112 protein-coding genes (2 of these 112 only partly in view) are annotated in these 114763 nt (G+C 67.7%); 65 read left to right on the top strand and 47 right to left on the bottom strand.

Annotation, left to right across the window (positions count from 1 at the left end):
- Window positions 1–377: the start of a prolyl oligopeptidase family protein gene (locus tag OG921_RS01600; protein ID WP_266110583.1), read on the bottom strand. The gene continues 1648 nt to the left of window position 1, outside the view; only the first 377 of its 2025 coding nucleotides appear in the window; the start codon lies at window positions 375–377; its stop codon lies off the left edge, out of view.
- A gap of 62 nt (window positions 378–439) precedes the next feature.
- On the opposite strand from OG921_RS01600, the gene OG921_RS01595 reads away from it, so the two are divergent.
- The 4 genes from OG921_RS01595 to OG921_RS01580 all read left to right on the top strand — a co-directional run bounded on the left by OG921_RS01595 (window position 440) and on the right by OG921_RS01580 (window position 3844).
- The gene (locus OG921_RS01595) at window positions 440–1426 is read left to right on the top strand and encodes a dipeptidase (protein ID WP_266110582.1); all 987 of its coding nucleotides are present in this window, start codon (window positions 440–442) and stop codon (window positions 1424–1426) included.
- Between the two features lie 190 nt (window positions 1427–1616).
- Window positions 1617–1838 carry a hypothetical protein gene (locus tag OG921_RS01590; protein ID WP_266110581.1) on the top strand — a complete coding sequence of 74 codons (222 nt, stop codon included), beginning with the start codon at window positions 1617–1619 and terminating at the stop codon, window positions 1836–1838.
- 74 nt (window positions 1839–1912) lie between these two features.
- Entirely contained in the window at window positions 1913–3313 is a 1401-nt protein-coding gene (gene lpdA / locus OG921_RS01585; protein WP_266110580.1) for a dihydrolipoyl dehydrogenase, read from the top strand.
- 231 nt (window positions 3314–3544) lie between these two features.
- On the top strand, window positions 3545–3844 hold the full coding sequence (locus tag OG921_RS01580; protein ID WP_266110579.1) for a putative quinol monooxygenase: 300 nt from the start codon (window positions 3545–3547) through the stop codon (window positions 3842–3844).
- 933 nt (window positions 3845–4777) lie between these two features.
- On the opposite strand, the gene OG921_RS01570 is transcribed toward OG921_RS01580, so the two are convergent.
- Together OG921_RS01570 and OG921_RS01565 are read right to left on the bottom strand one after the other, a co-directional pair.
- Complete coding sequence (locus OG921_RS01570) at window positions 4778–5548, bottom strand: SDR family NAD(P)-dependent oxidoreductase (protein ID WP_266110578.1); 771 nt, start codon at window positions 5546–5548, stop codon at window positions 4778–4780.
- A 32-nt stretch (window positions 5549–5580) separates the two neighbouring features.
- Window positions 5581–6411 (bottom strand): enoyl-CoA hydratase/isomerase family protein, encoded by an 831-nt coding sequence (locus OG921_RS01565; protein ID WP_266110577.1) that lies wholly within the window; start codon window positions 6409–6411, stop codon window positions 5581–5583.
- Window positions 6412–6506: 95 nt separating this feature from the next.
- On the opposite strand from OG921_RS01565, the gene OG921_RS01560 reads away from it, so the two are divergent.
- Window positions 6507–7313 (top strand): enoyl-CoA hydratase, encoded by an 807-nt coding sequence (locus OG921_RS01560; protein WP_266110576.1) that lies wholly within the window; start codon window positions 6507–6509, stop codon window positions 7311–7313.
- A 15-nt stretch (window positions 7314–7328) separates the two neighbouring features.
- Here the strand turns inward: OG921_RS01560 and OG921_RS01555 are convergent, their stop codons facing one another.
- From OG921_RS01555 to OG921_RS01540, 4 genes are all read right to left on the bottom strand, one after another.
- On the bottom strand, window positions 7329–8225 hold the full coding sequence (locus tag OG921_RS01555) for an acyl-CoA thioesterase II (RefSeq protein ID WP_266110575.1): 897 nt from the start codon (window positions 8223–8225) through the stop codon (window positions 7329–7331).
- Between the two features lie 16 nt (window positions 8226–8241).
- A complete protein-coding gene (locus tag OG921_RS01550) occupies window positions 8242–10386 on the bottom strand; it encodes an acyl-CoA dehydrogenase (RefSeq protein WP_266110574.1) in 2145 nt (714 codons plus the stop codon).
- Between the two features lie 123 nt (window positions 10387–10509).
- On the bottom strand, window positions 10510–11370 hold the full coding sequence (locus tag OG921_RS01545; RefSeq protein WP_266110573.1) for an alpha/beta fold hydrolase: 861 nt from the start codon (window positions 11368–11370) through the stop codon (window positions 10510–10512).
- Window positions 11370–12401, bottom strand: a complete 1032-nt coding sequence (locus OG921_RS01540) for a TIGR03617 family F420-dependent LLM class oxidoreductase (RefSeq protein ID WP_266110572.1) — start codon at window positions 12399–12401, stop codon at window positions 11370–11372. Before OG921_RS01540 ends, OG921_RS01545 begins: the two co-directional genes overlap by 1 nt.
- A 154-nt stretch (window positions 12402–12555) precedes the next feature.
- Here OG921_RS01540 and OG921_RS01535 point away from each other — a divergent pair, with 154 nt between their 5' ends.
- On the top strand, window positions 12556–13701 hold the full coding sequence (locus OG921_RS01535; protein WP_266110571.1) for a thiolase family protein: 1146 nt from the start codon (window positions 12556–12558) through the stop codon (window positions 13699–13701).
- Between the two features lie 42 nt (window positions 13702–13743).
- On the opposite strand, the gene OG921_RS01530 is transcribed toward OG921_RS01535, so the two are convergent.
- From OG921_RS01530 to crcB (OG921_RS01520), 3 genes are read right to left on the bottom strand one after another with little or no spacing between them, the layout of a single operon-like run.
- Entirely contained in the window at window positions 13744–14838 is a 1095-nt protein-coding gene (locus OG921_RS01530) for a DUF190 domain-containing protein (RefSeq protein WP_266110570.1), read from the bottom strand.
- Entirely contained in the window at window positions 14835–15203 is a 369-nt protein-coding gene (gene crcB, locus OG921_RS01525) for a fluoride efflux transporter CrcB (RefSeq protein ID WP_266110569.1), read from the bottom strand. Before crcB (OG921_RS01525) ends, OG921_RS01530 begins: the two co-directional genes overlap by 4 nt.
- Window positions 15200–15598 (bottom strand): fluoride efflux transporter CrcB, encoded by a 399-nt coding sequence (gene crcB, locus OG921_RS01520; protein WP_266110568.1) that lies wholly within the window; start codon window positions 15596–15598, stop codon window positions 15200–15202. Before crcB (OG921_RS01520) ends, crcB (OG921_RS01525) begins: the two co-directional genes overlap by 4 nt.
- A 191-nt stretch (window positions 15599–15789) precedes the next feature.
- Here crcB (OG921_RS01520) and OG921_RS01515 point away from each other — a divergent pair, with 191 nt between their 5' ends.
- The 3 genes from OG921_RS01515 to OG921_RS01505 are packed head-to-tail and all read left to right on the top strand — an operon-like array spanning window position 15790 to window position 18780.
- Window positions 15790–16593 (top strand): crotonase/enoyl-CoA hydratase family protein, encoded by an 804-nt coding sequence (locus OG921_RS01515; protein WP_266110567.1) that lies wholly within the window; start codon window positions 15790–15792, stop codon window positions 16591–16593.
- A gap of 1 nt (window position 16594) precedes the next feature.
- Complete coding sequence (locus tag OG921_RS01510; RefSeq protein WP_266110566.1) at window positions 16595–17743, top strand: acyl-CoA dehydrogenase family protein; 1149 nt, start codon at window positions 16595–16597, stop codon at window positions 17741–17743.
- Window positions 17743–18780 carry an acyl-CoA dehydrogenase family protein gene (locus OG921_RS01505; RefSeq protein ID WP_266110565.1) on the top strand — a complete coding sequence of 346 codons (1038 nt, stop codon included), beginning with the start codon at window positions 17743–17745 and terminating at the stop codon, window positions 18778–18780. Before OG921_RS01510 ends, OG921_RS01505 begins: the two co-directional genes overlap by 1 nt.
- A gap of 151 nt (window positions 18781–18931) precedes the next feature.
- On the opposite strand, the gene OG921_RS01500 is transcribed toward OG921_RS01505, so the two are convergent.
- The 6 genes from OG921_RS01500 to urtA all read right to left on the bottom strand — a co-directional run bounded on the left by OG921_RS01500 (window position 18932) and on the right by urtA (window position 24384).
- On the bottom strand, window positions 18932–19468 hold the full coding sequence (locus tag OG921_RS01500) for a carboxymuconolactone decarboxylase family protein (RefSeq protein WP_266110564.1): 537 nt from the start codon (window positions 19466–19468) through the stop codon (window positions 18932–18934).
- Window positions 19469–19484: 16 nt separating this feature from the next.
- Window positions 19485–20177, bottom strand: coding sequence for an urea ABC transporter ATP-binding subunit UrtE (urtE, locus tag OG921_RS01495; RefSeq protein WP_266110563.1), 693 nt, complete (start codon window positions 20175–20177; stop codon window positions 19485–19487).
- Window positions 20170–21039: an urea ABC transporter ATP-binding protein UrtD gene (gene urtD, locus OG921_RS01490; protein WP_266110562.1), complete on the bottom strand. Its 870-nt coding sequence runs from the start codon at window positions 21037–21039 to the stop codon at window positions 20170–20172. The genes urtE and urtD overlap by 8 nt, the downstream gene beginning before the upstream one ends.
- Window positions 21036–22178 carry an urea ABC transporter permease subunit UrtC gene (urtC, locus tag OG921_RS01485; protein ID WP_266110561.1) on the bottom strand — a complete coding sequence of 381 codons (1143 nt, stop codon included), beginning with the start codon at window positions 22176–22178 and terminating at the stop codon, window positions 21036–21038. Before urtC ends, urtD begins: the two co-directional genes overlap by 4 nt.
- Window positions 22175–23059, bottom strand: a complete 885-nt coding sequence (gene urtB, locus OG921_RS01480) for an urea ABC transporter permease subunit UrtB (RefSeq protein WP_266110560.1) — start codon at window positions 23057–23059, stop codon at window positions 22175–22177. Before urtB ends, urtC begins: the two co-directional genes overlap by 4 nt.
- Window positions 23060–23127: 68 nt before the next feature.
- Complete coding sequence (gene urtA, locus OG921_RS01475) at window positions 23128–24384, bottom strand: urea ABC transporter substrate-binding protein (RefSeq protein WP_266110559.1); 1257 nt, start codon at window positions 24382–24384, stop codon at window positions 23128–23130.
- A 274-nt stretch (window positions 24385–24658) separates the two neighbouring features.
- Between urtA and OG921_RS01470 the strand changes: the two genes are divergently transcribed.
- The gene (locus OG921_RS01470) at window positions 24659–26527 is read left to right on the top strand and encodes an acyl-CoA dehydrogenase (RefSeq protein WP_266110558.1); all 1869 of its coding nucleotides are present in this window, start codon (window positions 24659–24661) and stop codon (window positions 26525–26527) included.
- Window positions 26528–26531: 4 nt separating this feature from the next.
- Here the strand turns inward: OG921_RS01470 and OG921_RS01465 are convergent, their stop codons facing one another.
- The 4 genes from OG921_RS01465 to ramB all read right to left on the bottom strand — a co-directional run bounded on the left by OG921_RS01465 (window position 26532) and on the right by ramB (window position 31389).
- Window positions 26532–27887 carry a SidA/IucD/PvdA family monooxygenase gene (locus tag OG921_RS01465; protein WP_266110557.1) on the bottom strand — a complete coding sequence of 452 codons (1356 nt, stop codon included), beginning with the start codon at window positions 27885–27887 and terminating at the stop codon, window positions 26532–26534.
- A gap of 162 nt (window positions 27888–28049) precedes the next feature.
- Entirely contained in the window at window positions 28050–28874 is an 825-nt protein-coding gene (locus OG921_RS01460; RefSeq protein ID WP_266110556.1) for a hypothetical protein, read from the bottom strand.
- Window positions 28875–29052: 178 nt separating this feature from the next.
- Window positions 29053–29967, bottom strand: coding sequence for an MBL fold metallo-hydrolase (locus OG921_RS01455; protein WP_266110555.1), 915 nt, complete (start codon window positions 29965–29967; stop codon window positions 29053–29055).
- Between the two features lie 12 nt (window positions 29968–29979).
- Window positions 29980–31389 (bottom strand): acetate metabolism transcriptional regulator RamB, encoded by a 1410-nt coding sequence (ramB, locus tag OG921_RS01450; RefSeq protein ID WP_266110554.1) that lies wholly within the window; start codon window positions 31387–31389, stop codon window positions 29980–29982.
- A 138-nt stretch (window positions 31390–31527) separates the two neighbouring features.
- Between ramB and OG921_RS01445 the strand changes: the two genes are divergently transcribed.
- Window positions 31528–32787, top strand: a complete 1260-nt coding sequence (locus OG921_RS01445) for a lipase family protein (RefSeq protein WP_266110553.1) — start codon at window positions 31528–31530, stop codon at window positions 32785–32787.
- A 151-nt stretch (window positions 32788–32938) separates the two neighbouring features.
- Window positions 32939–34507, top strand: a complete 1569-nt coding sequence (locus OG921_RS01440) for an ATP-dependent DNA ligase (protein WP_266110552.1) — start codon at window positions 32939–32941, stop codon at window positions 34505–34507.
- On the opposite strand, the gene OG921_RS01435 is transcribed toward OG921_RS01440, so the two are convergent.
- The 3 genes from OG921_RS01435 to OG921_RS01425 all read right to left on the bottom strand — a co-directional run bounded on the left by OG921_RS01435 (window position 34488) and on the right by OG921_RS01425 (window position 36284).
- Window positions 34488–34994: a MarR family winged helix-turn-helix transcriptional regulator gene (locus OG921_RS01435; RefSeq protein WP_266110551.1), complete on the bottom strand. Its 507-nt coding sequence runs from the start codon at window positions 34992–34994 to the stop codon at window positions 34488–34490. The two genes, OG921_RS01440 and OG921_RS01435, sit on opposite strands and share 20 nt — an antisense overlap.
- A 166-nt stretch (window positions 34995–35160) precedes the next feature.
- Window positions 35161–35928, bottom strand: coding sequence for a class I SAM-dependent methyltransferase (locus OG921_RS01430; protein WP_266110550.1), 768 nt, complete (start codon window positions 35926–35928; stop codon window positions 35161–35163).
- The gene (locus tag OG921_RS01425) at window positions 35925–36284 is read right to left on the bottom strand and encodes a DUF4873 domain-containing protein (protein ID WP_266110549.1); all 360 of its coding nucleotides are present in this window, start codon (window positions 36282–36284) and stop codon (window positions 35925–35927) included. Before OG921_RS01425 ends, OG921_RS01430 begins: the two co-directional genes overlap by 4 nt.
- Window positions 36285–36696: 412 nt before the next feature.
- Here OG921_RS01425 and aceA point away from each other — a divergent pair, with 412 nt between their 5' ends.
- The 4 genes from aceA to OG921_RS01405 all read left to right on the top strand — a co-directional run bounded on the left by aceA (window position 36697) and on the right by OG921_RS01405 (window position 42491).
- Window positions 36697–37986, top strand: coding sequence for an isocitrate lyase (aceA, locus tag OG921_RS01420; RefSeq protein ID WP_266110548.1), 1290 nt, complete (start codon window positions 36697–36699; stop codon window positions 37984–37986).
- 80 nt (window positions 37987–38066) lie between these two features.
- Window positions 38067–38951, top strand: a complete 885-nt coding sequence (locus OG921_RS01415; protein ID WP_266110547.1) for a 3-hydroxybutyryl-CoA dehydrogenase — start codon at window positions 38067–38069, stop codon at window positions 38949–38951.
- Between the two features lie 91 nt (window positions 38952–39042).
- Window positions 39043–41391 carry a 5-methyltetrahydropteroyltriglutamate--homocysteine S-methyltransferase gene (gene metE, locus OG921_RS01410; RefSeq protein ID WP_266110546.1) on the top strand — a complete coding sequence of 783 codons (2349 nt, stop codon included), beginning with the start codon at window positions 39043–39045 and terminating at the stop codon, window positions 41389–41391.
- 62 nt (window positions 41392–41453) lie between these two features.
- Window positions 41454–42491: an NAD(P)-dependent alcohol dehydrogenase gene (locus OG921_RS01405; protein ID WP_266110545.1), complete on the top strand. Its 1038-nt coding sequence runs from the start codon at window positions 41454–41456 to the stop codon at window positions 42489–42491.
- A gap of 33 nt (window positions 42492–42524) precedes the next feature.
- Here OG921_RS01405 and OG921_RS01400 read toward each other — a convergent pair whose 3' ends face one another.
- The 4 genes from OG921_RS01400 to OG921_RS01385 form a co-directional block, all read right to left on the bottom strand.
- Window positions 42525–43301, bottom strand: a complete 777-nt coding sequence (locus OG921_RS01400; protein WP_266110544.1) for a SigB/SigF/SigG family RNA polymerase sigma factor — start codon at window positions 43299–43301, stop codon at window positions 42525–42527.
- Entirely contained in the window at window positions 43298–43756 is a 459-nt protein-coding gene (locus OG921_RS01395; protein WP_266110543.1) for an ATP-binding protein, read from the bottom strand. Before OG921_RS01395 ends, OG921_RS01400 begins: the two co-directional genes overlap by 4 nt.
- Before the next feature lie 194 nt (window positions 43757–43950).
- A complete protein-coding gene (locus OG921_RS01390; RefSeq protein WP_266110542.1) occupies window positions 43951–44748 on the bottom strand; it encodes a Fic family protein in 798 nt (265 codons plus the stop codon).
- Window positions 44745–45800 carry a putative nucleotidyltransferase substrate binding domain-containing protein gene (locus OG921_RS01385; protein WP_266110541.1) on the bottom strand — a complete coding sequence of 352 codons (1056 nt, stop codon included), beginning with the start codon at window positions 45798–45800 and terminating at the stop codon, window positions 44745–44747. Before OG921_RS01385 ends, OG921_RS01390 begins: the two co-directional genes overlap by 4 nt.
- A 198-nt stretch (window positions 45801–45998) precedes the next feature.
- On the opposite strand from OG921_RS01385, the gene OG921_RS01380 reads away from it, so the two are divergent.
- The 5 genes from OG921_RS01380 to atzF are packed head-to-tail and all read left to right on the top strand — an operon-like array spanning window position 45999 to window position 52792.
- Window positions 45999–47525: an amino acid permease gene (locus OG921_RS01380; RefSeq protein ID WP_266111023.1), complete on the top strand. Its 1527-nt coding sequence runs from the start codon at window positions 45999–46001 to the stop codon at window positions 47523–47525.
- Complete coding sequence (locus OG921_RS01375; protein ID WP_266111022.1) at window positions 47522–48412, top strand: urea amidolyase associated protein UAAP1; 891 nt, start codon at window positions 47522–47524, stop codon at window positions 48410–48412. The genes OG921_RS01380 and OG921_RS01375 overlap by 4 nt, the downstream gene beginning before the upstream one ends.
- Window positions 48409–49095 carry an urea amidolyase associated protein UAAP2 gene (locus OG921_RS01370; RefSeq protein WP_266110540.1) on the top strand — a complete coding sequence of 229 codons (687 nt, stop codon included), beginning with the start codon at window positions 48409–48411 and terminating at the stop codon, window positions 49093–49095. The genes OG921_RS01375 and OG921_RS01370 overlap by 4 nt, the downstream gene beginning before the upstream one ends.
- Complete coding sequence (locus OG921_RS01365) at window positions 49092–51092, top strand: 5-oxoprolinase/urea amidolyase family protein (RefSeq protein ID WP_266110539.1); 2001 nt, start codon at window positions 49092–49094, stop codon at window positions 51090–51092. The genes OG921_RS01370 and OG921_RS01365 overlap by 4 nt, the downstream gene beginning before the upstream one ends.
- Complete coding sequence (gene atzF / locus OG921_RS01360) at window positions 51089–52792, top strand: allophanate hydrolase (protein ID WP_266110538.1); 1704 nt, start codon at window positions 51089–51091, stop codon at window positions 52790–52792. The genes OG921_RS01365 and atzF overlap by 4 nt, the downstream gene beginning before the upstream one ends.
- A 5-nt stretch (window positions 52793–52797) precedes the next feature.
- Here atzF and OG921_RS01355 read toward each other — a convergent pair whose 3' ends face one another.
- Window positions 52798–53979: an MFS transporter gene (locus OG921_RS01355; protein WP_266110537.1), complete on the bottom strand. Its 1182-nt coding sequence runs from the start codon at window positions 53977–53979 to the stop codon at window positions 52798–52800.
- 129 nt (window positions 53980–54108) lie between these two features.
- On the opposite strand from OG921_RS01355, the gene OG921_RS01350 reads away from it, so the two are divergent.
- On the top strand, window positions 54109–55236 hold the full coding sequence (locus tag OG921_RS01350; RefSeq protein ID WP_266110536.1) for a S1C family serine protease: 1128 nt from the start codon (window positions 54109–54111) through the stop codon (window positions 55234–55236).
- A 73-nt stretch (window positions 55237–55309) separates the two neighbouring features.
- Entirely contained in the window at window positions 55310–55492 is a 183-nt protein-coding gene (locus tag OG921_RS01345; RefSeq protein WP_266110535.1) for a hypothetical protein, read from the top strand.
- Here OG921_RS01345 and OG921_RS01340 read toward each other — a convergent pair whose 3' ends face one another.
- A complete protein-coding gene (locus tag OG921_RS01340) occupies window positions 55493–56035 on the bottom strand; it encodes a DUF6328 family protein (RefSeq protein ID WP_266110534.1) in 543 nt (180 codons plus the stop codon). It lies immediately after the preceding gene.
- 154 nt (window positions 56036–56189) lie between these two features.
- Between OG921_RS01340 and OG921_RS01335 the strand changes: the two genes are divergently transcribed.
- Both OG921_RS01335 and OG921_RS01330 read left to right on the top strand, forming a co-directional pair.
- Window positions 56190–56411, top strand: a complete 222-nt coding sequence (locus OG921_RS01335) for a hypothetical protein (RefSeq protein WP_266110533.1) — start codon at window positions 56190–56192, stop codon at window positions 56409–56411.
- 193 nt (window positions 56412–56604) lie between these two features.
- Window positions 56605–57621, top strand: coding sequence for a diiron oxygenase (locus OG921_RS01330; RefSeq protein WP_266110532.1), 1017 nt, complete (start codon window positions 56605–56607; stop codon window positions 57619–57621).
- Window positions 57622–57660: 39 nt separating this feature from the next.
- On the opposite strand, the gene OG921_RS01325 is transcribed toward OG921_RS01330, so the two are convergent.
- Window positions 57661–58938: a trans-acting enoyl reductase family protein gene (locus tag OG921_RS01325; protein ID WP_266111021.1), complete on the bottom strand. Its 1278-nt coding sequence runs from the start codon at window positions 58936–58938 to the stop codon at window positions 57661–57663.
- A complete protein-coding gene (locus OG921_RS01320) occupies window positions 58938–60380 on the bottom strand; it encodes an AarF/ABC1/UbiB kinase family protein (protein ID WP_266110531.1) in 1443 nt (480 codons plus the stop codon). Before OG921_RS01320 ends, OG921_RS01325 begins: the two co-directional genes overlap by 1 nt.
- Before the next feature lie 242 nt (window positions 60381–60622).
- Between OG921_RS01320 and OG921_RS01315 the strand changes: the two genes are divergently transcribed.
- Window positions 60623–61630, top strand: a complete 1008-nt coding sequence (locus OG921_RS01315) for an alpha/beta hydrolase (RefSeq protein ID WP_266110530.1) — start codon at window positions 60623–60625, stop codon at window positions 61628–61630.
- Between the two features lie 55 nt (window positions 61631–61685).
- Here the strand turns inward: OG921_RS01315 and OG921_RS01310 are convergent, their stop codons facing one another.
- Complete coding sequence (locus OG921_RS01310) at window positions 61686–63080, bottom strand: DUF2252 domain-containing protein (protein ID WP_266110529.1); 1395 nt, start codon at window positions 63078–63080, stop codon at window positions 61686–61688.
- A 218-nt stretch (window positions 63081–63298) separates the two neighbouring features.
- Here OG921_RS01310 and OG921_RS01305 point away from each other — a divergent pair, with 218 nt between their 5' ends.
- The 5 genes from OG921_RS01305 (at window position 63299) to OG921_RS01285 (ending at window position 69600) form a co-directional block, all read left to right on the top strand.
- Entirely contained in the window at window positions 63299–65926 is a 2628-nt protein-coding gene (locus OG921_RS01305; protein WP_266110528.1) for a LuxR C-terminal-related transcriptional regulator, read from the top strand.
- Between the two features lie 67 nt (window positions 65927–65993).
- Window positions 65994–66464: a DUF6325 family protein gene (locus tag OG921_RS01300; protein ID WP_266110527.1), complete on the top strand. Its 471-nt coding sequence runs from the start codon at window positions 65994–65996 to the stop codon at window positions 66462–66464.
- Window positions 66465–66482: 18 nt separating this feature from the next.
- On the top strand, window positions 66483–66773 hold the full coding sequence (locus OG921_RS01295; RefSeq protein ID WP_266110526.1) for an SHOCT domain-containing protein: 291 nt from the start codon (window positions 66483–66485) through the stop codon (window positions 66771–66773).
- 41 nt (window positions 66774–66814) lie between these two features.
- Entirely contained in the window at window positions 66815–68161 is a 1347-nt protein-coding gene (locus tag OG921_RS01290) for a DUF2252 domain-containing protein (protein WP_266110525.1), read from the top strand.
- Window positions 68162–68205: 44 nt separating this feature from the next.
- The gene (locus tag OG921_RS01285; protein ID WP_266111020.1) at window positions 68206–69600 is read left to right on the top strand and encodes a hypothetical protein; all 1395 of its coding nucleotides are present in this window, start codon (window positions 68206–68208) and stop codon (window positions 69598–69600) included.
- Here OG921_RS01285 and OG921_RS01280 read toward each other — a convergent pair.
- The gene (locus OG921_RS01280) at window positions 69597–70319 is read right to left on the bottom strand and encodes a TetR/AcrR family transcriptional regulator (protein ID WP_266111019.1); all 723 of its coding nucleotides are present in this window, start codon (window positions 70317–70319) and stop codon (window positions 69597–69599) included. The two genes, OG921_RS01285 and OG921_RS01280, sit on opposite strands and share 4 nt — an antisense overlap.
- 279 nt (window positions 70320–70598) lie before the next feature.
- Here OG921_RS01280 and OG921_RS01275 point away from each other — a divergent pair, with 279 nt between their 5' ends.
- The 6 genes from OG921_RS01275 (at window position 70599) to OG921_RS01250 (ending at window position 75474) form a co-directional block, all read left to right on the top strand.
- The gene (locus OG921_RS01275; protein ID WP_266111018.1) at window positions 70599–71813 is read left to right on the top strand and encodes a DUF445 domain-containing protein; all 1215 of its coding nucleotides are present in this window, start codon (window positions 70599–70601) and stop codon (window positions 71811–71813) included.
- Between the two features lie 93 nt (window positions 71814–71906).
- A complete protein-coding gene (locus OG921_RS01270; RefSeq protein WP_266110524.1) occupies window positions 71907–72434 on the top strand; it encodes a helix-turn-helix domain-containing protein in 528 nt (175 codons plus the stop codon).
- On the top strand, window positions 72427–73131 hold the full coding sequence (locus OG921_RS01265; RefSeq protein WP_266110523.1) for a heparin-binding hemagglutinin: 705 nt from the start codon (window positions 72427–72429) through the stop codon (window positions 73129–73131). Before OG921_RS01270 ends, OG921_RS01265 begins: the two co-directional genes overlap by 8 nt.
- Before the next feature lie 110 nt (window positions 73132–73241).
- Complete coding sequence (locus tag OG921_RS01260; protein WP_266110522.1) at window positions 73242–73535, top strand: DUF2516 family protein; 294 nt, start codon at window positions 73242–73244, stop codon at window positions 73533–73535.
- Between the two features lie 86 nt (window positions 73536–73621).
- Window positions 73622–74443 (top strand): MerR family transcriptional regulator, encoded by an 822-nt coding sequence (locus OG921_RS01255; protein WP_266110521.1) that lies wholly within the window; start codon window positions 73622–73624, stop codon window positions 74441–74443.
- On the top strand, window positions 74440–75474 hold the full coding sequence (locus OG921_RS01250) for an alpha/beta fold hydrolase (RefSeq protein ID WP_266110520.1): 1035 nt from the start codon (window positions 74440–74442) through the stop codon (window positions 75472–75474). Before OG921_RS01255 ends, OG921_RS01250 begins: the two co-directional genes overlap by 4 nt.
- Here OG921_RS01250 and purU read toward each other — a convergent pair.
- Together purU and OG921_RS01240 are read right to left on the bottom strand one after the other, a co-directional pair.
- Window positions 75471–76373, bottom strand: coding sequence for a formyltetrahydrofolate deformylase (gene purU, locus OG921_RS01245; protein ID WP_266110519.1), 903 nt, complete (start codon window positions 76371–76373; stop codon window positions 75471–75473). The genes OG921_RS01250 and purU overlap by 4 nt on opposite strands.
- Window positions 76374–76431: 58 nt before the next feature.
- Entirely contained in the window at window positions 76432–77268 is an 837-nt protein-coding gene (locus OG921_RS01240) for a class I SAM-dependent methyltransferase (RefSeq protein ID WP_266110518.1), read from the bottom strand.
- Window positions 77269–77324: 56 nt separating this feature from the next.
- On the opposite strand from OG921_RS01240, the gene deoC reads away from it, so the two are divergent.
- Window positions 77325–77984, top strand: a complete 660-nt coding sequence (gene deoC, locus OG921_RS01235) for a deoxyribose-phosphate aldolase (RefSeq protein WP_266110517.1) — start codon at window positions 77325–77327, stop codon at window positions 77982–77984.
- Between the two features lie 11 nt (window positions 77985–77995).
- On the opposite strand, the gene OG921_RS01230 is transcribed toward deoC, so the two are convergent.
- Window positions 77996–78754 carry a DUF2993 domain-containing protein gene (locus tag OG921_RS01230; protein WP_266110516.1) on the bottom strand — a complete coding sequence of 253 codons (759 nt, stop codon included), beginning with the start codon at window positions 78752–78754 and terminating at the stop codon, window positions 77996–77998.
- A 94-nt stretch (window positions 78755–78848) separates the two neighbouring features.
- Between OG921_RS01230 and OG921_RS01225 the strand changes: the two genes are divergently transcribed.
- Window positions 78849–79448: a type IV toxin-antitoxin system AbiEi family antitoxin domain-containing protein gene (locus OG921_RS01225; protein WP_266110515.1), complete on the top strand. Its 600-nt coding sequence runs from the start codon at window positions 78849–78851 to the stop codon at window positions 79446–79448.
- A gap of 9 nt (window positions 79449–79457) precedes the next feature.
- On the opposite strand, the gene OG921_RS01220 is transcribed toward OG921_RS01225, so the two are convergent.
- The 4 genes from OG921_RS01220 to OG921_RS01205 all read right to left on the bottom strand — a co-directional run bounded on the left by OG921_RS01220 (window position 79458) and on the right by OG921_RS01205 (window position 83243).
- Complete coding sequence (locus tag OG921_RS01220; RefSeq protein ID WP_266110514.1) at window positions 79458–81254, bottom strand: acyl-CoA dehydrogenase; 1797 nt, start codon at window positions 81252–81254, stop codon at window positions 79458–79460.
- A gap of 33 nt (window positions 81255–81287) precedes the next feature.
- Window positions 81288–82064, bottom strand: coding sequence for a class I SAM-dependent methyltransferase (locus OG921_RS01215; protein ID WP_266111017.1), 777 nt, complete (start codon window positions 82062–82064; stop codon window positions 81288–81290).
- 59 nt (window positions 82065–82123) lie between these two features.
- Window positions 82124–82639 carry a DUF2505 domain-containing protein gene (locus OG921_RS01210; protein ID WP_266110513.1) on the bottom strand — a complete coding sequence of 172 codons (516 nt, stop codon included), beginning with the start codon at window positions 82637–82639 and terminating at the stop codon, window positions 82124–82126.
- Between the two features lie 94 nt (window positions 82640–82733).
- Entirely contained in the window at window positions 82734–83243 is a 510-nt protein-coding gene (locus tag OG921_RS01205; protein ID WP_266110512.1) for a DUF2505 domain-containing protein, read from the bottom strand.
- Window positions 83244–83316: 73 nt separating this feature from the next.
- Here OG921_RS01205 and OG921_RS01200 point away from each other — a divergent pair, with 73 nt between their 5' ends.
- Genes OG921_RS01200 through OG921_RS01190 form a run of 3 tightly spaced genes read left to right on the top strand, consistent with a single transcriptional unit; the run spans window position 83317 to window position 86097 of the window.
- A complete protein-coding gene (locus OG921_RS01200) occupies window positions 83317–84360 on the top strand; it encodes a UDP-N-acetylmuramate dehydrogenase (RefSeq protein ID WP_266111016.1) in 1044 nt (347 codons plus the stop codon).
- Between the two features lie 57 nt (window positions 84361–84417).
- On the top strand, window positions 84418–85644 hold the full coding sequence (locus OG921_RS01195; RefSeq protein WP_266110511.1) for an Ig-like domain-containing protein: 1227 nt from the start codon (window positions 84418–84420) through the stop codon (window positions 85642–85644).
- A gap of 39 nt (window positions 85645–85683) precedes the next feature.
- The gene (locus OG921_RS01190) at window positions 85684–86097 is read left to right on the top strand and encodes a hypothetical protein (RefSeq protein WP_266110510.1); all 414 of its coding nucleotides are present in this window, start codon (window positions 85684–85686) and stop codon (window positions 86095–86097) included.
- A gap of 12 nt (window positions 86098–86109) precedes the next feature.
- On the opposite strand, the gene OG921_RS01185 is transcribed toward OG921_RS01190, so the two are convergent.
- Window positions 86110–86856, bottom strand: a complete 747-nt coding sequence (locus OG921_RS01185) for an SDR family NAD(P)-dependent oxidoreductase (protein WP_266110509.1) — start codon at window positions 86854–86856, stop codon at window positions 86110–86112.
- 96 nt (window positions 86857–86952) lie between these two features.
- Window positions 86953–87912: a TauD/TfdA family dioxygenase gene (locus OG921_RS01180; RefSeq protein WP_266111015.1), complete on the bottom strand. Its 960-nt coding sequence runs from the start codon at window positions 87910–87912 to the stop codon at window positions 86953–86955.
- Window positions 87913–88480: 568 nt separating this feature from the next.
- Here OG921_RS01180 and OG921_RS01175 point away from each other — a divergent pair.
- On the top strand, window positions 88481–89764 hold the full coding sequence (locus tag OG921_RS01175) for an ROK family transcriptional regulator (protein ID WP_266111014.1): 1284 nt from the start codon (window positions 88481–88483) through the stop codon (window positions 89762–89764).
- Between the two features lie 19 nt (window positions 89765–89783).
- Here the strand turns inward: OG921_RS01175 and OG921_RS01170 are convergent, their stop codons facing one another.
- Window positions 89784–90815, bottom strand: a complete 1032-nt coding sequence (locus OG921_RS01170; protein WP_266110508.1) for a tocopherol cyclase family protein — start codon at window positions 90813–90815, stop codon at window positions 89784–89786.
- Window positions 90816–90897: 82 nt separating this feature from the next.
- Between OG921_RS01170 and OG921_RS01165 the strand changes: the two genes are divergently transcribed.
- From OG921_RS01165 to OG921_RS01135, 7 genes are all read left to right on the top strand, one after another.
- The gene (locus OG921_RS01165) at window positions 90898–91722 is read left to right on the top strand and encodes an alpha/beta fold hydrolase (protein ID WP_266110507.1); all 825 of its coding nucleotides are present in this window, start codon (window positions 90898–90900) and stop codon (window positions 91720–91722) included.
- 53 nt (window positions 91723–91775) lie between these two features.
- Window positions 91776–93128, top strand: coding sequence for a D-inositol-3-phosphate glycosyltransferase (mshA, locus tag OG921_RS01160; RefSeq protein WP_266110506.1), 1353 nt, complete (start codon window positions 91776–91778; stop codon window positions 93126–93128).
- Window positions 93129–93153: 25 nt separating this feature from the next.
- Window positions 93154–93654 carry a YbjN domain-containing protein gene (locus tag OG921_RS01155; RefSeq protein ID WP_266110505.1) on the top strand — a complete coding sequence of 167 codons (501 nt, stop codon included), beginning with the start codon at window positions 93154–93156 and terminating at the stop codon, window positions 93652–93654.
- 50 nt (window positions 93655–93704) lie between these two features.
- The gene (locus OG921_RS01150; protein ID WP_266110504.1) at window positions 93705–94457 is read left to right on the top strand and encodes a phosphoglyceromutase; all 753 of its coding nucleotides are present in this window, start codon (window positions 93705–93707) and stop codon (window positions 94455–94457) included.
- Window positions 94458–94595: 138 nt separating this feature from the next.
- The gene (locus OG921_RS01145; RefSeq protein ID WP_266110503.1) at window positions 94596–95861 is read left to right on the top strand and encodes a cell wall metabolism sensor histidine kinase WalK; all 1266 of its coding nucleotides are present in this window, start codon (window positions 94596–94598) and stop codon (window positions 95859–95861) included.
- On the top strand, window positions 95858–96550 hold the full coding sequence (locus OG921_RS01140) for a response regulator transcription factor (protein ID WP_266110502.1): 693 nt from the start codon (window positions 95858–95860) through the stop codon (window positions 96548–96550). The genes OG921_RS01145 and OG921_RS01140 overlap by 4 nt, the downstream gene beginning before the upstream one ends.
- A 251-nt stretch (window positions 96551–96801) precedes the next feature.
- Window positions 96802–97878: an IS110 family transposase gene (locus OG921_RS01135; RefSeq protein WP_266110501.1), complete on the top strand. Its 1077-nt coding sequence runs from the start codon at window positions 96802–96804 to the stop codon at window positions 97876–97878.
- 113 nt (window positions 97879–97991) lie between these two features.
- On the opposite strand, the gene OG921_RS01130 is transcribed toward OG921_RS01135, so the two are convergent.
- Both OG921_RS01130 and OG921_RS01125 read right to left on the bottom strand, forming a co-directional pair.
- Entirely contained in the window at window positions 97992–98882 is an 891-nt protein-coding gene (locus OG921_RS01130; protein WP_266110500.1) for a hypothetical protein, read from the bottom strand.
- A gap of 230 nt (window positions 98883–99112) precedes the next feature.
- Complete coding sequence (locus tag OG921_RS01125; protein ID WP_266110499.1) at window positions 99113–99925, bottom strand: hypothetical protein; 813 nt, start codon at window positions 99923–99925, stop codon at window positions 99113–99115.
- A gap of 32 nt (window positions 99926–99957) precedes the next feature.
- Between OG921_RS01125 and OG921_RS01120 the strand changes: the two genes are divergently transcribed.
- The 3 genes from OG921_RS01120 to OG921_RS01110 are packed head-to-tail and all read left to right on the top strand — an operon-like array spanning window position 99958 to window position 102898.
- Window positions 99958–100926 (top strand): Ppx/GppA phosphatase family protein, encoded by a 969-nt coding sequence (locus tag OG921_RS01120; protein ID WP_266110498.1) that lies wholly within the window; start codon window positions 99958–99960, stop codon window positions 100924–100926.
- Window positions 100923–101951 carry a Yip1 family protein gene (locus OG921_RS01115; protein WP_266110497.1) on the top strand — a complete coding sequence of 343 codons (1029 nt, stop codon included), beginning with the start codon at window positions 100923–100925 and terminating at the stop codon, window positions 101949–101951. Before OG921_RS01120 ends, OG921_RS01115 begins: the two co-directional genes overlap by 4 nt.
- Window positions 101952–101956: 5 nt before the next feature.
- Window positions 101957–102898, top strand: coding sequence for a sugar phosphate isomerase/epimerase (locus OG921_RS01110; protein ID WP_266110496.1), 942 nt, complete (start codon window positions 101957–101959; stop codon window positions 102896–102898).
- Here the strand turns inward: OG921_RS01110 and OG921_RS01105 are convergent.
- A complete protein-coding gene (locus tag OG921_RS01105) occupies window positions 102857–103273 on the bottom strand; it encodes a hypothetical protein (protein ID WP_266111013.1) in 417 nt (138 codons plus the stop codon). The two genes, OG921_RS01110 and OG921_RS01105, sit on opposite strands and share 42 nt — an antisense overlap.
- Before the next feature lie 118 nt (window positions 103274–103391).
- Between OG921_RS01105 and OG921_RS01100 the strand changes: the two genes are divergently transcribed.
- The 9 genes from OG921_RS01100 to OG921_RS01060 all read left to right on the top strand — a co-directional run bounded on the left by OG921_RS01100 (window position 103392) and on the right by OG921_RS01060 (window position 112004).
- Window positions 103392–104054, top strand: a complete 663-nt coding sequence (locus OG921_RS01100; protein ID WP_266110495.1) for a MerR family transcriptional regulator — start codon at window positions 103392–103394, stop codon at window positions 104052–104054.
- A gap of 11 nt (window positions 104055–104065) precedes the next feature.
- Complete coding sequence (locus tag OG921_RS01095) at window positions 104066–104959, top strand: thioesterase family protein (protein WP_266110494.1); 894 nt, start codon at window positions 104066–104068, stop codon at window positions 104957–104959.
- Window positions 104960–105021: 62 nt separating this feature from the next.
- A complete protein-coding gene (gene proC / locus OG921_RS01090; RefSeq protein WP_266110493.1) occupies window positions 105022–105840 on the top strand; it encodes a pyrroline-5-carboxylate reductase in 819 nt (272 codons plus the stop codon).
- Window positions 105841–105963: 123 nt separating this feature from the next.
- The gene (locus OG921_RS01085) at window positions 105964–106206 is read left to right on the top strand and encodes a helix-turn-helix domain-containing protein (RefSeq protein WP_266110492.1); all 243 of its coding nucleotides are present in this window, start codon (window positions 105964–105966) and stop codon (window positions 106204–106206) included.
- A gap of 170 nt (window positions 106207–106376) precedes the next feature.
- Entirely contained in the window at window positions 106377–106478 is a 102-nt protein-coding gene (locus tag OG921_RS01080; protein WP_003402602.1) for an AURKAIP1/COX24 domain-containing protein, read from the top strand.
- 194 nt (window positions 106479–106672) lie between these two features.
- The gene (locus OG921_RS01075) at window positions 106673–107740 is read left to right on the top strand and encodes an NAD-dependent epimerase/dehydratase family protein (protein ID WP_266110491.1); all 1068 of its coding nucleotides are present in this window, start codon (window positions 106673–106675) and stop codon (window positions 107738–107740) included.
- A gap of 68 nt (window positions 107741–107808) precedes the next feature.
- Window positions 107809–108810 (top strand): lysophospholipid acyltransferase family protein, encoded by a 1002-nt coding sequence (locus OG921_RS01070; RefSeq protein ID WP_266111012.1) that lies wholly within the window; start codon window positions 107809–107811, stop codon window positions 108808–108810.
- A 120-nt stretch (window positions 108811–108930) separates the two neighbouring features.
- Window positions 108931–110757, top strand: coding sequence for a hypothetical protein (locus tag OG921_RS01065; RefSeq protein WP_266111011.1), 1827 nt, complete (start codon window positions 108931–108933; stop codon window positions 110755–110757).
- A complete protein-coding gene (locus tag OG921_RS01060) occupies window positions 110754–112004 on the top strand; it encodes an acyltransferase (protein WP_266110490.1) in 1251 nt (416 codons plus the stop codon). The genes OG921_RS01065 and OG921_RS01060 overlap by 4 nt, the downstream gene beginning before the upstream one ends.
- Here the strand turns inward: OG921_RS01060 and OG921_RS01055 are convergent.
- Complete coding sequence (locus OG921_RS01055; RefSeq protein ID WP_266110489.1) at window positions 111970–113010, bottom strand: HAD family phosphatase; 1041 nt, start codon at window positions 113008–113010, stop codon at window positions 111970–111972. The genes OG921_RS01060 and OG921_RS01055 overlap by 35 nt on opposite strands.
- 69 nt (window positions 113011–113079) lie before the next feature.
- Between OG921_RS01055 and OG921_RS01050 the strand changes: the two genes are divergently transcribed.
- From OG921_RS01050 to OG921_RS01040, 3 genes are all read left to right on the top strand, one after another.
- Window positions 113080–113337, top strand: a complete 258-nt coding sequence (locus OG921_RS01050) for a glutaredoxin family protein (protein WP_266110488.1) — start codon at window positions 113080–113082, stop codon at window positions 113335–113337.
- Window positions 113338–113520: 183 nt separating this feature from the next.
- The gene (locus OG921_RS01045) at window positions 113521–114285 is read left to right on the top strand and encodes a redox-sensing transcriptional repressor Rex (RefSeq protein ID WP_266111010.1); all 765 of its coding nucleotides are present in this window, start codon (window positions 113521–113523) and stop codon (window positions 114283–114285) included.
- Window positions 114282–114763, top strand: the 5' end (the start) of a protein-coding gene (locus OG921_RS01040; protein ID WP_266110487.1) for a glutamyl-tRNA reductase. 964 nt of this gene lie beyond the right edge of the window; the window shows 482 of its 1446 coding nt (coding positions 1–482); it begins with the start codon at window positions 114282–114284; its stop codon lies off the right edge, out of view. The genes OG921_RS01045 and OG921_RS01040 overlap by 4 nt, the downstream gene beginning before the upstream one ends.

Raw genomic sequence — 114763 nt, 5'->3', positions numbered from 1 at the left:
CGGTCCTGGGCCGGCCGGCGCACGGATGAGCCCGCCCATACCCAGTTCTCGTCCTCGGCCGCTGAGAGCGCGTCGACGTCGATGAGCACGTCCCACTCGGGGTCGTCCTTGCAGTATTCGACGAACGTGGTGCGCCGCCACAGCCCCTTCGGATGGTCACCGTCGCGCCAGTAGTTGTAGAGCCACTCTCCGCGACGGCCCGGGTAGGGAACTCGTTCGTCGGTGTCGAGCATGGCGAGGATGCGGTCACGCAATCCGAGGAAGCGCTCCGACGAGGCGAACTGCTCCCGGACGACGTCGTTGCGCTCGCGAGCCCAGTCCAGGGAGCGGTCGTCGGTGACTGCTTCGAGCCAGAGATATGGATCCTCGTCGGTCATGGCTCATTCTTACCTAACCGCGAGGTCCCGCGTCGGTGGGATCGCGGCGGTAATCTGCGCGGGTGTCCGGTCTTCGGCCGTCCCCGTCGCGGTGGCTCTGGGAGCAGCATTGCTGCCTGCCGCTCCATTGTCGTGCCGATATCAGCGAACTCGCCCGCTACCCTGCCGGATCCTATCTGTCGATCAATATCGGGTACTCGCCACAGTCGAAGGCGGACTCGACCCGACTCGCGGAGTATTTCCGCTGGAACGCCTCGGCTGACAGTCGATTTCGCCTCGTCACCGGGCGCGACGACCTTGCCGTCGCGCGCGCGGACGAGCGGATTGCGCTCGCGTTCGATCTCGAGGACTCCGGTCCACTCGACGGCGATCTCGCCAATGTCGAACATTTCCACGCACTCGGCGTGCGGTCCCTGCTACCCACCTACAACCACGTCAACGCGGCGGGCTGCGGGTGTCTGGACGCCGACGACACCGGCCTGACCGCGTACGGGCGTGATCTCGTGCGCGAACTCAACGCGGTCGGCGTATTCGTCGACGGTTCACACTGTTCGGTGCGCACCGGCCTCGATCTCGCCGCGACGACGCAACGGCCGATGATCTACAGCCACTCCAACTTCGCCGGGCTCTGGTCGCACCCGCGCAACATCACCGACGACCAGGCCCGGGCGTGCGCGGACACCGGTGGAGTCATCGGGATCAACGGCGTCGGGATCTTTCTCGGCCGCAACGACCCGCACGACGGAGCCGGCCGCCTCGCCGCGATGGCGGACCACGTCGAATACGGAATCGACCTGGTGGGAATCGACCATGTCGGCATCGGATCGGACTACTCGTTCGATCACGTCGACTTCAACCACGAGATGCAACAGAACCCCGGCGCATTTTCGGCGGCATACACCATGTTCGGCCCGTTGCAGTGGGTTCCGCCCGAAGACACGCTGCGGGTGTGGGATGTGTTGGCCGAACGCGGCTTCGATGACGCCGCGATCGCCGCGGTGGCGCACGGCAACTTCGACCGCGCGGCCCGGCAGGTGTGGACCGCGTAGGTATTTCGCTACCTGCACCTGGCGCGTTCGCCGGTTGGGGTGTCGCGCTACTCGTGCCCCGTGCGGCTGGACCGCGGATTCTGGTCTCGCGGGACTTGCCGGCACGTGCGAGCGCTGGAGTGTCGCGACCGTTTCTGTCGGTGCGCACTGCGAAACTGTGGGTACGCGGTGCAGAGGAAAGAAGACGGCCATGAACGTCGTGGAGGAGATGACCGAGCTGGCATTCGCTCGACCGCAGCCGGGCGATCCGCCCGAACGAGTCGCCCGTTGGTACCTCGCGAAGTCGCGGCTGCACGAGTACCTCGCCGGGTGTGGCGACCGGGATGCCGAGATGGAGCTGCGCCTGGCCGTCTCCGCGCGCGCGCATGCCGACGACCTGCTGGGCCGAGGGGTGCGCGAGCACGTCGCGTGATGCGGCGCACACCGTAGCGCGGTCTATGAGCCATTCGGCGACACGGGATCGGGGCGGGACTACCCTGGGAAACCGTGACCTCACACTATGACGTCGTTGTACTCGGTGCCGGTCCCGGTGGTTACGTCGCTGCTATCCGCGCGGCGCAGCTCGGGCTGAGCACCGCAATCGTGGAAAAGCAGTACTGGGGAGGGGTGTGCCTCAACGTCGGCTGCATCCCGTCGAAGGCACTGTTGCGGAACGCGGAGCTCGCGCACATCTTCACCAAGGATGCGAAGCTTTTCGGGATCTCGGGTGAGGCGAAGTTCGACTTCGGCGCGGCGTTCGACCGCAGCCGCAAGGTCGCGGAGGGGCGCGTCAAGGGCGTCCACTTCCTGATGAAGAAGAACAAGATCACCGAGTACGACGGGCACGGCTCGTTCACCGACGCGAACACGCTCGCCGTGGAGAAATCCGACGGCGGCTCGGAGACGATCACCTTCGACAACGCGATCATCGCCACCGGCACCACCACCAAGCTGCTGCCCGGCACCTCGCTGTCGGACAACGTGGTCACCTACGAAGAGCAGATCATGACCCGGGACCTGCCCGGTTCGATCCTCGTCGTCGGTGCGGGCGCGATCGGTATGGAATTCGCCTACGTCCTGCGCAACTACGGCGTGGACGTGCGGATCGTCGAGTTCCTCGACCGCGCGCTGCCCAATGAGGACGCCGACGTGTCCAAGGAGATCACCAAGGCCTACAAGAAGCTCGGGATCACCATCTCGACGGGCGCAGCGGTGCAGTCGATCGACGACGACGGCTCCAAGGTCACCGTCACGATCAAGGACAACAAGAGCGGAAACACCGAGACCGTCACGGTCGACAAGGTGCTGCAGGCCGTCGGCTTCGCGCCGCGGGTCGAGGGCTTCGGCCTCGATAACACCGGTGTCGAAACCGAACGCGGCGCGATCGTCATCGACAACGTCATGCGTACCAACGTGCCGAATATCTTCGCGATCGGCGACGTCACCGGAAAACTGCAGCTCGCACACGTCGCCGAGGCGCAGGGCGTGGTCGCCGCGGAAACCATCGGCGGCGCGGAGACGCTGCCGATCGACGACTACCGGATGATGCCGCGCGCGACGTTCTGTCAGCCGCAGGTCGCCAGCTTTGGGCTCACCGAGGCGCAGGCCCGCGACGAGGGCTACGACGTAAAGGTCGCCACCTTCCCGTTCACCGCGAACGGCAAGGCGCACGGCCTGGGTGACGCGACGGGTTTCGTCAAGCTTGTCGCGGACACGAAGTACGGGGAGTTGCTCGGCGGGCACCTGATCGGCCCGGACGTTTCCGAGCTGCTGCCGGAGCTGACGCTGGCGCAGAAGTGGGACCTGACGGTCAACGAGCTGGCCCGCAACGTGCACACCCATCCGACGCTGTCCGAGGCGCTGCAGGAAGCGATCCACGGCCTCGCGGGCCACATGATCAACTTCTGATCCGCACCTTCGCACCTCCGCCGGCCGACTGAACGGAACCGTTCAGTCGATCTGATCGCATGAACGGTCCGTTCAGTCGATGCGGGCGGGGCAATGCGGGGTGGGCAATACGGGGCGGGTGGCGGGGATTCCCATACCGTGCCCGGCCCGTCGGGTCAAGTAGTGACCTGACGGGCGGTCCGCGGCTAGCTTGGATCGACCAGTCAAGTTCGAATCAAGGAGCACACTCGCATGGCCCTCACGGCGTTTCTCGATCTCAAGTTGAAGCCCGAATCCCTCGACAAGGCAAAGGAAGTCATGTCGAAGGTGCTCGCCGATACCCGGGCGTTCGATGGCTGCCTCGGCGTCGACGTGCTGGTCGACAACACCGACGAGAGCCACTGGGTGGTTGTCGAGAAGTGGGAGTCCCTCGATGCCGACAAGGCCTATCGGGCTTGGCGGGCGACTCCGGAGGGCGCGATATCCGAGCTCGGTCCGCTGCTCGCGGGTGCGCCCGGGCTGACCAGCTACACGCTCGACCCGGACGTCTAGCCGCTTCCGTGCGAGATGCTCAGCCGCCCGTGCCGCGGCTATCGATCGTCACCGTGCGCAGTACCGTTGCGGGGCAATAGGTTCCAACTCGGGAATTGTGAATCTGCGCCGTGCTCGACGAGCGCGGCGCAGATTCACGCCGCTGCGTCGGCTGCCGCGTCAGGATCCTGACGAGCCGCTACTGCCGCTGGAGCCCAAGCCGAACTCCCCGGGAGGCCCCTGGGGGCCTTCCGGGCCGGTCGGTCCTGCCGGGCCCGTATCGCCCTTTGCCCCTGGCGCGCCGGTCGGTCCTGCCGGGCCGGTGGGTCCCGCCTGGCCGGTCGGCCCTGCCGGACCCGTATCGCCCTTTGCCCCTGGCGCGCCGGATGGTCCCGCCTGGCCGGTCGGTCCTGCCGGGCCGGTCGGGCCGGTCGGTCCGGGCGGGCCCTCTTCGTTCCACTGGATAGGTATCGAGCCCAGAGTGCATATCGGTGGAGTGGTGCCGACCAGGAGGAGGCCGCCGGTGACGGGCACTATGCACCCGTAGTACGTCACAGCCGAGGCTTGATTGCCACCGAACATCGTGGCCGCCGCGACCCCGCCACTAACGGCGAGCCCACTTGCAATTAGCTTGAGGTTCATATCTCAGCTCCTGAAGGGTCGGCTTGAAGGTGCTCGAAAGAGGTCGACCCAATCGTTGAACGGCAGTATCTCCTTTGGCGAAATTCAATTGAATCGAGATTGATTCGTGATTTACGATATTCAACCTTTTTTTTCGGGATATTTCCGGACGTGAAATTTACCAACGTGAAATGTCTTCCGGCCGAACTATGTTGGTCGGAAAACTGGGCGGACCACAGATATCGAATACACTTGTCGTTCGGTTGACGTTCATTTGTCAGCTCTTGATGGGCTCGTTCCGGCCAGTCGCGGGAACAATATTCTGCCCAACGCTCAGTGCGTGATGCTGGGCCGTCCGGCGTGCACCTCGATACGCTGGCCGGTAATGAGCGCCGCCCGATCGGAGATCAGGAACGCCACCAATTCCGCCACGTCCTCCGGACGGGTGACCCGCCCGAACGGCATCTCGGCGTCCAGCGTCGCCGCGTCCGCTGCGCCGGTTATTGCCCGTGCCAGCCGGTCACCCATATCGGTGGCGACCAGGCCCGGCGCGACGATATTGACCCGCGTGCCGTGCGGCTGCTCCTCCAACGCCAGCGTGCGGCCGAGCGCTTCGAGCGCGACCTTGCCCATCATGTACGGCGCCCCGCCGGGGCTCGGCCGGGCCGCGGTGGTGCTCGAGATCAGCACGATCGCACCGCGCTCGCTGTTGCGGATTGCCGGAGCGAAGTTGGAGCACAGGTAGAACGCCCCGAGCGCGTGCACCGAAAGCACCTTCTGGATCTCGGCGGGGTCCGTGTCGGCGACTGTGCGGCCGCGGCTCGCGATGCCGGCGTTGAGCACCAGCGCGTCCACTCGACCGAACTCGTCGAGCACAGCCTGGGCCAGTGCCGCCGCAGCATCGGGGTCGGCCGCGTCGGAGCGGACCATCCGGCATTCGCGGCCCAGGTCGGCGACGGCCTTCGCGGCTTGCTCGGCAGACGCCTCGTCGCGGTTGAACGTGCCGACGATCTCGTATCCGTCGGCGGCCAGGCGAAGGGCGATGCCGCGGCCGATTCCGCGGCCCGCCCCGGACACGACGGCGACGGGGCTGGCGTGGGACATGATCGTCTCCAGATCTTTCGGGGGAGCGGGTGTCAGCGGTTGTGGTATTCGGGTGCGCGGCGCTCGATGTAGGCCGCCATCGCCTCTTGTTGATCGGCGGTGCCGAAGGTGAGCGACTGCTGCCGATTCTCCAACTCGACGGAGGTGTCGAAGCCGGGGGTTTCGAGCGCAAGCCACATACCGCGCTTGGTGAGCGACAAGGACATCGGCGGGGCGGTCAGTAGGTCGTCGATCGTGGCATCGACGCGAGCACGCAGTTCGCTACCGGGCACGGCGTCGGCGAGTAGGCCGATGCGCAGCGCCTCGTCGGCGCCGAAACGTCGTGCGGTGAGCATCAATTCGTGAGCACGGCCCGCGCCGACGAGACGGGGGAGTAGCCACGAGACGCCGATGTCGCAGCCGGACACGCCGATTCGGATGAACGAGACGGCGAAGATCGCCTCGCTCGCGGCCAGCCGGACATCGCATGCGCAGACCAGCGCGAGCCCACCACCGGCGGCAGGTCCGTTCACGGCCGCGACGAACACCTGCGGGAGCCGGCGGATCTTCTGCACGAGCAGGGCGATGCGGCTCTGCAGCAGGTACGACTGCTGAGTTGTGCCCAGCTGTTCGGCGCCCGGGATCTGGCCGTATCCGCCGAGGTCGAGGCCCGAGCAGAAGCCGCGTCCGGCGCCGGTCAGGACGACGACGCGGGTCTCGAGGTCGTTCCCGAGCCGATCGAGCTCGGTGTGCAGGGCGTCGACCAGGTCGTGGTTCATCGCGTTGAGCTGGTCCGGCCGGTTCATCCGCAGGAGGACGACGCCCGGTCGCGGCCGTTCGACGATGACCGGCGCTCCGGTCGCTGTCTGCCCCTCGGTGCCCATTGCGCAGTCCTCTCCACGCACGCTTCCTGAGCGAACGCTAGCTCTGTAGGGTGCAGTGTGCCACGTCACGTTCGCCGCACTTACGAGGAGTACTCATGCCGAACCCGGAGCAGGTCGACGCGATCCTGTTGACCGAGCAACGGGGCCGAGTTCGGATTCTGACACTGAACCGCCCGAAGTCGCGCAACGCGCTCAATATCGACCTGATCGAGACACTGCGCCGCGAACTCGCGGCCGCCGATGCCGACGAGCAGGTGGACGTCGTGGTACTTACCGGCACCGATCCGGCCTTCTGTGCGGGTGTCGATCTGCGCGAGCTCGGCAGCCGCGACGACAACGCGAACCGTGTTGCGGTGGAGGGAATTCCGGTGGGGCATCCGTGGCGTCCGCTGAGCAAGCCGGTGATCGGCGCGGTCAACGGTGCGGCCATCACCGGCGGCCTCGAACTCGCATTGGCCTGCGACTTCCTGATCGCGTCCGACCGGGCGCGGTTCGCCGACACGCATGCACGGGTCGGGGTGCTGCCCGGCTGGGGACTGACGGTCCGGTTGCCGGCGGCAGTCGGACGCGGGTTCGCGCTTCGGATGAGCCTCTCGGGTGATTTTGTGCCGGCCGGGGACGCATTACGTGCCGGGCTGGTGACCCAGGTCGTGCCGCACGAGGTGCTGCTGGAGACGGCACTCGCGGTGGCAAACACCATCTCCGGCAACGACACCCGCGCCGTGCGCACGCTGCTCGGGTCATATCGCAGCGCCGGGGAGCACGTCGAGGTTCCGGCTCTCGCATCCGAAGCTACGGTCTCGGAGGCGTGGTTGGCACAGTTCACGCCGGAGTCGGTCGCGCAGCGGCGCGAAGCGGTCATCGATCGCGGTCGCGCGCAGAATACCGTTGCGGGGCAATAAGACCGAGCGAATGGCTCAGCGGACGCGCAAAAGTCCTTCTTGCATGGTGGTCGCGACGAGGCGGCCGTCCCGGCTGTAGAGGCTGCCGCGGGACAGGCCGCGGCCACCGCCGGTCCAGATGCCCTCCTGCTCGTAGAGGTGCCACTCGTCCGCTCGAAACGGAGCGTGGAACCAAATCGCATGGTCGAGGCTGGCGACCTGAGTTCGGTTGGCGTCCATGGGAACCGCGTGCGGGAGCAGGGCGGTGGAGATCAGGAACATGTCCGAGATGTAGCCCCATGCGCCGGCATGAACCAGCGGGTCGTCGGATAGTCGCTGTGCGGCACGCACCCAGGCGACTTGATATGGCTCGCGGGGTTCGCTGCTCCGGCTCACCAGGCGTGGGTAGTCCTCGCCCGGGATGCGGAAATCGATCGCGATATGGCGCTCGTAATTGCGCAACCACTCGAGGCGCGCCTTCTGCTCGTCGGTCACGTTCGCCAGCAAGTCCGGCAGGTCCTCCGGCGCGGCCACGGTCGGCGGCTCGGGCTGATGGGACAGGCCGTCCTCGGCGACCTGGAACGAGGCCGCCAGTTCGAAGATCGTCTTGCCGTTCTGCTCGGCAGCGACATTGCGGGTGGTGAAGCTGCGCCCGTCGCGGACCCGGTCGACGCGGTAGACGACCGGCGTAGTCGTGTTGCCGGGGTGCAGGAAATTTGCGTGCACCGAGTGCGGGTGGCGGTCTGCATCGACGGTGCGACCGGCGGCGATGATGGCCTGGGCGATTGCCTGGCCGCCGTAGAGGCGCTCCGCGTCGGTATAGGAGCGGCCCTCGAAGACGTCGTCGTCGAGCGGCACGAGGTCCAGGATCCGGTCGAGCGGCGGGCGTCCGCCCTCGATGCGATCCGGAACTTCTGCGGCGGCTTCGACCATTCGACCACCTTAGGCGTCAGTTCTTGACGTCCTCCCGCGGCAGCCCGAGCAGCCGCTCCGCGATCACGTTGCGGTTGATCTCCGACGTGCCGCCGGCGATCGTGATCGCGCGGCTGGCCAGGTACATGTACGGACCAGACGGGTCGTCGCCGCCGACAGCCTTCTCGCCGTCTATCCGCAGCCACAGCTCGGCGGTGTGCTGCATGTGCTCCGAGGACACCAGCTTGGTGACGTTGCCTTCCGGGCCCGGTCCCGAGCCGGACAGCGCGCGCTGCACCTGGCGCAGATTGAGTGCCTTCATCGCCTGCTCGGTCGCGATCAGGTCGGCGAGCTCTCGGTTCACCGAGCGGTCCGACGGGGTATCGGCGAGCTTGTCGATGAGGAGGAACGCGCTCAACCGGGTCGGCGCGTTGCCGATGGAGATGCGCTCATTGCCCAGCGTTGCCCGCGCCACCGTCCAGCCTGCGTCGATCGCGCCGACCACGTCCTCGTCGGGGATGAAGACGTCGTCGAAGAAGATCTCGTTGAAGTTCGAGTCGCCGCTGATCTGGCGCAGTGGCCGCACGGTGACGCCCGGCGCGTGCAGGTCGATCACCATCGTGGTGATGCCCAGGTGCTTGGGTGCATCGCGGTTGGTGCGGATGGTGGCCAGACCGTGCGTGGAGAAGTGCGCGTCGCTCGTCCACACCTTCTGCCCGGACACTCGCCAGCCGCCGTCGACCTTCACCCCGCGCGTCGACACCGCCGCCGCGTCCGACCCGGCACCGGGCTCGCTGAACAGCTGGCAGAACACGAGTTCGCCGAGCAGCCCGGGCCTGATCCAGCGCTCGATCTGTTCCGGGGTGGCGTGCTGGGAGATGGTGAGCATCACCCAGCCGCCGATGCCGAGTTGTGGCACGTCGATGGACTTGAATTCCTGTTCCAGCACAAGCTGTTCGACGGGCGAGGCGCCCCGCCCGAACGGCTCGTTCCAATGCGGCACGAGGTAGCCCTCGTCGACGAGCAGGGCACGCCGCTGTTCCTCGGGGGTGTCGAGGAAGCGCTCGACGAACTTCGCGCCCTGAGTGCGGTACGTCTCTGCCTCCGGGGGCAGGTCGACGGCAGTCTTGCGCCGCACACCCGCAATGGACAGTGCGAGCAGGTCGTCGCGCGCGTGCTCGGAGTCCGACAGCAGACCGCGCAGGCTCGCGGCCCGCCGCAGGAACAGGTGACAATCGTGCTCCCAGGTGAAGCCGATGCCGCCGTGGATCTGGATGTTGAGCTCGGCGTTGCGGGCGAAAGCGTCGAACGCGGTGGCTGCGGCGATGTCAGTGGCGAGCGCGCCCTGCTCGTCGTCCACGCCCGCACGGGCCGCGTCCCAGGCCGTTGCGACGGCCAGTTCGGCGGCGACGAGCATGTTCGCGCAGTGATGCTTGATCGCCTGGAACGATCCGATGATGCGGCCGAACTGCTTGCGCACCTTGGCGTATTCGACGGCCATCTCGAGGCTCGCGTGTGCACCGCCGGCGGCCTCGGCGGCGCCGAGCACCTGCGCCAGCCGCCGCGCCCGCGCTGCCGTACCGGGCAGCACTGCCACGGGCGTGACGCCATCCAGCGTGACGGCGGCGATGTGCTGGGTCGGGTCGACGGCCTTCTTCTTGGCTGCGACGTTCACCCCGGTGGCGGCCGCATCGACCAGGATCACGTCGTCCCCGGCGCGCAGCGCGAGCAACGTCGCGATCGCCCCGCCGACCACATAACCGGCGTCGCCACTCGCCGTGCCATCCGGGGCTTGCTCGAGTGTGCCGCCGAGGCCGAGCCCGCCGAGCTGCGAACCGTCCGCGAGGCCGGGCAGCAGGCGCCGCTTGTCCGCGTCGTCGCCGGCCGCGGCGAGCAGGGCGGAGGACACGACGGTCGGGAGGAACGGCACCGGCACCACAGCGCGGCCGAGTTCCTCGCCGATGATGGCGAGCTCGGCAATCCCGGCGTCGTCTCCGCCGAACTCCTCGGGCAGGTGCAAGCCGAGCCAGCCCAGTTTTGCCAGTTCCCGCCAGAGCGGACCGATGTCGGTGCCGTGGTCATCGAGGACCGCGCGAGCCAGCTGCTGGGCCTTCTGGTCGGTAAGCAGCGATCGGGCCACCTCCGCGAGGGCGCGGTGGTCTTCGGTCAGCGCAAGGGACATACAACAACTCCTCGAAGCGGGTCTGCTCGGCAAATGCCAGCTTCGCGCACTCGCGGCCATACGGGAAGAGATTTGGCAAACCCAACGTCGGCGAAGTCTCGCGATCCCTGTCGCTGTGGCGGCTCAGCGCCAGGCCGAAAGCAACTGCAGCAGAAGGTCGATCACGGCCTGCGGATCGTCGAGCATCGCATGATGTCCGGCGTTGGGCAGGTCGGCCGCCACCACGCTCGGGCCGAACCCGCGCAGCAGTTTGTCGTGGCAATCGTCGTCGATCACCGAGTGGTGCCCGGCCCGGACCACCGCGACCGGGAAGTCCATCGGACGCAACGGTGCGGGCGGATCGAGGATGGAACGGTAGACCGCATAGTCGAACTTCCAGCTCCAGCCATCGGCGACTCGACGTACCGAACTGCGTGCGATGTGCTCGGTGACGTAAGCGGGGATCTCGGTGCTGCTGTCGTCCGGTCGGAACAACCGGTAGGCGCGCACGGCATCCTCGCGCTCGGGGTAGATCCGCGGACCGGTGTCGGCGCGGTTGACGAGCACTGCGGCACGGTCCGGGTCGGGCTTGCGCGCGATGTTGGAATCCAGCAGGACCAGGCCGCCGAGCTTGGCATCCCGGGTTGCCGCCAGATACGACGGCTTACCGCCCATGCTGTGCGCCACGATCACCGAGCCGGGCGGGAGCGCGGCGTCGAGCACGGTTCGAATGTCGTCGGCCCACAGGTCGAACGAGTATTTCTCGCGGCGGCCGCTGTCGCCGAACCCGGTCAAATCGATGGCGACCACGCGTCGGTCGGTGGCCAGGGCCGGGGCGATATGGTCCCACCAGTGCGTGTTCGCTGTGTTGCCGTGCACCAGCAGCACGCCCGGCCCGGTGTGCTCGGCACCCCAGATGCGGTAGTGCACGTTGGCGCCTGCCGATTCGACGAATCGCGATTTCGTCGGCGCGGCGAGGGCAGTTGTGAACCACTCCGGAGTCATCAGCGCGTCGCCTCCTGTACCGCGCCGATGACCTCGGCGCGTAGTTTCGCCGACGCTACGCCGACCGAGTTGAGCATGTACCGGGTCGCGACATCGCCCATCCGCGTCGCGATCTCGGCCGCCGCCTCCCTTGGGGTACCGACCGCCGCAAACAGAGCGAGCAGGTCGTCGTCGATCAACTCGCCCATCTCCGCCCACTTGTGCTCGCGGTCGCTCTTGGACAGCGCATTGAGTTCGGGGCCGAGGTCGCCGAGTCCGTGCTGCTCCAACACCGGGTGATACGCGGGCGTCGAACCGTAAAACGCGATCTGTCTGCGCACCGCGGCCTTGGACGTGGCGAACTCCTCCTCGGTCCGTCCCGTGACGACGAACGTGGCGGCGACGATCTCGGGTGCGTCGCTGGGCGCGCCGTCGGCCGCGCGGCCGCGGTGCAGTGCGGGCACCGTGACCTCGCGCAGATAGTGGTCGGTGGTGAACGGGTGCAGCAGCAGACCGTCCGCCACCCGGCCTGCCGTTTCCGTCATCTTCGTGCCGACCGCGGCAAGCATCACTTTGGGCGCGGGCCGTTCGCACGTCGGGACGAACATCGGCGTCATCAGGGTGTGGGTGTAGAAATCGCCGCGGAAATCGAGCCTGTCGCCGCTGGCCCAGCTGTGCCAGATCGCGCGCATCGCCGAGACGAACTCCGCCATCCGGTCGGCGGGTGCGCTCCAGGGCATCGAGAACCGGCGCTCGATATGCGGCTTGATCTGGCTGCCGAGGCCGAGGTGCAGCCGACCGCCGCTGTACTCCTGGAGCGCGGTCGCCTGCACGGCCAGCGTCATCGGCGAGCGCGCGAACGCCACCACGATGTTGCTCAGCAAGTCGACCCGGTTGGTTGCCCCGGCAGCGACGGTCAGGTGCAGCATCGGGTCGCAGGTCGTCTCACTGAACGCGACCCCGTCGACGCCGATGGCCTCCGCTTTGCGGGCGAGTTCGTCGACGCCGGTGAGCCCGCCGCCGCGGGCGCCGAGGGGTAGATCGACCTTCATGTTCATCTCCAGCCTGCTGCGTAGGCGCCGCGAGTTCGCTACCCCGGTCGAGCGCCAATAGCTAGCGCTCGTTAAGCTATCCCTAGAAATGTAGCGCAGCCGTCCCCGCGGCATGCAAAGTGATCCCGGACACGGGGCGATGAAGGAGCAAGTAATGGGTGCAGTGATCGTCGAGGCAGTGCGGACCCCGGTCGGCAAGAAGAACGGCGGGCTCTCCGGTATCCATCCGGCAGACCTGTCGGCTCTCGTGCTGAACGAGCTGGTCAGCCGGGCAGGTGTGGCGCCCGAGCTGATCGACGACGTCATCTGGGGCGTTGTCAGCCAGGTCGGCGAACAGACCAACGACCTCGCTCGAAACGCCGTCCTCGCCGCGGGATGGCCCGAGTCCGTGCCCGGCGTGACCGTGGACCGGCAGTGTGGCTCGTCGCAGCAGGCGCTGAACTTCGCGGTCGCGAGCGTGCTCGCCGGGCATTACGAGGCGGTGATCGCCGGTGGCTGTGAGTCGATGTCGCGGATCCCGATCGGCACCAGCGCCGCCGTCGGTGGCAGCCCGATCAGCCCGAAATTCACCGAGCGGTACAACGCGCGTCCGAACCAGGGCGTCGGCGCCGAGATGATGGCCGAGAAGTGGGCGATTTCGCGTGCCGAGGTGGACGCTTTCGCGGCCCGCTCGCACGAGCGTGCGGCGGCGGCGCAGGACGCCGGCCTGTTCGACGCGCAAATCGTCGCGGTCACCAACCCCGATGGCGACGTGATCGGCAAGGACGAGGGCATCCGGCGCGGCACCACGGTGGAGAAGCTCGCCGGGCTGAAGACCGTCTTCAAGGAGGACGGCGTCATCCACGCGGGTAACGCCTCGCAGATCTCCGACGGTGCCGCCGCGCTGCTGATCGTCAGCGACGAGTTCGCCGCGAAGCACAATCTCACCGCTATCGCTCGTGTGCACACCGCCGTCGTCGCCGGCGCGGACCCGGTGATGATGCTCAGCGCGCCTATCCCGGCCACCGAGAAGGCGCTGGCGAAGTCGGGCCTCGCGGTGTCCGACATCGGCGTCTTCGAGGTCAACGAGGCGTTCGCGCCGGTGCCGATGGCGTGGCAGAAGGAGATCGGCGCAGACGAGGCGCTGCTCAACCCGAACGGCGGCGCAATCGCGCTCGGCCACCCGCTCGGCGGCTCGGGTGCCCGCATCCTCACCGACATGATTTTCCACATGCGCCGCAACGACATTCGCTACGGCCTGCAGACCATGTGCGAAGGCGGTGGGCAGGCCAACGCCACCATTCTCGAATTGGTGAAGTAGAAGCGATTCGCCACCGCGGTAGCCCGTTTTCCTGGCGCGGTATCAGTATCGATACCGCGCCAGGCGAACCGCCCGGTTCCCGTCGTCGTCGGGCGCGACGAGGGCGGGAACCATCTCGCTCGTGACCAGGCCGTGTTTGGTGGTCACCTCGTCCACGATGTCGAAATTGCGCGCAATATTCGCGGGGGTGTCCACGATGATCGTGGTGACCGGGACGTGCCTGCCGAGTTGAAACAGCTTGTCACCGTGCGGTTCGGTGTCACCGCGAAAGCCCCACACACCGCGCAGCACAGTCGCCCCGCGGGCCGTATTCGACTGGCGCAGTTGCCGAATCAGAGCACGGTGGATCGGCACACCGCGGTGTCGAGTGTCCTCGGAGGTGTACACCATCAGCTTCTGCCACAGCGGCCGGCCGTGCTCGTCGGCCGCGGGCAGCGTGTGCGGTCGCGCCAGCAGTTCCCCGTCGCGTTTGCACACCCGGATTCGTTCCAGGGTAACCAGTGGTCGGCGCAGCAGGTCGCCCAACTCGGTGAGCACGGGTGCCATCCGATCCCCGGTTCCCACCGCGATGAGCATCATCGGCACCTCGACGTTGCGGCCGAAGAAGCGCGCGCGTTGCCGTTGGCCGTGGGCGGTGCCGTCCACCCCGAGGAATACCGACGCGCCGGCCAACCCCCGGTGATAAAGCAGATCGCATACCGCGACGTAGGCCGGTACCCCCGACACCCGTTCCTGGCGACCGAGATAGACCGTGAGTTTGGCCGCCTCGTGCAGTTCGTCCGCCAGTCGCAATTCGTCCGACAGTGCGGTCGCGACGAGATCGTCGCCGGCCAGGCGGGCGCGTTCGAGGGTGAGCACACCGCGCGCGGTCATGGCAACGGCGTCGCCGACGACGCGTTCGATCTTCGCCCTGGTGTCGACGGCGGCCACCACAACGGGCGGATCCTCCGACAGCGACAGCAGTTCGTCGGTGCGCAGGTGCTGCCGCACGCCGAATCCGGCGATGCCGCGCAGCATCACGCTGGTGGCAATCTCGTTGCGGCCGTACAGATCCAGTAGGGCGTCCGCGAGAAACGCACGCTCGGTCCGTTGCCGCTCGCCGAAGTAGGACGTCAGTTTCAGGCAGTCGTCGTTCACCACAGGCCTCCGAGCCACAGTCCGAGCGCCGCAGCGGCGAGGCCGCACACCACGCTCACCACGATGTTGGCGACCGCGGCGAACACCTGCCGCTCCTCGGCGAGCCGTTCGGTTTCCAGCATCCAGGTAGAGAACGTCGTGTACGCCCCGACCAGGGCGGTACCCGCAAGCAGGGCGGCGTTGGCGCTCAACGTCAGACCCGCGATCAGCCCCAGCGCCAGCGAGCCGCTGAGGTTGACCGTGAGGGTCCCGAACGGGAAGGCGCGGGCCGCTCTGCGGGACACCGCACCGTCGACCAGGAAGCGCAGGATGGCCCCGATCCCGCCGAGCACCCCGACACCGCACCACACCACAACCGTGCTCATCGGCGTACCCGAACGCGCCGCACGGCCGAGGTGGCGACATAGACCGCAACCAGACCGGCCGCGATGCTCACCACGGTGTAGCTCAACGCCAGCCGGTAGTGCTCGTGTTCCAGCATCCGCACCGTCTCGACCTGCATCGTGGAAAAGGTGGTGAGCCCACCGCACAGGCCAGTGCCGAGGAACGGCCGCCGGTAGCTCGACAACGGCTGGCGCTCCAGCAATCGTGTGGTGAAGTAGCCGAGCAGGATCGCGCCGACGATGTTCACCGTGAACGTCGGCCACGGCCACCGCGCCGGATCGGAATTCATCAGCTCACCGAGACCGGCCCTGGCCAACGCGCCAAGTGCCCCGCCGAGGAAGATCGCCGCGAGTTCGCGGCCGTCGTGACCGAGCACGGCTAGGTGCGTTCGGGGGAAGGTCGTCGCGCCATTGCCTCTCCTCCGGTCGGTGCTGTGCCGTGGTCATGCGTGTCGGGCGTCGGGCTCGTGCGGGTGACCCGGGTCACCGACGGCGACGCAGCCGACGGTACCGTGAGCCGAACCCGCAGGTCCCGTGCGGGCGGCGGCGATCTCGCGAAGGGAAAACGATGGGCAACGACACCGTCCTGGCGACGACGAACGGACACGTCGCCACCTGGACACTGAATCTTCCCGAGCAGCGCAACCCGATTTCGGACCAGTCGGTGGTGGAGCGGATCGAAGAACTGGTCGCGGCGGCGAACGACGATGTGGATATTCGCGTCGTCATCATCACCGGCGCGGGCAAGGGTTTCTCCTCCGGTGGCAACGTCAAGCACATGGTCGACCGGGTCGGCATCTTCGGTGGGGCGCCGCACGAGCAGCGCAACGGTTATCGCAAAGGCATCCAACGGATTCCGCGTGCGCTGTACCACCTCGAGGTGCCCCTGATCGCTGCGGTCAACGGGGCCGCGATCGGCGCAGGATGCGATTTGGCGCTCATGGCAGACATGCGGATCGCCTCGGAAAAGGCCGTGTTCGCAGAGAGTTTCGTGAAGCTGGGCATCATCCCCGGCGACGGCGGCGCGTGGTTGCTGCCGCGCGCGGTCGGTAATGCCCGCGCCGCGGAGATGGCGTTCACCGGTGACCCGATCGACGCGGCAACCGCGCTGGACTGGGGGCTGGTGTCGCGAGTGGTGGCGCCCGAACAACTGCTGGACGAGGCGATGACGCTGGCGCAGCGAGTGGCCGTCAATCCACCCACCGCGGTGCGGATGACCAAGAAGTTGTTGCGCGAGGGACAGCACATGACGCTGGAGAGCCTGCTCGAGTTGTCCGCCGCGATGCAGCCGCTCGCCCACCACACCCAGGACCATCGAGAAGCGTTGGCGGGCTTCACCGAGAAGCGCCCCACGAACTACACCGGGGCCTGACATGCCGACCGACAGACTGGTTCCGCCCGCGGCGCCGCTGCCGGACGGGTTGGCGGAACTGCGGATCGAGGTTCGGACGTTTCTCGCCGAACAGATCGCCGATGGTGTGTTCACCCCCGGTGTCGACACCTGGCTGACGAAATGGAATCCGGACTTTACCAGGACGCTGGCGCAGCGTGGCTGGATCGGTATGACCATTCCGGTGGGGTACGGCGGACGCGGGCGCACCTTCTTGGAACGGTTCGTCGTCACCGAGGAACTGCTCGCGGTCGGCGCGCCGGTTGCCGCCCAATGGGTCGCGGACCGGCAGGCCGCGCCATCGCTGCTGAAATACGGCACCGAAGAGCAGAAGCAACGTTTCCTGCCGCGGATCGCGGCCGGCGAACTGTGCTGGGCAATCGGCATGAGCGAGCCGGAGTCGGGTTCCGATCTGGCCAGCGTGCGCACGAAAGCCGTTGCTGTCGAAGGTGGTTGGCAGATAACCGGTACCAAGCTGTGGACCTCGGGCGCCCACCTGGCAGATGCGTTCTTCCTGCTCGCGCGCAGTACGCCGCTGGATTCCGCACATCGACATGACGGGCTGAGCCAGTTCATCGTGCTGCTCGACTCGCCCGGTATCACCATCCGGCCGATCCACACCATGTCCGGCGAACACCACTTCAATGAGGTGATCCTCGACGAGGTGTTCGTGCCCGACGATTTGGTGCTGGGGGAGATCGGTGCCGGCTGGGCGCAGGTGACCTCCGAACTGGGCTACGAACGCAGCGGCCCGGAACGGTTCCTGTCGAGTTTCGCATTGCTCGCCGAGGCGCTCGATCTGATCGGCAGCGGTGAACTGCCGGGCACACCCGAGATCGGCAGACTCGTCGCGCGTATGACGGCACTGCACACGATGTCACTGTCGGTGGCGCAGGTGCTCGAGCGCGGCGAGAAGGCGGACCTCGCAGCGTCGGTGGTGAAGACCCTCGGTACCCGACTGGAGGGCGACGTCATCGAGATCATCGAAGAACTGTCCGGTGCCGAACCGCCCACCGCGCGGTTCGGCGAACTGGTTCGCGCCGGTCTGATGCAACGGCCCGGTTTCACGTTGCGTGGCGGCACTACCGAGATCCTGGACGGCGTTATCGCGCGTGGATTGGGGATGCGCTAGTGGCACAACAGGATACGGTCGATCCCGCGCTGACCGAGCTGATCGGCTCGATTTTCGAGCGCTTCCGGGACGACGACAACGAGGTACACGGGCCGCTGACCCTGAACCGGGAGCTATGGTCCGCGCTGGACGAGGCCGGCCTCACCCGGCTGGTCGAGAGTGCGGAAACCGGTGGCAGCGGCGCGAGTTGGTGCGAGGCTGCGGCGCTGCTGTCGGCAGGTGCCGAGCAACTCGCGGCGGTACCGCTGGCCGAAAACGATTTGCTGGCTGGGTACCTGCTCGATGCGGCGGGGCTGCCCCGCGATGAAACTATCCGAACCGCGGGCCTGCTCGACGCCGAAGGGGTCGCGGCCGTGGTTCCGTGGGCGGGTCGGGTGGAGCGGATCGTCCTGGCCTGGCCGGGCGGTGACGGCTGGTTGGCCGCCGACGTGCCGGCGTCGGACGTGACGATCACGCCGGGTGCCAACGCGGCGAGCGAGCCCCGAGACGGGGTGCGTGTCGATCTCGGGTCGTTGACCGGTGTTGCACTCGATGACGTTGCGGTCGAGCAGTTCCGGCTGCGCGGTGCGCTGGCTCGCAGCATTCAGAGCTGCGGGGCGATGGAGCGCGTGTTGCGAATCTGCGTCGAGCACACCACCACCCGCGAGCAGTTCGGCCGGCCGCTGGCGAAGTTCCAGGCCGTGCAGGCGATGGTGGCCGCGATCGCGACCGAGTCCGCACTCGCCCGCGCCGCCGCCGAACACGCGGTCGCGGTGGTCACCGAAGACGACTGGCGCGGTCCGCGTATCGAATTCGCCGTGGCGGCAGCGAAATCCACCTCCGCCCACGCCGCGACTCTCGTCGCCCGAAATGCGCACCAGACGTTGGGTGCGATCGGGTTCACCATGGAGCACCAACTGCACCGGTTCACCAATCGGATGCTTTCCTGGCGTTCGGAATTCGGGTCCGTGCGGTATTGGGACGATGTGCTCAGCGATGCTGCCGTGGCATCGGGCAGTGCCGGCGTGTGGCCGTTGATCGTGGACGGCGTCGGCTGAGCGTGCGCCATTCGCGTTGATCATGAGTGTTCGGTGTCGACGAGACCGAACATGTGGCCCCACTCTTCGGCGTGTCGGGGGCCAGATGCTCGTGATCAACTCGGACGGGGGCGGCGAGATGCTCGTGATCAACTCGGGCAGCAACGCAGGGCTAGCCGAAATCCCGCGCGACGCGCAACGTGCCGATGGTGGTGGCCAGCCCGTCGTACTGCGTCGTGAGCAACACGATCTCGATCAGTTTGCGCTCGTCGTAGTGCTCGGCGAGCGCGGACCAGGTGTCATCGTCGATGTCCTTGGTCGCAACGAGCCGGTCGACCGCGGTGAGCAGCGCGCGGTGCTTGGCGTTCCAGCCCTCGGCGTCCGGTCCGCTGCGTAGGCGGTCGAGGATTTCCGACGTCACGCCGGCGCGGCGGCCGAGGCGAATGTGGTGGTCCATCTCGTAGCCGCAGTCGCGCAGATGGGCGACCCGCAGGATCACCAGCTCCGACTCGTGCCGCTGCAATCGGCCACCCGGCATCAGCTTTCCGCTGTAGTGCAGCCAGCCGCGGAACAGGCCGCCAGCGCGGCCGAGGGTGCTGAACAGATGCGCGTCCGGCGCGCCCGCACCGATCGACAGGGCCCGCCACAGCACCCAGTTGATCGGTCCGAGCTCACGCAGCCTGCCGGGTTCGATACGGGGAGTGCTCACGCCCCGAAGTTAACACTCAAATTGCCATTGCGGCTCGGACCGTCGCCTCCGACCCGGCGCCACCCACCCCGGCGGACGTGCACCGGCCGGACTCCAACACGTAATAGCGCTGCGCGGCCTGCAGCGCGAAGCCGATGTGCTGCTCGACCAGCAGCACGCTCAGCCCGCCGCGCTCGGTGAGTGCCACGATGGTGCGCTCGATTTCGGCGACCACGGACGGCTGAATGCCCTCGGTCGGTTCGTCGAGGATCAGCATCCTCGGCTCGGTGATGAGCGCGCGGGCGATCGCGAGTTGCTGACGCTGCCCCCCGGACAGCAGACCGGCGCGCCGGCCGAGCAGCTCCTGCAACGCGGGAAACAACTCGAGTACCTCGTCGATCAACGCCTTGCCGCGTTTGCGACCGTCTGCCACCACCTGCAGGTTTTCGGCGGTGGTCAGCTGCCCGAACGACTGCTGTCCCTGCGGAACGTAGGCCAGTCCGCGCCTGACCCGCGCACTCGGCCGCAGCCCGGTGATGTCCGCGCCGTCGAACCGCACCTTGCCCGACTTCGTGCCGATCAGCCCGACCGCGGCGCGCAGCAGCGTGGTCTTGCCCGCGCCGTTGTGCCCCATCACGGCGGCGACCCCGTTCTCCGGAACCTCCAGTGACACGCCGTGGATCACCTCGGTGCGGCCGTAACCGCACCGCACATCGACCAGTTCAAGCATCGGTGCTCTCCTGTTCCGGATCGACGTTCGCGACTTCGTCGCGCACCGCCACCTTTTCGAGCTCCTCGCCGCCGGCGGCAGTACCGAGGTAGACCTCCTGCACCTTCGGATCGGCCTGCACCTCGGCGACGGTGCCCTCGCTGAGCACCTTGCCACCGGCCATCACGGTCACCGAGGTTGCGAAGGCCCGCATGAAATCCATGTCGTGCTCCACCACGACGACGGTGCGTTCGCCGCCGATGCGGCGCAACAGGTTTCCGGTCTCCTCGCGCTCATCGGTACTCATGCCCGCCACCGGCTCGTCGAGCAGCAGCACCGAGGCGTTCTGCACGAGTAGCATGCCGATTTCGAGCCACTGCTTCTGGCCGTGCGCGAGGATGCCGGCCGGGGCGTCGATGAGGGCGGCGAGGCCGGTGATCTCGAGCGCCTCGTCGATGGCAGGCAGCACGGTCGTGCGTCGCCGCAGCAACGTCGTCGCCGACCGACCTGCGCCCGCGGCGATGTCGAGATTCTGCAGCACGGTGAGCTGTTCGAACACGCTCGCGGTCTGGAAGGTGCGACCGACGCCGAGGCGGGCGATCTTGTGCACCTTCTTGCCGATCAACTCGACACCGGACTTGTTCACCGAACCGGTGGCGGGCACCAGGCCGGTGATGGCGTCGATCAGGGTGGTCTTGCCCGCGCCGTTCGGCCCGATCAGGAACCGCAGATCGCCTTGCAGCAGCGTCATGTCGACGCCGGATACCGCCTTGAAGCCGTCGAATTCGACAGTGAGCCCGCGGATTTCGAGATAGTCGCTGGACATGCCGGCATTGCCGCCGAAAGTTGGCTCCGGCGCGGTCGTGGCGGTGGTCGTGTTCATCGTGCCTCCACGGGGACATGGTCGCTGTGCTCGTCGACCGGTTCGGGTGGTGGGGTTTGCTTGCGCTGCATCTTCAACCGGTGTCGCAGGGCCCAGATGCCGGCGATACCGGCCGGGAAGAAGCCGACCACCACGATGAAAAGCGCCCCCTGCAGATAGACCCAGCCGGAGGGGAAGCGCTCGGAGAACGAACTCTGTGCCCAGACAACGCCGATCGCGCCGAGTACCGGCCCGAGCAGGGTGGCTCGGCCACCAATCGCGACACCGATGAGGAAGGCGATCGAGGGCACGACACCGACGTCGGCGGGCGAGATGATGCCGACGATCGGCACGAACAGCGCACCGGCGATGCCCGCGAAGAAGGCGGCCACCGTGAAGGCGACGACCTTGATGTTGGCCGGGTCGTAGCCGAGGAAGCGCACCCGCTCTTCCTGATCGCGCACCGCGACGAGCAGTTCGCCGTAGCGGCTGTACATCAACTGCCGAGTGATCGCGACAATGACCAGCAGGGTGCCTGCGGCGATGAAGAACAGCATGCGCTTGTTGGCCGGGTCGCTGAGGTTGAACCCGAAGAACGTACGGAAGCGGTTCAGCCCGGTGAAGCCGCCGATCGACTGCTGGCCGGTGAGGAAGATAGCGAGCGCGGCCGCGAGCGCCTGACTCAGGATGGCGAAATATGCGCCCTTGACTCGTCGTTTGAAGACGCCGAAGCCCAGCAGGGCGGCGATGGCGGCGGGCAGGACGGCAATCGCCAGGATCGTCACGATGGGTGATGCGAATGGCGTCCAGTAGCTGGGCAATTCGCGGATGCCGGCGATCTGCATGAAGTCGGGCACGTCGTCACCACGCAGGTCGGCGTCCGCGATCTTGAGGTGCATGGCCATCACATAGGCGCCGATGGCGAAGAACACGCCCTGCCCGAGGGTGAGCATTCCGCCTCGGCCCCAAGCCAAGCCGATGCCCGCCGCGACCATGGCGAAGCAGAGGAACTTGGCGAGCAGGTTCAGCCGGAAATCACTGAGAAAGGCGGGGGCGACGGCGAAGAGCAGGATTGCGGCGAGGGCGAAACCGGCGAAGGTGCCGCGCCAGCCCGCCAGGATGCCGGTGCGCGCCGCGGAACGGGAGAAGGACTCGCTCATGCCAAGCTCCTTGTCTTGACCGTGAACAGGCCCTGTGGACGCACCTGCAGGAAGATGACGATCAGCACGAACAGGATCACCTTCGCGATCGACGCGGTGGTGTTGTACTCGATGAACGAGTTGAGGATGCCGAGTGCGAATGCGGCGATCACCGCGCCCCGGATCTGGCCGAGACCACCGACCACGACCACCAGGAATGCGTCGACGACATAGCTCGTGCCGACGGTGGAACTCGTCGACCCGATCAGTGTCAGTGCGACACCGGCGACGCCGGCGAGCCCGGAACCGATGAAGAACGTGGTGATGTCGGTGCGTCGGCTCGACACGCCGCTCGTCTCGGCGAGGTCGCGGTTCTGCACGACCGCGCGGATCCGTCGTCCCATCGACGTGCTCTGCAGCGCAAACGACAGCGCGGCCACGCAGACGATGGCGAGCACGAGAATGAAGATGCGGGTCTTCGGCACGACCGCGCCGAGGATCTCGACACCGCCGGAAAGCCATTCCGGAGCAACAACGTTCACCGCCGGCGCACCGAAGATGTCGCGGGCGAGCTGTTGCAGAATCAGCCCGACACCGAAGGTCACCAGCAGGGTGTCCAGCGGGCGATGATACATCCGCTGGATCAGCGTCACCTCGAGCAGCACACCCATCGCGCCCCCGACCAGGAAGCCGATGAACAGGGCAACGATCAGCGAGCCGCCGGCCGAGGAAATGACCTTCTGCACCACGTAGGTCGTGTAGCAGCCGGCCATGATGAACTCGCCGTGGGCCATGTTGATGACGCCCATCTGCCCGAACGTCAGCGACAGCCCGAGCGCTGCGAGCAAGAGAATCGACCCGAGGCTGAGCCCGGTGAAGAGTTGTCCGATAACGACATCCACCGATGTCTCCCTTCCTACGGCCCGTGCGCGGCCGGGCTTACCCGACCGCGCACGCGCGCTGCAGACGACTAGTTGCCGGAGAGTTCGCCGGCCCAGTCGTAGGTGGTGAGGTAGGGGTCGGGCGCGATCGGGCCGTTCGATTCCCAGATTGTGTAGATCAGTCCGTCGGGACGGATTTCACCGATCCGAGCGGTCTTGGTGATGTGGTGGTTGTCGCCGTCGATCGTGACCGTGCCCTCGGGGGCGTCGTAGCTGACGCCGTCGGCCGCGCCCTGAATGTCGGCCACCGCGAACGAATTGGCTTTCTCGACGGTGTTCTTCCACAGGAACACCGAGGTGTACGCGGCTTCCATCGGATCGGAGGTCGGCTTGTTGGCACCGAAGCGCGCCTTGTACGCGTCGACGAACGCCTTGTTCGTCGGGCTGTCGACGGTCTGGTAGTAGTTCCACGCCGTCAGCTGCCCGGCGAGGTTCTGCACGCCGATGCCGCCGACCTCTTCCTCGGCGATCGACACCGAAACGACCGGCATGTCCGCGGCCTTCAGTCCGGCGTTGGTGTACTCGCGGAAGAACGCCACGTTCGAGTCGCCGTTGAGGGTGTTGAACACCGCGTCGGCGTCGGCGGCGCGCACCTTGTTGACGATGGTGGAGAAGTCGGTCGAACCGAGCGGGGTGTAGTCCTCGCCCTTGATCTCGATGCCGTTGGCCTCGGCGTAGGCCTTGATCTCACGGTTGGCGGTCTGCGGGAAGACGTAGTCGCTGCCGACGAGGTAGAGCGATTTGACGCCCTTTTCCTTGAGGTAGTCGAGCGCCGGGATGATCTGCTGGTTGGTGGTGGCGCCGGTGTAGAAGATGTTCTTGCTGTCCTCGAGGCCCTCGTACTGCACGGGGTAGTACAGCAGCGAGTTGTTGTCCTCGAAGACCGGCAGCATCGCCTTTCGGCTCGACGAGGTCCACCCGCCGAATACCGCTGCGGCACAGTCACTGCTGATCAGCTTCTCGGCCTTCTCGGCGAAGGTCTTCGGATCGGAGGCGCCGTCCTCCTCGATGACCTGGATCTGCTTGCCGAGCACGCCGCCGTTGGCGTTGATCTGGTCGACCGCGAGCTGGGTGGAGTCGCGGACGGTGACCTCACTGATGGCCATGGTTCCCGACAGAGAGTGCAGCGAGCCGACCTTGATGGTCGGTCCGGAGGTGTCGACGCAGGAGGCCGCGGTGGCGGTCGATTCACCGCTGTCGTCGGCCTTGGAACCACATCCGGTCAGCACCAGCCCGGCCGCAAGAAGTGCGGCGGGCGCGGCGATTAGCCGCCGAGAAGCGAGCATGTAACTGCCTTCCGTCTTCGGGTCACGCGAACCGCCCCGCCGGCACGCACATCGCTGCGCACATTAGGGAAGAACTGTTGCGGCTGAATGACTCTCAATGACGAGTTGATTTCCCGGGTTACCAGCCTGTGAACACGTCCAGGTAACTGCCAGTTGAGTGGTTTGTCACCCGCTATGCCCTGGATAGGGCACCCTAACTCGAACCTACGGTTGCGTACCGATCCCGCCATGTCGCAGTCTCACTCGGTCGGCGATTCAAGGAGGAAACGCAGCCATGGGGCACTACAAGAGCAATGTGCGCGATATCGAGTTCAACCTGTTCGAGGTACTCGGACTCGGCGGACTACTCGACGCAGGTGGCTACGGTGACCTCGACGCCGAGACGGCGCGCAACATCCTCGCCGAAGCGTCCCGGCTCGCCGAGGGGCCGGTGGCCGAGTCCTTCGCCGCTGCGGACCGTGACCCGGTCCGATTCGACGCCGAACGAAACGAGGTAATCGTTCCCGAGCCGTTGGCGAAGACGGTGGCCGCGGTCGCCGAGGCGGGCTGGTCGAGGCTCGGCATGGCCGAAGCGATGGGCGGTATCCCCGCGCCGGCCGCGCTGCGCTGGGCGGTGAGCGAAATGATCGTCGCCGCGAACTCGAACGCCGCCTTCTTCGATATGGGTCCGGCGATGGCGTCGGTGCTGTTCTCGGTCGGCACGCCCGAGCAGCAGCATTGGGCTGCGGAGGGCCTCGAGCGCGGCTGGGCGGGCACCATGGTGCTCACCGAGCCGGACGCCGGATCCGATGTGGGCGCCGGTCGCACCACGGCGGTCGAGCAACCGGACGGCACCTGGCACATCGAGGGCGTGAAGCGGTTCATCACCGGTGCGGACGTCGGCGATACCGCCGAAAACGTCTTCCATCTCGTGCTCGCCCGGCCGCAGGGCGCCGGACCCGGCACCAAGGGGCTCAGCCTGTTCTACGTGCCGAAGTATCACTTCGACCCGCAGACCCTCGAACTCGGTGCGCGCAACGGGGTGTTCGTCACCAACGTCGAACACAAGATGGGTCTCAAGTCGTCGCCGACCTGCGAGCTGACCTTCGGAGCCACCGACGTTCCTGCGGTGGGCTGGCTCGTGGGCGGTGAGCACGACGGTATCGCGCAGATGTTCATGGTGATCGAGAACGCCCGAATGACGGTGGGCGTGAAGGCCACCGGCACACTGTCGACCGGCTATCTCACCGCGCTCGACTATGCCAAGCAGCGCGTGCAGGGCGCGGACCTCACGCAGTTCACCGACAAGGCGGCGCCACGCGTCACCATCACGCACCATCCCGACGTGCGACGCAGCCTCGCCATGCAGAAGGCCTACGCCGAGGGCATGCGCGCGGTCTACCTTTACACCGCAGCACATCAGAACGACGATGTGGCGCAGTTGGTTTCCGGTGCCGATGCAGAACTCGCCGCGCGGGTGAACGACCTGTTGCTACCGATCGTGAAGGGGGTCGGCTCGGAGCGGGCCTACGAATTGCTCACCGAGAGTCTGCAGACACTCGGCGGCTCGGGTTATCTGCAGGACTATCCGATCGAGCAGTACATCCGTGACGCCAAGATCGACACCCTCTACGAGGGCACCACCGCGATCCAGGCGCAGGATCTGTTCTTCCGCAAGGTCGCCCGCGATCACGGCGTCGCGCTCGGGCACGTCGCCGGGCAAATCCGCGCGTTCGTCGAAAGCGATGCGGGCAACGGGCGGCTCAAGCGGGAACGCGCCCTGCTCGGTACCGCGCTCGACGACGTGCAGGCGATGACCGCCGAGCTCACCCGGTACCTGATGGCGTCGCAGGAGCAGTCGACCGAGATCTACAAAATCGGCCTCGGGTCGGTGCGGTACCTCTTTGCGCTCGGTGACCTGCTGATCGGTTGGCGGCTGCTCGTCGGCGCGCAGGTCGCGCAGGAGGCGCTCGATGTGCTTTCCGGTCGCTCCGCAGGCTCCGCTCCTGCCAATGCAGCCGAGCGGGATCGGGCTTTCTACACCGGGAAGGTCGCGGTAGCCTCGTTCTTCGCCAAGAACGTGCTCCCGCGACTGACCGCGGTGCGTAGCGTGATCGCGGATCTCGACATCGAGATCATGGAACTCGACGAGGCGGCTTTCTAAGCCTTCACGCACGGCCCAAATCTGCGAGCACCAGGTCCCGCGCGATCGCATCCGCCAGCCGGGGAATACCGGCCCGCAGGCTCGGGATATCGCCGACCGGGCGGCCGAAGCTGACGGTGGCGCCGATGCTGAATACGTGGATGTCGGCCAGCCAGGCCGCCGTACCGGGGGTCCGTTCGGTGAGTTCGTAGCCGCTGCCCAGATATGGAGTGGCGCCGAGCAATTCGGATTCGAAGCCCGTCGGTGGCGTATACACGTCCGACCAGCGCGCGACGAACGGCGCAATCGTTGCAAGTTCCGGGCGCGTCGCCGGGTCCTGCTGGTATCCGGTCCCGGCGATGACGAAGTCGAACGATCGGGTCCCGTCGGCGGCCTCGACAAGCACCCTGCCGTCTCGTTCGACCGCGGACTTCCACTCGGCGGAAAGGTGCAGACGGTAGTTCCGGAACACCGCGGCACGATCGACCGAATCCGAAGGAACGTTTGCTCCATTCGCGGCGGCGTCCCAGCGCTGCCGCCACCGCTGCGCGTCGGGCAGCAGATGGAAGACCTCCTGCACCAACGAGTTCGGCCTTGGTGGATCGATCGGCGCGACGACGAGGGTGGCTCGTCGGGTATACACATGCACCTCTTCCGCGCCGGCCTCGAGTGCCGTCGCGGCCGCATCGAATGCGGAGGCTGCGGCACCGAGCACCGCGACCGTCTTGCCCTGCAGCGCATCGAAGTCGATGTCGTCGGCGGTGTGCGCGTAGCGGTGCTCGGGCAGTTCCGAGAGCACGCGGGGCAAGTGCGGCCCGCCCGTGCCGCTGACTCCGGTGGCGAGGACGAGCTTGCGGGTGTCCTCGGTCCAGGTCCTGTCCGCGGTCGCGAGGTGCAGGCGGATCCGGCCCGTGGCGATGGGTTCGACGGAGCTCACCCGCACACCCCAGCGCACTTCCACGCCGACCTGTTCGCGAAACCAGGTGAGGTAGTCGGCCCAGTCGCGCGTGGCGATGCGATCGACCGATTCGAATGAGCCGCGGCCGTACACGCTGTCGTACCAGGCCTCGGGCGTAAGTGTCGGGTTCCCGAGTTCGGGCCCCGACACCGTCTTCGGCGTGCGCAGCGTCCGCATGCGTGCAAGTGACCGCCACGCGAGATCGGATTCGCCGCTGCTCGCATCGAGTACCGACACATTGGTGACACCCGCGCGACGCAGTGCGTGGGCAATCGCCACACCGCTCTGGCCGCCGCCGATGACGGTCACGTCGTGTTCGATCTCGCCGTCGGGCGCGATGAAGTTCCTACCGTCGTAGTAGTCGAGCAGGCGCAGCGATTCCCGCACCGCATCGTCGCCGCGGTATATCTCGTTTACGGTCACCGAGCGAATTGTGTTGTGCACGTGCAGTGCTCACAACGTTTCCGCTCAGTCCGATTCTTTCCCATGCCATGACCCACGACGGTATCGCGCATCCGTTGGGGTGTCCGCGCACGCCGGGGCGCGCGCGGACACCCGAACAGGTGCGCGCCGAGCCGGTGACGGTCAGCTGCCGGGCAGCTGTTCGACCGTGGACTCGTCGATGTCAGGCGCGTCGAAGGACTCGCCGTACTGGTCGAAGCGGGTGGTCGTGTCGCCCGCGATGGTCTGGATGAGCCGCCCGGAATCGTCGATGGCGAAGTCCAGCGTGTCGGGCACCGCCGATGCCATTGCGCTGCGCATCGTTTCGGTGTCCACGCCCGGTTCCGACGACGCGAAATCGAACAGCGACAGCATGTAGTCGAGCATCGCGGACTTGTTCACGGTCGCTACGTAGTGCGTCGCATCGATGCCGTCGATCGTGATCGCCCCTTGCTCGACGACGCTCGGCGAAGCCGCGAGCACCTCGTCGAAGTACTTGGAGTCGAGCGAGGCGCCCACGGCGCCCACCATCGAGGAAGGTGCGCGGTACCAAACATTGGGCTTGATCGGACCGAGCCCGTCGGCAAATCGGACGTAGATGTGTTCCGCCCCCTCGCCGAGCGCGACCATCTCGACCGCGCCGAGCTGATTGGTGGTCATCTCGCCGGAAATGACATGGTTGCCGAAGTCGGCCCGGCTCACCGTGCGGGTGCCGTTCGGTCTCGTCGCGGTGCTGCGAACCGACCCCGAGTCGCGCATGATGTGCAACGCCGCGGCCACCTTGTCCGCCGGAGTATGCGCCGCCTGGAATGCCGAGTTGTCCACCGGAGGGTTGCCGGTGTCGGCACCGAGAACGGTCACTGCGAGCCAGACGCCGCCCGCGGCCAGAATCGCCGCGATGATGGCAGCAGCGACGAAGATCCGTCCCCGCCCTTTCTTCGGCCGGTTCGGTTGCTGTTGCAGCGGCACGTCGGAGCCGTTCCGGGCATAGGTCGGCCCAGAAGGATATTGCTCGTTCAACGATTCCCCCAGATATGCGTCATCCCGGCATTCGGTTGGCCGGTGATCCCCAGCCGGGAATATTAGCCGAGTGCAGCGCGGTTCGGCTCTGGGTCGGCGTCCGGATGGTAAGCGGACGATCTGACGTTCAGGCCCAGGGATTTTCGCGGGCGAACACGGTTGGGAAGCTGAGCTGCACGCCGTCACGTTCGGCGAGTCGGATCAGCACCCGCATCGTCGCGTCGAGATCGTCGCCGGCGTAGGGGAGTGCGCGCAGCGGCTCGTCGAGCGGTCTGAAGAAATCGTCCCAATGGATCAGCACCGCTCGGCGGGCGCCTACCGTGCGGACCGTCTCGCCCCAGTAGGTCTCGATGTAGTCGGCCGACTGCAGCCCGAGTTGGCCGACGCCGAGGTACGCCACATCCGCCGCCCGACCGGCGAGGGCCCCGGCCACGTACCCGGCGCTGCCCTGGATCAGGGCCGACCGTCCGGTGGCGTTGTGGCGCAGCAAGATCGACCACGCGTCACCGCAGCGGAAGGCCGCCGCGCGCGTCGGGGTCCGAACCGGCTCGGTGATCTCACCGGGAAACCGGTCCGGTGGGCAGTGGTGCGACGGCACGAACGCGGCCTCGTACCCGCCGAGCTTGCACGGCTCGGACGAGGACACGACGATGATCCTGGCGTCGGGCAGGCCGTGTCCGCGACCGACCTGCGCCGCGGATGGTCCGCCGACGAGCGGCGCGCCGGTTCGTATCGCCACCTCGGCGGAGTCCAGTGCGTGATCGAAGTGGGTGTGCACCGGGATCACCGCGTCGAGGGCTGTGATTGCGGCCCGGTCGAGGACCGCGGCGATCCGCCTCGGTTCGGGAGCGATCTTGCCCAGGCCAACGCGTGCCAGCGACGGTCGGCTGAAGAACCCGTCGGTAAGGATCGCCGACGAACCGTCGTCGATCAGCAGGCTGGAGACGCCGAGGAAGGTGACGGCGAGTCCCTCGCCCGCGGGCGGCACATCGAAGCGGTCGAGGTAGGCGTTGATATCGGGGCGTCCGAGGCGCAGTCGCATGGTCGGACGGTACTAGCGGAGCACGTAGGGCGACACCGAGCTGCGGTGCTCGCTGATGTCGAGTTCCTTGCCCAGCGGCGGGAAGGCACGCTGCGGGCAGTTGGCGCGCTCGCACACGCGGCAACCGGCGCCGATTGGCGTTGCGTTCGCGTCCTGCAGGTCGATGCCGTCGGCGTAGACGACGCGACCCGCATGGCGCAGCTCGCAGCCGAGGCCGATCGCGAAGGTCTTGCCCGGCTGGCCGTAGCGCGCCGCGCGGCGCTCGACCGTGCGCGCCACCCAGAGGTATTTATGGCCATCGGGCATCTGCGCGATCTGGGTCATGATCTTGCCGGGGTAGGCGAACGTTTCGTACACGTTCCACAGCGGACAGGTGCCGCCGCTCGACGAGAAGTGAAATCCGGTGGCGGACTGCCGTTTCGACATGTTACCCGCGCGGTCCACGCGCACGAACGAGAACGGCACCCCGCGTTGCTTCGGGCGCTGCAGCGTGGAGAGCCGGTGGCAGATGGTCTCGTAGCTCTGGGAGAAGAAGGCCGAGAGTCGCTCGATGTCGTAGCGGTAGTCCTCCGCCACCTCGTGGAACCGCGTATACGGCAGCACGGTAGCGGCCGCGAAGTAGTTCGCCAGTCCGAGCATGGCGAGCTTGCGGGACGAATCGGAGGTGAAATTTCCCTCGTCGACGAGCTTTTCGATGAGGTCGCCGTATTCGAGGTAGGCAAGCTCGGCGGCGAACTTGAAGATCCGCTGTCCGCCGGAGAGGTGCGGCGCGATCTCGAGCACTCGCCGGTCGGGATCGTATCGGTGCAGCACGTTGTCACCGAGGTCGATCCGCTCGATGATCTGCACCTCGTGCACGGCGGTGAGCCGGCGACCGATTTCGCCGGCGACGTCGCCGCGATGGAATCGCATTCGCGCGGTGAGGTCTTCGGCGGCGCGGTCGAGTTCGTCGAGATAGTTCTGCCGCTCGTAGAAGTAGTCGCGGACTTCCTCGTGCGGCTTGCTGATCGAGCCGCTGCCGCTGCCGTCGGAATACCGTTCCTCGGTGGCGGCGGCCAATTGCGCGGTCGTATTGCGGTAACGCCTATGCATATTGACCAGAGCGCGCGCCAGAGTTGGATGGGCGGTGACCATTTCGGCGATCTCGTGGACGTCGGCGGTGATGCCCATCTCCTCGTCGAGCGATACCTCCTGCAACTCGGCGATCAACCGGGTGTCGTCCTGCGAGGAGAAGAAGGTGGTGTCGACCCCGAACACCTCACCGATGCGCAGCAGCACCGGCACGGTCAGCGGGCGGACGTCGTGCTCGATCTGGTTGAGGTAACTCGCGGAGATTTCCAGGCTCTTGGCGAGCGCGGCCTGGCTCATCCCGCGTTCGTTGCGGAGCTGCCGCAACCGCGCGCCGACATAAGTCTTGGCCATGCCACATGGTTGCGGAATCTGTCAGATTGTGCAAATTCTGTATTCGCAGAGTTAGCAAATTGATATACGACCTGCGCAAATGTGCCCACCGATCGGTTGCCGAGGAGTGATAATCGTCGGTAACGAAAGGTGGCCACAATGGCGTGGTATCGGTCGGTGTTCGTGGTGCTCGTCGCCGTAACGGCGCTCGTCGCTCTATCCGGGCCGAATGCCGTGGCACAGGCCGAGCCCGCGCAGGCCCCTGCAGCACAGGTGCCCTTCGATTTCGTCAATCCGCAGCGTGACCCCGCGCAGATCTATCCGTCGCCCGCGCCCGATCCGTGGGTGGTCCCTGCGCCGGGTTACGAAAGCAAGCCTGCGGGAACGGTGCTCGCGAGCAGGCCGGTCGTCATTCCGCTCCTCGTTGTGCCAACCGCATCGAGCCAACTGCTGCTCCGGTCGACCGATTCGCACGGCAACGCGATGCCCATCGTCACCACGGTGATGGTGCCGACCACCCCATGGCCGGGCCCGGGTGCGCGCCCGGTCATCGCCTACAACACCGCGATCGACTCGCTCGGGCTGACCTGTGTGCCGTCCTGGACCCTGCCGCGCGCCGCCGAGATCGAGGTCGTGCCGATCAACACCATGCTGGCAAAGAACTACGCGGTCGTGGTCACCGACCATCAGGGACCGCATCAGGCCTATGCAGGCGGCCGGTTGTCCGGGCATGCGGTGCTCGACGCCGTGCGCGCGACGGTGCAGACGCCATCGCTCGGATTGACGCCGAACGCGCCCGTGGCGATTACGGGGTACTCGGGCGGCGCGATCGCTGCCGGCTGGGCGGCCGAACTGGCCCCGACCTACGCGCCGGACCTCAACGTCGTCGGCGCCGCGATCGGCGGAGCGCCGGTGGACTATCGGCTGCTTTTCGCGTCGATGAACGGGACCAACCTGGCGTCGGCGGTGTTCCTGGCCGCGAGCCTCGGCGTCGCCCGCGAATATCCGGAACTGCTCGGCCTGATGAACGACAACGCCTGGCGCCTCGGCGTGATCGCGAAGGACTGGTGCCTCGCGGCCATCGCGCCGCTGGGGATCGCGCCCATTCCGGTGCAGGCGCTGTCGGACGTGCCGAACGTGGTGGACACGCCAATTGTTCGGCAGGTCCTCGACGACACCACGATGGGGCGCGACGCACCCCGTGCCCCCGTGCTGATCTACCAAGGGCAACAGGACTTTTGGATCCCTCGCGAGGGCGCTGTGCGACTCCGCGACTCCTGGTGTGCCCAGGGTGCGAATGTCCGCCTCGACGAAATTCTCGGCGAGCACCTGCTCGCCGTTGCCGGTGGAATGCCGCTGGCGTTCGGCTGGATCGACGACCGGATCGCGGGGCGGCCGGTGGCGGCTGGGTGCCGATAGCTCGGCCGGAGTCGGGTGACGCCGGTTAACCGCCCACCCGGTTGCTGGCCGGGATCGGTGTCGCACAAGGCGAGGAGCGGTTGCGGAGCGTCGTTACCCCGAGTAGCGAGCATCCGGGCTAAATGTCGGGGGCGAGCGCTACCGTCGATCCATGCTGTTCGCGGATGTGGTCGCGACGTCGGCGGCGTTGGGGGAGACCCGCTCGCGCCGCACGAAGATCGACACCCTCGCGCGTCTGCTCGGTGAGCTCGACGTCGCCGAGATTGTGCCGGTGGTCGCGTGGCTCGCCGGGGCGCCGCGGCAGGGGCGCACCGGGATCGGCTGGCGAACATTGGCTGCCGTGCGCGGCGAGCCGGCAGAATCGGCGACCCTGACCGTCGGCGATGTCGATCGCACGTTGAGCGACGTCGTCGAGACGACCGGGTCCGGCTCGACGATGCGCCGCCGCGAACTGCTGGCGGCCGTGCTCGGCGCATCGACCGCTGCAGAGCAGGACTTCCTGTTCCGATTGCTCACCGGGGACCTGCGCCAGGGCGCACTCGAAGGGGTGATGACCGACGCGATCGCGAACGCGTCGGGCACCCCGCTCGCGACGGTGCGGCGTGCCTTCATGCTGTCCGGCCGGCTACCCGAGACCGCGGTTGTGGCGCTGGCGGACGGCGCCGAAGGGCTCGCGGCCATCGGGCTCGACGTCGGCCGGCCGGTCCGCCCGATGCTCGCGTCGCCGGCCGAATCGCTCGCGGGCGCGATGGCCGATCTCGGCAGCGCGGTCAGCGTCGAGTACAAGCTCGACGGCGCACGAATTCAGTTGCACCGCAACGGAGACGAGGTCCACGTCTTCACCCGCACATTGCGCGAGATCACCGCAACCGTTCCGGAACTGGTCGCGTTTGCGCGCGAACTTCCCTGCACTGCAGTGGTACTCGACGGTGAAACGCTCGCGCTCACCGATGCCGGGCGACCCCGCCCGTTTCAGGAGACGATGAGCAGGTTCGGATCGGGTACCGCAGGCACTGTCGGCGCCGATGACGGGCAACTGCGTGCATTACTGTTGCGGCCGTACTTCTTCGACTGCCTGCACCTCGACGGCGTGGACCTGCTCGACGAGCCACTGAGCACCCGGCTCGATGCGCTCGACCGCGTCGCCGGCGCGCATCGCATCCCCGCGCTGCTGCGACCCGACGACGCTGCGGCCGCAGCACATTTCGATGCCGCGCTCGCCGCGGGCCACGAGGGCATCATGGTCAAGTCGCTCGACGCGCCGTACGCGGCCGGTCGGCGTGGGCGAGCGTGGCAGAAGGTGAAGCCCGAGCACACGCTCGACCTCGTGGTGCTCGGCGCCGAATGGGGCTATGGCCGGCGCACCGGATTTCTGTCCAATCTCCATCTCGGCGCGCGCGACCCGGACGGTGGTGCGCCGATTATGGTCGGCAAGACGTTCAAGGGACTGACCGACCAGTTGCTGCAGTGGCAGACCGCCGAGTTTCCGAAACACGAGCGGGAGCGCGACGCCCGCACCGTCTATCTGCGTCCCGAGCTTGTCGTGGAGATCGAACTCGATGGTGTGCAGGTGAGTTCCCGGTATCCGGGCGGGGTGGCGCTGCGGTTCGCGCGGGTGCTGCGCTATCGCCCGGACAAGACGGCGGCCGAGGCCGACACGATCGATGCGGTGCGGGCGTTGCTGCCGGAGGGGATCGCGGTCACGGCCACAGATGGCTGATGGCTTCGTGCGCCGTCGGGTCGTTGCCCGCGACCGTGAACGAAGTCAGGGCGCGGACGAGTCCGACGCGCTGCTCCGGGGGCATCTTGCGCACCACGGTTTCGATCTCTGCACGACGGCGCCGGACGACCCGTCCGACAATGGCGCGGCCGTCGTCGGTGAGCTCGATGCGCACTTCGCGGCGGGAACTCGGGCTTGCCCGTCGCTCGATGAGATTCGCCCGGACCAAACGGTCGACCATTCGGCTCGTCGTGGACGGTTGCACGTTCAGGTCGCCGGCGAGCGTCGCGAGGTTGATCGGCCCGTGCGCCGACAACAGCATCAGCGTGCGGAACTGAACGAGGGTGATGTCGACGTCCGCTTCGGCGACCGAGCGGACCGAGATCGCAATCAGCAACCGGGAGGCGACGAGCAGGCTGTCGGTGAGTGCATCGATGGAATCCGGTGTGAGGTCGGTGTCCTCCGCGGGCCGTTCGCGGGAACTCATGCGATGCCACCCTCCGTGACCCTGCCAGGTGCGCTCCGACCGCGCGATTTCGCATACCGTACCGAACAAACCTGCGGCTTTGGGGGCGAACGGTTTTGCGTTCGCGCGCCAGTGTCGGCTTCGTCCGGTTCAGCTCCCGTCGTCCGCGGCGAGGATGGGCGGTTCGTCAGGCCTTGGTGGCGTTCACGTACTGCACCACGCGGCGGATCCGCTGTTCCACCTCGACCAGTCCGGCATCGGTGAACCGCTGCGGCAGACAGTCGCGGTCGAACATTCGCACCCCGACAAGGTTGCCCGCCGCCACGACGGCAGGACGCACGACGCCCGGCCCGCCCGGGTAGCTCGTCATGACCGCAATCCGGCCGCCGGGCGCGAGCACTCGGGTCATCTCATCGATCGCGGCGAACGGGTCGGGCATCAGGTAGAGCGCGCCGAAGCAGCAGACCGCATCGAAGGTCTCGTCGGCGAAGGGCAGCCGGCCGGCGTCGCCGCGCACGTATGCCACACGTGCACCCGAGTTGTCGGCAACCGCCCGGCGCAGCATCGGCTCGGACAGATCGAATCCAACGGCGAGTCCGGCACCGGTCAGCACGTCGGACAGGTAGCGGGTGAAATTGCCGGGACCGCATGCGACATCGAGCACCCGCTGCTCGCCGCGCAGCCGCAGGTCGGTGACGGCGTTGCGGCGCTCGGTCGCGGTGGTGAGTCCGGTGGCGAGGGAGAACGCGAATGGGCGCCACGCGCGCTCGTACACGGTCGCGAGCGCGTGTGTGTTCATCGCCGCCGCGGCGATCGTCGGACGGTCCGGCGCGGAGTCGTCCTCGCTCGGTGCGAAAACGTCGAGATATCCGTGTGCCGTGGACGCCGAGGTGCGCAGTTGCGCCGGATACAGCAGGTCGCGGGCGGCATCGAGTGCCGTTGCCGGGGTCCTCATCCCGTCGCCCGGGGGACCGGGTCGGAACGCGCCCGGTCGAACGGTGTCTCGAACGGTGGCCGGCCGCGGCCGGTCACCCGGTAGCGGTCCCAGAAATCGCGGTCGCCGATCGTCGCGTCCGCTTCGCCCGCCGGGGTGCGCAGCCGGCCCGGTCGGTTGCCGCCGCCGATCGCCGCATCGAGTTCGGGACAGGGAGCGACGCGTCCGTACCAGCGGAAGATGCCGTCGATCGGCTGAACGGTGCCGCGCAGTTCGACGGTGACCGGATACTCGGCGCCGTCGATGACGACGGCGGCCGGACCTGCGTAACCGGGCGCTGGGGTGCCCGGGTTCGCGGGATCGGTGCGCGCGGTCACAAATATGACTCTAGCTATAACGTCGGGTTACGGCTATGGCCGCGACAGCGCCGATCCGGCTGGTCGCGAGGGCCGGCGAGCTTGTGAATGTGGTCACAAATCATCCGCGGTCCGGGGGCGGGGTACGCCCTGGAGGGTTTTCGGGCGCGAGATCGCCCGCCGATCGGGCGTCGTGCTGAAACGCTGCGCTACCTGCGGAAATTCTACTCGCCGGTAACCTTTGCGCCGAATGTGCTCCCGAGAACCTTCGCAAACTTTGCAACCGGTGTTGAAAAGATAGCGAATATTGGCATTAGCAACAGGTCGACCTGGGTTTTTCGCTGTGCGAGACTTGGCTGGTATCCAGACAGGGCCTTGCAAGGCTGTGAAGCGCGCCACCATGGCGGGCCATCGACGAGAGAGTGGAGCACAGATGTCGACGACCGGCACCCCGAAAACTGTTGCTGAGATCCAGAACGATTGGGACACCAATCCGCGCTGGAAGGGCGTCACCCGTAACTACACGGCCGAGCAGGTCGTGAAGCTGCAGGGTTCGGTTGTCGAGGAGGCCACGCTCGCCCGCCGTGGGTCGGAGATCCTGTGGGATCTCGTGAACAACGAGGACTACATCAACTCCCTCGGCGCCCTCACCGGCAACCAGGCCGTGCAGCAGGTGCGCGCCGGCCTCAAGGCGATCTACCTGTCCGGTTGGCAGGTCGCCGGTGACGCGAACCTCTCCGGCCACACCTACCCGGACCAGAGCCTCTACCCGGCCAACTCGGTGCCGCAGGTCGTGCGCCGCATCAACAACGCGCTGCTGCGTGCCGACGAGATCGCCAAGGTCGAGGGCGACACCTCGGTCGCCAACTGGCTCGCCCCGATCGTCGCCGACGGTGAGGCCGGCTTCGGTGGCGCGCTCAACGTCTACGAGCTGCAGAAGGCCATGATCGCGTCCGGCGTTGCCGGTTCGCACTGGGAGGACCAGCTCGCGTCGGAGAAGAAGTGCGGCCACCTCGGTGGCAAGGTGCTCATCCCGACCCAGCAGCACATCCGCACCCTGACCTCGGCTCGCCTCGCGGCCGACGTCGCGGACGTGCCGACCGTGGTCATCGCCCGTACCGATGCCGAGGCCGCGACCCTCATCACGTCCGATGTCGATGAGCGCGACCGTGAGTTCCTGGACGGCACCCGCACCGCCGAGGGCTTCTACGGCGTGAAGAACGGCATCGAGCCGTGCATCGCCCGTGCCAAGGCCTACGCGCCGTACTCGGACCTCATCTGGATGGAGACCGGCGTGCCGGATCTCGAGGTCGCCAAGAAGTTCTCCGAGTCCGTTCGCAGCGAGTTCCCGGACCAGCTGCTGGCCTACAACTGCTCGCCTTCGTTCAACTGGAAGGCGCATCTGGACGACGCGACCATCGCGAAGTTCCAGCGTGAGCTCGGCGCGATGGGCTTCAAGTTCCAGTTCATCACCCTGGCCGGCTTCCACTCGCTCAACTACGGCATGTTCGACCTGGCGCACGGCTACGCCCGCGAGGGCATGACCGCCTTCGTCGACCTGCAGGAGCGCGAGTTCAAGGCTGCCGAAGAGCGTGGCTTCACCGCCATCAAGCACCAGCGTGAGGTCGGTGCCGGCTACTTCGACCGCATCGCCACCACGGTGGACCCGAACACCTCGACGGCGGCGCTGAAGGGCTCCACCGAAGAAGGCCAGTTCCACTAAATCGAAGACACCTCGCGGGCGCGGGGGCATAGCCTACGAAGCTGTGCCTTCGCGCCCGTCTTCCACCGACAGGAGCTGCCGTGACCAGCGAAAAGATTCAACGGGTCGGCGTCATCGGCGCCGGACAAATGGGTGCAGGCATCGCGGAGGTGTGCGCTCGCGCGCACGTCGACGTGCTGATGTACGAGCAGACTCGTGAGCTCGCCGCTGCGGGCCGTGCTCGAATTCTGCGCTCGCTCGACCGAGGCGTGAGCAGCGGGAAGATCACCGAGCGCGAGCGGGAGCAGGCCGCCTGGCGGCTGCGCTTCACCTCCGATCTCGGCGACTTCGCCGACCGGCAGCTCGTCGTGGAGGCCGTCGTCGAGGACGAGAAGGTGAAGACCGACATCTTCGCCGAACTCGACCAGGTGGTCACCGACCCCGACGCAGTACTCGCGTCGAATACGTCGTCGATCCCGATCATGAAGCTCGGCATCTCGACCAAGGCGCCCGAACGCGTCATCGGAATGCACTTCTTCAACCCGGTGCCGGTGCTGCCGCTCGTCGAGCTCGTCACCACCCTCAAGACCAGCACCGCCGTGTCGCAGCGCGCCGAGCGGTTCGCCGCCGAGGTGCTCGGCAAGCAGGTGGTCCGATCTGCGGACCGGTCCGGCTTCGTGGTCAACGCACTGCTCGTGCCCTACCTGCTCTCGGCAATCCGCATGGTCGAGTCCGGCTTCGCGACCAAGGAAGACGTCGACAAGGCGATCGTCCTCGGCCTCGCGCACCCGATGGGGCCGCTCGCACTGACCGACCTCGTCGGACTCGATACCGTGAAGTCGATCGCGGACTCGATGTACGCCGAGTTCAAGGAGCCGCTCTACTCGCCGCCGCCGCTGCTCATGCGCATGGTCGAGGCCGGGCTGCTTGGCAAGAAGACCGGCGCGGGCTTCTACACCTACGAGAACGGCCGCGTCGCAAAGTAAGACAATTTGCGGGTGAGTGGATAGTGGGATCGGCGGGAGCCGGTCTCACCGTCCGCTCGCCCGCGCTCGTCTCGCAGTGAAGGGAACGGTCATGGCCAACGTTGCCGACGGATTCGGATCCAGCGTTCTCGGCTACCCGCGCATCGGTGCACACCGTGAGCTGAAGTACGCCCTGGAGGGCTACTGGCACGGCAGCCGTAGCAAGGACGAGTTGCTCACGGTCGCCCGTGACATCACCGACGACACCATCTCGGAGCTGGCCGCCACCGGACTGACCCAGGTCCCGGGCAACTGGTTCTCCCTCTACGACCACGTCCTGGACAACGCGCTGTTGTTCGGCGCGGTCCCGACGCGGTTCAAGCCGCTGCGCGAGACCATGGGCGCGCTCGACTTCTATTTCACGATGGCTCGCGGCAAGCCGGATTTCCCGCCGCTCGAACTGGTGAAGTTCTTCGGGACCAACTACCACTACCGCCAGCCGGAGGTCGACGAGACCACCGAATTCTCGCTGCACGCCGAGGGGCTGCTCGACGAGTTCGACCGGTCGTTGAAGCGCGGTATCGAGCTACGCCCGGTCGTCATCGGCCCGGTCTCGCTGCTGCTGCTGTCCAAGGTCGGCCAGGCCGGTCCCACCCCCGAGTCCGGAGCCATCGACCAGGGCGGCTTCGACAAGCTGAGCCTGCTCGACAAACTGCTGCCCGTGTACGAGGAATTGTTCGAGATCCTCGCCAAGCGGGGTGCGACGTGCGTGCAGCTCGACGAGCCGTGGTTCACCGGCGACCGGCCGCCCGCCGAGCTGGCCGCGTTCGAGCGCGCCTACCAGCGGCTGTCCACCTCCGCAATGCGACCGCGCATGCTGGTCACCGGGCAGTACGGCGACTTCGGTGAAGCACTCGCGATCCTCGCGGCATCGAAGGTCGAGGCCATCGGGCTCGATCTGGCGAGCCACCGGCTGCGTCCGGAGGACCTCGCGAAGATCCCGGGTATCAAGCGCAAGCGTCTCTACGCCGGCGTGATCAGTGGCGACAACGTGTGGCGCGCGGATCGCCACGTCACGCTGAGCTACCTCAACGACCTCGCCAAGGTGTGCCCCGACCTGGTGGTGTCCACTGGGACGACGCTGCTGCACGTCCCCTACGACGTGCTCGCCGAGTACGACATCGACGGCAATGTCGCCGACCGCCTCGCGTTCGCCAAGCAGAAGGTCGGCGAGGTCGTCTCGCTCGCCAAGGCGCTCACCGAGGGCCCGTCCGACAAGTGGCGCAAGCGGCCCACCGAAGTGCACTTCAAGCAGAAGCACGCCGTTCGTCAGCGGGTGTACGCGATCAAGCCGGAGATGCGCGAACGCGAGCCCTACGAGGTGCGCCGCGCCGCCCAGCAGGAGAAGCTGAACCTGCCGACGGTTCCCGCCACCACGCTGGGTTCCTTCCCGCAGACCGACGCCATCAAGAAGGCGCGCTACGAGCTCGGCCAGGGCCGGCTCGGGTGGGAGGAGTACTACAAGCGCATCCAGGTCGAGATCGAGAACACGATCCGGCTGCAAGAGAACATCGGACTCGACGTGCTCGTGCACGGCGAGCACGAGCGCAACGACATGATCCAGTACTTCGCGGAGCTACTGGACGGGTTCGCGAGCACGCACTTCGGCTGGGTTCAGGTCTATGGTTCGCGCAGCGTGCGGCCGCCGATCATCTACGGCGACGTGTCCCGTCCCGCGCCGATGTCGGTCGAATGGAGCACCTATGCCCAGTCCTTGACCGACAAGCCGGTCAAGGGCATGGTCACCGGACCGGTGACGATGGTGGCGCGGTCGTTCGTCCGCCAGGACCAGCCGCTCTACGAAACCGCCGATCAGGTGGCGCTCGCCATCCGCGACGAAGTGGTTGATCTGGAGAAGGCCGGGATCGCCATCATCCAGGTCGACGAGCCGGCGATCCGCGAACTGCTCCCGCTGCGCGCGAAGGGCCGCGCGGAGTACCTGCGCTGGGCGGTCGGGGCGTTCAAGCTGGCCACCTCGGGGGTCAAGGCCGAGACGCAGATTCACACCCACCTCGGTTACTCCGGGCTGTCCGAAGTGGTCGGTGCGATCGAGCAACTCGATGCCGACGTCACCGCGATCGTTGCCACCCGATCGATCGAATGGGTGCTGGAGGCGCTCAAGGGCGATGTCAGCGTCGGTACCGGCCTCACGCGCGGGGTCGGACCCGGTGTCTACGAGAGCCGGTCGGCCCGAATCCCGGACATCGACGAGCTCGACGAGCTGCTCACCAAGGCATCCGAGTCGATCGATCTCGACCGGTTGTGGGCCAATCCGGACGGCGGCCTGAAGACCCGCCACTACTGGCAGCTCGAGCCGTCCTTGCGCAACCTCGTCGCCGCGGCACGCCGACTGCGGCGGCGCGCCGAGAAACTGCAGAAGGCGGAGCAGGCACACTCCTGACGCGCGTGCTCGCCGGAGTGTGCGATTTGCGGGACATAGGCTCCGGCTGTACTGATTGAGCCATGAGCAGTGCTGCCGCCTATGCCGTTTCCGCGCCTGGGGCCGGGTTCGAGAAGATCACCATCGAGCGTCGTGACCTCGGTCCCAAGGACGTACTGATCGACATCAGGTTCGCAGGTATCTGTCACTCCGACATTCACACCGCCCGCAACGAATGGGGTGCCACCCGCTATCCGTGCGTGCCGGGCCACGAGATCGCGGGCATCGTCGCGGCCGTCGGATCGCAGGTGCGCACGCATAGCGTCGGCGACCGGGTGGGCGTCGGCTGCATCGTCGACTCGTGCGGCGAGTGCGAACCCTGCCGGGACGGCGACGAACAGTACTGCGCCAAGGGCGCATTGATGACCTACAACGGTCGACTTGCCGACGGCCACACCTTCGGTGGCTACGCGACGCAAGTCGTGGTCACCGAAGGCTTCGTGCTGTCCATCCCCGACGAGATCCCGCTCGATGCCGCGGCTCCGCTGCTGTGCGCCGGAGTCACGCTGTACTCACCGCTGATGAACTGGGGCGCCGGCGCCGGCACGCGCGTCGCGATCGTCGGCATGGGTGGGCTCGGGCATGTCGGGGTGAAGATCGCGAACGCGCTCGGCGCCGAAGTGACAGTGCTGAGCCAGTCGTTGAGCAAGCGTGCGGACGGGCTGCGCTTCGGCGCCGCCGAGTACTACGCGACGAGCGACCCGGAGACCTTCACACTGCTGCGCAAGCGGTTCGACCTGATCATCAACACCGTGTCGGTGAATCTCGATATCGACCGGTACCTGTCGATGCTCGCGGTGGATGGCACGCTGGTCGAACTCGGCATGCCCGAGAAGCCGATCAGCGTGCGTGTCTCCTCGCTCGCCAACGGCCGCCGTGCACTGGCCGGATCGATGATCGGTGGCATTGCGCAGACCCAGGAGATGCTCGACTTCTGCGCCGAACACGGCATCACGGCCGAGATCGAACTGATCTCCGCGGACCGGATCGACGAGGCCTACGACCGCGCCGTGTCGAGCGACGTGCGGTACCGCTTCGTCATCGACACGGCGACAATCTAGCCGGGTCGCCGGCGCGACGATTCAGCCGGGCCGCTACTCCAGTTCCTTGCGCAGCTGGGCCAGGGTGCGGGTGAGCAGTCGGGAGACGTGCATCTGCGAAATGCCGAGCTTCTCGGCGATCTGGGTCTGGGTCATGTTGCCGAAGAAGCGCAGCAGCACCACCGTGCGTTCACGTTCCGGCAGTGCGGCCAGCAGCGGGCGCAGGGCCTCGTGGTTTTCCACGTTTTCCAGTGCGGCGTCGTAGTCGCCGAGCGTGTCGACGAGGGACACTTCCTCGGTGCGATCGCCGGCCGGGCGGTCCACCGAGACGGTTTGATACGCGTTTCCGGCGATCAGGCCCTGGGCGACTTCTTCGGGGTCGAGGTCGAGTTCGGCCGCGAGTTCGCTGACCGTGGGTGAGCGGCCGAGCCGCTGCGACATCTCACCGGTCGCGCGGCTCAGCGCGAGATGCAGTTCCTTCATTCGGCGCGGCACCCGGACGGCCCAACCGGCATCGCGGAAGTGCCGACGCACCTCACCCATGATCGTCGGCACCGCGAACGATACGAAGTCGAAGCCGCGCTCTACGTCGAACCGATCGACGGCGTTGACCAGGCCCACCCGCGCGACCTGAACGAGATCGTCATGCGCTTCGCCGCGGCCGTCGAAGCGGCGGGCGATGTGCTCGGCGAGCGGAAGGCAGCGGGTCACCAACTCGTCACGCAAACGTGCCCGACGCGGATCATCCGCATCGAGACTCGCGATCTCGGCAAATTTCTGTTTGACGTCGTCGTACTCGTCCGCCTGACGAGACGGGCGTTGGTTGGTCACGCTGGGCCGCTGCCTCTGCCGGGCGCGCCGTCCAGTTCCGCGCCGGCCACGCCGACGATCGATTGCTTGGTGAACTCGATCGTCGACAGGAAGGCATCGGTCCCGTTCGGGGTCGGCGTCTGATGTAGATCGACCGAGTCGGTCAGAGTGGTCAGCACATGCCAGCCGAAGCCACGCCGCGACGGCGGCACGGTCTCACCGATGGGAGTGCAGACCGACATCCAGAGGTGACCCGGTTCGACAAGAAACTTGCATATCAGCTGGGCACGCGCTTGCGCCCGAACGATGAGGAACGAAGCAGCCTCATCGGCGGCGAGACGGACGTCGGCAATCTCATCGAGGTCGAAGTTGCACTGGGCCGCCATCGTGGCAGCAACTGCCCTGATCACGCCAAGCTGCCCGGGATCTGCGCGCACCCGCAATTCCACGGCCGCGTCGGTGTCTTGCAGAGTCACACCTACCACCTTGATCCCAGCCGCGGCGTTGCCGATTTTCCCGAGCTCAGCTGCCCGGCGTTCGGTGTTGGAAGCGGTCTGCGTTGTGAACGGATACCGGACATGCCGATGTCATACCCGGACCACCGAATACTAACCGCGCTGCTGCGAGCCGCGATGCGCGCGGTCACGACGGCCGTCACCTTTCCCTCGGGTCAGGCGAGGGCGCGGGCGAACAACGCGAGGAACGGTCGGTGATTGGGCCGGCCGATCCGTCGCAGCGGCATCGAATCCTGCGATGCCGCGATCCATTCGGTGCGGGTGATCATGTCGAGGCGCAGTCGGTGCCCGCACAGCTGGGCGACAACGTGCAGGTACAGGGTGCCGGTGCGGCCGTTGCCCTCCCGGAACGGGTGCGTGTGGTTGTAGTCGGCGTACAACCGGGACAGCCAGTAACCGAGTTGGGCGGTGTCGGGTCGCACGCTGTACACATGGGTGCTGAGCTCGTCGAGGTCGGCGAGCCGCTGATCGAGGTCGTCGACCCTGGCGAAAATCGATTCGCCGCGGCGGATCTCGGTGATCCGCAGGTGACCGGCCCATGGATACACATCGGCGAAGACGTGTTGATGGAGCGCGTGCAGGTCGAGGTCGGCAGTGGAGAGTAAGCCGGCGGCGATCCGAGCGTGAAACTGCGCGAGCCTGCCCGCGGTGGCGACGAACTCCAGATCGCGCAGCGGGGGCGGTGTGTGAAGTGCGAAGTTGTTGCGCAGCACCGTCGTTCCCGGCCAATAGTAGGGACGGCGACGAGCGAACAGCGGCGGCCGGACGCGGGTGCCTGGCGGATCGACGTACCGGGCGCGGTACTTCGCAAGGTAGTCCCCGAAGGGGGTTGCGCCGGTGAGGAGCGCGGTGAGATCGGCGACGTGCTCCGGCGTCGGCTGCCAGCCCTCGAACCGTTCGGTGGCGAGGGTCTGGGTGAGCGCGTGGTCGAGCGCGGGCCCCGGCGTAATCAACCGAACGCGGCCGTGGTCGCGAGGTAGGCAAGTTTGCGGCGCATCCCGGCGATCTCTCCGCCGATTGCCCGTAGGGCCGCGCGGTCCTGCGGCGACATCGTCGACAGCGTGACGACGTCGGTGCACGGCCGACCTTCGATCCAGTCCTTGGCTCGGTACCGCCAGCGCAGCCGCATGGTGATGGCGAAGCATTCGCGCAGGGTCTGCGCGTCCTGCTCGCCGAGTCGATCGGTTCCCGCCGCCGCATGCAGGCGATCGATGGTGGACACCGCCGCCGAGCCCGCGCCGAGCGCGGCCCAGCGCGCGATAGCGACGACCGGTTCCAGCGCGGCGGCCTTGAGGTCGACGATGTCGTCACCGGTGGTGAACACCTTGAGCCGGGACGGGACGCCGGACCGGTGCGCGGTCGCGTCCTGCAGTATCAGCCGGCTGCATTCGGGATGCCGGTGGACCGCGGCCGCGGTGTCGGCGCGCAGCACCCCGGGGCCGTCCGCGTCGAGGGTGCTCGTCGCGTCCGCGAGCAATCCGGTCATGACGATGCCACGGTCCGCGCGCGGCTCGCTCGTCCAGCGGTCGATGCCGGCCGCCCATTCGGTGGCGGTGCGGCAGAACCGGCCACGGCTCGCCACCGCGCCCTTGTCGTCGCCGTGCAGGCCGAGCCGTTCGAGGAGTTCGTGTACCTGCGCTGCACGGTCGGTGGCTTCGCGGACGCGGCCCGATTCGTTGTCGGCGAGGACGAGCAGCGAATCGATATCCGAGCCGGGCAACGCCTCGCCGCGTCCGGTGCTGCCCGAGACGTGCCAGTCCCAGTCGATCGGCGTGGTGCTGGTCGTGATTCGGGCGGCGGTGGCGACCGCGGCGCGGACCAGGGCCGACCAGGACTCGGCGATCCGGGTGGCCGGGGTGTGCGCGGACAACGCCGCGACGACCGCGTCGCGGCCGAGGGCCATTGCGGCGGCGAGTTGGCGTTCGTCGGCTGCGGCGGCGGCGCGCTCTCCTGCGTCGCCGAAGCTCGGCTCTCCTGCATCGCCGAAACTCGGCTCGAGTGGCATGCGGCGATTCTTGCAGGCGCGCCGCGGCGTGAGCATTCGGTTACATATCGCTAACTTTCGCGTGACCGCGAGGTCATGGCCGTGAAGGAATCTATCAATCGACAGGTAAGGGTCGATGTCGATCCCCGCCGAAGCTCCACCCTCCGACCCCACCGAATCAAGAGGCCATCCATGACAACGACCGCCACTACCGGCGACATGTCGGCCGACCGCACGAACAAATCGTCGGCCGCCGACTCCAACGATCTGTCCGAATTCGGCTACGACCAGCAGCTGCACCGCTCGCTCGGAAAGTTCGAGTCCTTTGCCGCCGGATTCTCCTTCGTGTCCATCCTGACCACGATCTTCCAGCTGTTCGGCCTCGGTTTCGGCTTCGGCGGTCCGGCCTTCTTCTGGACCTGGCCTGCGGTCTTCCTGGGCCAGTTCTTCGTCGCGCTGTGTTTCGCCGAACTCGCGGCGCGCTACCCGATCTCGGGCGCCATCTACCAGTGGTCGCGCCGCGTCGGCGGCGAGGTGATCGGCTGGTTCGGCGGCTGGTTCATGATCCTGGCGCAGATGGTCACCGCGTCGGCGGCGGCGATCGCGCTGCAGGTGGTGCTGCCGTCGATCTGGTCCGGCTTCCAGGTCATCGGTGACGATCCCGACCTCACCTCGCCCAGCGGCGCGCAGAACGCGGTGCTGCTCGGCTCGGTCCTGCTTGTGTTCACCACGATCATCAACTGCATCGGCGTGAAATGGATGTCGCGGGTCAACACCGCCGGCGTGCTGTGCGAGCTGGTCGGCGTGGTCGCCGTGATCGGCGTCTTCTTCACCCACGCGCAGCGGGGTCCGCAGGTGGTGTTCGACACCGGCACCCCCGGTGATCAGCCCGGCTACATCTGGGCCTGGATCGTGTCGGGCCTGATGGCGGCCTATGTCATGGTCGGCTTCGGGTCGGCGGGTGAACTCGCCGAGGAGACCCGCAATCCACGCCGGGTCGCGCCACGCACCATTCGGCTCGCGTTGTCGGTGTCCGCGCTCGGCGGTGGACTGATGCTGCTCGGCGCATTGATGGCCGCACCCAGCCTGACCGATGGACGGCTCGCCTCCGAAGGCCTGCCCTACGTGCTCGAGTCGGTGCTGAGCTCGCCCTGGGGCACGGTCCTGCTGATCGATGTATGCATCGCAATCACCATCTGCACCTTGGCAATTCAGACGGCGTGTTCGCGGCTGATGTTCTCGATGGCCCGGGACAACCGGCTGCCCGCCTCCGCGCTGCTGTCGCGGGTGAATCCGCACACCGGTACCCCGATCTGGCCGTCGGTGCTGATCGGACTCGCGTGCATCGGCATTCTGGTGGTCAACGTCGGCAACTCTGCGATCTTCGCGACCCTGGCCAGTGTGTGCATCATCCTGATCTACCTCGCCTACCTCACGGTGACCGCGCCGCTGCTCTACCAGCGCTTCAAGGGGTGGCCGCAGCAGCGCAACCTGGTCGACGCCGAAGGCAAGCCGCTGTTTTCGCTCGGCCGGCTCGGCATCGTGGTGAACATCCTCGCCGTCGCCTACGGCACGGTGATGGTCGTGAACCTTGCCTGGCCACGCGCCGAAATCTTCAATCCCACGGGCGAATACCCGATTCTGCAATGGGCCGGACCGCTCTCGATCATCGCAGTGGTCGCGGTCGGCGCAATCTGCTTCCCCCGTGGCAAGACCCACCCCAAGCCCGTCACGATCGGAGCCTGACTGTGTCCACCGCAACAACCACCGGAGCCAAGGAGCACGCCCGCGCACAGGCCGGGACCATCACCGACTCGATGCCGGTGGTGCCGGCGCGCAACTGGCCCGAACCGCCCGCCGACCTCGACCCGACCCTGCTCACCTGGGCCGAGACGGTGCCGGGCGGCCGGTACACCGCCAAGGTGCTCGGCCGCGGTACCCGGCTGCGGCTGCACGATGTGCACGGCAATGGCTGCGCGCACCTGATGGCGTGGCGCGCCGATGCACCGTGGGAGCGGCTCAACGTGGCCGACACGGTGAAGGTGCCCTGGCAGGCGTACCTCGGCGCCGGTCACCCGCTGCTGTCGGACCAGGGCAACGTGCTCGCCACGATCGTCGCGGACACCTCCGGGCAGCACGACGCACTGTGTGGCACCACCACTCTCGCCGGCAACACTGCCAAATACGGTGCCGGTGCACCGGAATCGGGATCGCCTGCGGGCCGGGAACTGCTCGCGCTCGCCGCGCTCAAGCACGGTCTGTCGCGTCGCGACATCGCGCCGACGGTGTCCTTCTTCCACGGTGTCCGCGTCGATGCGGACGGATCACTCGCCTCCACCGGGTCCGCCGGTGCGGGAACCCATGTCGACCTCCTCGTACACCTGCCGATCGTCGTGGCGATCGCCAACACCGCCCACCCACTGGACCCGGCGCAGGGATTCGAGGTGGGATCGGTCGAGGTATTGGCCTGGTCCGCGCCCGGTGATCTGGTCGACCTCACCGCCCGCATCGGTGCCACCGAACCGGAATACCAACGCGCCTTCCATAATTCCGAGGACGTCTGGCACGCCGCCCACCCCGCCAGGCTGAGCGCAGCGAAGTCCCGAATCCCTACCGCCGAGGAGTCTTTGTGAGCACCGCAGTGACCGTCGATTTCGCCACCGCGCCCGCCGAGTCGCTTGCGCTGGTCCCGGGCACCGTCGTGCTCGACGAAACAGTCCGCGCCCGCGGGCCGTGGTCCGCGATCGTGCGCGCGGGTGACATCCTCACCATCGTCGACCTGCGTGGCAACCAGGCCGTGGACACCCTGTTCTTCGGTGCGGACGACCACACCGTCCGCTACAGCGCTCCGGTCACGATTGCCATGCAGGGCAACGTCTTCCTGAGCACCGGCAGCGTGCTGCGCGACGCCGACGGGGCGGCGCTGATGACCATCGTCGCCGACGAGGTCGGCAACCACGACACCATCGGTGGCGCGTGCTCGCAGGAGTCGAACACACTGCGGTACGGACACCACACCAAGCATCAGCACGCGTGCGTGGAGAACTTCATCGGCGAGGGCGCGCGGTGGGGGCTGACCAAGCGGGACATGGTGAGCAACATCAACTTCTATATGAATGTGCCCGTCGATCCGGATGGTTCGCTCGGCATCGTCGACGGGCTCTCCGCACCGGGCAAGCGACTCGCGCTGCGCGCCGAGATCGACACGCTGGTGTTGGTATCGAATTGCCCGCAGATCAACAACCCGTGCAACGGTTTCGACCCGACGCCGGTTCGGATGATCGTCACCAGCCCCGACCAGGGCAATACGAAATGACCGTCATCGAGGTGGTCCGGCCGGGCATGTCGACCACCGTGCAGGACTGGCCGGGCCGGGTCGGCTACTGGCAGGTGGGCGTCCCGCCGTCCGGGCCGATGGACGACCTGTCGTTCCGCCTCGCCAATACTGCGGTCGGAAACGACGAAGGCGCAACGGGATTCGAGGCTACCCTGGGCGGCCCAGCCCTGCGCTTCGACACCGACACCTGGGTGTGCGTCGCCGGCGCACCCGCACCGGTCACGGTCGGCGGGCAGCTGCGACCGATGTGGCAGCCGGTGCTCGTGCCTGCCGGCGAGGTGCTCGACATCGGCATGGTCGCCGGACCGGGCCTGCGTATCGCCGTCGCCATCGCGGGCGGCGTGTCCGCGGAGATCTACCTGGGCAGCGCGTCCACCTTCACGATGGGCAAATTCGGCGGTCACGAGGGACGTTCGCTGCAGGTCGGCGACAAACTGCGCTCGGCGGGCGCTGCCACCGGTCCGCGGCGGCGGATCGGCGCCGACGAGCAGCCCGCGATCGCCTCGCGCTGGGAGCTTGCCGTCACCGTCGGCCCGCACTCCGCGCCGGAGTTCTTCACACCCAACGACATCGAGACGCTTTACACGACCGACTACGAGGTGCATTTCAATTCCGACCGCACCGGTGTGCGGCTGATCGGGCCGAAGCCGGAATGGGCCCGTCCCGACGGCGGCGAGGCCGGACTGCACCCGTCCAATATTCACGACAACGCGTACTCCGTCGGCGCGCTCGACTTCACCGGTGACACCCCGATCCTGCTCGGTCCGGACGGTCCGAGCCTGGGCGGCTTCGTGTGCCCGGTAACCGTCACTGCGGCCGACCGCTGGAAGCTCGGCCAGCTCGCGCCGGGGGCGACCGTACGCTTCGTTCCCGTCCGCACCGAACATGCCGCTCCGGCAACCGAACTCGGCGCCCTCCGACGCGCATCGGCACCTGCGGTGTTCTCTGCCGGCGGTGACGAGGACGGCGGTATTCTGGGCCGTGGCCGCACCGCGGACGGCGAGGTGGAGATCACCTACCGGCGCAGCGGTGACGACAACATCCTCGTCGAATACGGCGAGATGCGCCTCGACCTCGAACTGCGCGCGCGGGTGCACGCGCTGCACACCGCACTCGACGAGCAGGCTCCCGGCGGGCTGATCGATCTCACTCCCGGCGTGCGTTCGCTGCAGATCAAGGTCGACCCGGCCCGGCTGAGTCAGCGCAAGCTCGCCGACCTGCTGGCCGAGACGGAAGCGGCGCTGCCGCCGGCGGAACAGTTGGTGGTGCCGAGTCGCACCGTGCGGTTGCCGCTGAGTTGGGACGACCCGGCCACCCGCGAGGCGATCCAGCGGTACATGCACGGCGTCCGCTCCGACGCGCCGTGGTGCCCGTGGAATATCGAGTTCATCCGCCGAATGAACGGTCTGGACAGTGTCGACGACGTGCACCGGGTCGTCTACGACGCCGAGTATCTCGTGCTCGGTCTCGGTGACGTCTATCTCGGCGCGCCGGTTGCGACACCGCTGGATCCGCGCCATCGCCTGGTCACCACGAAGTACAACCCGGCGCGCACCTGGACGCCGGAGAACGCGGTCGGTATCGGCGGGGCCTACCTGTGCATCTACGGCATGGAGGGCCCGGGCGGATACCAGTTCGTCGGTCGCACCACACAGGTGTGGAACCACCGGCATCCCGAGCCGGCGGGCGGGTTCGAGCCCGAACATCCCTGGCTGCTGCGCTTTTTCGACCGGATCAGCTGGTACCCCGTATCCGCGGAGGAACTGACCGACCTGCGCGCCGACATGGCCGCCGGGCGGGGCACCGTGGATATCACCGACGGCGAGTTCTCGCTCGCCGAGCACGATCGGTTCCTCGCCGCGAACGCCGCCGACATCGATGCGAAGCGGACGAGGATGGAGCAGGCCCGCGCCGAGGAACGTCAGCGCTGGGCCGATGCAGGCGAATTCGCCGCGCCGCGAAAGGAGTCCGTGTGAGCAGGGTTGCCGACACGTACGAGGCGATTGCGGCCAGCGGTCGCAGCGAGGTCTTCCTGACGCTGCGTCCGCAGCACGAGGTCGAAGCCGACTATCGAGCCTCGCTCGCCGCCGAGGGGCCGCTGGCCGGGCAGATCCTCGCGGTGAAGGACAATGTGGACGTGGCAGGGTTGCCGACCACCGCGGCCTGCCCCGGCTACGCGTACACCCCGGAGCGGGATGCGGCCGCGGTCGCCGCGCTGCGTGCCGCGGGAGCCGTCGTCATCGGCAAGACCAACCTCGATCAATTCGCGACCGGGCTGGTCGGCACCCGCAGTCCCTATGGCGCCGTTCGCGATTCCGCACGGCCCGAACATATTTCGGGTGGATCGAGTTCGGGTTCCGCGGTGGCCGTCGCGCTGGGGTTCGCCGATATCGCGATTGGCACCGATACCGCCGGATCGGGGCGGGTGCCGGCCGGACTGCAGGGGATCGTAGGCATCAAGGCGACCGTCGGCGTGGTGTCCACCGGCGGCGTCGTGCCGGCCTGCGAAAGCTACGACTGTGTCACGATTTTCGCTCGCGACCTCGTCAACGCGGAGAACGCGATGGCGGTCATGGCGGGTGGCGCGCCCGGTCGGGCGTGGCCCGCGAACATCGCGGTCGCGGCGCCGCCGACCGCGCGTGTCGCGATTCCTGCCGAGCTGCCCGCGCTCGACGATGCGTGGCGCGCGGCCTTCGCCCGCGTCGTGGCGCGGCTCGATGAACTCGGCATCGAGACGGTCCCGGTCGACCTCACGCCGTTCCTGGCCGCCGCACGGCTGCTCTACGACGGCGCGCTCGTCGCGGAGCGCTGGGACGCGGTGGGCGACTTCGTCTGGAACGCCGGCCCGCAGGCGGGCATCGACGACACGGTCGGTTCGATCATCTCCGGCGGTGGGCGCTTCGGCGCTGCGGACTTGCTGCGGGATCGTCGCCGCGTCGCCGAGTTGCGCGCCGAGGCGTTGGCGAGCCTGCACGGCTGCGATGCGCTACTCGTGCCGACCGCGCCCGCCCACCCGACCATCGCCGAGGTCGCCGCCGACCCGATCGGGGTCAATTCGCGGATGGGCACCTACACCAACTTCTGCAACCTCTTCGACATGTGCGCCGTGGCCATCCCGGCCGGGACCGTCGACGAGGGCGCGCGCGGCGTCGCACAATTCGGCGTCACGCTGCTCGCGCCGGCATTCGGCGATGCGGTGGTGGCAGATCTGGCACGCGCGGTCGTCGTGGTGGATCGGGCCATGCCGTCCTGGCCCGAGCGAGCCGGTGCGCCGACCTGCGAACTCGCGGTGTTCGGTGCCCATCTACGCGGCCAGCCGCTGGAATCCGAGCTGACCGGCCGCGGCGCGCGATGGGCGGGCGAGGTGCGCACGGCACCGCAGTACCGGCTCAAGGCGCTGGACACGACGCCGACCAAGCCGGGCCTGCTGCGCACCGAATCGGGCGGCGCGGCCATCGCGGGGGAGCGCTGGGTGCTTTCCCCGGCGGCGCTCGGTGCGTTCCTCGCGGCGCTGCCTGCGCCGATGATGCTCGGCTCGGTCGAACTCGACGACGGCACCTGGATCACCGGATTCGGCTGCGACCACGCCGCGGGACTCGGCGGCGAGGACATCACCGCGCATGGCGGCTGGGTGGCGGCGCGCGCCGGGGTTGGCGCCGCACGGGGCGTGCGGTAGGGATCTCAGCCGGGCACAGGGTCGCGGCGCCGGTCGTTCGGCAACGCGACCGCCGCGACTGCCACCACGAGGATCGAGCAGGCGACCAGCGCCAGCGCCGTCGGCAGCCCGGTGCGCTGGGCGACGAGTCCGATCACCGGCGGGCCGATGAGGAAACCGGCGTAGCCGAGCGCCGAGGCCACCGAGACGCCGATGCTGCCCTTCGCCGCGCCGGCGTGCGCGATCCCGATGGGGAACAGGCACGCCACGCCGGCGCCGGCGATCGCATAGCCCAGCAGCACCACCGGTACGGCGGGAATCAGGACGAGGAACAGCGCACCGGCCGCGACCAGCGCGCCGGTGACTGCCACGGTGCGGGTGCCGAACAGCTCGATCAGCCGCGTTCCGTAGGCCCGGAACACCGCCATCACCAGGGAGAGCAATGCGAATCCCAGCGGTGCCACCCACAGCGGTGCGCCCACCTCGTCGGCGAGATAAATCCCCGACCAGCTCGCGGTCACCCCTTCCGCGAACGCCGTGCCTGCCGTCAGTGTGGCCGCTGTCAGCACCGCCGCCCAGGCGAGACGAACCGGTCGACCAGTCGGGGCGGCGGCGGTTTCGGTCGGCTCGACCGGCGGAATCGGTGGGCCGGTCGTCACGAACAGGCGCGCACTGGTGAGCAGCACCGCGACAATCCCGGCCGCGCCGACCAGCGCGAGGTGCGTGAGCACGTCGAGGTCGATCGCCGCGGCCACGGCGCCGAGGCCCGCTCCGGCGAGCGACCCGAGGCTGAACGCGGAATGGAACTGCGGCACGATCGGCCGGCCCGCGAGATCGGCGAGCTGGACCGCGGCCGAATTCATCGCGACATCGGTCGCGCCGTAACAGGCGCCGAAGACGACCAGGGCGAGGCCCAGGCTGGCGGCGGAGCCCGCCATTGCGGGCAGCGTGATGGCCAGGCACAACGCCAGCAGCGTCACGCACGCGACCCGGTACGGCGCGCGGTGATGGCAGATGACGCCGGTGATCGACATCGCGGTGAGTGCGCCGACGGCGGTCCCGGCGAGCGCGCTGCCCAGACCCGCGGCGTCGGCGCCGATGTCGTCCTGCACCTGGGGTAGCCGGCTCACCCACGACGCGAACAGCGCACCGTCCGCCGCGAAGATCGTCAGCAGACCACGGCGTGCGACCGGAAACCGATCGAGCACGGCGTCAGTGTTCCAGACGGAGCAGTGTTCCAGACGGTGTGTGCACAGCTGCCGGTTTTCCGGCCGCCGTGTGCCGCACCGTGGTGACGATTAGGCTTGGCCGTAAGCGACTTGCGCAGGCGGGATCCTATGGTTCGAGGCGAACGAGCACCGTCGGGGCTACCACGCGCCCGTCGTCGTGGCATCGGCGTCGTTCCGGTCCTGTTCGCCATACTCGCGGTGTTCGTTGTGCTCGGCGGCTTCGAACAGTGCAGCGGACCTTGGTCGTTCGGCACGCAGGCCGTGCAAACCGTGCCCGCGCCGCCGCCCCCGCCCTCACCGCCGCCGCTCGACCCGGTAGCGGTACGCGGGATCGCCGACCCGGTGTTGGCGAACATCGACGTGTCCATCGAACCGCTCGGATTGCGCGGCGCCGGAACGGGAATCGTGCTCACCCCCGATGGGCAGATCCTCACCAGCCACCACGTGGTGAAGGGCGCGAGCTCGATCGCGGTCACCGATATCGGCACGGGCGAGACCTTCGACGCGGAGGTGCTCGGCTACGACGCCACCCGTGACATCGCCCTGCTGCAGCTCGACGGTGCCGCGCAGTTGCCCGTCGCGCGCGTCGGTGACTCCGCCGGGGTCCGGGTGGGCAACGAGGTGATGGCAATCGGGAACGCGGGCGGCGATGGCGGCGAGCCGACCGGCGCGCTCGGTGTGGTGACCGATCTGGACCGCTCGATCATTGCGCGCAACGAGGCCGACTATTCACGCAAGTCGCTCGACGGATTGATCGAGATCGAGGCCGACGTCTCGGCGGGGCAGTCCGGTGGATCGCTGGTCGACTGGTCCGGGTCGGTGGTCGGCGTAGTGACCGCGGCGTCCGGTGAACTCACGCGGGAACTGGCGCAGCCGACGAACGGATACGCGGTCCCGATTGCGGACGCGATGGGCGTGGTCGACCAGATCCGGTCCGGTCGCACGTCGGACACCGTGCACGTGGGACGGACCGCAGAGCTCGGGGCGCTGATCTCCAACGTGCCGGGCGGGGCGAAAGTCGATGTGGCGTTGTATGGTTCGGCCGCGTATCGGGCGGGTATTCCGGACGGTGCAGTGATCACGGCGGCGAACGGTCGGCCGGTGGGTTCGACCGAAGATCTGCGTGCCGTGATCACCCGAGCGCAACCGGGCGAGATGCTGGACCTGGGCTGGATCGACTCCGGCGGTGCCCTGCGCCGGACCGTGCTCGAACTGGACGAGGGACCACCGAACTGACCGGGATCAACCGCTCCGGCCGTTGGTCGTTGTTCGCGATCGGAGTCGAGACGAAGGGAGGACAATCGCAGCCATGAGCGAGTCACCTGACATCGAAGAACCGCTCGACGACGTTTTCGAACAGCGCCAAGAGGTCGGCGAGGAACCCGACCTGCCGAACCCGGATGCGGTATCGACCGAAGCGAATCCGGCCGACGTCTGGGAGCAGCAGATCGAAGTCGTGCGGGGCGACGACGAGGACGAGTTCCGCGCCTAGCTAGGAGTTCTGTTTCGCCTCGCCGAGATCGGTTGGCGCCTCGTCGGCCGGGCCGTTGCGCCGGGCGGACAGCGGCAGGATGACCCAGCACGCCAGCAGGAGCGCCGCGACCCCGCCGGCGGCCAGGCTCGCCGCAAGCGTGCCAACGACCACCGAAAATATCAGTGCCACAACGCCGGTGAGTGCTAGGCCGAGCAGCAGCAGGCCGATCAGCGCGCACAGGTGGGCGGCGTCGACGAGCTGGTCGAGTTGATGGCGGCGAAATAGCAGGCGATGCATCCCCACCGGGGCGACCAGCAGCGCCGTGGCGCTGATCGAACACATCACGGTCGCGAGATAGATCGCGGTCTGCGTGTCGGAGAGCTCTTCGAAACGGCTCTGGAACGGCAGAGTGAGCAGAAACCCGGTGAGCAGTTGGACGCCGGTCTGCACCACACGCAGTTCCTGCAGCAGGCTCAACCAGTTGCGGTCGAGGCGCTCGGTGTGCGTTTCGTTCCGCGCACTGCTGTACCAGTCGTCATTGCCTGTGGCCTGCGGTTTCACGTTCAAACAGTACCCAGCGCCTACCTGGATAATCCCGGTTCGACGCATTCGCATGAACTGCGCCGGTAAGTGGGTGTACCGGGAGTAACGTTGAATTCAGTATTGGCGGACATCGGTAACGGATCCGCTTTGGTACATGAGGAGAGGAGCCCTCATGAGTCTCAATATCTTTGCCGGCTGGGCCGGTTATCTGCTCGCGTTGGTCGCGGTGATCTCGCTTGCCGGCTTCCTGGTAGCCGCCGGCTACGGCTTCACGGGATGGGCGGTCATTTCTGGCATCTGCTTCGTCGGGGCAGTGTTGCTCGGCGTGGCGATTGTCGGTGGCACGGTCCGGCACGACCACCGGCTGCATCAAGACACGCCACACATGTTCTGAGCGGCCGCTGCGGTCCGAGGGCGTTCGAGGTCTCGGACCGAAATGTGCGCTGCCTGCCCGATCTTGACAGCGATCGCGACGCGGAACACACTCGTGGTTGTACCTATTACGCGGAGTACCGGATAAATCGGCACCGGAAGAGTCGGTGTCGGACGGTCCCGCGATCGGCGTGCTACCAACGGAGGTGGGCACGGTGTCGAGTGTCGAACCGAATGTCGACAGGCGACGGCGACGACTGCGCAGGATCGCTGACGGCGAGGATCGCGAGCGCACCGCGGAACGGCTACTGCGCTCCTCCGCCGAACGGTTCTACGACCCGGACGTCGACATCGACTGGGACGCGCCGTGGGTGGACGGCAAGATCTGGCTACCCGAGCGGCGCATATCCCTCTACGGCACGAAGTTGTGGCAACAGCTCACCCCGGAGCAGCGCGTGGAGCTGGGCAAACACGAACTGGTGAGCCTGCTCGGCTTCGGGATCTGGGCCGAAGGGGTGCTCAGTTCCGTGCTGCTGCGCGTGGTCGGGCGCGGCCCGGTGACGTCGCGGCATTCGCTCTACGCGCTCACCGAGCTGGCCGAGGAGGCCAGGCACTCGACGATGTTCGCGCGTCTCATCGAGAAGACCGGCATTCCGCCCTACCGCCAGCCGCGCTTCGCCCGACTGCTGGACAAGGCGGTGCAACTGATGCCGATCGGTCCGGCGACCTATGGCGGCACGCTGCTCATCGAGGAAGTACTCGACCGCGGGCAGCGGGAGGCGATGGCCGACGAGAACGTGCAGCCGCACGTGCGCCAGTTGATGCGCATCCACGTGCTCGAAGAGTCCAGGCACATCGGGTTCGCCCGCGGCGAGTTGCGTCGTGGACTCGGAAAGCGGGGTGCGATTCGACGGGCACCGCACCGTGCGGCGCTCGCGTTGTTTGCGCTGAACGTCTACCCGCTGATGGTCACCCCTCGGGTCTACCGCGCCGTGGGGATCAACCCCGCACGCGGATTCGTCGCCGCATTCCGCAGTCCGCAGTACCGGGCCAACATGACGTTCATGTCCGAGCCGATGCTGCGCTACTTTGCCGAAGTCGGCATGTACGACGGGGCAGTGACCAAGCGGCTGTGGCGGCTGACGCGGTCGGTTCCCCACGATCTCGCCAACGGTGAACGACCGACCCCAGCATCGACTGAACGGAACCGTTCAGTCGATCTGATCGACTGAACGGTTCCGTTCAGTCGATGGGGTGGGGGTGTGCGGCGGTCAGGGTTGGCGTTCGACGGTGATGGTCAGCCCGGCCGCCGGCAGCCGCTCGAGCAGGGTGTCGCCCATGACGGTGGCGGGCGTGGCAATGCCGGTCACGGTGGACAGCTTCGCCTCGTCGAAGGCGAGCGCGAGACCGCATTCGCCGAGCATCTTCGAGGTCGCCGCGTAGCCGGGGTCACCCTTGCCGGCAACCACCGTGCGGTACTTCGCGCCCGAGGAGGTGCGAGTGAATGTCTCGCATTTGAACCAGCCTGCGCGTTGTACTTTTTCGCTCGGTCCGGTCCCCGGTTTGGGCAGGATCCGGTCGAGGATCCGGTTGCCGAACCCGCGGCTGAGTACGGCCATCAGGCCGAGGCCCGCGACGAGTCCGCCGGCGATGCCTGCCGCGACCACCGGGGCCGCGGGCGCCTTGCCGGTGCCCATCACCTCTCGGTAGCGGAAGTCCTTGCCGTACGCCCAGCCGAGTAATGCGTTGCTGCGCCGCACAATTCGGGTGTTGTAGGCGGCCATCACGAAGGTGGCAACCCAGCCCGACAGGCTCGGGTCGATACTTTTCGCCGACGCCAGTGCCGAATCGGACTGCTTACCCAGGTCCGGCTCGAGCGCACGGTCCGGGCTCAGTGCGTACGGGTCGCCACTGATCTTGAGCAGCGACCGATCCGCCATGACCGCCTCGGCCTGGCCCCGTCCGGACGCGATCGTGCCACCGCTCATTCCGCCCTTCACGGTCGCGACCATCGTCGCCTCGGTAAGCTCGCCGGTGCCGTCGGAGAGGGCTTGCTTGTAGGTCGCATAGACACCGAGATCGGAGGGGACCGAGTCGTATCCGCACGAATGCACGATCCGTGCACCGGAGGCAAGCGCGTGCTCCTGGAAGCGCTCGATGCATTCGCGCACGAACAGCACCTCGCCGGTGAGGTCCGCGTAGTGGGTGCCGGCATGCGCGCATGCTTCGACCAGCGGCAGACCGTATTTCGCGTACGGGCCGACGGTGGTGACCACCACTCGCGTCCGTGTTGCCAGCGCCGCGACATCGGACGCGCTCGCGGCGTCCGCGGTCACGATCGCCCAATCCTGCGCGGTCGCACCGAGTTCGGCGCGAACCTTGGCGAGCTTCTCGGCCGAGCGTCCGGCCAGTGCGATGCGGGCAGTCGCGGGGGCCGCACCGGCGAGATAACCCGCGGTGATCTTCCCAACGAAACCCGTTGCGCCGTAAAGCACGAGATCGAACTCGCGCTCGCCGGGCCGGGTCGGCTCTGTCGTCGGCTCGCTCATCATTCCCCCGTCTCGTTGGCTACCGTTCGGTGCTGCGATCGTGCGCGTAGTCGCTTTCGCACGCTACGCGGCGCGCTGGTGTCGAGCCACTGCCGATGCGCGCGGCCGAGTTCGGTGGCCGGTTCGTCACCGTACATCCACTCCCGTGCGATGCGGTGCCAATTGGCGCAGGCCTCGAGCTGGCCGAGCACGCCGAAGGTGAGGAAATCCGCGCGCCGCGAGAACAGATGCTCGGGCGGCAGGTTCTGCTGCTTCATACCGACGAACTCGGTCGCGCGGGGGTCGATCGCGAGCAGGAAAGCGCCGCTGGCCAATTCGGGCGTGACCCGCAGCGCCTGATCCACCAGGCACCATTCGGAGGCGGCGTACACGTAGTCGAGACACTCGTCGACCGAGACCGGCGTGGTCGAGTCGAACACCCCGCGTTCCCGCCATAGGCGGTGCAGGTCTTCGCCGCGGTCCTCGGCGGCCGCGCGCAGGCAGGCGAGTTCGAAATCGACCAGGGCGGGGTCCATCTTGTTGAACAACCCGAAGTCGATGAACGCAACGCGGCCGTCCGCGCCGAGCAGGACGTTGCCCGGATGGGGGTCACCGCAGAACTCGTCGAAGCTGAACAGTGAGCCGATATAGAACCGGTAGACGATCTCGCCGATGCGGTCCCTGGCGTGCTGCGGCAGCTCGCGAATGCCCGCGAAACCGATCCCGGGGAAATATTCGCTCACCAGCACCCGGGTGCTGCACAGTTCGGGTATCGGCGGTGGGACCGCGATGAACGGGTGGCCGCGGAACACGCCGGCGATCCGGGCGTGCGTGCTCGCCTCCAGCCGGTAGTCGAGTTCGTTCTCCAGGTTGCGGGCCAGTTCGTCGATCAGGGCAGGCGTCACCCAGGCCACCGCGGACTGCAGCACCCGGCGCAGCATCACGAGATTGCGCAGGTCGGCGCGCACCGCGGTATCGATGCCCGGATACTGGACCTTCACCGCCACCGTGCGGCCGTCGTGCAGCCGGGCCCGGTACACCTGCCCGATCGACGCGGCTGCGATCGGCTCGTCCTCGAACTCGGCGAACAGCTCCGAAATCGGTCGGCCGAGGTCGGCCTCGAGCACCGCCCGCATATCGGCGAACGGCACCGTCGGCGCACTGTCGCGCAGCACCGCGAGCTTCTGTTGGAATGCCTCGCGATGTTCGGGCGGAACGAGGTCGAGGTCGAGCACGGACAGCATCTGGCCGAGCTTCATCGCGATGCCCTTCATGCCGCCGAGCACGGTGACAAGCTGCTCGGCCGCGCGGACCGTCGACTCTTCGCGCAGTTGTTCGCGCACCCGCTCGGAGCGGCCGACCATCGCCATCCTGGTTCGGCCGCTGCGCAGCACCTGCCCGGCCGCAGCGGCGCCGAGTTTCGAGCCCCTGGCCAGACGTGACGTCGGCACTTGTTTGGGCAACTCGAACCTCCGTTGTCCGAACTGTGCATTCCTGGCCGCTGCGCGGCAGCGCGCCGATGTGCCGCGCGGGGCAGCGTAACCATATGGTCTCGAGCGGCGAAGATACAGGGCAAGAGGTGACGGGCGTTACATTGTTCGGGAAAGGGGTGCCCGTGCGGCCAAATTCTGAAGCAGGGATGTTTCGTAGCTATCGTGGTCCGCACGTTGCGGTAGTTTCACCCGAGATGGGGAAGGGAGTCGGTGTGGCTGTCAACGGCTACGAGCGACCGGTGGCGGCCGACTACGTCACCGAGAACGTTCCGAAGATCACCGTTTTCGACGGTCCCAGCTGGCAGAGTCTCGCGCTGCGCCGCGTGCTGCAGTTGACCATCCGTCCCATCCTGCAGACCTGGGGCGCACTGCCGAACCTGCCGTGGCCGTTCGGGGTGATCGACAAGGTAGGCGAGGCGCTGCCGCCGATCAAAGGCACCCGACATCACCCGGTGCAGCTGCCCAATTGCGACGCGGAATGGCTGCGCGCGCCCGAGGTGACCAACGACGACCGGGTGCTGCTCTACCTGCACGGCGGCGCATTCATCTGCTGCGGGCTCAACACCCACCGCCGGCTGCTTTCGATGGTCTCGGCCGCGTGCGAGGCACCCGCGCTCAGCGTCGATTACCGGATGCTGCCGGACACGCCCATCAGCGCGTCGGTCGAGGACGGTCTCGACGGGTATCGATGGTTGCTCGACCAGGGCTACCGCGCCGATCAGATCGTCTTCGCAGGTGATTCCGCGGGCGGGTTCCTGGTGCTGATGACAGCCCTGCTCGCGCGCGAACGTGGGCTGCCGAGCCCGGCCGCGATCGTGTGTCAGTCGCCGTTCATCGACACCGATCCGTGTCGCAAGCTCGAATGGCTCGGCGACATGCTCGACCCCTTGTTCCCGGCCAACGCCCTCATCCGGCTGACCGAACTGATGACGCAGGTCGAGGCGCAGCGCGGCCACCTCTACCACGGCCGGGTCGGCTCACCGCTGGACGCCGATCTGTCCACTCTGCCCCCGGTGCTGGTCCAGTCCGGTGCCGCCGAGTTGCTTGCCGTGGACGCCGAGCACATCGCGGCGCAGATCGCCGATGCCGGTGCGATCTGCGAACTCGAGCTCTACGAAGGCCAGTTCCACGTCTTCCAGGCCGCTGCGGATCTGGTGCCCGAGGCTGCGGACGCGATCGAGCGGATCGGGGCGTTCGTCAACAAGCACATCCCCGCCTGACCCCGAGGCGGTCTTCGACGAGACGGTCTTCAACGAGGCTGTCGGCGGTCAGGTCCTACAGTCCCGACTGCGCTTGCGCGCGCCCCTCGGTGACCGCGGCGTCCAGCGCTGCGAAGTCACGTTCGTTCTGATCGGCGTACTTCTCGGCGAACTCGGCGATGGCAGTTTCGAACACATCGCTCTTGCCGAGGTAGGCGGCCAGGGCGACGCGATCCCCTGAGCAGGCGTGCGCGCGGGCCAGCGTCCAGCCGCACAGGCCTGCGTAGGCGGCCATGCCCTTCGCGACCATTTGCTCGATCGGGAACGAGAACTTCCAGTCACGAAGTTGCCGGACGTAGTAATCGCGCTCCAGGCCGTCGACGCCGACCGAGCGCTGCCAGCCGAGAAAGATATCGCTGGCCGCCTGCATGAGGTGCTGTCCGGCGACCACGCGTTGACCCTCGTTGGTGTATTCGCCGGCACCGCAGTAGCCGGCCAGCACGGACGTCTGGGCCTCCTTGGCCTGCAGGAACAACGGCTCTCGCCCGTCGTCGGCGGCGAGGAGCAGAATCCACGCCCTGGTTCCGACGCTGCCAACCCCGACGACCTTGCGCGCCATCTGGATCAGATCGAACTGCTGCAGCAGGTATCTGCGGTCGGACTGCAGTGTCGTCTGGTAACTGGTCAACATGTCGTTGATCTGGGCGTAGAGCCCGTCGGACTGCACGTCGGAGAACAGGTCCTCGACCGGCACGATCAACGGCGGGTCGCTCACAATCCGGTGCCGGCCTTCGACCAGGGTGGTCAGTTTGCTCAGTGCCTGCATACTGTCGCGAGTGCGCGCCTTGGCCAACGCCTTCTCGGTGCGCTTCATGCTCTTCGCGGCCAGTTGCGTGCCCACCTCGGCCATCGCTTTTTCGATGTCGAGGCGGGCGTACCAGACGTCGAGCAACGGCATGTCCGCGAATTCGCGCAACGCCGTGCGGTAACGCCGCGCGCCCTCCACGATCACGGTGCGGCGCTCCGCTGGGGTGAACTGGTTGTCCCGCCCAGCGACGGCAAGGCTCGCTGCGAGCCGTTTCACGTCCCACTCGAAGGGACCCGGCAGCGTCTCGTCGAAATCGTTGACGTCGAACACCAGCTGGCGATCCGGCGCGGCGAACGCACCGAAGTTGGACAGGTGCGCATCCCCACACAACTGCACGCGCAGATCCGTGGTCGGGGTGGTCGCCAGATCGGCGGCCATCGGCAGGGCGGCACCGCGAAAATAGGTGAACGGGGACACGAGCATCCGGCCGTGCCGGATCGGTACCAACTCGGGTACCCGCGACTGTGCCTGACTCAGCAGGAGTCCAACCGGATCCCGGTCCGGGGCCGGCTCGAACACGCGATGCGAATCCAGCGGCACCGCTGCGCGCGCCGACTTTCCGTGGGCTTTCCGCTCGGCACGGGTCGGCCGCTCGTTCGCCATGGCTGGCCCTCCAAGTGTTTTCGAGCTGGTCCGCTCGAATTTCACCTCGAATCCTTCGCTTCGCCGCACGTCACGGGGATCATCCGAGTCAGATGATTCTCCGGCCCCCCCACAGCGACGGAACGGGTTAGGCTTGCCGAAAGGGTGGCTGGGGAGCTGCCGGATCGGAATGCCCCGAGATGCATTCAGCAGTCGATCGATACTCGGGCGGGCTCCGAGTGCGCACCTCGCGGCCGGTGGTTCCGGCTGGATTTGTGCACCGCGGCCGGCTCGACAAACTGCTGTCCGAGGGAGTCACCGGACCTCTGACGGTCCTCAGCGCCGGGCCCGGCTACGGAAAATCGCTGGCGGTAGCGGCGTGGTCGCGCGCGGAGTCTGTGCCCGGACCGGTGGCCTGGCTGAATGTCGACGACACCGACGTGTCGAATGCGGCCTTCTGGTCCGATGTCTTGGGCGCGTTGACGATCGCGGGCGTGGTCGATTCCAACAGTCCGCTACGGGAGATGGTGCCTGCCGCGGGCTTCGGTACTCCCGAGGTACTGCGGATTGCCGCGTGCATAGCCGAGTTTCCAATCCCGGTGATCCTTGTTCTCGACGACTTCCATTTCGTCCGGAGTGCCGAGGTGCTCGATTCCTTCGGCCGTCTGCTGGCACACCAACCTCGCCAACTTCGCATCGTGCTCGTGTCCCGTATCGAACCGGAGGTGCGTTTGCCGCGGCTTCGACTCGACGGCGGACTCACCGAAATTCGTGCCGACGACCTGGCGTTCACCGAAATCGAGGCGCGCGAGTTCTGCCGTCGCAGCGGAGTGGCCGTCGCACCCGACGAGCTGAACTTGTTGCTCGGCCGCACCGAGGGTTGGCCGGCGGGCATGCGGCTCGCACTCTTGAGCAGCGATTCCGACGGTGTCGGACGTCCCCGGCGGTTCGTCGAGGGTCATCGGATGATCGCCGAGTATGTGCGCGAGGAGGTCCTCGGCAAGCTGTCGCAGTCGGACCGGGACTTCCTGTTGACGACGAGCATCGTCGAACGGGTCAGTGGTGGACTGGCACGCGAACTGACCGACCGGCCGAACAGTTCCGAGATACTCGAGGAGCTCGTCGCGCGTAACGCACTGGTCGTGCGGCTTGCCGATCGAGGAGAATGGTTCGGCTACCACCCGCTGTTGCGCGAGGTGCTGTGCGAGCGGCTTGCGTCCGAACGCCCCGATGACATCGACGATCTGCACGGTCGTGCGGCGCGGTGGTTCGGCAGGTCGGACGACCCGATCAGCGCGATCCGGCATGCGGCGCTCGGCGGGCACTGGCGCGAAGTAGCGCGTGTGCTCATTGCCGAGGCGCTGCCGCTGATCGCCACGCCGCGCGGTACGGCCCTGGTCGCGGCACTTGCGCCGGCGGCGGCCGAGGCAGCCAGGCACCCGACTCCGGATACGCTGCTCGCCGCCGCGGCGTGCCACTACCAGCGTGGCGATTTCGATGCGATGCTGCGCGACGCGAACGATGCCGATGACCTGCTCGAAGGTACGGCACCGGCCGAACGCGGACCCGCCGACGTCATGATCGGCGTGCTGCGCCTCGTGCACGCCGGGTCCAGGGATCCGGCGTTGGCGCTGGAGCGCTCCCGCCGGCTGCTCGGAATGTTGGAAAACATTCCGCGGCAACAATTTCCCGCGGTACTGCCCTACACCGTCATCGCGCGCAACAACCTGGGCGTCGCGCAGTTGTTCGCCGGTTCGCTCGACGAAGCGGAGTCCAACCTCAAGGTGACGGCGGAGGGTTCGCACCGGCTCGAACTCGGGTCGACCGAGATGTCGGCACACTCGCAACTCGCACTGCTCGACGTGATCCACGGCCGGTTTTCCGAGGCCGCGCTGCGCGCGGACGAAGCCGAGCGATTGGCCGAACGCCACGGCTGGAGCGCCGAGCCGCAAGCACTGGCGCGCTACGCCGCGCAGGCATTGGCGTCCCTGGAAACGAACCGGCTCGACGATGCCGACGAACGCATCGATATCGGTCTCGCGACGAGGGGACCGGGCATCGACGCGGCGAACCGATTGTTGCTCACCGTGGCGGCGGTGGGTGTGGCGGTGACCCGGCGCGACGAGTCGGCCGCTCGGACCGCCGCGGAGCGGTTGCGCGGCGCCCGGGCGCGCGCCGGTGATCTGCCCGAGTTTCTCGGCCGTTGGTGCGCTGCCGCCGAAGCCGATATCTGCTTGCTCGGTGGGGAATTCGCCGCCGTGCTCGAAATGGTCGATGATCCAGGACGCGAGGACAGCTATGTCGCCGGGCTGGAACGCATCGCCCTCGCCAAAGCGCGGATCGGACTCGGGCAACCCGACGCCGCCCTCGAGGTCCTCGGCACGAGCCGGAAAATGTCGCCGTACCGCGGGGTGGCGGTCGAGGTCGATGTACTTGCTGCCGTCGCCGCGGATCAACTGCGCCAGGACTCGTTTGCGTTGACCAAGATCGCCGAGGCGGTCGAGTTGGCCGTCGCGATCGGATCGATCAGACCGTTCCTCGCCGCGGGCGCGCGGGTTCCCGTCCTGCTGGAACGGCACCGCCACGTTGTGGCCAAGCATGTGGACTTCACCGCCGGTCTGCTCGCGGCGCGCGAACACCCAGGGTCGCCCGCAGATCCGTATCTGGCCGCCGGCGAACCGCTGACCGAGCGAGAACTCATTGTCCTGCAATATCTTCCGACAATGTTCAAGGCATCCGAGATCGCTGCGGATTTGTTCATCTCGGTGAACACCGTGAAGACCCATCAGCAGGCGATCTACCGCAAGCTCGGCGTTTCCACCCGGCGTGACGCGGTGGATCGGGCGCGCGAGCTGAAGCTGATCTGACGCACGACCGGCGGGCTCATACCACTCGGATGATCCGCACGGCCGATCGAGGTGACAAGTTCGATGTATGACCAGTGACATCGCCGATTCGGTACTCGATACCGCGGATGAATTGGGACCTGTCGACTATCTCGTCGTGGAGTATCCGCCGGGCTGGACGCCGGACGGTACCGCGCTCACCCTGCTACTCGACCTCGTCGACCGTGACATCGTGCGGGTCCTCGACCTGACGTTCATCCGCAAAGACGCCGACGGAACCATCGCCATCACCGAGATTGCAGATCTCAACCTCGACGGGCATATCGACGTCGCGTTGTTCGCCGAGGCGTCGAGCGGCCTGCTCGATTCCGGGGATCTCAACGACGCGGGCGGTGTGCTCGAGCCGGGCTCCTCGGCGGCGGTCCTCGTGTACGAGAACCGTTGGGCAGCACCGTTTGCCGCCGCCGTGCGACGCAGCGGCGCACAGCTCGTCGCGTCCGGGCGAATCCCGGCCCAGGGTCTTCTCGAATCCGTCGATGCGCTCGACGGCGACAACTGAAACGACAGGAGCACAAGCATGCCTGGATTGTTGCGCGGAGTTGCACGAACCGCTGTGATCGCCGGTACGGCGACCTCGGTGTCGAACCGGGTCTCGCGCCGGCAGGGACAGCGCTGGGCGCAGCAGGAATACGAACAAGCGCCGCCCCCACCCCCGGCCCAGCCGGTCGCAACGCCACCACCGGCCGCTAGCGGAGCGGCGACGTACGACCGGATCGAGGCACTGCAGAAACTTGGCGAACTCAAGGCGCAGGGCGTGCTGAGTGAAGAAGAGTTCGCCGCCGAGAAGGCCAAGATTCTGGCATCCTGACCGTCGATGTTCGCAGGCCGCCGAAAGGGGGCAGGGCCGCCATGGCGCAGCCGGCGATACAGCGCACCACCGCCGTTCCCACCGCTCCGGAACGGGCGGGACGCGGCCGGCGAGCCCGCGCGATCACCAGCTTTGCGATGCTGGCGGTACACCACTGTGGGTCCGGTCGTGACCCGATCGGACTGCTGGGCAGGCAGGCGCAGACGCGTCTGCCCGACCTGGTTCCCCTGCACTACAGCCGAATGTCGGACGGCGCCTTCGCTTTCTCCCGCGGGTCTGCGCTGCTGATGGCAGACGACCTGTATCGAGCGCCGAATTCCGGTTTGCGGGTGCAACTGTGCGGGGACGCGCATCTGAGCAATTTCGGGTTCTTCGGCAGCCCCGAGCAGGTGCCGGTATTCGGGATCGACGAGTATGACGAGACCCACCCCGGGCCGTTCGAATGGGACGTCAAGCGGTTGGTCACGAGTCTGGCGATCGCCGCGGACGAGACCGGCTGCACCGTGGCGCAGCGTGACCGGATCACGCGAGCATGCGCAGCGGAATACCGCGAGACGATGGCGGCCGCGGCCGAGCGCGGCACCCTCGCGGTCTGGTACGCCGGCGTCGAGTCCGGGGTGGCGCCGCCGGCGAACGAGGCCGCCCCCCGGGCGGCGGACGAGTTGACCGACATGCTCGACGGTGCGCATCGAATCATCAGCGTGCCGCCCACCGTCGTGCCGATCGAGGAACTGTTCGCCGACGCGGACGAGTGCTACCGGAACCTGATCGGTCGACTGAGCGCGTTTCGCACGACGCTGCGCTGGGAGACACGTGTCCTGGTGGATCAGTTCGAACTGATCCAGGCCGCTCGGACGGCAATTGGCGTGCGCAGCGTCGGCGCCCGAGTCTGGCTGCTGTACCTGCGCGGGGTGGTCGACCGGGATCCGTTGTTGCTGCAGGCCAAGGAGGCTCAGCCGTCGGTCCTTGCGGGCTATCTCGGCGGGCCGAGCTTCGCGAATCAGGGCGAACGCGTGGTGGAGGGCCAGCGACTGATGCAGCACACCCCCGACCCGTTCCTCGGCTGGGCGAGCGGGTGGGATCTCGACGGCGCGCGACGGGATTTCTACCTGCGCAGGCACGTCGACCGGACCGGGCCGGCGGAGGTCGAATCGTTGTCGGCCACCGGCCTGACCGGATACGGGCGGGCATGTGCGCGGGTGCTGGCCCAGGCACACGCCCGGTCCGGTGACCGCATCGCGATCGCTTCGTACCTGGGATCGACCGACGAATTCGACGACGCCATGGTTTCTTTCGCCACGTCGTATTCGGAACAAAATCAGCTCGATCACGCCGCGTTGCTCGCGGCAATAGCGGACGATCGCATCACGGCCCCACTTGGGACGTGATGCCGCCGACGGAGAAACCGTCCGGTGTAAGGAAAGGGATCGTGATGGTCACCACCGATACCGCCGGCAGCGGACTCGCCGACGATGAGCGCGCCGAACTCGAGCGGCTGCGTGCCGAGGTCGCGGAGCTGCGCGCCGGCGCCGCCCCCACGCCGCCGACATCCGGTCCCGATCTCGGGACGGCACCCCGGGCGCCGCACCACATTTGGCGATGGATCGGGGTCGGCATCCTGATTGTGCTGGTCGCGGTGCTGGCGCTGACCTCGGTGACGACACGATTCGTGCGCAGCCAAGTGCTCGACACCGACCGCTATGTCTCGACGATCGCGCCGATCGGGTCGGACTCGGCGGTACAGGCCAACATCGCCGACCAGATCACCGACGAAGTGTTCGACCGGGTCGACATCGAGACCATGACCGCGAACGCGTTGACCGCACTGACCCAGATCCCCGTTCTCGACGGCAACACGCCACGTCTCGATGCCGCGGTGGTCGGGCTGGCGCCGGTGATCGCCGGCCAGGCCAAGAATTTCGTGCACGACACCGTGACGCAGTTGGTGCAGTCGCAGCAGTTCGAGGACCTCTGGATCGCGGCCAATCGCGCCGCACATAAGGCGCTCGTCACGGTCGTCACCGGCGAAGGTGGACCCGAAGCCGTGCAGATCGACGACAAGGGCACGGTGAGCATCTCGCTCGCGCCGATCATCGAACAGGTCAAGAGCAGGCTCGCCGAGCGCGGATTCGCGTTCGCCGACAAGATCCCCGCCGTCGACAAGCAGTTCGTACTCATCCAGTCGCCCGATCTGGTTAAGGCACAACGCGCCGTGAATGCCCTCGACAAGGTGGCGACCTGGCTGCCCTGGCTGACCATCGCCGCGGCCGCGGCGGCGGTCGCGCTTGCCCCGACCGGCCGACGGCTGCGCGCGCTGATGCTCGTCGGAGTCGCGCTGGTGGTGAGCATGCTGCTGCTCGCGATCGGCATTCTCATCGGTCGAGCCGTCTACCTGGACAACGTGCCGGCCGACGTGCTGACCCCCGGCGCCGCGACCGCCGTGATCGACACCCTGCTGGTGCCGCTGCGGACGGCGCTGCGCGCGGTCGCGGTGCTCGGCATCGTCATCGCCGTGGTGTCGTATCTGGTCGGCGGCTCGCGTTCGGCGGTCGCGGTGCGCAGCGGCTTCGGTCGCGGGCTCGATGCCGTCAACAAGCGCCGCTCGGGTCGCGAGCCCCGCGAGTTCGAGCGGTGGGGCTGGAACGCCCGGATCCCACTGCGCGTGGCGATCGTCGCTGTTGCCGCCATCGCGCTCATGTTCTGGCGGTACCCGACCGGCCTCGTCGTGGGGTGGATCGTCGTGTTTGCCGTGCTCGCGCTGGTCGCGCTGGAGGTGCTGATCCGTCCCGCGCGTCCCGCGAAGCCGGACGAGGTCGCGGCTGCCTAGGCGGTCGGCGGGGCGTCGGGGCGTGGGAGCTCGTGATCCTGCGCCTTGAACTTGGCTGGTGAACCGCCGTAGCGCGCGACGCCCTCGATGGCGCTCCAGGTCATCATGAGCAGGTAGTCGATGAGGTCCTCGGCGGACATCGACTTGTTCGAGATCCACCAGTGGGTGGCGAGCTGCACGCCGCCGACGATCGAGTAGGCCCAGGGCACCGAGCCGCCGGAATCCATCTCCAGTAGGCGGGCGCGTTCGCCGAGCACGGTGGCGACCACCTCGGCGAACATTCGCTCGGAGTCCGCGATCACGTGCTGGTTCGCGCCGGTGTTGTTGTTCATCACGAACAGGTAGATGTCCGGATCCGTGGCGACGGTGTCCACATAGGCGGTGATCGCCGAGCGGGTGAGCTCGAACTCGCCGCCGCCGCTTGCGATCGCGGCGTAGATGCGCGGCGCCAGAATCGTCTCGACGTAGCGCAGCATCGTCGCGTTGATCAGATCGCCCTTGTCGGCGAAGTAGCGGTACAACACGGTTTTGGAGACGCCGATCTCGGCGGCGATCTCGTCCATGCCGATATTGCTCCCGCGTGCCCGGATCGCGGCCAGCGTGCCGTCGACGAGTTCCTCGCGGCGCGCGATCTTGTGCTCACGCCAGCGTCGCTTGCGCCCGTCCGGTTTCTCCGTCGCGGCCGGCCGATCGATGTGAATGGCTTCGTCGGTGGACAGGGTCGCTCCTCGGATTGCGGGTTTCGGGCGGACCGTATCGACGGGTCGCGCCCACTCCAGCTTAAGCCGCTTCCCATCATCCTCCCGGCGTGCGTCCGAAGCCGGGGCATTGGCATGCCCGGGATGTGCTCCCCGATTCGGCACAATCGGTATGTGGAAGCGATGACGACCCAACAGCCGGCGCCGAACCCCGCACCGCGCCGGACCGGCGGCACGGGCGAGCCGATAAGTCCGCCCGGCCCGTTGGACGAAGAGGCCAAGCGCCGTGACCTGCGGCGGATGAAGGCCGTGGCCACCGGATTCCTCGTCGTCGCGACCGCGGTTTACCTGTTCTGCTCCTGGCTGGAGACCCAGGATGCGGGAGAGTGGGTCGGCTACGTCAAAGCCGCGGCCGAGGCGGGCATGGTCGGCGCGCTGGCCGACTGGTTCGCGGTGACCGCGCTGTTCCGGCATCCGCTGCGGCTGCCGATTCCGCACACCGCGATCATTCGCAAGAAGAAGGACCAGCTCGGTGAGAGTTTGGGCGCGTTCGTCGGACAGAACTTCCTCGCGCCCGAAGTCGTCACCGCGAAGGTCGCCTCGACGCAGGTGCCGCTGCGGCTCGGGGGCTGGATGGCGCAGCCGCGACATGCCAAGCGGGTGGCGGCGGAGGCCTCGGCGATGCTCGGCGCGCTGGTCGGGGTGCTGCGCGACGAGGACGTGCACCAGGTGATCGACCAGGCCATCGTGCGGCGCCTCGCGGAACCGCAGTGGGGACCGCCCATCGGCAAGGTGCTCGCGGAGCTGCTGTCCGAGAACCGGCAGCGACCGCTGATCGACATGCTCGCCGACCGCGCCCATCAATGGGCGCTCGGCAGCCAGGAGACCATCGACAAGATCGTGCTGCGCGACTCGCCGTCGTGGTCCCCGAAATTCGTCGACATTCTGCTGGCCGAGAAGATCTACCGCGAGCTGGTCGAATTCACCTGGAAGGTGCGCTCGACACCGGACCACGAGGTGCGCCTGGCCGCGAACCGTTTCCTGGTCGATTTCGCGCAGGATCTGCAGTACGACGAGGCGACGATCAAAAAGGCCGAGCGGGTCAAGGACGAGATCATGGGCCGCGAGGAGATCAGCGGCCTCGCCGAAACGACCTGGAAGGTGGCCAAGCGGCTGATCCTCGAGTCGGTCGACGACCCGAACAGCACGCTGCGCCGCAAACTCGCCATCAATATCCAGCAGCTGGGCGAGCGGTTGTGTAACGAGGACCAGTTGCGTGCCAAGGTCGACCGGTGGATCGAGGGCGGCGCCCGCTATCTCGCCGAGAACTATGCGACCGAGATCACCACGATCATCACCGACACTGTCGCGCGCTGGGATGCCGAGGAGGCGAGCAAGAAGATCGAGCTGCAAGTCGGCCGTGACCTGCAGTTCATCCGGATCAACGGCACCGTCGTCGGTGCCTTGGCCGGCCTGGCGATCTACACGATCTCGCAGGTGCTGTTCGGCGCCTGACTCCGCCCGCGCGGCGGGGTGCTAGCAGACTGCTTGCAATTGCTAGCACCTGCTCGTAGGCTGGCGAATGCACGAACGGCCGGAAGGTGAGTGATGGCAGACGACCACGAGAAGTCGGGCACCGTATCCGGGGAGGCAACCGAAGCCCTGGAGAACGTGCACGAACTGGTGGTCAACGCCGCGCAGGACATCGGCGGTTTCATTCGCACGCAACGCGAATCCGCCGAAGTTTCCCTGCGTCAGCTCGCAAAGCTGGCGGGAGTGAGTAACCCGTACCTGAGTCAGATCGAACGCGGGCTGCGAAATCCGTCGGCCGAGGTCCTCGCGCAGATCGCCAAGGGTCTGCGCGTGTCTGCGGAAGTTCTGTATGTCCGCGCGGGGCTGCTCGAGCAGCGACCGCACGGACCCATCCGCGACGCCGTGCTTACCGATCCGTCGATCACGGAACGGCAGAAGCAGGTGCTGCTGGAGATCTACGACTCCTTCCGCAGTGAGAACGACAAATTGCAGGCAACGCGCCCGGTAGCAGACCCGACAGCGGCGTCGGATGCTTCCCAACCCGGTCCCGCCGAGCCCGCCAACGACAACTCGCCTCGAGTTAAGGAGTACGACAATGACTGAGCCGACCACCATCGACGGTGTCCGCAAGCCGCTTTTCGCCACCGTTGGCGCCTACGACGCTGCCTACGAGGCGATCGCCGACCTGGTCACCCAGGTCCGTGAGCGCGCCGAAAACACCAGCACCGACGTCTCGGGCCGGGTCGACGACGCCCGCGAGCGGTTCGCCACCCTCCCTGCCGACGTGCAGGAGCAGATCGAGGCTCTCCGTGAGCGACTGGCCGCGCTGCCGTCCGAGCTGCCCGAGGACATCGCCGAACTGCGCGAGAAGTTCACCACCGAAGAACTGCGCAAGGCCGCCGAGTCCTACCTCAAGGTCGCGCTGGATCTCTACTCGGATCTCGCCGTGCGCGGCGAGGAGACCGTCGAGCGGCTGCGCACCAAGCCGACCGTGAGCGAGCGCATCGAAAAGGTCGAGGGCCTTTACAACGATGCCGTCAACCAGACCCAGGACGCGCTGGCCAAGGTCTCCGAGCAGGCCCGTTCCGTTGGTGAGCAGGCCGCGAAGCTGACCGGTCGCTACAGCGCCAAGGGTGAAGAGGTCGTCGCGGAGGCCACCGACGCCGTCGCCGAGACGGTCGAGGAAGCCGCTACGACTCCGGCGCCGAAGAAGGCGCCGGCCGCCAAGAAGGCTGCTCCGGCCAAGAAGGCGCCCGCAAAGAAGGCACCGGCCAAGCGGACTGCTCCGGCCGAGAGCTGATCAAACTCGCCGAAACGTCCCCATTGGACTGATTCGGTTTCACGAATCGCGGAACGAAAGCCGCTCCTCCGCCACATCGGCGGGGAGCGGCTTTCTTCTATATTGGAGGCGTGTACACCATCAACGGGCTGACCGGCGCCATCCTTTTCGTGCTCTGGCTCATCGCGGTCGCCGGTGCGGTATTCGCGCTCGTCCACGCCGTGCGTCAGCGGCAGGACGCGTTCACCGCGGTGGACAAGCTCAGCAAGCCGATCTGGCTCGGCATCCTCGCAGTCTCGCTGTTGGTCCTGATGATCACTTCGGTGGTCGGCTTCTTCGGCATCATCGCGGTCGTCGCCGTCTGCGTGTATCTGGTGGACGTCCGCCCGCGCGTCGACGAGATCCAGCGTGGCCCGCGCTGGTAGCGCACCACACCGGCACGAATTCCGATCGGTGGCGCGCTGGGCCACGACCTTGCCAATGAGTATTGGGACAATGCTAGTGTGATTGGATGCCTGGCTTTCTCGCGTCCGAATCCGCGCGCCTGTTACGCGGGCTCGCAGAAATCGTCGAGCCGCGCGAGGACGCACCGCGAGAAATGCGCATCGACGACCTGGCCCGCGCGGCAGGCGTCAGCGTGCGTAACGTCCGCGTCTACCAAGAACGTGGATTGCTCCCGCCGCCGCGCCGCACCGGCCGCACCGCCTGGTACAGCGAGGCGCACCTGGCCCGACTCGACCTGATCGGCCGGATGCTCGACCGCGGCTACACGTTCGCCGCCATCGGGGAACTCCTCACCGCCGCGCGCTACGGCATGCGCGTCGAGGACGTCCTCGCTCGCGCGAACCTGGACGCGCCCGGCACTCCCGCCGATGTGCCGGTCACCTTGCACCCTGCCGAGCTCGCCGACCTGCTTGGCGCCGAAAACCTCGCCGCGGCCATCGCGGCCGGCCTGTGTGTGCCCGTTGGCGACGGCTACCGGGTTGCGAGCGCCCGGCTTATCGAGGCGACGCGGATACTCACCGAGGCCGGCGTCACACCCGGTGCGCTGATCGAACAGGCGGCCGCGGTCCGGCACAATTTGCGCGACGTGGCGCAGCGCTTCGTCGGCTTGATCACCGACCCGTACCTGGCCGCCGCGCCACTCGAAGTCGACGAGCAGGCGGTTTCTCGCTTGGCCGAGGAGCTGTCGGACAAGGCGCGCAAGGTCACCGCCGACGCGGTCTCCGCATTGCTGGCGGAGGCGATGGAAGAGGCGATTTCCGAGTCGCTCGAGCGACTTGCCCGCCGGCTTTCGATTCCGGAAAACGCCACACAGGGGAGTGTCGAGTGACCAAGCGAACCATCCTCACCGGGCTCGCGATCGCCGCCGGAGCCGCCGGCGCGATCGGAGTCGCCGCGGCCCTGCGCGCCCGCGGCGACGATCCACCGCGGGGCCGGTACGACGATGAGTTGCTCAACACCCCCGCACTCGCGCCCGAGGTCATCGAGGTCACCAGCGACGACGGCGCGCGACTGCGGGTGCATGCCTACGGACCGGCCGACGGCGACGTCATCGTGCTGAGCCACGGCTGGACCTGCAACATCGAGTACTGGTACCCGCAGATCAATGCACTGGCCGGGGAGTACCGAGTGATCGCCTACGACCAGCGCGGTCACGGCGGAAGCGAGATCGGCCCCAAGCGATTCAGCACCGATCTGCTCGCCGACGATCTCGCGGCCGTGCTCGCCGCGGTCGTGCCGGAGGGGCGGACCGCGGTCATCGCCGGGCACAGCATGGGCGGGATGAGCATCATGGCGTGGGCCGCGCGCTATCCCGATCAGGTGCGGCGCTACGCGGGTGCGGTGCTGCTGGCCAACACCGGTTCGCATCGGCTCGTGCCGGACTCGAAGCTCATTCCAATGCCGGCACGCGCTCCCGCCATGCCGGTGATCGCCGGACGGATGTTGCTCGGTGCACCCTTGCCCTTGCCCAGGACGAAGCTGGTGCGGGCGGCGTTGCAGGACCGGGTGATGTGTCGTTACGCCACCCCGGAGCAGGTGGAGTTCGCCTCGAATATCATCTTCGACTGCCCCCCGCGGGTTCGCGGTAAGTGGGGCGTCGTGCTGTCCCGGCTCGACCTGCGGGCCGCGTTCGATCACCTCGACGTCCCGACCAGCGTGCTGGCCGGCGAATGCGACAACCTGACGCCGCCGGTGCACGCCGAGCGGCTCGCCGAGGCGCTGGAGCAGGCCGGGGTGCTCGACCACTTCGAGGTGATTCCGAAAACCGGTCACCTCAGCAATATCGAGGCGGCGCGGCGCTTCAACACCGAACTGCTTCGGTTGGCGGAGAAGTCGCGCGCGCTGGTCGAAACCGGCTAGCTGAACACCACGGTCTTGCGGCCGTGCATGAGCACCCGATCCTCGAGATGCCAGCGCAGGCCGCGCGAGAGCACCAATTTCTCGATATCGCGGCCCTGCCGGACCATGTCGGCCACCGCGTCGGCGTGGTCGACGCGGATCACGTCCTGCTCGATGATCGGTCCGGCATCGAGTTCGGACGTCACGTAGTGGCAGGTCGCGCCGATCAGCTTCACCCCGCGCGCGTACGCCTGGTGATAGGGGCGGGCGCCGACGAACGAGGGCAGGAAGCTGTGGTGGATGTTGAGCGCCCGGCCGGCCCAGTGTTCACACAGCGGTGCGGGCAGCACCTGCATGAACCGGGCGAGCACCACGGCGTGCGGGTCGTGCGCATCGACGAGTTCGCGGAGCGCTTCGAACGAGGGTGCGCGGTCACCCGGGTCCGCCGGAAACGGCACATAGTGGAAGCCGATCCCGTGCGCTGCCGCGATCGGCTCGAGATCCTTGTGGTTGCCGATGACGGCTTCGATGGTGCCGGGCAGCTCGCCGCCCGCCGCGCGGCCGAGCAGGTCGTGCAGGCAATGCGCCTCACGGCTGACGAGCACCACGATCCGCTTCGGTTTGCCGGTGTCGTGCAGCCGCCACTCCGTGTCCGGGCCGAGGTCGGCGGCGACCGCGGTAAACCGCTCGCGGAACTCGTCGGCGTCGATGTCCAACGACGACGCCTGCACGGCCTGGCGGGTGAAGAACCAACCGGTATCGGCGTCGGCGTGATAACCGGCCTCCACGATCGAGCCCCGCAGCTCGGCGATGAAACCGCTGATCCGGGAAACGATGCCGGTGCGGTCGCGGCAGCCGAGGGAGATCACATAGCGACGGTCGGCGGAATTGGCCGTCGTACTCGAAACGCGCGCAATCATGTCGTCAGTGTGGCAGTTGTCTCACCGAGGTCCGCACCCACTCCCGGGCGACCGCCCATCAGCCGATCGTCGCGGTACCGATCAAGGTGCCGAGGTCGATCGTGTGCACGTCCCGCTCGACCAGCAGGGACAGATAGTCGTCGCGAATCCGTGCCACGGTTTCCCCGTCGAACTTCGCCAATGTGCCGCGCAGCGCGCTGCCCGCAACCATGTCCCAGCACACCTGCTCGGTCGCGGGAACGAAGGCGGACAGCTCGCGGACCGTGACCGCACTGCCGCCGATCCTGGTCAGCCACTCGGTGAGATGTTCGATCGTGTCGAGTTTGGTGGCCCGGTCGCGGGCCGCGCCCGCATCCACCGTGCGTCGCGCGGGCTCCTCGTCGGAATACCGGCCGAGAACCTCGAAGTAGGGGCCAGTGAATGCGCTGAGCGAGCCGGATCGCCACACCGACACGCCGAACCGCCCGCCCGGCCGGAGCAACCCGAGCAACCGGTGCACGGCGCGGTCCATGTCCGGCAGGAAGAACACCCCGTAGGAGGAGCTGAGCGCGTCGTAGCCGGCGTCGGGAACCGAGCTCGGCGGCTCCCATAGGGTCGCGTCCGTGGCCACGAAATCCACGTTCTGCAGCGCGCGTTGGGAAGCGACGAGCCTGCCTTCCTCGAGCAGGTCGTCGGCCAGATCGATGCCGTGCACCCGACCGGTGGGTCCGACCGCCATCGCCGCGGGAATCGCGGAGGAGCCTGCGCCGCAGCAGAAGTCGAGCACGGTCTCGCCGGGCCGCAACTGCAACTGGTACGCCAGTGCTTGTCCGGTCGGGCCCCAGATCAGCGGGGTGTTTCGGATGAACGAATCGCGACCGGCGTTGAAGACGGCCGCGAACTCCGACTGAGGCATGACGCGATCGTAGTGGCGCGTTCGCGCCTTCGGGCCCGTGTGACAGGCTCACGGGCATGTCCGATGCACAGCCGACCCGGGCCGACGTGGCCGCCATGATCGATCACACGTTGCTCAAGCCGGAGGCAACTCCCGACGACGTGGCCGCACTGGTGGCCGAGGCCCGTGAACTCGGCGTGCTGGCCGTCTGCGTATCGCCGTCGATGCTGCCGGTGCAGGCGCCGGGACTGGTGACCGCCGCGGTCGCGGGGTTCCCGTCCGGCAAGCACCACTCGTTGGTCAAGGCGTCCGAGGCGCGCTTCGCCGTGCAGCAGGGTGCCGCCGAGATCGACATGGTGATCGACGTCGGCGCCGCGGTCGCGGGTGACTTCAACGCGATCCTCGCCGACATCGTCACCGTTCGTGAGGCCATCGGCGAGGGCACCGTGCTGAAGGTGATCATCGAATCCGCCGCGCTCACCGACGAGGCGATCGTCGGCGCCTGCCGTGCTGCCGAGCAGGCCGGCGCCGACTTCGTGAAGACCTCCACCGGGTTTCACCCTGCCGGCGGGGCCGACGTGCACGCGGTGGCGCTGATGGCCGAGACCGTCGGCGGCCGGTTGGGCGTGAAGGCCAGCGGTGGCATCCGGACTGCCGGAGCGGCACTCGAACTCATCGCCGCGGGGGCGACCCGACTCGGGCTCTCACAGTCTCGCGCGGTGCTCGACGGGCTGTAGCGGCGCGACGCCTAAACGCCGCACCGGGCCGAATCATCGGTTGCCTGCGGCACGTCATAGGCGCCGCCGGCCAGCGACATCGTGATACCGGTGTCGTCCACCACCAGCGACTGCGGAGTCATGCCGAGTGGGTAGTTCTGCAGGCTGGTGCTGATGATCTGCACGACACCGTCCACCAGGTCGGTGGGGATGCCGAGGCCGAGCACCTCGGCCGACACCGTCTCGACGTCGACCATGCCGTTGCCGACGACCGGCCGCACGACGAGCTGGGCCAGCCCGGCCGGCCCGACATCGAAGGTGAGCGTGCCGTCGGCCGCGCTCGACTGCACCGAGCTGATCAGGCCGCCGAACGTCTGTGCTTGCACCGTGCGCAGGATGCCGTCCGCGCTCCAGGCGATGTCTGCGCTCGAGTTACCGATGGACGCGGCCGAGGTATCGGTGCCGGTGATGTCGATGTCGTTCGCCCGAGCGTGCACCTGCATGTCCTGGGCAGGCCCGAACGAGGAGTCCGCGCTGTCGATGGTGACGTGCGGGACCTGCTTGTCGATCGCCTGCAGCAGCACGGGTTTCGCGCTCAGGCCGATATCGACCTGGGAGCCGAGGTCGGCCTCGAACTGTTCGGTCAGGCAGTTGACCACCGTGTGGCGGGCGTAGAGTTCGGCCCCGACCAGGCCGGCCGCGAGTAACACCACGACGACGATCACGATGGCCAGCACCCGATTGCGCCTCGACTTGGGCGCCGGTGCGGGAGCGTTCATCTGGGTCACCATTGCGCCGATTGTCCCCGAAGTTGCTGAGCAGGCCCTGTGAGCAACTCCCGTAAATCTGTGACGTGGCACACATCGGCGGGCGTAGCCTGTCGCCATGCCGCGTGCCGACCGTGCCGAAGACGAGGTCTTCCCGATGCTCGCCGACCTCGCGCGTCGGCAGGGCGGATACCTGACCGCGCGACAGGCCCGTGCGGCCGGTTGCAGCCCCGCCCGGCTGCGCGCCGGACTGACCCGATCGGACCTGTATCAGGTGCACACCAACCTGCTGCGCCTCGCGTATTGGCCGGCCGGTCCGTTCGACGAGTACGCAAAATGGTGTGCATGGTTCGAGGGCACGGCGACGGTTTCGCATCAGAGCGCCGCACAACTGCACGGACTCGGCCGGTTGCGGCCGCGGTTGGTGCACTTGAGTGCGCCCACCGGCGCGCCGGTCGGCGTCGCCGAGGTGGCGGTGCGGCGGGCCACGCTGACCGCCCGCGACGTCGAGTCGGCCGGCACGTTCGTCGTCACCACGCCACAACGCACGATTCTCGACCTCGCCGACTGCGGGATCGCGCAGCACATGCTCGACGAGGTGGTCGGTGACGCGCTCGCGATCGGGCGCGCCGACGCCGACTCGATAGCCGCGGCGGCCGCCGCAGCGCCCGACCGGGTGGCGCGACGGATCAGTGCCGCGCTGTCGGCGACCTGCTGAGCGCTCGGCTCAGAACCAGCTGTCGCGCATGTCCAACGTGGTGCGGTCCAGCCGTTCCAGCAGATCGAGCTGCGGTCCCACCTTCGGCAGTTCGAAGGCGAAGAAGAACCGCGCGGCCTGCCGCTTGCCGTCGTAGAAGTCACCGGTCCGGCCCTGTGTGGCGACGAACTGGTCGAGCCAGATCCAGGCAATCACCAGGTGGCCGAACGCCTCGAGGTAGACCGCGCTGTTGGCCAGCACCAGCTCCGGGTCGCCCGAGGCCCACATCGACGCGGTCACCGTGACGAGCCGCTGCCACGCGGCGTCGAGCTGCTCGGCGAGCTCGCTCGGGTCACCCGTCAACGCCCCGGCCGAGGCGACCGTCTTCGCGATCGCACCGCCGAGCGCCGCCACGCAGGCACCGCCCTGCTGGGGTACCTTGCGGCCCAACAGGTCCAGGCTCTGGATGCCATGGGTGCCCTCGTGGATCGGGTTGAGCCGGTTGTCCCGGTAGTGCTGCTCGACGTCGTACTCCCGGGTGTAGCCGGCGCCACCAAGCACCTGGATCGCCAGATTGTTGGCCTCCAGGCACCACTGCGACGGCCAGCTCTTCGCGATCGGCGTGAGGATGTCGAGCACGAGCTGCGCAGTGTCGCGCTCGGCGTCGGACTCGGGTGAGCGGGTGAGGTCGACGAGCTTGGCGCAGTACAGGTTCAGCGCGAGCGCGCCCTCGACGTAGGCCTTCTGCGCAAGCAGCATCCGTCGCACGTCGGTGTGCTCGACGATCGGCACCTGCGGTGACGCTGATCCCTTGTGCACGACCGAGCGGCCCTGCGGCCGATTGCGCGCGTAGTCCAGCGATTTCAGGTAGCCGGTGTAGCCGAGGGCGGTGGCGCCGAGGCCGACGCCGATCCTGGCCTCGTTCATCATGTGGAACATGTAGGGCAGGCCACGGTGCGCCTCGCCGATCAGGTAGCCGACCGCGCCCGCGCCGCCGCCCGGCGTGTGCTCGCCCTCACCGAAATTGAGCACCGTGTTGACCGTGCCGCGGAAGCCCATCTTGTGGTTGAGCCCGGCCAGTGACACGTCGTTGCGTTCGCCCGGGTTCCCGTCGTCGTCGAGCAGGAACTTCGGCACCAGGAACAACGAGATGCCCTTCGTGCCGGTCGGTCCGCCGGGAATCTTGGCCAGCACCAGGTGGACGATGTTGTCGCCGAGTTCGTGCTCGCCCGCCGAGATCCACATCTTGTTGCCGAACAGTCGGTACGTCCCGTCGTCCTGGGGTTCGGCGCGCGTGACGATATCGGCCAGCGAGGAACCGGCCTGCGGTTCGGACAGCGCCATCGTGCCGTGGAACCGCCCGGCCAGCATCGGCGCGACGAAGCGATCGACCTGTTCGGCGGTGCCGAACCGGCAGATGAGGTTCGCGTTCGCCATGGTCAACAGCGGGTAGGCGGCGGTGGCGACGTTCGCGGCGTGGAAGTAGGCGAACGCGGCGTTTCCGACGGCCGCGGGTAGCTGCGCGCCGCCGACCGCCGCGTCCATCGTCATGCCAACCAGTTCGGCGCGCGCGAAGGCGTCGAGTGCCTCCTCGACCTCGGGGATCAGGTGCACCCGTTCGCCGTCGAAGCGCGGCTCGTTCGCGTCGGAAAGTTTGTTGTGCGTGGCGAAATACTTCGTCGCGACCTGCTCGGAGAGGTCGAGCACGCCGTCGAAGGTCTCGCGCGAATGGTCACGGTAGCGCTCGCGCTTGGTCAGCTCCTCGACGCCGAGCCACTCGTAGAGCAGGAACTCGAGATCTTGGCGTGATAGCAGTGTCGAACGCATTCGGCGGTCCTTTCAATCGCGTGCAAGCCCAGGTTAGTTCGCGGGCATGGCCGTCTCCCACGGGACCGACAGCACGCAATCGCGCATCCGGTGCCGGTAGCTGCGCGCCGGGACACCGTGGTCGCGCAGTCGTTCGAGTGCGTCCCGCCAGCGGACGCGGGGGCCGAACGGCGCGAGCGGCGCGGCTTCGGCCCAGGCGCGGTCCGCGGCGGCGAGCAGCGCATGGACCCGCTCGCCGGGAATGTTGCGGTGGATCAACGCCTTCGGCAGTCGCTCGGCGATATCGGACGGCCGGGCCAGGGCGAACGGATCCCAGGCCAGGGTCAGCGTGCGCGGGCCGGTGGAGTCCAACAGGATCCACGCGCAGCGGCGGCCGAGTTCGTCGCAGGTGCCGTCCACGATCAGCCCGCCCGGGGCGAGTGCGGCCTGCATCGTCGCCCACGCCTCGTGCACGGCGGCCTCGGGATACTGCCGCAGCACGTTGAAAGCGCGCACCAGCACCGGGCGCAGACCGGCGAGTTCGAAGCCGCCGCGGGCGAAGCTCACCCCGTCGCGGCCGGGCACCACGCGTGCCGGGTCGATCTCCAGCCCGACCACCCTGATGTCGGCGCGCACGGTGCGCAGCCGCGCGGCCAGTTCGAACGTGGTGACCGGCAATGCGCCGTAGCCGAGGTCGACGACCAACGGATCCGGGGCGTCCGCCAGAGCCGCGCGCACCTCGGCGTCGTGCACGAGCCAGCGGTCGCTGCGGCGCAGCCGGTTGATGCCGGTCGTGCCGCGGGTGATGACTCCCTGCGGTCGGTGTTCGATGCCGCCCTGCGGGCGATGTTCGATGCCGCCCTGCGGGCGGTGTGGATTCCGGCGAGTGTTCAGCTCGGGTAGGTCTCGCCGAGCCAGCGTTCGGTGAACTCCGCCTCGGCGCGGAACAGGTCCACGAGGTTGACCAGCATCAGCTGTTCGAGCCGCGGACCGATCATCGGCAGGTAGACCTTTGCCTCGGACGAGGTGCGCAGTGTCGCCCCGGTGTCGGTGGCGAACAGTCGCATCGTGCCGGTGAGGCTGCCCGGTCCCGCCGGTATAGCGGCTTCGTACTTACCGGTGACCTCGCCGTCGCCGAAGGCCGAGTAGCTCTCCTTGCGCGTGATCACCATGTCCTTGCGGATCACGGTCTGCGCCATCTCGGGTAGCTCCGTGCGCGGCAGGATGTGCTCGAGCACGAGCTCGATCCCCGAGTCGTCGACTTGGAAGCTCGCGACATGGTTCGGCGAGTATTTGCGCATCTCCTCGACGCGCGCTTCCCAGTAGTCGCGGCTCGTCAGTGCGTCGTAAACCTCGCGCGTGGTGTGCAAGGGGTAGCGAGCGGAGTAGTCCAATCGGCGGGCCATGGTCACCAAGTTACCGGGCGGTCAGATTGCCAGAACACGCGCATGTATGCCAGGTCGATGGCGGCCCGGCGGGCCGGTCCGACTGGCGTCACGTTCACGGGTGTTGCGCGATCCACTCGGTGGTGAACTCATCCTCCTTGTCGAGCAGCCTGGTCAGTTGCTCGACCGCCACCGACTCGGCTTTGCCGCCGATCAGCGGGATCTTCACACTCACCTCACCGGCTACGGACATCACCGAATTCGCACCGTCGGCGGTGAGCGTCACGGTGCCGCCGATTTTGGCGGGCACGCCGGGGATTGCGGCCGAGAACGTTCCCGCGGCGCCGTTCCCGGCGGGGTCGAGCGGCCCCCAGGTCTGCGTCCGGTCGATCTCGAGATCGCCGGGATGGATCTTGGTGATGAGGCCGGGCAGGTTCTCTGCCGCGACGGTCTGCACCATCTTCACGTCGACGGCGGCGTCGGTGACGGTGAACTCGTCGATCCGGCCGCCGGCACCGCCGACTGCCTCGATCCGGTCGTCCCAGTACTGCTCGTTGGTGAACGCGGCATGCACGCGTTCCAGGGGTGCCGGGAACGTCACCTTGTGCTCGATCGGGGTCGCCATAGCGGGCACGCTACCGTTTGGGGCTGTGATCGGCCCTGCCATTCGTGACGACCTGCGACGGACCGGTGCCCTGCTGCGCGAGGGGGTGCCGCTCGCCGAGTTGACCACGCTCCGCGTCGGTGGTCCGGCGACGCTGCTGGCCGAATGCGCGAGCACCGAGACGCTGGTCGAGGCCGTTCGGGCCCTCGACGACGCCGGTGTGCCGACGCTGCTGGTGGCGGGTGGATCGAACCTGCTCGTCTGCGATGCCGGCTTCGACGGCGTCGCCGTGCGGATCGCGAACGACGGCGTGCAGATCGACGGCACCAGGGTGCTCGTGCAGGCCGGTGCCGTGTGGGACGACGTCGTCGCGAAGACCGTCGCGGCAGGGTTCGGCGGGCTGGAATGCCTGTCCGGGATCCCCGGGTCGGCCGGTGCGACGCCGGTGCAGAATGTCGGCGCCTACGGCGTGGAGATCGCCGCTCTGCTGCGCCGCGTGCAACTGCTCGACCGGACTTCCGGCGACGTGTCCTGGGCGGGGCCGGAGCGGCTCGGTCTCGGCTACCGCACCAGCGTGCTCAAGCATCGGGACGACGCGCTGGTGCTTGCCGCCGAGTTCGAGCTGCACAGCGACGGGCTGAGCGAGCCGCTGCGCTACCGCGAACTTGCCGCGGCCCTCGGCGCGGGCGAGGGTGAGCGCAGGCCGGCCGCGCAGGTGCGCGAGGCGGTCCTCGGGCTGCGCGGTAGCAAGGCCATGGTGCTCGACGCCGCCGACCACGACACGTGGAGCGCCGGCTCGTTCTTCACCAACCCGGTGATTGCCCCCGACCGCGTGGCGGGTGTGCTCGCGGCGATCGCGCAGCGCCTCGGCGATGTGCCCGTGCCGCGCTACCCGGCCGACCAAGGCGTGAAGCTGTCCGCGGGGTGGCTGATCGAGCGTGCCGGCTTCGGCAAGGGGTATCCCGGCGCGGATGCCCCGGCGCGGCTGTCCACCAAACACACCCTGGCGCTGACCAACCGTGGCGCCGCGACGGCGGCCGATCTGGTTGCGCTCGCGCGAAGTGTGCGCGACGGTGTGCAGACTGCCTTCGGTGTGCGGCTCGAACCCGAGCCGGTGCTGGTGGGGCACGCACTGTAGCCCCGCGCGCCCGCTGACAACGGGTGTGGGCGGTTTGTCACGGTATTCTGGCTACACGTGCGTCCCTCCCGCTTGATTTCGCTTATCGCAGCAGTGTTCGCCCTGCTCGCGTTCGTTGTCGCCTGTGGCGACGACGCCACCACCGACTCCGGTACCCCCGTCGAACAGCCACCTGTGGCCAAAGTCACCGCGGACCCCGCGGCCGACTCGACGGACATCAACCCCACCGCGCCGATCTCGGTCCGGGTCGAAGACGGCGTGTTGCGCGATGTCGCACTCACCAACGCGAACGGGAAGGTCGTCGCCGGGTTGCTGAGCCCGGACTCCACCACGTTCACCATCACCGAACCGCTCGGGTATGGGGCGACCTACACCTGGAGCGGGACCGCGATCGGTATGGACAACAAGCCGGTTCCGGTGAACGGCAGTTTCACCACCGTCGAACCGGAATCCACCACCTCGGCGCGGGTGCAGATCGCCGACGGTCAGATCGTCGGGATCGCGGCGCCGATCATTCTGCAGTTCGACGATCACGTCGCCGACAAGGCCGCGGTCGAACGTGCGCTCACCGTCACCACCAACCCGCCGACGGTCGGTTCCTGGGCTTGGCTGCCCGACGACAACGGTTCGCGCGTGCACTGGCGTCCACAGAACTACTGGACGCCGGGCACCACGGTGCACGTGGACGCGAAGCTGTACGGCGTCGACTTCGGTGAGGGCGCCTACGGCGACTCGGACCTGACCTCCGACTTCGCCATCGGCCGCAGCCAGATCGTCAAGGCTGAGGCGCCGAGCCATCGCATGCAGGTGGTCCAGGACGGCCAGGTGATCTTCGACTTCCCGGTGAGCTACGGGGAGGGCAACGAAGCGCGTAACGTGACGCGCAGTGGCATCCACGTGGTGTCGGAGAAGCACGAGGACTTTCTGATGTCCAACCCGCCGTATTACGAGAATGTGCGCGAGCGCTGGGCCGTGCGCATCTCGAACAATGGCGAATTCATCCACGCCAACCCCGAAACCACCGGCGTACAGGGCTCGTCGAACGTCACCAACGGTTGCATCAACCTCTCCAACGGCGATGCCGCTGCTTACTATCCGACGGCAATGTACGGCGATCCGGTCGAGGTCACCGGTACCCGGATCGATCTGTCCGCAGCCGACGGCGACATCTATGACTGGACCATCGATTGGCCGACGTGGCAGTCGATGTCGGCCCTGGACGGCTCCCCCGCGAGCGTGGTGTCCGCGACCCCGGTCGCGCCCGCCCCGGTTGCCGGCGGCTGAGGCTGCACCCGCGCAACCGCGACAGCAAGGAGAACGGCGATGGACGAGAACAAATCCTTCGGATTCGATCCCGACGATTTCGAGCGCGCCGCGCGGGAGGCCGGTGAAGGTCTGCGCGAGGTGTTCGAGAACCTCACCGCCGGCCTGGGCCAACAGGGCCGCGGCACCTGGACGTCGGTCTTCGCCGACCTCGCCCGGTCCGCGCAGCCGAAGCAGCCCGCCGAGCCGAAGCCGGAAACCACCGGCGACGCCGGTGCCGGGGTGTGGGCGATCTTCGTGCTCGACGAGTTCGGCATCGCCCGCGTCGATCAGGTATATCCGACCGAACTCGACGCGTTGCGCGCGAACCGGGAGAACACCGATCCGCGCCGCCGGGTCCGATTCCTGCCCTACGGCGTGACGATCAGCATCCTCGACCAGCAGGACGAGCCAGGCCACGACGCCGCGGAGTAGCGCCCGACCGGCTCAGCTCGTTCGGCGCGCGAACCGGCCCGGTCCGGCCTGGTCCCGCGGCTTGACCACGATCTGGTCGAGGTTGACGTGCGCCGGCCGGGAGGCGACGAAGCCAACGATCTCCGCGATGTCGGCGGCGACGAGCGGGTCGATCCCCTCGTACACCTTGGCCGCCCGCTCCGCATCGCCCTCGAAGCGGACCAGCGAGAACTCGGTCTCCACCGCGCCGGGGGCGATCTCGGTGAGACGCACCGGCTGCCCGAGCAACTCGCCGCGCAGCGTCCGGTGCAGCACGGCCTGCGCATGCTTGGCAGTGGTGTAGCCGGAGCCGTTGTCGTAGGCCTCCAGTGCGGCGACCGAGGTGATGGTGACGATCAGGCCGTCGCCGGAATCGATCAGTTTCCCCAGCAGCGCCTTGGTCACCCGCAGCGTGCCGAGGACGTTCGTCTCCCACATCCAGCGCCAGTCGTCGAGATCCGCTTCGGCGACCGTGGCCAGGCCTTTTGCGCCGCCGGCATTGTTCACCAGGACATCGGCGCGCGGGACGGCCGCGGCAAAGGCGGCGACGGAGTCCTCGTCGGTGACGTCGAGGGGGAGCGCGGTGCCGCCGATCTCCGCGGCCAGTTTCTCCAGCCGGTCGACGCGACGCGCGCCGACGACGACCTGGTAGCCCTGCGCGGCGAGCGTGCGGGCGGTGGCTTCGCCGATCCCGGAGCTGGCTCCGGTGACGACGGCGACGGGGGTGCTACTCGTGGTCATGTTCCGATCCTAGAAACCGGCGAGGGGGCACGTGGCCGTTGCGTTCGCCTGGCGGCGACAACGACACGTGCCCCCTCGCCGTGAGGTGGGTGGTGTTCAGTTCGCGATCGGTGAGAAGTGCGTGGCGTCGCCCTTGATCACGCGGCTGCGCTCGCCGTGCACGCCGACCGGGACGTCGCCGGCCAGGGTGATCCGGTTCAGCCGGCGGTACTGGTCGTCGTAGTCGGCGACCGCGTAGTGCTGGGTCGCCCGGTTGTCCCAGATGGCGACGTCGCCCGACTCCCAGTTCCAGCGGGCGGTGTGCTCGAGCTTGGTCACCCGGTCTTGCAGCAGGTTGAACAGAATCTGCGACTCCTTGGTGGAAAGCCCGATGAAGTTCTTGATGAAGTGGCCGAGCAGCAGCGTGCGCTCGCCGGTTTCCGGGTGCACTCGCACGACGGGGTGCTCGGTCTCGAAGTAGGTCGACTGGAACTCAGCCCGGTACTCCGCGGACTTATCGTCCTGAGCCCGCTCGGCGGCAGTCGCGGAGTAGTCGTACACATTGGTGTGCACGGCCCAGAGATTTTCCACGAGCTGCTTGAGCGAGTCGGGCAGCGCCGCGTAGGCCGCGGCGGTGGACGCCCACACCGTGGAACCGCCGTAGGCCGGCAGCTCGACCGCGCGCAGGATCGAGGCCTTCGGGATGCGGTCGACGAAGGTGACGTCGGTGTGCCAGCTGTTCGCCTTGCCATAGTCCGAATCGATCGCAAGGGTCTTGGTGCCGCGCGAGGTGACCGTCGGGTGCGCGGTGGTGGGGATGCCGAGCAGTTCGGCGAACGCGTACTGCGCATCGTCGTCGAGGTGGTGCTGACCGCGGAAGAAGATGACCTTGTGCTCGAGCAGCGCCTGCCGGATGAGCGCCACGGTGGCGGGGTCGAGATCGCCACCGAGGGACACCCCGTCGATCCGGGCGCCGATGTGGGCGCCGAGCTTGACGACACCGGCGGAGCCGACAGAGCCGAGAGAGCTGGTGGACGTGGCCTGCACGTCGGCGGATGAGGCGAGACCGATGGACATGACGATGCCTTTCGACGCACAGAACGGGGGGCTGCGGCACGGGTGGCCGTACTCGTGCCAGACAATCAGCGAATCCATGGACCGCGGAAGGCTTTCGGTCACCGTGAGCGCAAGGCAGCGCTGCGTGCACAAATACGGTTGTGCTTGATGGGCACTCCGCAGGCTCCGCGCCCGTGCTGATGTGGCACTCCGCAGGCTCCGCGCCCGTGCTGATGGGGCACTCCGCAGGCTCCGCGCCCGTGTGAGCGAGAATTTGCATTGTGGAAATTGGCACCTGAGCGTAAGGGTGCTAATTTGAACGCATGTCCACTGGCCGATCGCGCATCCTTCGCGTCACTTTCGTGACGTGTGCGCTCGGTTCGCGGCTGCCGCACCCGCGCGAACTGTGTTGTCCGCGCAGCTGTAGCTGCAGCTAGTCGTCAAGGGCCGGTCCGGCCCGGCGCATCGCGATAACTCGATTCCAGTTCATCGCCATCGACTTCACCGCCATTGACGGCTCCATGTGCAGCTTCTCCGCATGCCCGCGTCGACATTCGCCACCCCGCATCCGGGGCAGAAGAAGGAACCGATGTCCGTCTCAACTCTTGTTGCACCCATTCCCACCCAGGTGGTCGCCGCGCCGTCCGCACCCACCAACCGGGTTCGGGTCGTCGCCCCCGATTTCCGTATCTCCGACTCCTCCGCGGCCGCGGTTCTTCGGGCGGCCGTGCAGCACGGGCCGATCGCTCGTGACGCGGCGGCTCGCATCACCGGGGCCAGCATCGCGACCGTCAATCGTCAGGTCGCTGCGCTACTCGGCTCCGGATTACTGCGTGAGCGAGCCGATCTCACCGAACCCGGAGCGATCGGCCGACCCCGCGTGCCGTTCGAGGTCGACCACGACTCCTACCTGACTGTCGGCATTCATGTGGGTGCCGTCGTCACCAGCGTGATCGCGGCCGACCTGCGCGGCCGCATCCTCGGGGGTGTGGAAATTCCCACACCGTCCGGCCCGGCCGAACGCTCCGTGGCCGCAATTGCATACAGCGCAAGGAAATTCGCTGCCCGGTGGCATCGCCGCCGGCCACTGTGGACGGGCGTCGCGCTCGGCGGGCGCGTCGACCCGGAGACCGGCATCGTCGACCACGAGCGGCTCGGCTGGCATGAGGTGCCGGTCGGCGCGATCGTCGCCGACGTGCTCGGCCTGCCGACCTCGGTCGCGGCGCATGTCGAGGCGATGGCTGCGGCGGAACTGCTTTTGGCGCAGCGCAATCCGTCCGATACCCCGCGCGGCGGCACCAGCCTGTACGTCTACGCGCGGGAAACTGCCGGCGTCGCCATCTCGCTCGACGACCGAGTACACACGCCGAACAACGGCCCCGGATCGATCGCCCATCTGCCGACCGTATCCGACGTGGATTGCGAATGCGGACAACGCGGTTGCCTCGAGGCCGCGGTGAGCGACCGTGCGGTGCTTACTCGCGCCGTGCAACTCGGCCTGATCGATCCGGCCGGCAGTCGGCCGGTGATGGGCGAACTGTATCGAGCCGCCCGAGACGGCTCGCTTCCCGCGCACGAGTTGCTCGTCGAGCGCGCTCGGATTCTCGGACGGGCGGTTGCTACTTTGCGTGACGTCCTCAACCCCGACCGCGTCATCCTCGGCGGTCAGGCGTTCACCGAGTACCCCGCCGCGGTGCCACATGTCGCCGAAGCCTTCGCAAGCCGATCGACATTGACGCGCAAGGACATTCGGATCACCGGTTTCGGCAATCGGGTTCAGGAGTTCGCCGGTGCGGTGACCTCGTTGAGTGCGATCTACGCGGATCCGATTCCCGCGGTGCGCCGCTCGGCGGGAGTGCGTGCCGGCGCATAGCGCTCGGTCGGGACGGCAGCTACCCATAGAACGGCGCGGCGTCGGCGGCATTCTCGTCGCCGCCGCGCCGGGTCACCTCCGCGCGGGCCCGTTCGATACTGCCGTGTTCCAGTGCCGCCAAGGTGGATTCGCCGCTCCAGAGAATCTTCGCGCGGCGCCGAACCACGACGTTCAGACGACCGGCGAGGTGCTCGATCGCGCCGGGCACGTTGCGTCCCTCGTCCGGCAACGGAACCGGGAGCACGTGGGCCGCGCCGAGTGGTGAGCTGCCCTCGATTTCGACGGCGGTGTTCGGTCCGCGGCCGTGCAGCGACCAGGTTTCATCGGTGACCTTCGCCCGCACCGCGGAGACCAGGGGGTCGCCGAGCCGGATCACCTCGCCGTCCGGTAGCCGTACCACCACCGCGGTCACCTCGGTGCGCAATGGACCGGCGTTCACCTGGCCGCCGGCGAACGCGACGCACGCCTGCGGTTCGGCGAACGCCTGTGCCTGGCCCCACCACCACGAATCGGGGAAACCACCCTTACCCCAGTTCTTTTCGCCGTAGGCCTGGGCCCCGTCGAGATCCCAGCGCTCGCCGCCGAGAATCGCGGTGCCTTGTGCGTGCCCGCCGAGCAGCCACGGATGCCAATACTGGTTGAGCGCCGGAACTGCTTGGAAGACACTCGATCCGCCGAGACTTCGGCGCGGCCAGGGCGACCGCTGGGTGATCCGTACATCGAGTTGCGCATCCGGCCCGAGGTCCACCCGCACTCGGTCCGCGTCGGCGACGAACACGTCACCTGCCCGCGCGCCGAGCCGATCCGGGTCCGCCCAGCCGGTCGGATGCGCGACTGTGCGCAGAAATCCGTTCGGGTGCGCAGCGAGCCCGAGCGTGGCCCATGGCCCGTCCGGTCCGCGGTTCACGCCGATCAGCGCGATCACCACCCGGCCGCTGTCGGGTTGAGTGAACCGCCAGAAGTAACCCTCCATCGCCACGCCGTGCGCGCGCAGCGGATCGCCGTACGGCAGGTCGGCGCCGGTCGCCCGGTATCGCTGCAGCAGAGTCATGAACGTCACGCTAGCCACGATTGGCCGGCACGGCAGGGCATCCGACTGGTCGCCACGGCGCGTTGTGAGAGGATTCGCGGCCATGCCGATTCGTGAGGTACGCAGCGCCGACGGGACGGCGATCGTCTACCGGGTGACCGGGCCGGAGAACGCCAGACCGCTGGTCCTGGTCCACGGCTGGTCCGCCAACCTCACCTGCTGGGGCACCGCCGCGGAGGAGTTGGCCGGGCAATACCGGGTGATCGCGGTGGATCTGCGTGGCCACGGCTACTCCGATGCCCCAGAGTCCGGCTACGACGATTCGGCGAACTGGGCCGCAGACCTCGACGCGGTGCTCACCGCCGAACTCGTCACCTCCGATGCGGTGCTGCTCGGCTGGTCCTACGGCGGTCTGGTCATCACCGACTACCTCTCCGTGCACGGCACGGGCGCCATCGCGGGCGTGGTGTTCGTCGGCGCGATCAATGGAATCGGACCCGGGCAGCCGGGCGGCCGGACCGGCGACGCGATGCAGAACGCGATTCCGGGGGTGTTCGCCGAGCGCCCGGGTGCGGCAATTCGGGCATTTTCGGCATTCGGCAACGCCATGACCGGTCCGGGGGAGGACAAGGGCGCCATTGCGCAGCGGATGTTCGGCGCGAGCCTCGCCACACCGCCGCGGGTGCGCAAGGCACTGTTTCTGCGCACGCTCGACCACGACGATGTGCTGCGCAGGCTCGATGTCCCGGCGTTGCTGATCCACGGCACGGCCGACCCGGTGGTGGACATCGAGGCTGGACGCCATGCCGCGCAATTGATTCCGAACGTGCACACGTCCTACTGGGAGGGCAGCCAACACGGCCCCTTCATCGAGGACCCGGCCCGCTTCGTCCGTGAGGTCGGCGAGTTCATCGCCTCGCTCGGGTGAGGATGCCTACCCCAAGGTCGCTGCCCCGTTGCGAAAACAGGCACTATGGAGGGGTGAGTTCAGCGCAGAGCAGCCGGCCGAACCGCGTCGCGGTGTTGTCCCTGCATACGTCCCCACTTGCGCAGCCGGGCACCGGCGACGCGGGTGGGATGAACGTCTACGTGCTGCAGACCGCGGTGCAACTGGCCCGCCGTGGCACGCAGGTCGAGATCTTCACCCGGGCGACGTCGTCGGCCGATGAGCCCGTGGTGCAGGCCGCACCGGGCGTCCTGGTCCGCAATATCGTCGCCGGCCCGTTCGAGGGACTCGACAAGCACGACCTGCCGACCCAGTTGTGCACGTTCGCGGCGGGGGTGTTGCGCGAGGAGGCACGGCGCGAGCCCGGGTACTACGACCTGTTGCATTCGCACTACTGGCTGTCCGGGCAGGTGGGTTGGCTGGCGAGCGACCGGTGGGGGGTGCCGCTGGTGCACACCGCGCACACCCTGGCCGCCGTGAAGAACGCCGCGCTCGCCGATGGCGACCGCCCCGAACCGGCCGCGCGCGTGATCGGCGAGAAGCAGGTCGTCGCCGCCGCGGATCGGCTCACCGCGAACACCGCGGAGGAAGCCAAGCAACTCATCGAGACCTACGACGCGGCGCCGGAGAAGATCGACGTCGTCGCACCGGGCGCGGATCTGGCCCGGTACCGGCCCGGCGACCGTGCCGCGGCGCGCCGCGGGCTGGGGCTCGCGCCGGACGAGGCCGTGGTGACCTTCGTCGGCCGCATCCAGCCCCTCAAGGCACCGGACGTGTTGCTGCGCGCGGTCGGCCGGTTGCTCGCCGACCACCCAAACCAGCGGCTGCGCGTGCTCGTCGTCGGCGGGCCGTCCGGGACCGGGCTGGAACGCCCCGACCTGCTCATCGACCTGGCCGCGGAACTGGGTATCGCCGACCGGGTTCGCTTCCTCCCGCCGCAGCCCCCGGAACGACTGGTCGAGATCTATCGGGCCTCGGATCTGGTCGCCGTCCCGAGCTACAACGAATCCTTCGGGCTCGTCGCGATCGAGGCCCAGGCGTGCGGCACCCCGGTCATCGCGGCCGACGTGGGCGGACTCGGCACCGCCGTCCGCAACCACGAGACGGGGCTGCTCGTGCAGGGGCACCGCACCGACGACTGGGCGGCGGCGCTCGGTGCGCTGCTCCGCGAACCCGATCGGTTGCGTGAAATGGGCGACGCTGCCCATCGCCACGCGTCGGAATTCTCCTGGGACGCGACCGCCGACGGCCTCGCGGCCAGTTACGCCGCTGCGCTCGCGCGGCAGCGCCCCGGCGATACCGCACCGGTCGAACAGGCGCCCGCGCTCGCCTGGTCGAGCCGCGGCACGGCCGAGTGGTCGCCGCGCCGCACCGAGGTGCGTGCATGAGCACCAAGCGGCCGGAGGCTCGCGCGTGAGTGCCGAGCACACGCGCGAGATCCTCGACGCCGCACTGACCGAACGCGAACTCGAGTTCACCCGAAAGGGCGAGGACAACTTCATCGTCGAACTGCCCGGCGAGCGCAAGCTGAAGACGACGTGTCTGCTCACGGTGGGCGCGCACGGGGTGCGGGTCGAGGCGTTCGTGGCGCGTCATCCCGACGAGAACGAGGCCGGTGTGCACCGGTATCTGCTGCGCCGCAATCGCCGCCTCTACGGCGTGCACTACACGATCGACAAGATCGGCGACATCTACCTCGTCGGCCGGATCTCCAGCGATGCGGTGACCCCCGACGAAATCGATCGCGTGCTCGGCCAGACACTCGAGGCCGCGGACGGCGACTTCAACACGATTCTCGAACTCGGGTTCGCGGAATCCATTCGGCGCGAATGGAAGTGGCGAGTCTCCCGGGGTGAGTCACTGGCCAACCTGAAGGCGTTCGAGCACCTCGTCGAGGACTCCGACGACGACTGATCGGCAAGCGGTCCGGGTTCCGTCGGCGCGCCTGTGCGCTGCGTGAAAAGATGGGCGTCATGAGCACCGGAACCCTGGTCCTGCTCCGCCACGGCGAGAGCGAATGGAACGCGATGAACCTGTTCACCGGCTGGGTGGACGTGCACCTCACCGACAAGGGTGTCGCGGAGGGTAAGCGTGCGGGAACGCTGCTCGCCGAGCACGGCATCCTGCCCGACATCGTCTACACCTCCGTGCTCCGTCGCGCGATCAGCACCGCGAATATCGCGCTCGATGCCGCGGATCGGCACTGGATCCCGGTGGTGCGTGACTGGCGGCTCAACGAGCGGCATTACGGCGCGCTGCAGGGCAAGAACAAGGCGCAGATCCGGGACGAGTACGGCGACGAGCAGTTCATGCTCTGGCGGCGCAGCTACGACACCCCGCCGCCGGAGATCGAACTGGGCAGCAAGTACAGCCAGGACAGCGACCCGCGCTACGCCGGTATCGACGTGCCGCGCACCGAATGCCTGCAGGACGTCGTCGCGCGGATGGTGCCGTACTGGGAGTCGACGATCTCCAAGGAGCTGCTGTCCGGCAAGACCGTGCTGATCGCGGCACACGGCAACTCGCTGCGCGCGCTGGTCAAGCACCTCGACGGGATCTCCGACGACGACATCGCCGGGCTGAACATCCCCACCGGGATTCCGCTGCGCTACGACCTCGACGACGATCTGAAACCGCTCGGGCCGTCGGCGTACCTGGATCCGGAGGCGGCCGCTGCGGGTGCTGCCGCGGTCGCGAGTCAGGGCGCGTCGAAGTAGGGCGAGGCTCGGTCACCGCCGCTGTTGGGCGAACGGCGGGTTAACGACAGCGGAATACTGTTTCGGAATGACTGTGACGATGCCCGCCCTTTGCAGTCTGTGGGTTTACCGAAGCGTCGGTGACCGTACGATTGCGGCGTGGGCACTGTTCAGATACTGGCCATGGTCGCGGGTGCGGTCATGTGCTTTGTCGCCGGTGCCGTCGTCGTGCCCTTCTGGCGCGATCGGCGCTCGCGGCGATGCACCGTCGAAGCGGGCATGACTGTCGCCCAGGTGCTCGACCACATCCTGCGCTCTGCACCGACCGGTATCGCGGTGGTGGACGAACACCGCGACGTGTTGCTCTACAACCCGCGTGCCGTCGAGTTCGGGCTCGTCGACGACAGCGGACGGCTCGACGACCGCGCCTGGGTGGCGGTGGAATCGACCCTGCGCAACGGTGAACGCGCCGAATGCGACTTGAGCGCGCACGAGTACGGCCCGACCCGGGAAAACATTTCGGTGCACGGCGCGGCCCGAATGCTCACCCAATACGACAGCAACCTGGTGCTGGTCTTCGCCGACGACGATTCCGAACTTGTCCGGATGGAGGCGACACGCCGCGATTTCGTCGCCAACGTCAGTCACGAACTCAAGACTCCGATGGGCGCGATGAGTCTGCTCGCAGAGGCCCTGCTCGAATCCGCCGACGACCCCGACGCCGTCCGGCACTTCGGCGCCAAGGTGCTCTCGGAATCGAACCGGCTCGGCAACATGGTCAAGGAACTGATCTCGCTGTCCCGGCTGCAGGGCGCAGAGAAGCTCCCCGAAATGGCGGTCGTCGACGTCGACGAGCTCATCGCCGAGACCGTGGTCCGGTCCCGGATCTCCGCGGAGACCGCGAACATCACCGTCATCACCGACCGGCCGAGCGGGCTCGAAGTCACCGGCGACCGATCGCTGCTGCTCACCGCGTTGACCAATCTGGTGGAGAACGCCATCGCCTACTCGCCCGCCGGTTCACGGGTATCGGTGAGCCGCGCCATGCGCGATGGCAAGGTGTCCATCGCCGTCACCGACCGCGGGATCGGGATCGCGAAGGACGACCAGGAGCGCGTGTTCGAGCGGTTCTTCCGGGTCGACAAGGCGCGCTCGCGCTCGACCGGCGGCACCGGGCTCGGGCTGGCGATCGTCAAGCATGTCGCGGCCAACCACAACGGCGAGATCGACTTGTGGAGCAAGCCCAGTGTCGGGTCGACGTTCACCATTCGCATTCCGGCCTACGAGGACGTCGATGTGAAGGTGCCGCTGAGCGAATTGCCGCTGTGGCCCGACTACGTCGCGCATCCCAAGCCGGTACAGATCGACAATGTGCACGCTCCGGCATCGGCCCGGACCGATCGAGTCGTGGAGGCAACAGTTTGACCAGCGTGTTGATCGTCGAGGACGAAGAGTCGCTTGCCGATCCGTTGGCGTTTCTGCTGCGCCGGGAGGGCTTCGACGCGACCGTGGTCGGCGACGGCCCGTCCGCGCTGGCCGAATTCGACCGCTCCGGCGCCGACATCGTGTTGCTCGACCTGATGCTGCCCGGGATGAGTGGCACCGAGGTGTGCAAGCAGCTGCGGGCCCGCTCCGGTGTACCGGTCATCATGGTGACCGCGCGCGACAGCGAGATCGACAAGGTGGTGGGCCTCGAGCTCGGCGCCGACGACTACGTCACCAAGCCGTACTCGGCACGCGAGCTGATCGCGCGAATCCGCGCGGTGCTGCGGCGCGGCCCCGACGGCGATCTCGATGGCGGCGCGCTCGACAGCGGAGTCCTCGACGCCGGGCCGGTGCGCATGGACGTCGACCGGCACACCGTGCACGTCAAGGGCCAGCAGGTCACGCTCCCGCTCAAGGAGTTCGACCTGCTCGAATACCTGCTGCGCAACACCGGCCGGGTGCTCACCCGCGGCCAGCTGATCGACCGGGTCTGGGGCGCGGATTACGTGGGCGACACCAAGACCCTCGACGTCCACATCAAGCGGCTGCGCTCGAAGATCGAAGAGGATCCGGGCCGGCCGCAGTACATCGTCACCGTGCGCGGGCTGGGGTACAAGCTCGAGTCGTAGGAGCTGCTGTTTCCGCAGTGATCACGAGCTCAGTGTCACCGTTTGTGGTGCCGCTGTTGCGGTGGTTGGGTCCTGATCATCTGGTGTCTGGCTCATGATCACGATGCCGCTGAGGGTGTCGGGTTGGCTTGCATTTGTTTTGCCGGCACCGGATGTGATGGAACCGGCCGGCGTGACTTGATAGGAGCGTGACACCGCCCCCAACTGAGATGTGTCCGCCGACCGGTCCAACCATTCCCCCCGCCACTTCAGTGCAGGAGGCAACCACCATGGTTGTAGTTGGATCCGATGTACACAAGCGCACCCACACCTTCGTCGCGGTCGACGATCTGGGCCGCCCGCTCGGGCAGCTCACCGTCACCGCGGACCCGAAAGGGCACGCGAAAGCACTGCGCTGGGCCCACGACCGGTTCGGGACCGAGCTGCGGTGGGCGATCGAGGACTGCCGGGCCATGTCGGCACGACTGGAACGCGACCTGTTGGCCGCGGGGCAGGCGGTAGTGCGGGTACCGGCCAAGTTGATGGCCGAACAACGCCGCACCGCCCGCTCGCGCGGCAAGTCCGACCCGATCGACGCGCTCGCGGTGGCACGGGCGGCCCAACGCGAGCCCGACCTGCCGATCGCCCGTCCCGAGGAGACCGCGCGGGAGGTGAAACTGCTGGTCGATCGGCGTGAGGACCTCGTAGCCGAACGGACCCGCATGATCAACCGGTTACGGTGGCATCTGCACCTGCTCGGGCCCGGCGACCCGATCGCGGACCCACCCGCACGCACCCTGCACCGCGCCGGCACCCGAGCCGGACTGCGGGAGTGGCTGGTCGACCGGACCGGGATCGATGCCCGCCTGGCCCGTGACATCCTCACCGACATCGACCGGATCACCCCGGTCATCGACGACCTCGAACACGAGATCACCGCCTGGATGCAGGCCTTGGCTCCCGAACTGCTCGCCCTGCCCGGGTGCGGGGTATTGACTGCGGCCAAGATCTACGGCGAAACCGCCGGGGTACACCGCTTCGCCCACGAAGCGAAATACGCCGCCTACACCGGGACCGCACCCATCCCGGTCTGGTCCGGACGCACCGCCGGACGCATGCGGCTGTGCCGGTCGGGCAACCGCCAACTCAACGCCGCCCTGCACCGCATTGCCGTGACCCAGCTACAACTGGCCGGCCCCGGCAAGGCCTACTACGACAAACGCCGCGCCACCGGCGATTCCAACGCCGAAGCGCTGCGCTGCCTCAAACGTCGACTCGCCCGCCTCGTCTACCAAACCCTCAAACACCAACCCGCCATCCCCACCGAGCAACACGCCGCAGCCGCTTGACATAGGAGAAACAAATGGCCGCCCCTACTCCGCGGTGATCACGAGCAAATGGCCCTGCTGAGCGGTGTTTTGGGGGCCATTTGTTCGGGCTCGCGGGAGGGGAGCGGGACGGCTCAGGCCGCGGGTCGACGCGCAGCGTGCTGGCGTCGGACCCTCGCCACCAGCGCGTCCGGTCGGCGTCGCACATCGTCGGCCGAGACCACGATGATCAGCCAGCCGCGGTCCTGCATCCAGCCGATGCGGGCCTTGTCGCGACGCACCGCGAGCGGATCGCTGTGGAACGCGTCGCCGTCGTACTCGACGCCGACCATGGCTTCCCGCCAACCGAAGTCCAGGTAGAACCGCGGGATTCCCGCTTCGTCGAGGACGGGTACCTGTAGGTCGGGTTCGAGTTCGGCATCGACAAAAACGAGCCTGGTCTCGGACTCCATGGGTGACTGCGCGCGGCCGTCCGCGATCTCGACGAGCTGCCGCACCGCCACGATGCCGCGCCGCCCACCCTGGCGCCGCGCCGCTACGCGCAGCGCGTCCCGGTCGCAGAGTCCGGTCGCAAGAGCCGCGTCCATGGTCGCGAGGGCGCGGGGTCGCGGCAGAGTCCGAGCGAATTCGATTGCGGTCCAAGCGGGTTCGGTGACCAATTGTCCGTCGAATTTCGTGATCGGCGCGCCCAGCCGCTGATGGACCACGAGCCCCCGGTGTCCGTGCGGATGCACGTCCTCGGTATCGAGGATGTGCAGGCCGGGCACGGGCTCGGTGCAGAAGCCGAACAGTTGAGCGGCAGTCCCAAGGCAGGCCGTAACCGGACGACCGTAGGCCAGGCTCGCGCCGGCGAGGCGGTGCTCCAGCGTCACCGGATTGGGCGCGTAGATGCCGTGCCACAACTTCGCGACCTCATTGCAGGCGACGAGGGTGCGGAGCCGTTTACGAGAACAGGCGCGAGTTAGTTCGGCATAGGTCGCCGCACCACCGGCCTGGGCGAAGATGCTCCGAAGTTCGCTGTCCACGCGGTCATGCTGCGACCGATCGCGACCGAGCGGGCGAGGGAATCAGCAACTGTGGATAAGAAGAAAGTTGTCCACAGGGCCATTCGCTGGTGATCACCGAACGGGGCGAATCCGCCACTCCCGCGAGCCCGAACATGTGGCCCCTCGAACGCTCAAATTTGGGGCCATTTGCTCGTGATCACTGCGGGCGGGGCGGCCATTTGCTCGTGATCACCGCGCGCAGAACCCGACTAACGCTCCGGATGCGCGTGCGTGGTCGCTGGATGCACCGCAATGAGTCCCAGCCCCTCGCGTCGCTTGCAGTGCCGGGCCAGTTCGGCGTAGGCGGCGGCGCCGATCAGTTCGGTCAGCTCGGGCGCATAGGACTGCCAGACCGGGCGCGAGCCGACGTGCGCGTCGGGGGAGCCGGTGCAGTACCAGTCCAGGTCCAGGCCACCCTCGCCCCAGCCGCGGCGGTCGTACTCGCCGATCGCGGTGCGCAGTATCTCGACGCCGTCCGGGCGGGTCACCCAGTCCTGGGTGCGGCGGATCGGCAGTTGCCAGCACACATCGGGCTTCACTTCCAGCGGCTCGATGCCCTTGCGCACCGCCATGATGTGCAGCGCGCAGCCGATGCCGCCCTCGAAACCGGGCCGGTTGAGGAAGATGCACGCACCGTCGTAGCGGCGGGTGCGCAGCGCGGGCTCGTCCTCGAGCTCGTCTTCCTCGAGATAGCCCTTCTTCCCGAGCCCCTTGTCCCGTAACTGCCAGTCCTGCGCGGTGAGCATCTTCACCGACCGGGCCAATTTCTTCCGGTCGTCCTTGTCGGACAGGAACGCGCCGTGGCTGCAGCAGCCGTCGTCCGGGCGGCCCTCGATGATGCCCTGGCACGACGGGGTGCCGAACACGCAAGTCCAGCTGGAAAGCAGCCAGGTCAGATCGGCGGCGATCAGGTGCTCGTCATTGTCGGGGTCGACGAATTCGATCCATTCGCGCGGAAAGTCCAGTTCGACCTCCGGCGCCGGATCGATCTTGTGCGACGGCGGGCGCTCACCTGGTGTCACAGACGCCGACGGTAGACCAGTACCGTGTACCTGTGCGTTTAGGGGTACTCGATGTCGGCAGCAATACCGTCCATCTTTTGGTGGTGGACGCCCATCGAGGCGGTCACCCGATGCCGATGAGTTCGACCAAGGCCCCACTGCGGCTTTCGGAGAACCTGGACGACGCCGGCCGGATCACCACTTCCGGGGCCGAGCGGCTGATCCGCACGGTCGATGAGTTTTCCGGGATTTCGCGCAGTTCGGGGTGCGGCGAGTTGATGGCCTTCGCGACCTCCGCGCTGCGCGAGGCCGAGAATTCCGACGAGGTACTCGCCGCGGTCCGCGATAAGACCGGCATTGCGCTGGAGGTGCTGTCCGGTCGGGACGAGGCTCGGCTGACGTTCCTGGCCACCAGACGCTGGTTCGGCTGGAGCGCCGGCCGCATCGTCAACCTCGATATCGGCGGCGGCTCGCTCGAACTCAGCAGCGGTGGTGACGAGGATCCGGACGTGGCCCTCTCGCTGCGCCTCGGGGCCGGTCGGTTGACACGCGATTGGCTTCAGGGAGATCCGCCGGACAAGCGCCGCGTCGCCGTCCTGCGGGACTGGCTGGATGCCGAACTCGTCGATTCGGTGAAAGAGATCAAGGCCGCGGGCAAGCCGGATCTCGCGGTGGGCACGTCGAAGACCTTCCGCTCGCTCGCGCGGCTTACCGGCGCGGCACCGTCCGGTGCCGGTTTGCGGGTGCGGCGGACGCTTACGGCCACGGGTCTGCGCCAAGTGATCGCGTTCATCTCTCGGATGACTGCCGCGGACCGGGCAGAATTGGAAGGCGTGAGCGCAGATCGGTCCCAGCAACTCGTCGCGGGCGCCCTGATCGCCGAGGCGGCGATGCGGGCGCTGTCGGTCGAGCAACTCGAAATTTGCCCCTGGGCGCTGCGCGAAGGGCTGATTTTGCGCAAACTCGATACCGAGCCGAATGGCCACGAAACCGAAACGCCGCTCATGGAGGTGGTCCAGTGAGTACGGCCGAGGAATCGCCGACGGACACCGGGCAGATCAGCGTCGCGGAGCTACTGGCCCGCAATGGCCGTACCGGAACAGGTACCAGCAGCGGCGCCGGCGGTGGCGGTCGGCGTCGGCGCGGGGAGAGCGGCGGCGGCATCTCGGTTACCGAGCTGACCGGCGAGCTCCCGAAGGTGCGGGCCACCACTTCGCACCGCCGCGCGGTCCTCGATCCGGACGAGGCCGACGAAACCCCGGCCGAGGCCGTCTCCGCACCGCCGGACCCGACGCCCGCAGCGGCGCCCGAGCCGGTGGAGACGCAGCACGAGGACGACACGACCTCGCACGCCTGGTCCGCGCTGGAGCGTGAGCCCGAGCTGCTCTCCGGCGGCAGCGTTGCCAGCGAACTGCTGCGCAACTCGATCGAGGCCACCCGCGATAAGCCCGATAAGCCCGAGCCCGAGTCCGAAGCGCCCGAACCCCAGGTCGCCAAGGCGCCGGACGCGGCTCAGGAGTTCCCCATCGTCGACGTCCCGACCTGGGCGATCACCGGCGAGGTCGACGTTCGCGACGACCTTGCCGAAAAGGACACCGCCGAAAAGGACACTGCCGAAAAAGGCACGGCCGAGAAGGGCGCCATCGATCGGCCGAAGCAAGCGGAGCCGACCACCCAGGTGTCGGCGGGTACCGCGGAATCCACCGACGACACCGATCCGGAGACGGACGAGGCAACCGACTCGACCGAGGCCGACGCCGAACCGGACGAGCACTCGGAGCGCGACTCCATCAAGCAGTGGCTCGCGCTGGCGGGCGAAGCCGCGGTCGCGCTCATCGTGGGTGGGTTGCTGTTCAAGGGCTTCGAGCGGCTGTGGGACATGATGCCCTGGGTCGCGCTGGTCCTTTCGGTTCTGGTGATCCTCGGCCTCGTTGCGCTGGTGCGGGTGGTTCGCAAGACCGACGACATCCTGAGCTTCGTCATCGCGATCGTGGTCGGCATCTTCATTACGATCGGCCCCCTCGCCTTCCTGCTCAGTACGGGTTAGCCGCAATGACAGTCAGCACCGACCGACCCGTGCGCCGGAAGATTCCGGTTGGGTTGTCGACCGCTTCGGTCTATCCGCAGAACGCCGAGGACGCGTTCCGCTACGCCGCCGAACTCGGCTACGACGGCGTCGAACTGATGGTGTGGGCCGAGCCGGTCAGCCAGGACCTCGGTCGGGTGCAGGCGCTGGTACGCAAGTACGCGGTACCGGTGCAGGCAGTGCACGCGCCGTGCCTGCTCATCTCCCAGCGCGTCTGGGGTGCCGATCCCGTCGCGAAGCTCGAACGGTCGGTGCGGATGGCCGAGGCGCTCGGCGCGGACAACGTGGTGGTGCATCCGCCGTTTCGCTGGCAGCGGCGCTACGCCGACGGCTTCGCCGACCAGGTGGCGGAGCTGGAGGCCAAGAGCAATGTCGCGGTCGCGGTGGAGAACATGTTTCCGATGCGGGCGGACACGCTGTTCGGTCGCGGTGAAGCGTCGGCGGAACGGATGAAGCGGCGCGGCGGACCCGGTGCCGCGCTGTCGGTGTTCAGCCCGTCCTACGATCCAACCGACACCGGCCACGCGCACTACACACTCGACCTGTCGCACACCGCGACCGCGGGTATGGACGCGATGGCGCTGGCGGAGCGGATGGGATCGAACCTCACGCATCTGCACCTCGCCGACGGCCGGGGCGCGGCCTACGACGAGCACCTGATCCCGGGGGAGGGCACGCAGCCGTGCGCCGAGGTGCTCGACACGCTGGCGCGCAATAACTTCGCCGGCCAGGTCGTGCTCGAGGTCAATACGCAGAATGTGCGCAACCTCGCCGAGCGCTCCGTGATGCTGCGCCAGGCTCTGACGTTCGCGCGCACGCATCTGACCGGTCCGAGCGACTACGGGACGCCTATCGCCGGCTCTCGCTCAGAGTCCGCCGATGCCGGCGACGAGCACGGCGACGCCTGAGATCAGCAGCCCGGCCACCAGGCACGCGGCGCCGACCCAGATCGAGGCGATCATCCGGCCGGGCCGCTGCGGATCCGTGCCGAGCACGGACAAGAAGAATCCGAGCGGGATGAAGATCGCCGCGCACAACACGGTGATCGCGCCTGCGGCGGCCCAACCCGGGCTCGCCCCGGACACGGTGCCGAGCAGGGCGACGACCAGGCCGAGGATGACGAGCACCCCGGCGTGCGCGTGACCGGCGCGGAAGAAGGTCTTTTGTAGGTCGTTGGCGCCCTGCTTGCCGGTCACCACGCGGAGCATGAACGTCCCGCCGAACGCGATGCCGATCACGGTGAGCACGGTGATTCCGATGACTGTCGCCAGCAGTGGCGACAGCGGCTCGACAGTCGAAGCAGTGGTGGTCATGACGGCTCCCTCCGGAGCGTGAGCCCGATTGGATACTTCGGATATCCAATAATGGATAGTGTTAGTATCCAATGTCAAGGAGGTTCTGATGCGGGTCTCGGAACTGGTCGCGGCGACCGGCGTACCCCTCGCGTCGGTCAAGTTCTATCTACGCGAGGGCCTGCTCATGCCCGGTGCGGCGACGAGCGCCACCCGCGCCGAGTACGGCGATGAGCACATCCGTCGGCTGCGCCTGATCAAGTCGCTGACCTCGCTCGGTCTGCCCGTCGCGAAGGTGCGCGTGATCATCGAGGCGATCGACGCGCCCACCGGCGCACTGTTCGACTCGCTCGGTACCGCCCTGTCCGCCCTGCCGCCCTACCCCGACGGTGCCGCCGAAGATCCTGGCGACGAAGACGCGTTGCCGGTCGACTATCCGAGGGCACGCGCCGCACTGGGCTGCTTGGGCCAGACCTACACGCCGACCTATCCGGCGGTCGCCCAGCTCGAGCACGCCCTCGAAACGCTCGAGCAGATCGGTATCCCGATGAGCGAGGAGAAGCTGCGCGCATACGGCCGCCATGTGCGCGGCATCGCCGAAGCGGACCTCGCCGAGATGCCGACCGACTCGCCCCGGGCAGCGATCGAATACGCGGTGCTCGGTACCGTTTGTTATGAGCCGGTCATCGCGGCGATGTGGCGGCTTGCGCACCAGGACCTGGCCGCTCGGACCCTGACCGATGTCACGCGTGGACCCGCGGAAGAAGAGTGAGAGAGAAGTCGATGAGCGCTGATCCGACCGCCCTTGACCGGCCCGAAGGCGCCGACAGCGGCTCTCGAGCAGGGCCCGCGCCCTTCCGGCAGCTGTGCACGCTCAGCCCACTTGGCGAGGGCAGGTACGGGGCGCATATCGATCCGATGTGGACAATCGGCCCGAAGGTGCACGGCGGCGTCATGCTCGCGGTCACCGCCGCCGCGGCCCGCGCCGAGCTGCGCGCGGACGCCCCGGATGTCGCCGCGGGTATGCAGCCGATTGCCGCGAGCGTCGATTTCCAAGGTGCACCCGACCCGGGCGATGTCACCCTCGCTGTCACCGTCCGCAAGACCGGACGGCAGATCTGCCTTGCCGACGTCGCGCTGATGCAGGGTGAGCGCACCTTCGTCAGGTCGGCCGTCACCCTCGGATTCCCGGAGCAGACCCGGCCGGTGCATCAGATCGACGGGCTGACCGACATGGCCGTTGAACCGGCTGCGAACAGCGACGACTATCAGGGCGATTCACCGATGGGCAAGATCGTCAACGTCGCACGCGGCTGTCATCTGCGGCTCGATACGACGTCGGCGAAGTTCCTGTCCGGGGAGCTCGGGGAGCCTGCCGTTCGGATGTGGGCCCGGCCGTTCGACGCCGACGACGAGGATCTCGACACCCGGGTGCTGTTCGCGATGATGTCCGCCGACATCAGCCCGCCCGTGCTGATGAACCTCGGCCAGCTGGGCTGGGCGCCGACCGTGCAGATCACGACGTATCTGCAGCGCATCCCGGCAGCGGGCTGGCTGCGCGTGATGTCAAGCGCCAAGTCCATCGGATCGGTGCTGTTCGACGAGGATCATGTGCTGGTCGACTCGACGGGCGCGGTGGTGGCGCAGAGTCGCCAGCTCGCCATGGCGCCGAAGTAGCGCAGCGCACGGACGCCGATCCCGGGCACACCTGCCCTGACCCGCCGCCTAGGCTGTCGGCCATGACGAGAATCGCAGTGATCGGCGGCGGCAAGATCGGTGAGGCGCTGATCGCCGGCCTGCTCGAATCCGGGCGGGCCACGAAGGACCTTGTCGTGGCCGAGCATTTCGAGGCGCGCGCGAAGGAGCTCGCGGCGGCCTACGGCATTCGTGTCACCGATGTCGCGGACGCCGTCGAAGGCGCCGATGTCATCGCGATCGCGGTGAAGCCGGCCGACGTCGATTCCGTGCTCAACGCGATCGGCGAGGTCGACCTCGATGGCGAGCGCGAGCAGATGCTGATCTCGCTCGTCGCGGGCGTGCCGACCTCGCGGTTCGAGCTCAAACTGCCTGCCGGCTTCCCGGTGGTCCGCGCGATGCCGAACACGCCGATGCTGATCGGGCAGGGCATGAGCGCAATCGCGCCCGGCCGTTATGCCCGCAAGCAGCACCTCGAGCTGGTCAACGAGGTGCTCGGCGCCGTCGGCCAGGTCACCACGATCGCCGAGAATCAGATCGACGCCGCCACCGCGGTCTCCGGGTCCGGGCCGGCCTATTTCTTCCTCGTCGTCGAGGCGATGGTGGAGGCGGCCGTTGGGCTCGGGCTCCCGCGCGCCACGGCCACCGAGCTGGTCGTACAGACGATGGCCGGATCCGCGGCCATGCTTGCCGTCACCGACGAGCCGGCCGCACTGTTGCGTGCCGGGGTCACCTCGCCCGCCGGAACCACTGCCGCCGCCATCCGTGAGCTGGAACGGCACGGGGTGCGCTCGGCGTTCATCGAGGCGCTGCACGCGGCGAAGAATCGGTCCGTGCAGCTCGGCTCCGACACCGATTCGTAATTCGATTGCGCTCAGCCGTCGCAGTAACACCACTGGTAACGCTAAGCTGCTGAGAGCACGTGCGTGTCTGTTCCGCCGGTGGGGAAGCCGGTGGCGCGGTCGTGCCGGAGGTGTTGTGGGTTGATGGCGTCTGCAAACAAGCCGTCGCAGGGCATGGGCGGGTCGAACGACCCGCAACAAGCCCTCGGTGGAACACAGTTCCTGACCGTCGCCGAAGTGGCGAACCTGATGCGGGTCTCGAAGATGACGGTGTATCGGCTTGTGCACGCGGGTGAGCTCCCGGCAGTGCGGGTGGGACGCTCATTCCGTGTGCATGCGAAAGCCGTGCACGACTATTTGGAGACCTCGTACTTCGACGCCGGGTGAGTGATGTCACGCGGATGATTGAGGAGGAGTGCCGAGGCGGTTTCGTGCGCGTCATGCACGGGCGGTAGTATCGGGGCTCGTCGTGCCAGCCAGGTTCCGTCAGCGCTGCGCAAGAGAGGCGTACGTGACCGGCGTGCGCGAACGCTATAGAGAACGTGAGGATTGCCCGAATGGGTTCTGTGATCAAGAAGCGCCGCAAGCGCATGTCGAAGAAGAAGCACCGCAAGCTGCTGCGTCGCACACGAGTTCAGCGTCGCAAACTCGGTAAGTAAGCGGCGCCAGTGCCGACCCGAATGCCCGCCACCCGAATGGGTGGCGGGCATTTGTGTTTGAAACGTCGGATTTTGACACAGGGGCCTGTTCGAACTGCCGATTAAATCATCGTTAGAACCTCGTTAAGCCTTCGATCATCCAGGCTGACCGTGCTCTAAAGTGATCCGGATAACACGAAACTGGGGGATTCTCGTTGACTGATGAGGAACGCAGCACTCCGCCGAGGGTGGTACTCGTCGCCGGTGCGAGCATGTTCTTCGGCGCGTATCTGGTGGCTCGGCTTGCGCAGAACCCAGCGGTGGAGCGGGTGATCGCGGTCGATGCCAAGACGCCTTCCAAGGATCTCCTGCGGCGGATGGGGCGTGCCGAATTCGTTCGGGCGGATATTCGAAATCCATTGATAAGCAAGGTAATTGCCGGTAATAACGTCGACACCGTTGTCCATTCGGCGACGATGTCGCGGCCGCAGAAATCGGGCAGCCGCACGGCAATGAAGGACGCCAATGTCTTCGGCGCCATGCAGTTGTTCGCGGTCTGCCAGAAGACGCCGAGCGTGCGCAAGGTCGTCGTGCGGTCGTCGACGTCGGTATATGGATCGAGCGCGAAGGACCCGGTGAAGTTCACCGAGGACATGGGTGCGCTGCGGCCGCCGCGCGGTGCGTTCGCGCGCGACATGATCGAGGTCGAGGGGTTCGCTCGCGGGCTTGCCCGGCGCAGGCCCGATATCGCGATCTCGGTACTCCGGCTCGCGCCGACCGTCGGCCCGCAGTTGTTGGGCAGCGCGGTCAGGTACGTGAGCTCGCCGCTCGTGCCCAGCGTGCTCGGACGCGATGCCCGTCTCCAATTGCTGCACGAGCAGGACGCGCTCGCGGCCCTCGAACTGGCCACCGTTTCCGGACCGGCGGGCACCTTCAACATCGCCGGTGATGGCCTGTTGATGCTGTCGCAGGCGATCCGCCGGGCGGGCCGTGTCGAGGTGCCGATGCCGTTCTCGATGTTCAGCAACGTCGGGCGCATGCTGATGGGTCCGCTGATGCGCGAGTTCACGTCGGCGCAGATGGACTACTTCCAGTTCGGCTGCGCAACCGACACCGTGCGGATGCGCACCACGCTCGGCTTCGAGCCGCGCTGGACCACCCCCCAAGCATTCGATGACTTCGTCAAGGGCGCGGCGTTGCGACCTGTAATCAAACCCGACTGGATCGATGCGGCCGAGGCCGGCCTGTTGAACCTCGTCGGAGCGAAAGCGGGAGCACAGTGACCAACGACATCACTCACGACACCCCGATCGACACCACCGAGCCGCAACCGGCACTCGCGCAGGCCACGGTGGCGGACGGCGCGCAGATCATCCCCTTCCACGCCGATCCACGGCCCGACTCCCGGCGCCGTCCTGCGGGCCTCGGCGACCAGTTGGGCACCGTTTCCTCACTCACGGATCGGCTGTCCGGTTCGGGCGGTCCGACCGAGCTCGTGGACGGCGTGCGCCGCACGCTCGCCAAGCAGGTCACCGGAGCCGCATCGTTCCTGCGCCGGCGGCTCGGCGGCGACTACACCATCGACGAGTTCGGCTACGACGAGCATCTGTCCACCTCGGTACTGCTCCCCGCGCTGCGCCCGACGTTCGAGAAGTGGTTCCGCGTCGAGGTCAGCGGCATCGAGAACCTGCCGCTCACCGGTGCTGCGCTCGTCGTCGCCAACCATGCCGGCGTGCTCCCGATCGACGGGCTGATGACCCAGGTCGCGGTGCACGACCACCATCCGAACCAGCGCGCGCTGCGCATGCTGGCCGCCGACCTGGTCTTCGAGACGCCATTCCTCGGCACCGCCGCACGCAAGGCCGGCCACACCCTGGCCTGCACCGCGGACGCGGAACGGCTGCTGCGCAGTGGCGAGCTGACCGCCGTCTTCCCGGAGGGATTCAAGGGCGTCGGCAAGCAGTTCGCCGACCGGTACAAGCTGCAGCGGTTCGGCCGTGGCGGCTTCGTGTCGGCGGCGGTGCGCACGGGTGCGCCGATCATCCCGTGCTCGATCGTCGGTTCGGAGGAGATCTATCCGAAGATCGGCGACATCGCGCCGCTGGCCCGGCTGCTCGGACTGCCGTACTTCCCGGTGACCCCGCTGTTCCCGCATTTCGGTCTGCTCGGGATGGTTCCGCTGCCGTCGAAGTGGTACATCGAGTTCGGCGAGCCGATCTACACCGATTGCTACGAACCCGACACCGCGGACGACCCGATGGTCATGTTCGACGTCACCGACCACGTCCGGGAGACCATCCAGCAGACGCTGTACCGGCTGCTCGCGAAGCGCCGCAATATCTTCCTCGGCTGAGCGAATAACGCTTCCTCGGCTGGTTCGAAGGTGCAACCGCCGGGTCGTGCCGGTCCGCCGCGGGGTCGATGAGATGGTGTGTCGGTGCAGTCCGTCCTGACCCTCGAAGACCGATCCGCGGTGGAAGGGCGCTCGCGTCGGCAGCTATCCGAACGATCCGTCCTGGTCGCGGCGCTCGCGCTGCTCGGTGGGGCGCTTCTGGTTCGAGGCGTGATCGCGGCTAACGGTGACTTCTACTGGGACGATCTGATCCTGGTCGGGCGCGGATCTTCGAACGGGCTGTTCTCCGCGGACCTGCTGCTGCGCGATCATGACGGGCACTTCATGCCCGCCGCGTTCTTCGTCGCCGCGATCACCACCAAGCTCGCGCCGCTGCAATGGGTCTGGCCGGCGGTGACACTGGTCGCCATGCAAGCCGCCGCCGGGTTGGCCGTGCTGCGGTTGCTCCGGCTGTTGCTCGGGGCCCGACCGGCGCTGCTCGCGGTGTTCGCGTTCTATCTCTTCTCGCCGCTGACCCTGCCGTCGTTCGCCTGGTGGGCGGCGGCGCTGAACTCGCTGCCGATGCAGTTTGCGCTCGCCTGGGTGGCCGGCGATGCGCTGCTGTTGGCACGCACCGGCCGGTGCCGGTATGCGGCCTCGGGTGTGATCGTGTTCGCGCTGTCGCTCGCCTTTTTCGAGAAGTCGGTGCTCGTGCCGTTCGTCGCGTTTGCGGTGGTGGCGTTGTGCGCGCGGATCGACGGCCGTAGCAGGCCGGTGCGTACGGTGCTGCGTGCGGGACGGGCGCTGTGGATTCCGTGCGCGGCGCTGCTGGGCTGCTGGACGGTGCTCTACCTCACGATCGTCGAGTCGCGGCCGATGTTCGCGCACTTGTCCGGCGTTCCCGGATTGATCTGGCACACCACCGCGCTCGGACTGTTCCCGGCCGCGGTCGGCGGGCCGCTGCGGTGGGACCGCTGGCCACCGAGCCCGCCGTGGGCGAGTCCACCGGGCGCGCTGGTGTGGCTTGCCCTGGCGGTGGTCGTGGTCGCAGTGGCGGCGGCCTGTTACTACAAGCGCGGCGCCGTGGCGGTGTGGCTCGGAGTGGCCGGTTACGTCGCGGTGTGCGAGGCCGCGATGATCGTCACCCGGTCCAGCGACGGCACGGCCTACGAGCTCGGACAGACACTGCGCTACGTCGCCGACGCGGCGGTGATCATCGCGATCGCGCTGGCGCTGACCGTGCGCGCACCGATGCGGGCGGGTGTCACGGTGCCGCGGCCGGCGGCTGATCCCCGAGCGCGAACCATCGCGGTGGCCGCGCTCGTGGTCGTGTTCACCATCGGCAGTGTCGTCTCGTCGGTGAGCTTCCAGCGCGCGTGGCGCAACAACCCGACCACCGACTATCTCGCCAACGCACGCGTCGCGCTCGCTACGCACCGGGACGTGCCGCTGCTCGACGAACCCGTGTCGATCTGGGTGCTGCTCCCCGTCGCGTACCCCTCCAACATGGTCAGCAGCGTGTTCGATGCCCTGCCGGATCGGCCCGAGTTCACCACCTCCACCCCACAGCTGCGGAAATTGGACGATTCCGGCCGGATGGTCGAGGCGGTCGTGACCTGGACCAGGGCGATTCCGCAGGGCCCCGAGCCGGACTGTGGTTTCCGGGTTCCCGCCGGGGCCCCGGGACAGGACGCACCGGTGACCGAGCTGCCGCTCGACGGGCCGCTGCTGAACTGGGGCTGGACTGCGCAGCTGAACTACTTCGCGGACCGGGACGGCACCATCGAAGTGGGACTTCCCGACGGTGCGCCGGTCGAGGTGGCCGTCGCGGCCGGGCTGAATCAGGTGTTCGTCCGCGTCGCCGGCCGCGGCTACCACCTCGCCGTGCAGCCGCGCACGCCCGGATTGTCGCTGTGCATCGGTGCGGGTCCGATCGGCACCGTCACACCGACGCAGGATCCGGCGTGAGGACTCCGGTCGGCAACCCCGGCCCCGACACACCCAGCCATCGCGCAGCCGAGCGGATCGCCGCGTTGACCGGAATCCGCGCCATCGCGGCGCTGCTCGTGGTCCTCGCGCATGCGGGGTATTGGACCGGGCGCTATACCAACGACTTGCTCGGCGGGTTCTTCTCGCGGCTCGAGGTCGGCGTCACGATGTTCTTCATGCTCTCGGGGTTCCTGCTCTTCCGCGGCTGGGTGCGTGCTGCCCAGCGAGCCCGGCCGCTGCCGTCGACGACGGAGTACCTACGCCACCGCGCCCGCCGGGTGCTGCCCGCGTACTGGTTCGTCGTCACCGTCGTTTACCTGATCTACCTGGTCCGCGACCCGGGCCCGATCGGCGGCGGTTTCGACGGCTATCTGCGAAACATGACGCTCACCCAGATCTACGGGTTCGGGCACCTGCACCTCGGGCTCACCCAGACGTGGAGCCTCGCCGTGGAGGCCAGCTTCTACGTCGTGCTGCCGTTGATCGGCTGGTTCGCCGTGCGCGTGGTCTGTCGCGGTGGCCCGCACCCGATCCGGCTGACGGCGCTGCTGTGCGCGCTGATGCTGGTCACGCCGCTGTGGCATCTGTTCACTCTGGAGAACGATTCGATCGACTTCACGGCGCGGCTGTGGCTGCCCGGATTCATGGCGTGGTTCGCCGGCGGCATGCTGCTCGCGCTCGCCGCACACCACGCCGGCCGAGGGCGGGCGCAGTGGTTGGTGCGCGCGGTCAACCCGTACCTGCTGCTGCTTTTTGCCGCCGTGGCGTTCTTCATGGCCTGTACGCCGCTGGGCGGTGAGGCGACGATCACCCCGCAGGATCCGGGGGCGGCGATCATCAAGTCCGCGCTGTACCTCGTCATTGCGTTCGGGCTGATGGCGCCGCTGGTGATCGGCGACGACCCGGGGCCGGTCGGCTGGCTGTGCAGCCGACGGCCCGTGGTGTGGCTGGGAGAGATCTCCTACGAGCTGTTCCTGGTGCACGTGATGGTGCTCGAACTCGTCGTGGATGTGCTGGGGTACAAGCCGTTTCAGGGTTCGACCCTGGTCGCGTTCTTCGTCACGCTGGCGATCTCGGTGCCGCTCGCGGCGGGGCTGCACCGCGCGCTCGGGCGCTGGATTCCGACCGGCGGACGCTTGCGGCCACCGCATTGGCACGGCGGACGCTTGCTAATTCCGCAGCGCGCGAATGTCAGCTCGCGAGCAGATGCTCCCGACGCCGGGTGATCACCGCTGCGACCGCGCCACCGGCCGCGCCCAAGGCGAGGGCGGTCGGTACGCCGATCTTCGCCGCCTTGCGAGCGGTGCGGAAATCACGGATCTCCCAGCCTCGGTTCTTGGCGAGTTCGCGTAGGTCCGAGTCCGGATTGATGGCGACCGCGGTGCCGACCAGGGACAGCATCGGCGCGTCGTTGTAACTGTCCGAGTAGGCCGTGCAGCGCCTGAGGTTCAGGCCTTCGCGGATCGCAAGCGAGCGCACCGCGTGCGCCTTGCCCGCGCCGTGCAGGATGTCGCCGACGAGGCGGCCGGTGAAGAGGCCGTCCTTGCTCTCTGCGACGGTGCCGAGCGCCCCGGTGAGACCGAGCCGCTTGGCGATCACCTGGGCCAGCTCCACCGGGGTCGCGGTGACCAGCCACACCTGCTGCCCTGCGTCGAGGTGCATCTGGGCGAGCGCACGGGTGCCGGGCCAGATCTTGTCGGCGATGATCTCGTCGTAGATCTCCTCGCCGAGCCGGGCGAGTTCGGCGGTGGAGCGGCCGGCGATGAACGTCAGCGCCTTTTCCCGACCGCTGGCCACGTCCTCGCTGTTCTCCTTGCCGGAGACCCGGAATTTGACCTGCTTCCATGCGAAGTCGACCAGGTCGGAGGTCTTGAGGTATTTGCGCGCGGCCAGGCCGCGAGCGAAGTGGATGATCGAGGCGCCCTGCACCATCGTGTTGTCGACGTCGAAGAAGGCCGCGGCGGTGAGGTCGGGGGGTGGGGCGGGTTCGTCGTCCGCGGGTTCGGTCGAACTCTCCTCGGCCTCGTGCAGCGCATGGGCCACGTCCGCGCTCGCCTCACCGGCAAGGTTGGCCCGGACCTCGGCGTCACTCGGCCGGAAGGGGTTGCGATTGCGGCCACCGACGAGCGGTCGCGCTCCGAATCGGCCGGGCACGAATCCCGCCGGCAGCAGGCCCGACACCTTGGATTCCGGTCGCTCCGGCACCTGCACCTCCACTTGCCGCGGCACCATCCCGCGACCTCGCTGATCTACGCGACCACACTATCCCGACCGCGCAAACGGGGTGGCACAGTGAAAGGCATGACAGTCGGGCACACCGTTACCTTGCTCACCCGCGCCGGTTGCGGTCTGTGCACCCGGGCGCTCGACCAGTTGCGCGGGATCTGCGCCGAGTTCGGGGTCGAGGTCGGCACTGTCGACGTAGACGATGTCGCCGGTACGAACCCCGCGCTACGGGCGCAATTCGGCGACCGCCTGCCGGTGGTTCTGCTCGACGATCGTGAGCACAGTTACTTCGAGGTCGACGAGCGGCGATTGCGGGCCGACCTGGCGCGTTGAGCGCACCCCCGCTCGCGCCCGGATGGGCCGGTCCTGGTAGTGGCGGATTTCACCGACTTTGTGCAGCGGTTCACAAGCAGTTACCGTGGTGTGAACAATCCCGGATTGCCGAGCGGAACCCGGCCATTTTCCACGGCCGCACGAGGAGCCACCGAAGTGACAGAGCGCGACGAGACGCCGAGGGTGCCCGGCGTTTCTCCCGAGGCTCTGCGCTATCGGCAGGCCGATACCGGCGATCAGAAGGACATCCCGCAGGCCACGGTTGCCCGACTGGTGATCTACCTGCGCGTGCTCGGCGCCCTCGCCGATGAGGGGACGCAAATCGTATCGAGCGAGGAACTCGCCGCTGCGGCGGGTGTCGGTTCGGCGAAATTACGCAAAGACCTGTCGTTCCTCGGCCCCAACGGAGTGCGCGGTGTCGGCTACGGCGTGGACCGGCTGCGCGCCCGCATCGAGGGTGCGCTCGGCATGGGCCAGGGCCACCGCGTCGTGCTCATCGGCATCGGCAATCTCGGTCGCGCGCTCGCCGGTTATGGCGGGTTCGGTCGCCGAGGTTTCGGCATCGTCGGTCTGTTCGACGTCGACCCGGAGGTGATCGGCACCGAGGTCGCCGGGCTCGAGGTGCACGACGTGTACGACCTGAAGTCGGAGTGCGCCGATCTCGAACCCACCATCGGTGTCATCGCGGTACCGGACGATGCCGCTCAGGAAGTGTGCGATCAGCTCGTCGCGGCCGGTGTTCGGCGCGTTCTGAGCTTCGCGCAGGTGAGCGCGCCCGCCGTGGACCAAGTCGATATCCGTCGCGTCGATCTTGCGGTGGAGCTGCAGTTGCTGTCGTTTATCAGCGCACGTAATTCGCAACAGTCTGGGCGCTCTGCGCCAGAACGATCACTGTCGTCGCCAACGGGGGCGGCGCCAGCGACCAAGGGGGCGGTGGCCACACCATGAGTGTTCTCCTCGTCGGGATTTCCCATCGCAGTGCGCCTGTGGCAGTGCTGGAGAAGGTGGCGATCACCGAAACCGATCGGCCGAAGCTCACCGACCGAATGCTCGCCTCGGGGCACATCTCCGAGGTGATGATCGTCTCGACGTGCAACCGCGTCGAGGTGTACGCGGTCGTCGACGCCTTCCACGCCGCGCTCGCCGTGGTCGGCGAGTTGCTCGCCCAGCATTCCGGGATGGCGATGGCGGATCTCACTCGGCACGCCTACGTGCGCTACAGCGAGGCTGCGGCCGAGCACCTGTTCGCCGTGGCCAGTGGCCTGGATTCGATGGTCGTCGGCGAGCAGCAGGTCCTCGGTCAGATCCGCGCCGCCTACGCCGCCGCGGATGCGCAGCAGGCCGCCGGGCGCGTCATGCACGAACTCGCGCAGCAGGCGCTGCGAGTCGGCAAGCGGGTGCACTCCGAGACCGGGATCGATTCGGC

The organism is Aldersonia sp. NBC_00410 (assembly GCF_026342035.1).
In the GTDB taxonomy this organism is placed as follows: Bacteria; Actinomycetota; Actinomycetes; order Mycobacteriales; family Mycobacteriaceae; genus Aldersonia.
This window is presented reverse-complemented; position numbering and strand designations above follow the sequence as displayed.

Bases quoted from the DNA above. Each gene is read 5' to 3' on its own strand.
- OG921_RS01590 (WP_266110581.1), top strand. From the start codon at position 1,617: ATGAACGTCGTGGAGGAGATGACCGAGCTGGCATTCGCTCGACCGCAG.
- OG921_RS01580 (WP_266110579.1), top strand. From the start codon at position 3,545: ATGGCCCTCACGGCGTTTCTCGATCTCAAGTTGAAGCCCGAATCCCTC.
- OG921_RS01570 (WP_266110578.1), bottom strand. From the start codon at position 5,548: ATGTCCCACGCCAGCCCCGTCGCCGTCGTGTCCGGGGCGGGCCGCGGA.
- OG921_RS01565 (WP_266110577.1), bottom strand. From the start codon at position 6,411: ATGGGCACCGAGGGGCAGACAGCGACCGGAGCGCCGGTCATCGTCGAA.
- OG921_RS01560 (WP_266110576.1), top strand. From the start codon at position 6,507: ATGCCGAACCCGGAGCAGGTCGACGCGATCCTGTTGACCGAGCAACGG.
- OG921_RS01555 (WP_266110575.1), bottom strand. From the start codon at position 8,225: ATGGTCGAAGCCGCCGCAGAAGTTCCGGATCGCATCGAGGGCGGACGC.
- OG921_RS01550 (WP_266110574.1), bottom strand. From the start codon at position 10,386: ATGTCCCTTGCGCTGACCGAAGACCACCGCGCCCTCGCGGAGGTGGCC.
- OG921_RS01545 (WP_266110573.1), bottom strand. From the start codon at position 11,370: ATGACTCCGGAGTGGTTCACAACTGCCCTCGCCGCGCCGACGAAATCG.
- OG921_RS01540 (WP_266110572.1), bottom strand. From the start codon at position 12,401: ATGAAGGTCGATCTACCCCTCGGCGCCCGCGGCGGCGGGCTCACCGGC.
- OG921_RS01535 (WP_266110571.1), top strand. From the start codon at position 12,556: ATGGGTGCAGTGATCGTCGAGGCAGTGCGGACCCCGGTCGGCAAGAAG.
- crcB (WP_266110569.1), bottom strand. From the start codon at position 15,203: ATGAGCACGGTTGTGGTGTGGTGCGGTGTCGGGGTGCTCGGCGGGATC.
- OG921_RS01515 (WP_266110567.1), top strand. From the start codon at position 15,790: ATGGGCAACGACACCGTCCTGGCGACGACGAACGGACACGTCGCCACC.
- OG921_RS01510 (WP_266110566.1), top strand. From the start codon at position 16,595: ATGCCGACCGACAGACTGGTTCCGCCCGCGGCGCCGCTGCCGGACGGG.
- urtE (WP_266110563.1), bottom strand. From the start codon at position 20,177: ATGCTTGAACTGGTCGATGTGCGGTGCGGTTACGGCCGCACCGAGGTG.
- urtD (WP_266110562.1), bottom strand. From the start codon at position 21,039: ATGAACACGACCACCGCCACGACCGCGCCGGAGCCAACTTTCGGCGGC.
- urtC (WP_266110561.1), bottom strand. From the start codon at position 22,178: ATGAGCGAGTCCTTCTCCCGTTCCGCGGCGCGCACCGGCATCCTGGCG.
- urtA (WP_266110559.1), bottom strand. From the start codon at position 24,384: ATGCTCGCTTCTCGGCGGCTAATCGCCGCGCCCGCCGCACTTCTTGCG.
- OG921_RS01470 (WP_266110558.1), top strand. From the start codon at position 24,659: ATGGGGCACTACAAGAGCAATGTGCGCGATATCGAGTTCAACCTGTTC.
- OG921_RS01455 (WP_266110555.1), bottom strand. From the start codon at position 29,967: ATGCGACTGCGCCTCGGACGCCCCGATATCAACGCCTACCTCGACCGC.
- ramB (WP_266110554.1), bottom strand. From the start codon at position 31,389: ATGGCCAAGACTTATGTCGGCGCGCGGTTGCGGCAGCTCCGCAACGAA.
- OG921_RS01445 (WP_266110553.1), top strand. From the start codon at position 31,528: ATGGCGTGGTATCGGTCGGTGTTCGTGGTGCTCGTCGCCGTAACGGCG.
- OG921_RS01440 (WP_266110552.1), top strand. From the start codon at position 32,939: ATGCTGTTCGCGGATGTGGTCGCGACGTCGGCGGCGTTGGGGGAGACC.
- OG921_RS01435 (WP_266110551.1), bottom strand. From the start codon at position 34,994: ATGAGTTCCCGCGAACGGCCCGCGGAGGACACCGACCTCACACCGGAT.
- OG921_RS01430 (WP_266110550.1), bottom strand. From the start codon at position 35,928: ATGAGGACCCCGGCAACGGCACTCGATGCCGCCCGCGACCTGCTGTAT.
- aceA (WP_266110548.1), top strand. From the start codon at position 36,697: ATGTCGACGACCGGCACCCCGAAAACTGTTGCTGAGATCCAGAACGAT.
- metE (WP_266110546.1), top strand. From the start codon at position 39,043: ATGGCCAACGTTGCCGACGGATTCGGATCCAGCGTTCTCGGCTACCCG.
- OG921_RS01405 (WP_266110545.1), top strand. From the start codon at position 41,454: ATGAGCAGTGCTGCCGCCTATGCCGTTTCCGCGCCTGGGGCCGGGTTC.
- OG921_RS01385 (WP_266110541.1), bottom strand. From the start codon at position 45,800: ATGCCACTCGAGCCGAGTTTCGGCGATGCAGGAGAGCCGAGCTTCGGC.
- OG921_RS01380 (WP_266111023.1), top strand. From the start codon at position 45,999: ATGTCGGCCGACCGCACGAACAAATCGTCGGCCGCCGACTCCAACGAT.
- OG921_RS01365 (WP_266110539.1), top strand. From the start codon at position 49,092: ATGACCGTCATCGAGGTGGTCCGGCCGGGCATGTCGACCACCGTGCAG.
- OG921_RS01350 (WP_266110536.1), top strand. From the start codon at position 54,109: ATGGTTCGAGGCGAACGAGCACCGTCGGGGCTACCACGCGCCCGTCGT.
- OG921_RS01345 (WP_266110535.1), top strand. From the start codon at position 55,310: ATGAGCGAGTCACCTGACATCGAAGAACCGCTCGACGACGTTTTCGAA.
- OG921_RS01335 (WP_266110533.1), top strand. From the start codon at position 56,190: ATGAGTCTCAATATCTTTGCCGGCTGGGCCGGTTATCTGCTCGCGTTG.
- OG921_RS01325 (WP_266111021.1), bottom strand. From the start codon at position 58,938: ATGAGCGAGCCGACGACAGAGCCGACCCGGCCCGGCGAGCGCGAGTTC.
- OG921_RS01310 (WP_266110529.1), bottom strand. From the start codon at position 63,080: ATGGCGAACGAGCGGCCGACCCGTGCCGAGCGGAAAGCCCACGGAAAG.
- OG921_RS01300 (WP_266110527.1), top strand. From the start codon at position 65,994: ATGACCAGTGACATCGCCGATTCGGTACTCGATACCGCGGATGAATTG.
- OG921_RS01295 (WP_266110526.1), top strand. From the start codon at position 66,483: ATGCCTGGATTGTTGCGCGGAGTTGCACGAACCGCTGTGATCGCCGGT.
- OG921_RS01290 (WP_266110525.1), top strand. From the start codon at position 66,815: ATGGCGCAGCCGGCGATACAGCGCACCACCGCCGTTCCCACCGCTCCG.
- OG921_RS01285 (WP_266111020.1), top strand. From the start codon at position 68,206: ATGGTCACCACCGATACCGCCGGCAGCGGACTCGCCGACGATGAGCGC.
- OG921_RS01275 (WP_266111018.1), top strand. From the start codon at position 70,599: ATGAAGGCCGTGGCCACCGGATTCCTCGTCGTCGCGACCGCGGTTTAC.
- OG921_RS01270 (WP_266110524.1), top strand. From the start codon at position 71,907: ATGGCAGACGACCACGAGAAGTCGGGCACCGTATCCGGGGAGGCAACC.
- OG921_RS01265 (WP_266110523.1), top strand. From the start codon at position 72,427: ATGACTGAGCCGACCACCATCGACGGTGTCCGCAAGCCGCTTTTCGCC.
- OG921_RS01255 (WP_266110521.1), top strand. From the start codon at position 73,622: ATGCCTGGCTTTCTCGCGTCCGAATCCGCGCGCCTGTTACGCGGGCTC.
- purU (WP_266110519.1), bottom strand. From the start codon at position 76,373: ATGATTGCGCGCGTTTCGAGTACGACGGCCAATTCCGCCGACCGTCGC.
- OG921_RS01240 (WP_266110518.1), bottom strand. From the start codon at position 77,268: ATGCCTCAGTCGGAGTTCGCGGCCGTCTTCAACGCCGGTCGCGATTCG.
- deoC (WP_266110517.1), top strand. From the start codon at position 77,325: ATGTCCGATGCACAGCCGACCCGGGCCGACGTGGCCGCCATGATCGAT.
- OG921_RS01230 (WP_266110516.1), bottom strand. From the start codon at position 78,754: ATGGTGACCCAGATGAACGCTCCCGCACCGGCGCCCAAGTCGAGGCGC.
- OG921_RS01225 (WP_266110515.1), top strand. From the start codon at position 78,849: ATGCCGCGTGCCGACCGTGCCGAAGACGAGGTCTTCCCGATGCTCGCC.
- OG921_RS01220 (WP_266110514.1), bottom strand. From the start codon at position 81,254: ATGCGTTCGACACTGCTATCACGCCAAGATCTCGAGTTCCTGCTCTAC.
- OG921_RS01210 (WP_266110513.1), bottom strand. From the start codon at position 82,639: ATGGCCCGCCGATTGGACTACTCCGCTCGCTACCCCTTGCACACCACG.
- OG921_RS01205 (WP_266110512.1), bottom strand. From the start codon at position 83,243: ATGGCGACCCCGATCGAGCACAAGGTGACGTTCCCGGCACCCCTGGAA.
- OG921_RS01190 (WP_266110510.1), top strand. From the start codon at position 85,684: ATGGACGAGAACAAATCCTTCGGATTCGATCCCGACGATTTCGAGCGC.
- OG921_RS01185 (WP_266110509.1), bottom strand. From the start codon at position 86,856: ATGACCACGAGTAGCACCCCCGTCGCCGTCGTCACCGGAGCCAGCTCC.
- OG921_RS01180 (WP_266111015.1), bottom strand. From the start codon at position 87,912: ATGTCCATCGGTCTCGCCTCATCCGCCGACGTGCAGGCCACGTCCACC.
- OG921_RS01175 (WP_266111014.1), top strand. From the start codon at position 88,481: ATGTCCGTCTCAACTCTTGTTGCACCCATTCCCACCCAGGTGGTCGCC.
- OG921_RS01170 (WP_266110508.1), bottom strand. From the start codon at position 90,815: ATGACTCTGCTGCAGCGATACCGGGCGACCGGCGCCGACCTGCCGTAC.
- OG921_RS01165 (WP_266110507.1), top strand. From the start codon at position 90,898: ATGCCGATTCGTGAGGTACGCAGCGCCGACGGGACGGCGATCGTCTAC.
- OG921_RS01150 (WP_266110504.1), top strand. From the start codon at position 93,705: ATGGGCGTCATGAGCACCGGAACCCTGGTCCTGCTCCGCCACGGCGAG.
- OG921_RS01110 (WP_266110496.1), top strand. From the start codon at position 101,957: ATGACAGTCAGCACCGACCGACCCGTGCGCCGGAAGATTCCGGTTGGG.
- OG921_RS01100 (WP_266110495.1), top strand. From the start codon at position 103,392: ATGCGGGTCTCGGAACTGGTCGCGGCGACCGGCGTACCCCTCGCGTCG.
- OG921_RS01095 (WP_266110494.1), top strand. From the start codon at position 104,066: ATGAGCGCTGATCCGACCGCCCTTGACCGGCCCGAAGGCGCCGACAGC.
- proC (WP_266110493.1), top strand. From the start codon at position 105,022: ATGACGAGAATCGCAGTGATCGGCGGCGGCAAGATCGGTGAGGCGCTG.
- OG921_RS01085 (WP_266110492.1), top strand. From the start codon at position 105,964: ATGGCGTCTGCAAACAAGCCGTCGCAGGGCATGGGCGGGTCGAACGAC.
- OG921_RS01080 (WP_003402602.1), top strand. From the start codon at position 106,377: ATGGGTTCTGTGATCAAGAAGCGCCGCAAGCGCATGTCGAAGAAGAAG.
- OG921_RS01055 (WP_266110489.1), bottom strand. From the start codon at position 113,010: ATGGTGCCGCGGCAAGTGGAGGTGCAGGTGCCGGAGCGACCGGAATCC.
- OG921_RS01050 (WP_266110488.1), top strand. From the start codon at position 113,080: ATGACAGTCGGGCACACCGTTACCTTGCTCACCCGCGCCGGTTGCGGT.